Below are 115,343 nucleotides of genomic sequence, written 5' to 3'. Positions count from 1 at the left end.
TGCTTGGTTCACAGAGCAAAGGCCGCTATTGTCTTGGTCTGACTCAATTGACAACTCTTTTGGATTACCAGAACCGTGTTGTGGGATATAAATACGTTCGCCTTGAGATGGGTTGCGCACATCAAGCCCAAAGTAGCCAAACGGCTGTGCTTTGGCGAAATCATTAATGGTGAAAAGCGTATAGTCTAGGGTGTAATCTGTTTTTAGGAAGTCTTTACCCGTCACTTTAACGACCGTTTCACGCTGGCTTCCATTACAGCTTGTGTTTTGATAGTTAAACCAGACCTCAGTATTTGCCAGCTCTGATGCAGAGCCAACACAGTGATTATTGGTAAACATGCGGTTATCAGCCCCGACACGCCAACCCGTACATAAGCCACTACCATTCATTAATAGCCTAGCCACAGGACGTGAGCGCTCAAACTCCACTGGGTGTGACTGCGCCCAGCACTGTACATCTTTACGCTCCATGGCACCACAGGTAGATAGAGTAGTGACATCGGTTGCACTCTCAAGATAGTTTTGACCTTCAACACCATGATAGTAAAAATCGATCTCAGGGGTTTTATCGGTTTTACCTGCACCCGGGATATACTCAACGATGACCTTATCAGCAGACACCGACATCGCTGAAAATTGTGTTATGCCATCATCAGATATCGTAGGGTCGATGGTGGCAGCACGAAGATTGTCTTGGCTGTAAGCGTAGTATTCGACATTGTCCTCTGAACGCACAATGAGTTTGCCACCTTGTTCAAGGTTCAGGTTTTTAAAGTGTAGCTTGATATAACTGGCGCCAGGGTGGGAGACTGTCTGGACAATTGCAGCCGAAACGTTAGCTGTGCTGGGACTTTGCTGCGATACGAGTGGTAAATGTAGATCATACTTCTTACCAATAGTTGCTTTACTCACCTTACTGGTGTATTCCATCATTTGGTTTTCTGTTAATGGTGCCTGCGCCATTGCCTGCGCCATTGCCAGACCAGAGGCCAAACCCAATACGGCAGTAATCATTTGTCGTTGCATTGTTATTCCTTTTGAGTGTGATTAGCGTAGATTGCTTAGTGGGTGATTGGTCATTGCGTGCCATTTGGTCTTATACCAATTAGCCTTAATACTTGCTCTGTTTGAAGGAGTTAACTGCGTAAAAATTTCTAACTTAGAGCAACTAAGTAGCGAAATTTTTACCTTGCCGATAGCAGGACGCGGTAGCGGTGTTATCGACAAGAGTTTCTCGCCTCAAAATAGACTACTTAATTAAGAGAATTGGTATAATCTACGTGCACTGTAGCGCACAAATTTAGCGCATTTTTTAAACACCCATACACCAAAGTAGAAACGACTGCGTGGATTGTAAAGTTTTTATTCACAAAATATACAAATAATTTACCTTGTGCGTTGATAATATTGCTTTATTGCACCATAAGTTGCGTTAGCATGTTTTGTTTCGCGCTATAAAGTGTTTTTTTGTATGTTTCTCTGGACTTATTAATTGCCTGATCAAAATATACTAATGCCGCTTGAAGGTTACCTTCTAAATAAGCGATTTTACCCAGCTCAGCATGGATTTCAGGCAGGTAGTGGTAGTTTAATAGCAGTGGCTCAATGAGCTTTTTAGCCTTGCGATAGTTTTGCTTATCAATATAACTCGAAGCCAGAGTTAGTGTGTCAAAAGGAGAGGCAGGACTGCGCTCGAGTTGTGCCAAAATAGATTCTCTCAAGGCGGTTTGATCTGCAGGTATATAATTTAAATAATTAAGAAGTAGGTTAGTGCTAGTAAGTTGCTGCTGTGCTGCGTAGGCGTAAATTTGTTTTGCACGTACTCTATCGCCTACGTGTTTGTGTAACAGCGCGGAAATGTTAATTGTTTCTGGATCATTGGGTGCATACTCAAGTGCTGCCATCAGTAGCGAGTAAGCTTTGTCATAGTCTGCTGCTAATAAAGCTGAAACAGCCAAGTTGGTATAAAACTTCGCAACCAGATCTGCAAAGGTTGCATTGCCAGAAAACACACTGTCTTGATTGGGAAAATAGTCAATAATGGTACCCGAAGAAAAAAACATCATACTATTGTCTTCTTGCTCTCTTGGGGTGATCAATTTGGTTTTAAAATGGCTGGAGGTCAGGACAAAGCTTTTATTTTTTTGGTAAACAGGGTAGCTATCAACTTTAGCATAACTGGTTTTTATCCCTAAAACATTGGCATAAGCTTGAGATACAATTGCTAACGAAATACAGTTTTCTGAGCGTTGTGAGAGGGCATCTTTGGCGATAAATGTTGCGCCATCATAGCTAAAGTCACCAATCTTATTTTGTAAAAAGTTACCGAGTAACTCATCTATGGTGATGTCACTATTTTTGTGTTTTTCTACATATTGCCACAGTGCTTGCACTTCACTCTGTGGCAGTGAAAAGATAGCTTGCTCTGATACTACAGGTTGAGGAGTGAATAATGCGTGATTAAATAATGAGGCAACCGTCATACTGGGTTTATCGGCTGTAGAAAAAGTCGGTGTTGAGCTACACCCGAGCAGTCCAATCGCGGTAAGTACTACAAATAGCCATTTCATTGTGAGTTCCCTGTATTTATTTTTATACGCCTGTATTTTAACCTTGCCAACACACTCAATACTGATCTCGCCATCATTCTTGTATTTTAAAAGTTAGCTCTTAAAATGCGCGCCTTCAAAAAATAAAACCCTAAAAATCATTGTTTTACTGTTTTTTAGTAAAGGTTTTACAGCACTTTAACTTAGCAACATTTTATACATTTGGAGTTTGCATTGAGCGAGTATTTACCGATCGTTTCCTCTTTCGTTTTGGTTTTAAGCTTTATTCCTTTGATTGGGAAAATCCGTAAAAATCGCAGTGCGTCAGGTGTATCGCTGTTGATGATGAGCTTTGGTGTTGCGCAAAGCACTTACTTTATTGCTTACAACGTCTTTTTTGAACGTTTCTTTATGGTGCTGCCTTTTGTAGTCACTGGATTACTAAGTGCTTTAATTTTATATTATTTTATTCGCTATAATGCAAGCACCAAACAGCGTAATCAACTTGCATTGTTACTGGGTGCATCGGCGTTGCCATTTACATTATTAATGATTACCAATTTGGCCGCATCGGTGGTATTTGAAGCGCTCACTTATCTTGGCCTGGTTATGAGCTCTATTCGTGTGATGCCACAAACATACAAAACGCTAAAAAGTGGTGATGTTTCTAATTTAAGCGCAAGGTATTTTTCTCTGCAATTCTTGGCTGGTGGAATAGGACTAGCGGCGGAGTTGAGCCTTGCTCATGTCAGCGTGGCACATGTGATGATGTTTGCGATGATCTTACTTACTAATGCGGCTCAGCTTGGCTGCATCCAATATTATCGTTCTCGCCCAGCATTGGCTTGAGCGATGTAATACCCGTTAGCGCTAAAACTAGCTACTAGAAAGGCATTAATTATCCGAAGCTCAGGCTTTTTAGAGCAACTAAATAGCAAAATAAGAGCGTGGCAATCGCCACGCTCATTTCGCCCTAAATCGCTATTACACTTCTAACGCTTTAGTGATTAAGCGATCAAGATACGCTTTGTGTGCTTTCGTCGCTTGATCAGCGCCCCATGAGGTGTCCTTGTCCAAAATAAGTTGCAACTGATATAGCGCAGCTGATTTTGCCAAATTGTCGTACTTACTCGCTTTCGTTAGACCTGCAACTTGAATAAGTCGATTTACATACTCAATTTGTAGGTTGCGGCTGAGTGTTGTTGCATGCTTGTCAGCAACAAAAATAGCAGCACTAAGATCATTTAAAAACTCGTTAAGGCTATACTGGTTACCGTAGTAGGCAGAGTCACTGATGCGCTGTAACACGTTTGCGTGCAGCACTTGATCAAGCACTGACTTTTGCATACCTAGTACCATTTTATGCACTTTTGGATCTTCGTTCTTACCGTAGTGATTAAAACCGCGACGCTGAGCCTGCATATAGTTGTATAATGGCTGCATGTTTTTTAGCACGTTAGGTGCAAACACCATGTCTTTTAACGCCGCCATTGCTGCTYTTTGACGCGCTTGTGGCACTGGCATGAATGGCTTAGTGTCATTCTCAGTACCAACTACTTGACGTTCAACATATACCCCACCAATTTGACGAGAGATAACTCGAGCTTGGCCGCTGTACTGGCTAAACAAAATGTTAGCTGAGGTTAATAGTTGCTGATGTGACTGGCCTGAGACTCTCGCTTTATCTTTTAGCTCAGTGAATAGTTGGTTGATCAGTGTCATACGATCTACACCATACGTCACAGGGTCTGATGATAGATCCCCAATCATGACTCGAGGGTCTATATGACGTCCAGGTGCACGCATATCGTCAGCATCATTACCAAAAGCGAGGGCATGTTCACCAGAGCGAGATAGAATCTTTTCAAGACGTAGCTGTTCTTGCGCTTCATCTTGTAGTGCAGGGCTATAACCAAACTCTATCGCCCAATTATCATATGGACCTGGTTTCGTTTGGAAAATATCACCTTGCTTCATTCCCACAGGCGCGATGTTTGCTGGTGCATAGTCCATCACCGAGCCCGTTAACACCCCTTGTGTTTTTGATGCGTCATGGATCTCTTTTGGTCCCCATAAAATCGAAGACTTCATATTGTGATTGAGTCCTAAGGTGTGGCCAACTTCATGTAGAATGAGTTGTACTAGACCTTGACGTAGCATCTCTTTACGCTCAATGTCTGCGCCTGTTGCAAGACTGGCTGTCATTAATTGGCCTTGCATCTCATGCCCTAAAGAGCAGTGTAGGGCATGATGCTCGGGATCTGCGCTTTGACTTGCTTGTCCCTGTGAGTACAGAGAATCGTAGATCCAGCGGTTACGCATGAAGACATATTCTAACATGATGTCTGAGCCAAGGATTTGGCCTGTTAGTGGGTGTGCAGTGGCAGGTCCATAACCGCCAAATGGTGGGCGAGGAGAGGAAGTCCAGCGCAACACATTATAATTGATGTCTCCTGCATCCCAGTCAGCGTCATCAGGTTGTACTTTTACGACAATAGCATTTTTAAAACCAATTTTTTCAAACGCACTATTCCAAGCCAATACCCCTTCTCGAACAGTATCTCGCCACTCAAGTGGTGTGGTATTTTCTATCCACCATACAATCGGCTCTACTGGTTCTGAAAGCGCTGCATTTGGGTCTTTTTTCACGAGATCCCAACGTTTGATCACATCTTTGTAAGGCGTCCAATCTGGAGATGTTTGCACATCAAATTGATTGGTGAAATACCCGATACGGGCATCATCGTAACGCGGTTGATAGTCATTCTCTGGCAATGCAACAAAACTGTGCTGAACTTTTAATGTCACAAAACGAGGGTCAGTAATGGCATTTGAACCTCTGACTTTAGGCTCTGGGTTGCTAAATACATAGTCGACGACGATATCTAGATTATTACTGTAAGGACGGTGTTTTACGATCCGTGATTTCTTCGCATCTAACTTTCCTAGTGCGAACCGTTTACTGGCATTTTTATCGTTAGCACGTTTCCACGGAGAAACTTTATGAAGAGACTCGCTTAAAAATAGCTTGTCAGCTTTAAATAAAATTTTATCGTCTTCTGCTTTTTCAATCTTAATGCTCGCCAATACTGCTTCACTGATATTCGCATCACTAGCGTTAGCAATGGCTGAGTTATCATCAAAGACAAAACGAGGAGTTTTACTGATGATATCAATGCGATCAAAATGTCTTCTAAACTCAATCAGCTTAGTTTCGCGGTAACCACCACGGTAGTGACCGGCATCTGTGACGCCATCAACGGTATGTGCAAAATATAGAAATGGGGTATTGAGCTGAGACGCATTCAGCTGCATCAGGTATTCACCTGTTTTGTTGTCTTGATAAAGTGGAAATAACGCATCGATACTGGTTTTGTTTTCAATCAGCGAGGCGATGGTTTTCTCTTCTTCTTTTTTGTCTTTTTTAGCGAAGCTAGGCGCGCTGGCAAATGTCAGAGCGAGCGCAATACTCAATGCTGTTTTTCTCATGTTGTTAGACCAAAAATTATAAAAATTTGAGTGTACCTAAAACATTTTGTGATGTCAGAAACTCTAGTCCAAATGAATGTAACAAAAGATAAATCGCCCTGTAATCAACACAACAAATCCGCTCCGATTCCGAAATAGGTGATACGATATCGGAGATTACACTAGACCTTGAGTTATAGTTTTAATTTAAGTTTTTGATATATATGGGTATTATTTTTTGGCACAGTTTTCGCTCCTAACAGATGGTCTGTAAGGAGGGAAAATGGATTTAGTTAAACCAGCAAAGCCTAAGAAAACCAAATTTTATGTCATCGCGAGTGTTGTGGTGAGCATCATCATGTGTCTTGTTGTGTGGCAGTTGCTTGGCTCTAAGCATCATATAGCCCGTAGTGAGGTGCTTATTGCACAGGTGCAACAAGGGCCACTGAATTTATCGGTGGATAGCTTTGGGAAGTTACGTAGTGCGCAGCAGCACTTACTAAATGCACAAACTGCCGCCATTGTAAAAGCGCTCTACCATAAAGCTGGTGCGGTTGTGGAGGCGGGCGAAGCCATTGTTGAATTAACTAGTCCAGATCTTGATCTGCAAGTACAACAAGCGATGCAAGCATTGCGTCAATCTAAAACAGGGTATGAGCAGCTAGCGCTCTCACAACAAAGAGAATTGCTCAATGAACAAACTCTGTTGATGCAAAAACAAGGAGCGTTAAAAACCTTGATACTGCGCCACCGAGCGGAGCGAGACTTGGCCCTGCAGGGGATTATTTCGGCACTGACGTTTGCCCAAACACAAACCAGCTTGAGCACCTTAGAGCATGAGATCACCATGCTAGAAAAGCGTTCACAGCAACTGGAAGCGCTACATACTTCAGCGCTTGCGTTAGCGAATGAAGAAATTGCCATTCGTGAGCAGGAATTACAAAACCTATTGGACAAACAGAAGCAGCTTGTTATTCGAGCAAGTACTTCTGGCATGATAGAGCGGATGCCTTTGGCGCTAGGACAGCGAGTCAATGTTGGTGATATGGTGGCGCTTATCGGGTCAAATCAATCGCTTGTCGCTGTATTATCTGTCCCGCAATCGCAAGTACGCTGGATTGAAACAGGCCAAGTCGTCACGGTAAAAATGCAAAACGATAGGGTAAAGGGCAATGTTATTCGCATTGACCCTGTGGTGACAGATAACACAGTGGAAGTCGAAGTAAGTTTGCCCAATAATTTGCCAAAACAAGCGCGTGCGCAGCTGAGTATTTCAGCGAGCATTGCCATTAAGCACATCAAAGACGCAATCTATGTGCAGCGACCAGCTAATGCCAAAGACAATCAAACTCACACGTTGTTCAAGCTAACCGGTAAACACACCGCTCACCCAGTGCCAGTCCAATTTGGTACTTCAACAGGAAAATATATTGTTATAGATTCTGGCGTCTCAGCTGGAAGCGAACTTATCATTTCTGATCTAGCACACCTTGCTAGCTTAGGTGAAACGATCTCATTAAATTAGGAATATCATGATGATAGTGCTAAAAAATATAAATAAAGTATTCGAAACTGAAGAACTTCAAACACATGCACTGAGAAACATCTCACTGGTCGTTGACCAAGGTGATTTTATTTCGATTTCTGGCCCTTCTGGATGTGGTAAATCGACGCTACTTTCAATTATGGGTTTAATTGAGCGCGCAACCAGCGGAGTATATTCCATCGGCGGTCACGATGTGACGTCATTAACACTCGATCAGGCTGCTGAACTACGTAATGAGCATATTGGCTTTGTATTTCAGTCTTTTAATCTCATTGATGAAATATCGGTGTTCGACAATGTGGCATTGCCGCTAAAGTATCGGAGCAAGAAACTCACTAAGTCAGAAATAAAACAAAGCGTTGAGTCTTGTTTGCAAAAAGTTGGCTTGTCACACCGAGCGCAGCATACCCCAAATCAGCTTTCAGGTGGCCAGCAACAACGTGTAGCGATAGCGCGTGCGCTGGTAACTGAGCCAACGATTTTACTTGTCGATGAACCCACAGGTAACTTGGACTCAAAAAGCGGCGATCAAGTGATGCAGTTAATTGCTGAGTTACACCAGCAGGGCACCACAATATGTATGGTGACTCACGATCCCCGTTATGCCGATATGGCCCCTAAGCAGGTGAAGTTGTTTGACGGTGAACTGTTAGGTACCGTCGCATCAACACAGCCCCTAGATCAGAGTGCCTAGCGAGGGTGATATGAAACTAAAAAATTTATCTCAGTTAGGGGTATATCATGTTGGGGTGATAACCACATTGAGCTGTGTGTTTATGGTTATGTTAGTGGCAATGGCGATGTTACATAGTTTGTACTTGTCTCCGTTGCCATACCCAGACTCTGAACGCATCGTTAAGCTGGAATATCCGATGTTTGATGAAAAAGGTGATGAAAGCAGCGAAGCTTTTAATTATCCCTCTTTGATGCACTTATACGAGCATAAGCCAGAGTCAATTGAGCAACTTGCATTGGTACACTACGGCGAGCAGTTATTAACTTCGCATGCACACATGCCACGTGTAGAAACTGCTTATGTATCACCAGAGTGGTTTAACATTTTTGATATGCCATTGGCATTAGGACGCGCGATAACGGAGCCTGCAACCCAAAGCAATCCAGTTGCGGTGTTGAGTTTTGAAGCGTGGCAGACACACTTTAACGGCGATCCTAATATTCTCAATACAACCGTCAAGCTTGATGAGCAACAATTTACCATTGTAGGTGTGGTGGCACAGGATTTTACAGAACCTAACTTAAAAATGTTGTCCCACCGAACAGCAGTATGGTTACCTTGGCAATACAATTTAACCTCAGAAGAGGCTAAGCCTTATTGGTGGAATCGTTACCCATTAAATTTGATGGTGGGAAAGTTGGCACCCACGACAACACACCAAGAGGTTTCACTTTCTCTTTCAAATGAAATGAATACGTTATGGCAAAGCAAGGTGAGTGAAAGTGAATACTTTGCGGGGTGGAGTATCGGAGTCAGGGCGGTACCATTGAAAACCATAATGCTTGGTAAATCTCCTATTTTGTTGGTTGGTATATTTGCCGCATCGCTCGGTCTACTCGCCATTGCACTGCTGAATATTTGTAATTTGTATTTGGCGAGACTCAGCCAGATCCAGCGAAAATTAGCTATTCAAGCTGTTGTTGGTGCCAAGGTAAAAGACATTGCATGGTCACAATGGCTGCCATTATTAAAGCTGTGTTTTGGCTCTGTGGTGATAGCCATAATTGTGGGCTATTTTCTGTGTGAGTTGCTACAGCAACAATTACTTGGTCTGTTACCACAAGCACAACTGATAACACTAACATGGCAAAGCGTTGCGGCGCTGTGCATGGTGGCGTTACTAACAAGTGGTTTGCTGCTAGGTGGTGGTATGTCTGCGATACGTTATCAGCGGTTGGCGAAAGTACTAAAGCAAAGTGGTAAAGGAAGCGCTGTGGTAGTCAGCAAGCGCGTACAAACATTAATGGCCATCAGCCAGCTCAGCCTTTCTGTCATGTTGATTTTCTTTTGTTTGCAAGTGGGGCTGTCCGCATTGAGTCACTTACAGCAGTCCTACGCGGTGGACTTAGAAAATAAGTATGAAATGGTATTGTATGCGCCAGACAGTATGTCCGCATCTGAATACCAACAGGTAATGCACCAAGCCAGTGAGGCATTAGCCAATTCACCTGAAGTTACAGCTGTTAGTCGTAGTCGCTCACCTATAGAGTTAGGTTCAGGAACTTGGTCACTCCAAGAGGTGACTACGCTTGAACGTGTGCATCCTGTTGGGCGGGTTATTGATAGTCAATACTTCGAATTTTTCTCGTTAGAATTATTAGAAGGGCGGTTTTTTGATAGTGAAGAGGTGCGCAGCGGTGAGCAACAACTCATCATTAATAAAACCTTTGCAGAGCAACTTGGTGGACAAGAGCAGGCACTTGGAAAGTTTCTCAGTTTCAATATTACAGATGACAGCGCCGCTTTTGAAATAATTGGCATCGTCGCTGATTTAGTCGAACCCGGAAAGCCACTGCAACCACATGTCTACAACGCGGTACTTGGCCAAAATAATATACTATTACAGACTACTATCCCGGTGAACAAAGCACACTTTTCAGCATTGCTAGCGCAAGTACACCCAGCTTTAAAAATATTTAGCTTTAAGTCTTTGGCTAAGCAGCGAGAGCAATATTTATTAACTGACACATTAGTAACCTATGGTGCACTGTTTCTATTTTCGTTGGTATTGCTTTTGGTTGTGGTCGGTTTAGCTGGTGTTTATCGCTATGGACAGTCGCTCAGGTCTACTTATTACGCTACAAAGATGGTAGTAGGGGCTAAATTTCAAGACTTACGAATAGAAGTGCTGTATACCCATGTACAACATCTCGGTGTTGCACTTTGTATCGCGTTAGCTGGGGTTTTTTTGTTGTCTTGGTATTTTCAACAGCCCTTTTCTGTTGTCGACTTCATACTCGCTTCGATTGGCATCGTTATTACATCTAGCGTGTGCTTACTTACCTCGTTGCAACGTTTGCTGCGCATGCCTTTGAGTGTGCTCATAGATCAGTCTACCGCGATCAAGGAGGTGTAATGAAATATTGGCATGCACAACTCAGTCGAGCCAAACTTAACGTGGTTTTGGTCATCTTATTGAGCTTATCTTTTGCTGCGTTAATGATGAGCGTTGCGCTATCGTGGCACGCATATCAGCCTTTGCCCTACCCGCAAAGTGACAAGCTGATGTGGCTGCGTTCAGACATGGTAGATGACGAGCAAAAAGTGGTCATGGCGCAAGCGATGTCTACGCCCGTCGCATGGCAATTGGCACAGGATAAACAGGTTTTTGAACAGGCCTCTGCGGTATTTTACAGCCAAGGGCTACTTCGAGGAGCGCTCGTTGAGCCCAAGGTATCGACCACTTATGTGCATCAAGAGTTTTTCTCCTTATTTGACATGTCGCTTAAACGAGGGCGGTGGTTTTCTCAATCAGATACATTAGGCGAAACGTTGAATGAAGCTGTGGTTAGCGAATGCTTTGCCCAGCAGCATTTATCCGGTGATGCGCTGATTGGTCAAACACTACAACTAGATGAGCGATATTTCACTATTGTAGGCGTTGCCGCGTGTGATGACCAAGAGCCTCAGTTATTTCAGTCTAATCAAGGTAGTGATGTTTTTCTGCCTTTTGCTTTGGCCATAGGGGAAGGTATCTCTGATCTGGATCATTTAGCAGTAAGAAGTGAGGTGTTTCTTGTTGGTCGAGTGCCAAAGAGTAAGGACGTTGAGCTACACCTTGCTGTGCAACAGGCAAACCTACAAAGCGCATTTAAGCAGGCGCAAATTCAGCAAGGATTACCAGGACGGGTTGAGCTTGTATTTGCTTTACAGCCATTGGTGAATAAACTCAAAGGCCAGTTAAAAAAGACAATGCACTGGCTGACGTTTGCTAGTGTCGCGTTATTGTTGATTACTTTAGTGAATACTTTTTCGCTATACCTTTTAGATTTTAAATCAAAGCAAACACAACTGGCGCTAGCGATCACAATGGGTGCCAAGCGCACTGACTTAAAGCGAGCACAATGGTGTTATATCGCGTTTATATTTTTACTGTCATCAGCGATTGCAGCGATGATAGCGCAAGGGGGACTTGGACTATTTCGCGTTTGGACACAAGCGAGCTTGGCTCATGTGACATGGTTATCTGTACCATGGTGGAGCATTCTGAGTGTTATCGCTTTTAGTCAGCTATGTGCATGGGTGTTTGTGTCATTGGCATTATCGCAAGTTTCATTTCGAGATATTCGTAGTCAACTCAGTGGCTCGGGCAAAGGACAAACCAAGCAATTACCAAACTGGGTTGGCCAGACTTTACTTGGTACACAAATGGGCATTGGCGCCATTACGATGGGGCTAGCATTTTGGCTGCTGAGTTATTTTGGTGGCCAATTACTTACCCATAGTGGTTTTAACGCTGAATCACTTTATTTTGTTGAGCTACAGCAAAGTGACTATGCTCGGAACGATGACGCTATCCAAGCGAGATATAACCAAGCAAAGATCAATTTAGCAGCGTTAAATAATCACCCAGATATAGACAGTGCAGCGCTAGCAGCTGTCATTCCTCATGAATTTGTATTTTTAGAGCCATTAAGTCGCGGTGACGATGGTACTAATATGATAACGGCTTATTTACAGCTTATTGGTGAAAACTATTTTGTCACTACGGGTCAACGTTTTATTGCCGGTGGTGGGTTTAATCAAGATGACTTGAGTACAACAGATACTGGACAAAAGGTGATCATCAACCAAAAGCTAGCACAGGTGTTGGAGCTCAATAGCAATGATGTTGGCACGACGCTATACGACAGGCATCAGCGTCCGATAAAACTAGTCGGTATCGTTGAGAATACCTTCAGTCATAGTTTACAAGTGCAACCAGTTGCCTACCTGCCATTTAACTTTATTAATGGCAATATTATCGTGCGCGCAAAAGCGAATGCTTCGCTGGAATTAAACACGATAACTGAGCTTTATAAGGCACATAACCCAAGCCAGTCTATCTTGAGACTCGTAGACATAAAGGCGCGCATGCAGCAACTGAACAAATCCGCTATGTTGAGTTTTTGGGCAGGGTTAGCGATAGCCGTGGTAATGCTGTTTCAAGTCGTTGCGGGTATGTATGGCTTAATTGGGTATTTAGCTATTCTTAGTGCGCCTGTTTTTTCGATTAAATGTTTAGTCGGAGCCAAAGTCAGGGATATTTTAGTTGAGCAATGTAAAGTGCGTGCATATTTGATAATACCAGTGATGATCTGCGCATACATACTGTCTTTAGCTATAGGTCGCGCGTTTGGTATTTTAACTGCGCAGCTATGGATCTACATGATAGTTGCGTGCGTATTTACCAGTTGTATTATTTTTATACTTGAACTTTATCATGTTTCTCAACAAGCAAACCCCAAAGAACCCCAGTAGTTTGTAACTAGAACAGAAACTTTTTGTTATGAAATCTGCAATAGTGATACGAAATATTGGCGCTGTAGGTAACTTGGAGCTTGATGCTAATTGTTTGAAATAAATAAACAATACTCCAGGTTTCAGGCGCATTGATAGGAGGTGTGGGGAAGGTGTAACAGATTCTTACAAATGTCACATCCGAGAACGCGCTAAACTTGTTACTATACGGTCAGGAAATTATCAATAGGTACTGTCATGCAAGCTAAAACTCTAAAATGGATTCTACCCTTTACCGTGCTTATAGCCGGTGTTGTCGGCTTTAATGTCGTCAATGCGGTTGCTAAAAGTGAGCCTGAGAAACAAGAAGTTGATTCTCGTCCTGTTGTTGAAGTGGAAACCTTAGCCGCGCAAGATCATCAAGTGGTGATACAGAGCTATGGGGAAGTCAAACCGCTTGAAAGCACTCAACTGTCTATCCAGGTATCGGGAGAAGTAGAATACTGGCATCCGAGCTTTGTCGAGGGTGGTATAGTGCAAAAGGGCGAAGTGCTATTGCGAATTGAGCAAGATAATTATGAGGCTGCGGTACTCCAAGCGGAAGCTGAATTGGCACGAGCAGAAGCGCAGTTAATTGAAGAGCAAGCGCAAGCGGATGTTGCCGCAGATGAAGCGAGACGATTTCCAACCAAAAAACATACCGACCTATTTTTACGCAAGCCCCAAGTGATGAGTGCAAAGGCGTCAGTTAAATCAGCCAAAGCAGCACTACAACGCGCTAGAAGAGATCTTGAAAATTGCGAAGTTATTGCCCCTTATAATGCGTTGGTGGTGAATAAGCAGGTGGGCCTTGGCCAGTTTGTTTCTATGGGCAGCTCGGTTGGCATTTTAAATAATATTGAAACAGCGGAAGTTATTATTCCGATCGCGGGGTTTGATTCCGTATTTTTACCTGAGCGTGTATCTGGACTGGCAGCAACAGTTTATCAGCGAGGTGCTAATGCTTTTAGCCGTGAAGCTGTTATAGACAGAGACTTGGGCACGGTTGATCAGCAGACACGGATGAATAACTTAGTGGTGCGTATTGAAGACCCTTATGGGCTAACAACTGGTCAGCCAGCAGTGAAGTACGGCACTTATGTACAGGTTAGCTTTGCAGGTAAAACATTAAAGCAAATCTACCGTCTACCTCAAGAAATCGTGAATAATCAATCCGTTTGGTTGCTTAATCAAGACAACCAACTTGAGCCTCGAAAGGTGCAGGTGATCCGCGAAGAGGGTAAGTTTTTCTTGATTGGTGATGGCATTACGAGTCGCGACAAAGTAGTTATGACACCACCAGAGTACCCGCAAAAGGGCATGGAAGTAAAAGTAGCAGGCACGGATCAGTCAGCAAAGCCAAGTAGTAGTCAGCCGGAAAAGCTGTAACAGCAAGGAGCGACCATGAGTGATATAGAAAAAGCACCGCAGCGCGGGATTATTGCTTACTTTGCGAATAACCCAGTAGCAGCGAATTTGTTGATGGTTTTTATACTGATAATGGGCTTTATCAGTTACATGACTATTCAAAGGCAAATGTTTCCCAACTTCGAAATTAACTATGTGACGGTGTCAGCTGTTTATCCAGGCGCTTCTCCTCAAGAAATTGAGGAAGGTATCCTAGTTAAGATTGAGGAAGCATTAAAAGACGTTACCGAAATTAAAAAAGGGGTGTACCGTGCTGCTCGTGGTAGCGGTAGTGCGCAGCTAGAGATCTACAAAGATGAAGACCTCACCGAGGTTGAAGATAAAATTCGCTCTAGAGTCAACAGTATTGCGACTTTCCCTGCATCTATGGAGCCCGCTCAAGTACAGTTGGTGGAGTTTCGTCAAGATGTTGTGAATGTTGCCCTTGCTGGTAATTTGCCATTAAATGCGCTTAAGCCAATAGCGAAAGAGATTGAGGACGAGCTATTAGAGATCCCAACTATTTCCCTAGTTGACCGCTCAACACCTAACTACGAGATTGGCATTGAAGTGGACCCTGATGCGCTGCGTCGTTATAACTTAACTATCAGTGATGTGAGCAATGCTATACGTCGTTACTCAACTAACATTTCGGCTGGGCAAATTAGAACAGACTCCGGCATTATTGCGGTGCGTGTGGAAAACCAAATGTACCGTGGTAATGAATTTAGAAATATCCCCGTTAAAGTTGGCGATAATGGCGCGAAGATTTACCTGCAAGACATTGCAGAAATCAAAGATGGTCTTACCGAAGGCGAGTACTACTTTCGATTAAATGGTGAGAATGCCGTGTTCTTGTCGGTAAAAGCGACTAAAGACCAAAATATGATCCCAATCGCGCAAGCGGTACATAAATACATAGAAGAAAAAAACCAAACCTTACCTTCAGGTCTACGTCTTGAACCTATTGTGGATATGACGTACTACCTTAACGCACGATTAGAAATGATGAAGAGCAATATGCTGCAAGGTGCCCTGCTGGTTGCCATTATGTTGACACTTTTCTTGCGCTTCAAGTTGGCCCTTTGGGTGATGATTGGTTTACCTGTGTGTTTCTTAGGGGCGTTTTTGTTTATGCCAGCCCTTGGGATCAGTATCAATATTATCTCTTTGTTTGCCTTTATTATGGTACTGGGTATTGTGGTGGACGATGCTATTGTCATAGGTGAATCCGCCTATTCAGAGATCGAGCGCAAAGGTCACAGTGTAAAGAATGTGGTGATTGGTGCTAAGCGCGTAGCGACTCCAGCAACGTTCGGCGTATTGACGACGATTGCGGTGTTTGCGCCTATGCTGTTTTCTTCAGGCCCTGAAAGCGCATTTTTTAAATCAATTTCAGGCGTGATTATATTATGTTTGATATTCAGTTTAATAGAATCTAAGTGGATCTTACCTGCGCATATCGCCCACACTAAGATTAAGCCAATGCGTGCCAACAGCCGCCGCGCTGCGTTTAACAAAAAGTTTTTTGCCTTTGTAAATGGGCCTTATAAACGTTTTATTGAGCGTTGTGTTGAGTGGCGCTGGACTGTACTGCTGAGCTTTGTTGCGATGTTGGTGTTCAGCTTAAGTTTGGTGACTTCAAACCTTGTGCGCTTTATTCCCTTCCCGAAAGTGCCTGAAGACTATCCGAAAATAGAAATCACCATGAACGATAATGTGTCGGATGAACAAACGATTGCAGCAATGCAGGCAATTGAGTTGATGGTACGTAACGTGGATAAAGAGATTGTTCAAGAGTTTGGCCAAGGCATTATCAAAGATGTATACGCTTGGAACCAAAGTCGAACTAAGGGCTCGGTACTTGCGACATTAGTTGAAGAGGATCTTAGACCATTTACAGCCTTTGAGTTAGCACGTCGTTGGCGTGAAGCGATGCCAGAAATTACCGCAGTAAAATCAATCATTGTATACGATAGTGTTGGTGAGCAAAGCGGTGGCGAAGGCGAATTTGGTTATCGCCTACTCGGCTCTGATATAGATACGCTCAATGCGGCTGGCAGACAGCTGATAGCCATGCTGCAACAACAACCTGGGCTATTTGATATTAGCTCAAGTATTGACCCTGCAAGCAAGGAAGTGCAAATAGCATTGAAGCCAGTTGCCTATGAATTAGGCTTACAACTTTCAGATGTTGCCATTCAAGTAGGCAATAGCTTCTATGGTGGTGAGGCGCAGCGCGTGATCCGTGACGGTGAAGAAATTAAAGTGATGGTACGTTACCCAGAGCTTGACCGAAGGGCACTTGCTTCACTCAAGCGCACTATCATTACCACCGCACAAGGTAAAGAAGTCATGCTTGGTGACGTAGTCGAATTTATTGAAAAGCCAGGGATCAACTATATTCGTCGTGAAGATGGGTTTAGAACCGTTTATGTTTACGGCAGTATTGATGAAGAGCTGATCGAGCCTGATGCTGTGGTGAAGAATATTGAAGACAACATTTTACCTGATCTGCTCAAACAGTTCCCTGGTGTGAAAACCAAATTGGGTGGCTCTGTTGAAGAGCGCCAAGCGCAGACCAGTGAGCAAATCCTCTTCTTCGCCGCGGGTATGCTGATGGTATATATCCTCTTAGCTGTGCCGCTGAAAAGTTACGCACAGCCACTGATCGTAATGTCGGTTATCCCATTTAGTTTAGTCGGTGCGCTATGGGGGCATTTAATCTTTGGCTTAGATATGAGTACCATGTCGATGTTTGGCTTGGTTGCAGCCGCAGGGGTTGTTATTAACGACTCCTTGGTAATGACAGATTATATTAACCAAGCTCGTGCAGAAGGTGTGCGGATCAAAGAGGCGGTAGTTGAGGCCGGCTGTGCTCGCTTTAGGGCTATCACCCTCACATCCATCACGACCTTTGCTGGTGTGATGCCCATCATCTTTGAAACAAGCTTGCAGGCGCGCTTTGTGATCCCAATGGCTGTTTCACTAGGGTTTGCGGTGTTATTTGCAACGCTGATAACACTGGTGTTAGTACCTGCTTTGTATCTTATCTTGGCCGATGTACAAGCTGCGGGTGCTCGTCTAAAAGGAAAAATCAGACGTAAGCCGCTGACAGATGATGAACCACTAGACGAAGTTGAGATCCAGTAATTCAGTATTATTATTAGTCATTCAACAGGCCGAGCCATATAGCTCGGCCTTTTTGTTTACGCCTTATGTCTGCCTTGGAATTGCTTGGAGAATTAAGCTGATTGATATTACACTGGCAAAAAATGATAGAAATTTAGGATGAACACTAGGTGATGGATAAAACACAACCTCTAGCCAAAAAGTTACCAAAATCTTTGCTACATCATGATCATGAACGTATCGATAATTACTACTGGATGCGGGATGATGAGCGTAAAAATGACGAAGTGTTGGCGCATTTAAATGCGGAAAATGCCCACTGTGATGCACTAATGGCACCGCACCAAACATTACAGTCACAGCTATTTGAAGAAATGAAAGGACGTATAGTAAAAGATGATAGCTCAGTGCCCTCAAAAGATGGCAGTTACTGGTATGTCAGTGAAGTGAATGGTGATGAGGAATATGCCAAGCACTATCGCGCGTCGCAAGAAGATCTGTCAGATAAAATCTTATTGCTTGATGTCAATCAGCTAGCACAAGGCAACGAGTTTTATGATGTCGGAGATATTACCGTAAGCCCACATGAACAGCTGCTAGCCTATAGTGAAGACACTGATGGCCGCCGCATCTATACAATTAAGTTTTTGGATCTTACTACCAATACACTACTTCCTGATGTACTGCATAACACAGAAGGTCAGGTAGTGTGGGCTAACGATAATAAGACACTGTTTTACGTTAAAAAAGATGAGCAAACATTACTGGGATTCCAAGTATATCGTCACGTACTGGGCACACCGCAAAGCGATGATATTTTAGTATTTGAAGAGCAAGACCGCCAATTTTATATGGGGCTAGGTAAAAGCCGAGATGACAGTGCGATCTTCATTTATCTTGCTGCTACAGAAACCAGCGATCAGCTTATATTAGATGCGAATGACCCAATGGGAGAGTTTAAAACGCTACTCCCAAGAGTGGAGGGTCATGAGTATGGCCTTGAAAAGATGGGAGAGTTTTATTATATCCTGACAAATAAAGCGGCTAAAAACTTTCGCTTAATGCGTGCCACTGAGCAAACTATCGCGGATATGGAGCAGTGGGAAGAGGTGGTAGCACATAGAGAGCATGTCTTATTAGAGGGACTAGAGTTATTTAATAGCCACTTTGTTCTGACCGAGCGCGAGCAAGGGCAAATTCGCTTTGTTGTACATGACTATCAGGGGCAGAGTTATCATCTTAGCTTTGATGATGCTTGTTATTACGCAACGATCGGAAGTAACCCTGAACCCAGTGCAACCAGCGTTCGTATCCATTACTCAAGCATGACAACGCCTAGCTCTGTGTATGATTGCAACCTAACAAGCGGTAAAAAAACATTAAAAAAACAACAACAGGTGCTAGGTGATTTTAAACCAGAGTATTATCACTCTGAGCGCTTACATATTACTGCTAGAGACGGTGTAAAAGTCCCGGTATCCTTGGTTTATCGTAAAGATAAGTTTCAACAAGATGGCAGTAACCCTTTGCTGCAATATGGCTACGGTTCTTATGGGATCACGATAGACCCGAACTTTTCAAGTCAGATTTTAAGTTTGTTAGACAGAGGTTTTGTTTATGCGATTGCACATATACGTGGCTCTGAAATGCTAGGTCGCCAGTGGTATGAGCAAGGCAAAAAAGCGCATAAACAAAATACCTTCAACGACTTTATTGACGTAACTAAGGCATTGGTTGAGCAAGGTTATGGTGATAAAGACAAGGTATTCGCATCTGGTGGTAGCGCTGGTGGTTTATTGATGGGGGCAATTGCAAATCAAGCGCCAGAACTCTATCTCGGCTTAGGCTGTCATGTGCCGTTTTTAGATGTGTTAACTACCATGTTGGATGAATCTATTCCCCTGACCACGAATGAATATGACGAATGGGGTAACCCGAACTTCCAAGCGGATTATCAGACGATATTGGCTTACTCACCCTATGACAACATCGAGGCAAAAGCTTATCCTCATATTCTGGTTACTACAGGCCTTCATGATTCACAAGTACAGTATTGGGAGCCGATGAAGTGGGTAGCCAAGCTTAGGGAATATAAAACGGACGATAACTTGCTATTGTTTAAAACGGATATGGAAGCAGGGCATGGCGGAGCTTCTGGGCGATTTAAAAGCTTGCATGAACGTGCTTTAGAAATGGCATTTTTTATAAGTTTGCTGGACACACATAGCCAAGCTTAATTGCTCATATAGTATCACGGCCAAACTCGCTTTTACCCAAAGGCTAAGCGAGTTTGGTCGCAGTCAGTTATACCGCTAGGTAATGGCGTATTTAAAGAATGAATGCTCTTTCAAGCAAATGGGCTAGTTTAAATACGCTTTTAGCATCCAAACCAACTTTTCTTGCTCTTTGATATAGTCGCTCATGAGCGCTGCGGTTCCTTCGTCTTCAGCATCACCTGCTTGGGCTAAGATCTCACGCTGCATGGCGATGAGTGTTGTGTAACCTTTAAGTAGAGTCTCAAGCGCTTGTGTACCGTCGCTGATCCCTTTGGCTTCGCTAATTTTGCTGGTTTCTAAGTAATCTGAGAACGCATGTAGTGGATTTCCTTCAATCGTTAAAATACGTTCAGCAATTTCATCTACTTTTTCCAGAAGTAATGTATAGATTTCTTCGAATTTTAGGTGTAGTTCAAAGAACTCACGACCTTTGATGTTCCAATGAAAGCCTCGCGCATTCATGTATTGAATTTGATAGCTACTCAGTAGTGTATTCAAAGCAGTAACTAGAGCTTGGCTTTTGTCTTTGTCTAAACCGATAGAATTAATGTTTGTCATGCGATGCTCCTTGTTGATTTACAGTCAGTATGGCGCAACCGTGATGAATTGCCCAATGATTAAAATCAAACCATTTAATCTAAAAAATCAATCGTTATCATGAAAACACATCAAATATTAATACAAGATGACCTGTATCAGATCGTTAGAAAATAGCGAAAAAGTGGCGCCACCGTTGGGGAATAAAGTTTGCCAACTTTTTCCTGAAATCGACAAGGTTGAATAAAATTTGATCCAAAACAAAACGTAAAGCCGCTAGGTCTTTTGGCGGTTTTAAAATTGATTTAGGTCAAAATATCAACGAAGTAGAAGCGCATAATCAGGTCATCAAGGCACACAAAGTAGCGTGTCTAACTACTTGAGGAAATGAGTATGAAAGGCAAAACAACATCCGAACACAAAATGGAAATCGTCGTCGTCGTTATCGCTTTAGTGGCTTTTGTAGTTGGTCTGGTTGGTCACTTGGCAGGTGCAAGTATTGCGAATTCTGATACCTTTGGTTACATCGCTGCGCCGGTTCCATTAGTCGTTGGGTTGATTGCATTTATTGCATATAAAGTGGCTGCAAGCGCAGAGCACTAGGGGTTTTTCAGTAAATCGCATATATAATCCATGACTGCGCGAGAATAAATTAGGCTGGTGTGGCTGAGGTGAAATACTTTATGTTCAGCCATACCATTGAGTTTAGTTTCTTCTAGCAGCACAGTGCCGTCTGATTGACTGCCTTTTTGTAGCAATGGCATTAGCCCGATGGGCAAGTCTCCGGCAATACTGTAAAGCTTGGCGTTAAATGGCCAATCTTGGTTACGAGACAACAAAAACTCCACACTGTTTTTTAACAGTAACTCTAGGCCTTTGTCGTGCATATGCTTGGCAATGGCACTACCCTTGTGTGGTGTCCCCAACGTCACCACTTTTTTTACCTGTGTACTTGCCACTGAATTGCGCTCTAAATAAGCACGGGCGACCAAGCCTCCCATCGAGTGACAAACTAACGCCGCTGGGCGGTTACCAATAAAGTCGTCTATCGCCTTGCAGATCTTGTCGAGATTGGGGGTTAAGGTGTTGTAACTCAAGTTTAAGATACGATAGCCAGATCTTTCCAAGCGTGCGCTAAGGGGCTTCATTACAAAGCCTGACATATACAATCCGTGCAACACAACAACACATTGTATTTGTTGTGTTGCGACGTTTTCTAAAGGAATGGGAGAGTGACGCATGTTGCTCCTGAAAACGTGAATACCCCGAGGTTTGGCTTAAGTGTATCACTCTCACTTGAATACTTGATGACTTGGTTATTCAAATTGCCACTCTTGTTTGTAATCATACCGAAAGCCAATAGAGATTGAATCCATATCTTCTTGATTATCATAAGACTTATTCAAATATTCAAGGTGAACTCTCAGTGGTGCTGTGGGAAGCCACTCCAATGTGATGTTGTAACCGTCAAAACTTTGATTGAGCGGATCGAATTGGTAGTAACCATCATCAAAATTAAAGTAACCAGTTTTTAGCTTGTAATGCTTTGATAGTTGATACGCCAAGGAAACATCAAAGGTATGCCCTTGCCTTGAAGCAAGAGAGCTATTGCGCTCATACTCTTTATCTTGATAAGCCACAGCAGCGTATAAATCAGGCGTGAATTGATAAGCAAGTGCACCAGACCACAAGCGGTTTTCACCGATATGCAGTTCGTTGTCATATACATCATTATGCTGATAGGTAATAGCAGCATGTAGCCCTGCTTGGTCGTAACTTAATCCGGTATTAAATAAGTCGCTTTGATTGTCTCCCTTGTCGCCGTTAAACTGCCCTGCCGCAATGAACGTCACTGGGCCAAAGTGATAGCGATAGGTTACGAGGTTGTCGACGAAAAAAATACTCTCAGGGTCGTAAGCGAAAGGGCTGCTAGCATGGTTAAAAATATCAACATACTCAGCGATAAATAAATACTGCGCAGGTCGTTGTTTGCCAATTCCAAAGCGTCCAAATGGCGTACCCAATGCGGTATAGGCACGTCTAGATTTACCGAAGTTTCCTTCATTTGCCAGATCTATTCCCCATTCACCATGAAGCTCAGCTTGCCAACCAGGCATAAATTCATGTGTTACCTTAATTCCAGCGTGAGACAGCGCGTCGCGGACATCCCAGTTGCTCTCGTCATCTTCATTGATCAATCCAAATGTTGGTCTGATTGTGGCGTAGGTACTGAGTGTAGTTTTTGGTAAGGCTGTGGTCGCTTGGGAGGACTGCTGTGCTGGAGGTGGTGTTATGACAGGTTCGGGCTGAGTTACTTTTTCCTGTGCCATAAACCGTGCTTTGAGATCAGCAAGCTGGCGTTCGAGGTTGTGAATGTCGGCCATGGTGACGGGTTGCTCAGCAGCCTGTAATGTTGTTGGAGTCAACAAACAGGCAATGCTTATAAGTGCGGTTGAGGTCGTTAAAGTAAAATTCATTGTTTTTACATCTCTCAGTTGCCAATAATCGAATTATAGACAACACTTTCGATATTCGAGCACTTTTTGTTCAGGCTGTTGAATATGAAGATCCGCACTAAGTTTTCTGTGGCTTCCGCCGTTGTGATCTTGCTAATTATCTCTGTCACTACCCTTTCTACTTACTGGTTTGTCAGTGAGTCGGTAAAAGCTAAAACTCACGCTTATGTAACTGACAGTACAAAGCTGTTGGCAATCAGCATTGAAAACTGGCTCGCGGGTAAAGCTAACCAGATTAATGTAATAAAGAGTCAACTTGAACAAAACTTTAGTGAAGAGCACTTTCAGCAAGCCTTGAACACGCCCATATTCAAAAGCGAATTTTTACTTGCCTTTGGGACATTAGCAACCGAAGAGGGGTTAAGGTCTAACAATCCCGCGCGCAAAAACCCTCCAGGCGTTGACTTTAGAGAACGTGCTTGGTATCAGCTGGGTAAAAACCAAAATAAAACAGTATACACTAGCCCTTACACTGACGCGGCAACGGGAGAGCTGTTGCTGTCTGTGGTATCGCCCATCATGGCTGCTGGTCGATTTAAAGGTGTGATTGGTGGAGATTTAAGCCTTAAAACGATAGCAAGTAGTGTCAATCAGGTGAACTTTGACGACACTGGATATGCTTTTTTGGTCGACCGTGCAGGCCGAGTGATTTCACATCAGGATGTTGATTTTAACGGTAAAAAGATAGAGCAGGTTTATTCAAATCTGCGTCTATCCGGCATCGGTGAGTTGCAAGAAGTGGATACCAAAGATGGCAGTCGGCTTTTTTACTTACAGCCATTAGATAATACCTATGGAACCGATTGGTACCTTGCGGTACTTATCGATAAAGCAAAAGCATACAAGACATTAACGGAAATCACCCTGAATTCATTTATTATTGCTATTTTAGCAGTATTTATTGGTGTGATATGTGTTAGAACGCTGGCGATACATTTACTTAAACCACTCCATGACTTAGAGGCAGCAATCACAGGCATGGCGAGTGGAGGGGGCGATTTAACTCAGCGCTTGAGGATAGTTAATGAAGATGAATGTGGTGTAGTGGCACAGCAGTTTAATGTATTTTTAGGTTCTTTACATGGGCTAGTGAGCCGAGTGAAAGAGCGTGCTGATGATGTTGTACTTAGTAGCGATGCAGCAAAAGAGTTGGCGACACATTCATCGAGCCGGTTGGATAAGCAAGTGAGTCTAATTGAAAGTCTAGCAACGGCAATGAATGAAATGAGCACCACTTCTACGGAAATTGCGGGTAATGCGCAGCAGGCAGCAAGTTCCATTACTTCGGTTAATGAAAAAACTTCCGAGGGGCGGGAGATCTTCTTCCAAGCCCGAGGTCAAATTAATGCGCTAGCAGATGATATCACCGCATCTTATGAGCTCAGCACGCAACTTGCAGAGTATAGTCAGAGTATTGAAAATATTTTGTCGGTTATCAACGGGATCGCAGAGCAGACTAATTTGTTGGCATTAAATGCTGCAATTGAAGCTGCACGAGCGGGTGAGCAAGGGCGTGGATTTGCTGTCGTAGCAGATGAAGTACGTTCTTTGGCATCAAAAACTCAGGAATCAACGACAGAAATTAAGTCGATGATAGACCAAATCCAGGTGTCATCAACGCAAGTTCAGCAGGCAATGGGTAGTAGTCGTGATAAAACTCAGCTATGCGTGTCGCAAACAGAACAAGCCACGCAGATGCTGGAAGAAATCTCAGAAGCCGTGAAAGAATTGATGGATCGTAATATTCAAATCGCCACCGCCATTGAAGAGCAAAGCGTAGTGATAGAAGAAATAAATAAAAACACAATACATATCAACGATATTAGTGTTGAAGTTGGTAGCTTTGCAGACAAACAGTACAGCGCCAGCGAAGAGCTTGCTAAAAATGCCCATGAGCAAGAAACGCTACTGTCGAAGTTCACGTTGTGATTTTATCATTACAACATAGCGTAAAGCGTTTGTAGGTCGATCATCCCTGTGATGCTTGACCTTTTTACTTGGTCAATCGGTAAAAAGGTCGCCGACTCGAACGCAATGTGTCTAGCTGGTAGGAGGCTTTGGTTTCTTGCATGGGAGTCGTGTTCGAAGAGCAAATAATCATCGTGAGTATTAATCTCCAGACAACCGCCCAAGCTAGATAAATAAGCGCTTCATAACTATCGTATATAAAACTAACATGCTTAAAATCTGCACTATAGCGCGATATATGTTCAATTAGTGCTAGGGAGCATATAATGAATGTATATAATTACACCCAGTGAAATAATCCATCAAAGCTAGTGAGCTTTACTTTAGTTGCACTCGCGTCTTCGTAATTAACAATTTTTGATAAACACTTTTGGTATACATCACGAGTTATACAGAATTAACTCGTCATTACCCCAATTCTTCTACTTTATAGTAGAATAGGAGCTTTAGTGATGAGGTACTGCTGCTGTATTAAAAGCGTTTAGTACCCTATGTTGATCCGAAGTGCTGCGGCTGTCAGATGCAAATCGCACATCAAGGCGGTGAGTTGGGCGCAACGTATTCAATATATGAGCTTTTAAAGTTAATTAATACAGGTGGTAAAAATGGCAATACAGTGGTTCCCAGGACATATGAATAAAGCGCGCAATGAGATTAAAGAAATCATGCCGCAGATGGACGTCATTATTGAAGTGCTGGATGCCCGTATTCCATATAGTAGTGAAAACCCGATGGTGAGCCAGTTACGTGGTGATAAGCCTGTTATCAAAATCATGAATAAAGCAGATCTAGCCGACCCTGAATTAACCAAGCAGTGGATGGAGTACTTTGAGCGTGAGAGTGGCGTAAAAGCGCTGGCGTTTGGTCATGACAAGGCGAATGAAGTGCAGCGCATTAATGCGCTTTGCAAAAAGCTTGCGCCCCATAAAGTCGGTCAAGACAAGCAGCTAAAAGCGATGATAATGGGTATTCCAAATGTGGGTAAGTCAACGCTTATCAATACCCTTGCCGGTCGAATTGTTGCAAAAACGGGTAATGAACCTGCAGTAACCAAAGCGCAACAGCGAATTAAACTTGAAGACGGTATTATGCTGTACGATACGCCTGGGATGCTATGGCCAAAAGTGGAAAATGAAAATTCAGGCTATCGTTTGGCAGCGACAGGCGCTATTCGTGATACAGCGATTAATTATGAAGAGGTGGCAAGTTACACTGCTGAGTACTTATTAACTGCATACCCTGAGCTATTGAAGCTGCGCTACAAACTGGATGAATTGCCTGATTGTGATTGGACATTTATCGAGATGGCGGGTCGTAAGCGAGGCTGTGTTAAGGGCGGAAATCAGGTAGATACTCACAAAATGTCAGAGATCCTTATTAATGAGTTGCGCGATGCCGTTATCGGCAGGATCACCATGGAAACACCAGAAATGCGTGAGTCAGAAGAACAAATGGTCGCTGAATTGAGAGCTCAAGCAGAGGCCAAAAAGGCTGCTCGCGAAGAAGAGAAGCGTCAGCGCCGCGTGAGGGCTCGAAAAAATCGCCGCTAAGCGGCGAATTTGGTTTGATTTCGACCTTGCTTAGCTTGATAAAGCGCGGCATCAGCGCGCTTTATAAAACCATCTTCCGATTCATCAATGTGATATTGTGCAACGCCAATACTAACAGTGACTTTTACCTCACACTCAGCTCTCTCCAGAGCGATATGAATTTTCTCAGCTACCGCAATTCCTTCATCTAACGTCGTTTTTGGCAGCAAAACCATAAACTCTTCACCACCCCAACGACACAATAAGCCGTTGTTTTCTATTTGGCGTTTACACGCTGTTGCGAAACATTGCAGTACTCTATCACCGACAACATGACCATGCTGGTCGTTAACTTGCTTAAAATGGTCGATATCCATCATCAGCATAACAACGGGGGTTGATTGGTTTCTGGATTTCGCAAGGTGATGTTGTAGTTGTGGCTCGAAAGCTTGGCGATTAAAGGTGTCTGTGAGTTTGTCGTATTTAGCCATTTTCTCTAAGCGCTTTTGGTAATGGTTAAATGTTAAGTGTGCAACAACCAGTATAAATATCGTAACAAAACTACCGACCCATAAATTCGTAGTAAGAATGTCATCTATACCGTTGGATTTATCAACTTTCTGCTCAACAATTAAATGCCATCCAATAGAATCCAAGTAACGCGAATGGATAAATTTTGTATGGCTTTGCGACTCAATGATAAATTGATATTCAGATTGTTTAAGTAATGTTGTCGCTTGTGATGGGAAACGGTCATGAATGCTGGTGCCAGACAACACAGTATCATCAAAAAATAGTACTCTACCTTTATGATCGATAAAGTAGAACTTACGCTCATAAGTGTTTTCATACTGCGTGATTAAGTGATGTAAATCAGCCAACAACACACCCACTCCGACAATACCTAGCACCTCATCGTCAAGTTCTATTTTGTGATTAACGTAGACGATAGCTTCACTATTATCCCTTGGGTCAATGTCTACATTGAGAGAATAGGGGGAGTCACTGTGAAGACTCTCGCGGTACCAGTCATTTTGTTTTTCACGAATATCTAATTGCTCTGTTGAGCCATTCGCATGATAGTAAGTAAGGCGTTTATCATCGACCAAAAAGCTGGTGCTGGCTTGGTGCAGTTCGCGGGTGTCAGCAAGGTAAGTGAAGATGAGATCTGAGTTACGTTGCTCAGATTGCAGCCACTGTCTAATAAATACATTGTTCGCCATTTGCTGAGATACAATGATTGGTGCTTGCAAACGTTTTTGTAAATCTAAATCGACGAGGTGACTGGTAAGCGGTAGAGCGTCATCGCTAATCCCGTGATAAAGAGACTGTTTTGCATGCTCAATACTGATCCAGCTTGTAAAAATGAAGCCTACCAACAGTAGCAAACTTAACAACATATTGTAACGATAGCGTCTGGCGTTCATATTATTGTTATTTTTGGAAAAGTAGCATGATACGAGCTTGGCTAACAGAAAGCGATTACACGCTATTACAGCTTAATTTGAAGTAGAGGGATTAAGCGTGAGTGAGAAATAAAAAAGCCCTGAGCAGGGCTTTTTAAGTTCATATCTACCGTCACCGATATGAGCAATGTAGCAAGTAATGGTTGCCAGTGACACACATCAAGGGGCGTTGTAGCGCATCACCGACAACACGATTCAGGGTCGAATCAGCAAGAGTATGAGCTCTTGTTGAGATTGATTATCAATTAGATTTACTCAAACGTCAATATCTTTTTGAAAATAATTCTCATTATCGATTTTTTGGGGGGAAGTGAGTGACAAACCTTAGGTTCGGATAAGGAATCCTCTTATATTAATCAGTTTTGATATTTGCTCATTTTGAAGACGTAAATCTGACGCTAACTGTGCTAAAAATTTTTTATTTATGACAACTTAATAGCAAAATTTTTGCCTTGCTTAAAAGTGAACTTAACCCAGCTAGCGCTGCTATACAGGTATTAATTATCTGCAGATAAGGTTAGCTAGAGTGAAGGGTTATAATATCTTGGATTTAGGGCATAAAAAAAGCCCTGAGCAGGGCTTTTTAAGTTCATATCTACCGTCACCGATATGAGCAATGTAGCAAGTAAATTGTGAGAATGGACTTAGTCAGCTTTAGGGGCGACCGAGTTAAGTTCATTCAAGCCATTAACGTTGGCAATCCGTGTTTCAGGGTCGAGAAACAAACTAGAGTACTATTGCCAAATTAGGAGTACATCGGGTGGATGGTTAATAGATACCATCAACACATCTAACTAAGTTGGCTAAACAACACGCTTCCGTCTTGTTGATATTGATTATCAGTTAGATTTGGTGGTGAGTCAATAGTTTTTTGAAAATAATTCTCATTAATATCTTTGTGATGTGTAGAGTGTGCATTTAATACTGTTGGGGGTCTACTACAGATGTCGCCGCTGTTTTAGGTGGTCTTTTATGTCATGACAGGTTGTTATACCAATTAGACTTAATCCTTGCTCAATTTGAAGGCGTAAATCTGACGCTAACCGCGTTAAAAATTTCTTATTTAGAACACCTAAATAAGAAATTTTTGTCTTGCCTACATGGGGGGAGGTACCTTGGCGAGAATTGGAGGCGGCAGCGGGTTATCGACAAGATTTTCTCGCCTCAACATAAGCTACTTAATTAAGGTAATTGGTATTAGCTTACATCTCGCAATTTAAATAGCCTTAAAATAAAAAAAGCCCTGAAAAGGGCTTTTTGATTTCATATCTACCGTCACCGATATGAGCAATGTAGCAAGTAAAAAGTGGAGTTAGCGTCTAAATACGAGGAGCAATGCAAGTGCCTGCTAACATCCTAGGTAGTTATGGTTACCAGCCATGTTTCGGGTCAAGAAACTAGTGTATTAACAAGTTGAGCCGTCACTCCCTTCTTGTTGATATTGATTATCAATTAGATCTAGATTGCTGTCAATACTCTTTTTGAAAATAATTCTTATTTAGATCTAAGTGTATGTAAATCAATCAAATATAGATTTTTAGAGGTGTATGTTTTTTTATTGTATCTATTTGGTTGTTATTTTTTCTTAATCTTTACTTTTTCTCTCCTATACGAGCCTCAAAAACAAACCACATGCTGCTAAACATCGTTGTATGTCTGTTCAACTCCTGCATTCTTTTATGGCTATTGTTAGTTGTCATTAGCGTGCGGATATAAAGTGGAGAGTGGTTATATTTTCAGACTGGCAAGTCAACTTAGGCTTTGAATAACCAAAGTCCTTTTAGTGTTTCGTGCTAACAGCGTCGGAATCACTTCCAACAGCCAATAAATTTACGTGTAAATTCACGTAACCTATCGGATACAAATTAGCAGGATATGAGAGTTGAGCTACTTTCAAAGCATTCTGGTTTAATAAAGGTAATAGTTGATAAAACGATAATACCAATTTTCTTAATTAAGTGGTTTATTTTGAGGGAAGAAAATCTTGTCGATAACTCCGCTACCGCCTCCAATTCTCGCCAAGGTACCTCCCCCCATGTAGGCAAGGCAAAACTTTTGCTATTTAGGTGTTCTAAATCGAAATTCTTAACGCGGTTAGCGTCAGATTTACGCCTTCACATTGAGCAAGGATTAAGCCTAATTGGTATAAACTAGCTTATTCCTTCTCTGATCCTCAAGCTAAGCTATGTAAAATATAGGTGTCAATATGTCATGTCATCGCCAAAAATGCTGCTCTAAGAAGTGAGGTACAGGTAAATCATCCTCGAAAATTTCGCATTAGAAACTTTTTCGCGAATTGATTGCATTTTAAACGACTTCAAGGATGATGTTCGCTACAAGAGGTGATATACTCCCGCCGAATAATTTTTCTACTTTAAATAGAGTAAAACAATGGCAGATTTATCGAAATACAGAAACATTGGTATTTTCGCGCACGTTGATGCGGGTAAAACTACCACCACTGAGCGTATTCTAAAGCTTACTGGTAAAATCCACAAAACTGGTGAAGTACACGACGGTGAGTCTACTACTGACTTCATGGAGCAGGAAGCTGAGCGTGGTATTACTATCCAATCAGCAGCGGTAACTTGTGAGTGGAAAGGCCACCGTTTAAACGTTATCGATACTCCTGGACACGTTGACTTCACAGTAGAAGTATACCGTTCACTTAAAGTACTTGACGGTGGTATCGGTGTATTCTGTGGTTCTGGTGGTGTTGAGCCGCAATCAGAAACTAACTGGCGTTATGCGAACGAATCAGAAGTTGCACGTGTAATCTTCGTAAACAAACTAGACCGTATGGGTGCAGACTTTTACCGTGTAGTTGGTCAGGTTGAAAAAGTACTTGGCGCTAACCCTCTAGTAATGACGCTACCAATTGGTATCGAAGACCAATTTACTGGTGTTGTTGATGTACTTGAGAAGAAAGCATACGTTTGGGATGAAACTGGTCTTCCTGAGAACTACGAAGTACAAGACGTTCCAGCAGACATGGTAGACAAAGTTGAAGAGTACCATGAGATGCTAGTTGAGTCTGCTGTTGAGCAAGACGACGACCTAATGGAAGCGTACATGGAAGGTGAAGTGCCTTCTCTTGAGCAAATCAAAGCATGTATCCGTAAAGGTACTCGCGATCTTGCATTCTTCCCTACATACTGTGGTTCTGCGTTTAAGAACAAAGGTATGCAGCTAGTACTAGACGCTGTTGTAGATTACCTACCGTCTCCAACTGAAGTTGATCCACAGCCACTAACAGATCCTGAAACTGGTGAGCCTACTGGTGAAGTAGCAACTGTTGATGCTGATGCACCACTTAAAGCGCTTGCATTCAAAATCATGGACGACCGTTTCGGTGCACTTACGTTCATCCGTATCTACGCTGGTCGCATGAAAAAAGGTGACACTATCCTTAACTCTGCAACTGGTAAAACAGAGCGTATCGGCCGTATGGTTGAGATGCAAGCAGACGAGCGTAACGAACTTACTGAAGCGCAAGCGGGTGACATCATCGCTGTTGTAGGTATGAAGAACGTTCAAACTGGTCACACGCTATGTGATCCTAAGCACGAATGTACTCTAGAAGCGATGATCTTCCCTGATCCAGTAATCTCTATCGCTGTTGCACCTAAAGATAAAGGTGGTAACGAGAAGATGGGTATTGCTATCGGTAAGATGGTTGCAGAAGATCCGTCATTCCAAGTTGAGACTGACGAAGATTCAGGTGAAACTATCCTTAAAGGTATGGGTGAGCTTCACTTAGACATCAAGGTAGACATCCTTAAGCGTACTTACGGCGTTGAGCTAATTGTTGGTCAGCCTCAGGTTGCTTACCGTGAAACTATCACGCAAGAAGTTGAAGATAGCTACACGCACAAGAAGCAGTCAGGTGGTTCTGGTCAGTTTGGTAAAATCGACTACCGTATCAAGCCAGGTGAAGTTGGTTCAGGCTTCACGTTCTCTTCTTCAGTTGTTGGTGGTAACGTTCCTAAGGAATTCTGGCCAGCAGTTGAGAAAGGCTTCAAGTCAATGATGGAAGAAGGTGTTCTAGCTGGCTTCCCAGTACTAGACGTTGAAGTTGAGCTATTCGACGGTGGTTTCCACGCAGTTGACTCATCAGCTATCGCGTTCGAAATCGCTGCTAAAGGCGCATTCCGTCAGTCTATCCCTAAAGCGGGTGCACAACTTCTTGAGCCAATCATGAAAGTTGATGTATTCACGCCAGAAGACAACGTAGGTGACGTAATTGGTGACCTTAACCGTCGTCGCGGTATGATCAAAGACCAAGAAGCTGGCGCAATGGGCGTTCGTATCAAGGGTGAAGTACCACTATCTGAAATGTTCGGATATATCGGTCACCTACGTACTATCACGTCTGGTCGTGGTCAGTTCTCTATGGAATTCTCACACTATGCTCCGTGTCCAGCAAATGTTGCTGAAGCGGTAATCGCAGCTGAGAAAGAGAAAAAAGCAGCTAAGTAATAAATTACTTATTCTGTCAGAAAAGGCCGCCTTCTGCGGCCTTTTTTTATTTTTTAAATTCAATAGGTTAAGCTAGGAATATTCCCTCTACAACTCGTCACTTTTAATTCATATTTTATTAATTCTAAAGTTCTTGCTTTAGGAACATTGCCACTTTATCATTACGGTTTGTCGAATAAACATAGCCCCATAATGGCATTGAGATTGTCTGTGGGAGTATTTGGTTGGGTAAATAAAGGAGATACTCAATGAGAACCATAGAATTGGAAATTAACTGGCTTTTTTACGTAATTTCATTATCACTGATATGGCTAAGTCACACAGCCTTTTCCACGTTTGGTATTCCTGCGTCATTGCTTCAAATTGTTACCATGTTGCTACTACTGTTTGTGCTAACAACACTTGCCTTCTCACTAACGGGAAAGCGCTTTTTACATGTTGACAAAGTAGGTGTTAGTTATAGCTGCTTTGGTAAAACACACTATATCCATGCTGAGCATATAAAGTCTATTAAATTACGCTCTTTTGGAGTGTTGAGCATCCCTGAAGTTTACCTAGATAACGGTACTGTTAAACGCTTTTTAAGCTGGAAGATGACCCGCGAAGAGCTTAATAAAGCAGATACAATATTACACTGATAATCTACAAAGAGTGTTGCTATTCTCAACGTATAAGATTGCGCTAGGCAACACCACTTCAGCGTAATTCTTGCTCATCTAGAGAGTAAATCAGGTGCTACAATTGGCTACTCAGAACGGCATTCATTATCCGAAGTTCAGGTTAGCTAAGTAACCAAATCTTTGCCTTATCTATATGGACATAGGTACTTTGGCGGCAGCGATATGCTTGATAAAACTCCAAAGTTCAAAATGAGCACTTATCCAAGCTAGTTGGGATACGTGCTCACCTATTTATTGCAGATTATTTTTCGTTTAACCAAATAGCTGCTTGCTTTGCGAAGTAAGTTAAAATGCCATCTGCGCCTGCACGTTTGAATGCTAAAAGGGACTCAAGCACCACTGGTTTTTCTGCCAGCCAGCCGTTATCAATTGCAGCTTTGTGCATTGCATATTCGCCACTGACTTGGTAAGCAAATGTAGGTACTCCAAATTCATCTTTTACACGTCTAACAACATCAAGATATGGCATGCCTGGTTTGACCATAACCATGTCCGCACCTTCTTGTAGGTCAAGGGCAACTTCCCTGAGTGCTTCGTCTGAATTTGCAGGATCCATTTGATAGGTTTTCTTGTCGGCACCTTTAAGATTACCAGCTGATCCAATCGCATCGCGGAAGGGGCCGTAATAACTTGAAGCGTATTTAGCTGAATAAGCCATAATACGAGTATGGATAAAACCACATTCCTCAAGCGCTTCTCTTACGGCACCAATTCGACCATCCATCATATCGGAGGGGGCAACCACATCTGCGCCAGCTTCAGCATGAGATAAGGCCTGTTTAACCAGTACTTCAATGGTCTCCTCGTTCATTACATAGCCATCGTCATCTAAAATGCCATCTTGACCGTGGACGGTGAACGGATCTAGTGCAACATCGGTAATCACACCAAGCTCTGGACATTCAGCCTTTATAGCTCTTACTGCCCGTTGCGCTATCCCTTCAGGGTTATAAGCTTCTTCTGCAAGCAGAGATTTATGTTCAGCTGGCGTCACAGGAAATAGTGCAATGGCAGGTACACCAAGCGCCACGAGTTGTTTAGCTTCTTCAACAAGTAAGTCAATTGATAAACGTTCGATACCTGGCATAGAGGGAATAGCTTCGCGCTTTGATTCTCCATCCAATACGAAAACTGGATAAATCAAGTCATTGACTGTCAGCGTGTTTTCGCTCATTAGACGTCTTGAAAAGTCATCGCGACGCATTCTGCGCATGCGAGTAAGGGGGAAAAGATCAAGTCCTGATTGAGCCACGTTAATTCTCCTGATTGGTTTGAAAAGTAATAACACGATTTCGGCCTTGCTGTTTAGCTTGATATAAGGCTTTGTCCGCATTATCAGTATAAAGTTGTGGGTTATGTGGATCTGAAACAATAGCACTATAAACACCAGCACTTGTTGTCATCGTTAGCTGATGCTCACCAATTTCAATAACAAGCTCAGCGGTTGCCATTCTTACACGTTCTGCAACTTCGCAGGCACCCGCTTCTGATGTGTTGGGTAGGAGCAAAATAAACTCTTCTCCACCATAACGGAATACTTCATCATGTGGTCGGCGTAAATGTGATTTAATCAAGTTAGCGAATTCGCAAATGGCTTGATCACCTGCTAAATGACCATATTGGTCGTTAATTTTTTTAAAGTGGTCTATATCAAAAATGATCAGACTCAGTACTGTTTGTTCTCGTCTAGAACGGCGCGCTTCCATTTGAAGGCGCTTATCAAAATAGCCGCGATTTTTTACTTTAGTTAAGGGATCTTCCATGTTCATACGCTCAAGTTCGCGATTTTTATCTTCGAGTTCGCGTAACGTGACCTGAAGCTCAAAAGTGCGTGATTCAATACTGGACTCCAAATCATATTGTGCTTGTTCTTGTAGTTTTAGTTTTTCTTTTAGTAGTGCATCTTCAGCTTGCGTGTGTGCGAGGCGGCGCTGCTGACTGGCGAGTTTTTCATCTCTTTGATGAATGTATAGATGAACCGCAAGGTAGCAAAGTAGTGTTGTTTCAAGGGTAAAAATACCGAAGTAGCCAACATGATGTAAGAAGCTGCCTGACTGAATGCCAACTTCCACAGTGAGTGGGTAGCTAACSAAAATAAAGTGGCACAAGAGCACTGCAAGTAGCGCATTTCGGCGTGGATGAGTAAGGCGCGCAACACTATAAGTAAGTAGGATTGTGATTATTAAGCTGACACTCAACGCCAGCAGAATTGAAAATGAAACAGGTAGCGTAATTATGCCGATAAACAACAATACAACCACAAGCTTCACCCAGCTATCTGAAAGCGTGGGATGAGATAGCAGCTGTTTTCCCGAGCAAAAATGCAGTTGAGGTAATAGTAATAGGCTTAGAGACAGAGTCATTATGCCTTGACCGTATTGTTGGAACCATTGCCAAGAAGAATAAAAATATCGATATCCAAACCCATAAAGGTGGGCATTAAGCAGCCATACTAGCGAAGTAAATACAGTGGCGTATAAGAAGTAACGCTTTCTGGTCACGTTATACAAAGTAACATTGGTTAATGCTAGTGCTAAGATGAAGCCTGCTAGAATACCAAAAATTAAATTAAATTTACTTTTGTGTTTGAGATACGCGTTGGGCTCCCAAATTGTGATTGGCGCATTTATCACTCCTTCATCACTGAGCTGTAGATATAATTGACTCTGTGTTTGCGGCTGTAATTCTAGTGGTACAATCAATGCCTCGTATTTTAAGGGGCGCTTTATTAAGGGCAGCGCATCGCCACTGTCGACAGTTAAAATAGGGTGGTTTGGCCTGACGTGATAAGCGGTTACAGCATCTAATAGATTATTGTTAATGCTCACCAGTATTGGCTTCACAGCGCTACTTGCATTATGCAGCTCTATCTTAAGCCAAAGGTACTTTTTATTAGGTCTAAGTCCTGTTGGCAGGCGGGCGCTTTGGTGCCACTCTACTGGCTCTGAGAGCAGCTCATTTAATGATGCGTATTTACTCAGCGTATAATCCAGTTTGACTCGATGTTCGGCATCAAACGATTCAGATATCGTCACCGCAGAGCACGCAATAAAACTTGATAACAATAAGAGTAAAGACAGCATCAGGCGTAGCAATGGTTTTACCTCACAAACAGTTGTTTAAAGTTTTGAGTCGTGGCCTGCATGATGGTTTGCGCTGAACACTGCTTAAGATGTGCGATTTGGTCAGCCACATAGGATAGAAACATCGGCTCATTACGTCGCGACTTGGGCTTTGGTGTAATGGTTCTCGGAAGTAAATAGGGAGCATCCGTTTCTATCAATAGCCGATCTAGAGGAATATATTGTAGTAACTGTTGCAGGTCTTGGCCTCTTCTTTCATCACAGATCCAGCCTGTAATACCAATCATTAGTCCATAATCTAGATAGTTTTTCAGCGCGGTTTTATCACCGGTAAAACAGTGTAATACACCTTCAACCTTAACTTCGTTGAGCAGTGGCATCAACGCTGAGTGGGCCTCTCTTTCATGCAGATAAACGGGAAAGTTGGCCGCCTGTGCAAGGTGCAGTTGTGTTAAGCATACTGACTGCTGGATTGGTCTGGGTGAAAAGTCGCGATTAAAATCAAGACCACACTCACCAACGGCCACAACATGATTACTACTGGTTAATAACGCCCTCAGTTCATCGTAGAGGCTATCTGGTGCATGTCTGGCATCATGAGGGTGTACGCCCACCGTACAAAACAGTTGGTGTTTTTCGGCAAGTTCTATACTTTCTTTACTACTTTGCAGGTCGCAACCAATAGCCAGCATAGAACTTACCCCAGCACTTTTAGCTCTGGCGATCACGGACGGTAGATCGGCCGAAAATTGTGAGCTGGTTAAATTAACTCCAGCATCAATCATGGTGCTCATTAATTAACTCGTTTGACGCGCGTAGTGCGATTAAGCCCCGCTTTTTTCATTAAGAAAGAACCAAAAGATGCGCGCTCAATGATTACTGTGTCACCAGCATCGACAAAGAAAGTTTCTGATTTTACTTGTTTCCACACTTGGCCATTGTCTAATGTGAATACCATTCTATTTCTCGCTTTTTCGGTAATTTCAGTGACTTTGGCTGTGATCTCTTCAATGTCCTCGCTGGCGGCTTTGACGCGGCGCTCTAAGCCAAAACCTTCCTCTACTGATTGTGGTGTAGGCGCTGTATTAGCCAGAGACTCAACTTGCTTTTGCACAGTAGGCTGCACCGATGTTTTAGCAACTTGTGGCTTGCTAATGGGCTTATTCGCGATCACGTTGTCGTAGCACATCAGGCGGTTGAAATCATTTTCAATTAAGGTACACGCTTTTAGTGCTTGAGTATTTATTGTTTCAGCGGCACACAATGAAGAAAATCCCATTGCAAACAGCATCATGGTTTTTTTCATTCTTCTGACTCCTGTTGTTGTGGTTTGGTGCTGTAAAATCTAGCTAAAATCAATCCGACCTCAAACAATAGTAACATGGGTAATGCTAACAAAGTTTGAGATAGAACATCTGGGGGGGTTAAAAACATGGCGATAACGAAGGCGCCCACGACCACATAGGGTCGCTTTGCTTTTAGGCTCGCGGTTGTTGTCATACCACTCCAGCAAATAAGCATAATGGCTACTGGAATTTCAAAGGCGATCCCAAAAGCAAAAAATAGCTTAAGAATAAACCCCAAATAGCTGCTAATATCCGGTGATAGCGTCATCATCTCAGGGCCTACGCTAGTAAAAAAGCCTAGAATGATAGGCATGACGACGAAGTAGCAAAATGCGATACCACCATAAAAAAGTAGCACGCTAGATAGCAAAATAGGGATCAGCATACGCTTTTCGTGCTGGTACAAGCCCGGTGCAATAAACCCCCATATTTGGTGCAAAATAAATGGCACTGCAGCAAATAAAGAAACAAATAATGTTAGCTTGAATGGCGCAAAGAAAGGTGCAGTTACATCGGTGGCAATCATGGTAGTGTTGCTTGGTAAACTCTCCACCAGTGGAGCTGCAACAAAGGCATAAATGTCATTGGCAAAGTACACCAATGCGACAAAAATAATAAAAACGCTCATTAGCGCTTTCATTAAGCGGTTTCGTAGCTCAACTAAATGGGCGATAAATCCACTTTGGGCTGATTCTGTCATGTAGCTTGACTCGTAAGAAGTAAAATGCAAATTAGACTAGCTGATGGACGAAACTTGGGCCGCGGTAGCCCAAGCTTTGCAATGACTCAACTACTCAATAGTAAGATTGAATTAGTTTTTATTGTTGTTGTCAGTTGGTTTAAAAGAGTGCTTAACTGATTCAGCAGCATCTCGTAACTCTTGAACGGACTGTTTGAGCTCGGGGGCTAAGTCTTGCATTCCCATTTGTTCCGCTTTTTTTAAATTATTATGTAGCTCGTGCACTCTAAGCTCTTCGCTCACCTCAGCTTTTACTGAGTTGGTGAAAGATTTCACAGTTTTGATCCACCTAGCTACAGTGCGGATTGCGACAGGAAGACGTTCAGGGCCAAGTACTATCAGACCAACGATAAGTACAACCACTAACTCCCACATACCCATTTCAATTACACCTTATTCTTTTCTTTCTCTGAGGCAGGCTGTGCTTGTTGAGTTGTTGTGTTATTTAGTTTTTCGGGTTCAGCCTCTGGTTTAGACTCTGTCGCTGAATCTTCATCAGAGACAGCCTTTTTAAACCCCTTTATTGCGCCGCCTAAATCACTGCCGATACCACGCAGCTTTTTAGTTCCAAATAACAAAACAATGATGGCTAAAATAATAAGTAATTGCCAAATACTAATCCCACCGAATCCCATACTAACTCCATTGATACTTACAGCTTAAGAATAATGATTATACGCCTAGCGAGCAAAAAATCATCCTGTTTTACGCCAAGCGGTAACAAATACTAACAAGGCGATTATTGCCACAATAGCACTTGCTAAATACTTATCGGATATATAACTCAGTCCTGATACCACTGTTAGGCTACTTGCCACTAAACCTAATAATAGCGGTTTAGTTGCAGTATCAGCTGTTTTTGTGACAACTTGAGGTGGCCTGCGCTTGAGACTTTGATAAATTAAATCAGGTAGTTCTGGCATTTTTTCTGCCCAAAACGGCAGATTGGCGTAGAGTTTCTTCGCTACTGCTAATGGACCAACCTGTTCCTGAACCCAGTTTTCTAAGAAGGGTTTAGCAGTCTTCCATAAGTCAAGCTGGGGGTAAAGTTGACGTCCAAGGCCTTCGACGTAAAGCAACGTTTTTTGTAGTAATACTAGCTGTGGTTGTACTTCCATATTAAAGCGTCTAGCAGTATTAAATAAGTTCACCAGTACATGACCAAAAGAGATCTCCGCAAGTGGCTTATTAAAGATAGGCTCGCAAACAGTGCGAATGGCAAATTCAAACTCTTCCACACAGGTGTCTGCGGGTACCCAGCCTGAATCTACATGGAGCTGTGCAACTTGGCGGTAATCACGGTTAAAAAAAGCGATAAAGTTTTCGGCTAAATAACGCTTATCTTCACGATTTAACGTACCAACAATCCCGCAATCAATGCCAATATATTTTGGATTGTGTGGGTTTTCGCGAGAGACAAATATGTTCCCAGGGTGCATGTCTGCGTGAAAAAAACTGTCTCGGAATACTTGAGTGAAAAAGACCTCGACACCACGCTCTGCGAGCAGTTTCATGTTTGTACCTTGTGCAAGAAGCGCTTCGGTATCTGAAACCGCAATGCCATAGATACGTTCCATTACGAGGATATTTTTTCTTGAGTAATCGCTGTAAACTTCTGGAATGTATAAAGAATCAGAATCTTCGAAGTTACGTCTAAGCTGAATGGCGTTGGCGCCCTCACGCATTAAGTCTAACTCGTCCAGTAAGGTTTTTTTATATTCTCGTACCACCTCTACTGGGCGAAGTCGCTTTCCTTCACTAAGTAAATTGACGACCACTTTGGCAAAGCGCTCCATCAGGGATAAATCAGCGTGAATCTGTTTCTCAATGTCGGGACGAATAACCTTAATCACGACATCTTTGACGTCATCTTGGTGATGTAACTTGGCTGCATGCACTTGTGCAATTGATGCAGAAGCGAGAGGTTGTGCTTCGAACTCTACAAAGTGCTCGTGTATATCGCTGATCTCCAAAGCGTCTTCAATTAGCTGTTGTGCAAGCTTCGGATCAAAAGGCTGTACTTGGTCTTGAAGGAATGCCAGCTCTTGGGCGATTTCAGGCGGCAATAAGTCGCGGCGAGTTGACAGCATTTGACCAAACTTGATCCACACCGGCCCAAGTGTCTGTAAGGCAAGGCGAAGGCGTGTCCCAATAGGTTTGTCTTTATGCTTGTTACGCATCCAGAATAAGCTAGCTCGCGCAGCTTTGCCGTACCAAGGCTGTTTGTGTGTAGGAATTAATTCGTCTAGGCCATAATCTAAAAACGTTTTTGTGATCTGATGCAAGCGAAGGAGAGACAAGCTAATTTCCTTTGGAGTTTTGAAGTAAAGTATTGATACGTTGCGCGACGCTCTCTAACTGGCCGTTCACGGAACGCACTTGCTGCTTAAACTGTTCAAATTCGAGTGGATGAGGAGATACCTTGAGCTCATCCTGAAGCAGCTCACTGAGCGTCACTTTAGCAACTTGTGCATCTTGCTGAGCTCGCTTGCGGATAGTGTTGATACTATCCACAATGACTTGTGCGGGGGCATCACCAAGATACTGAGCAAGGTGCTCCGCCCAATCAATATCCAGAGCCGCAAGAGCGTTACTATACAATTGTGCTAAAGCGAGATCGCCATCTAAATCGAGTTTATCTTGACGTATTAGTGCGGTTAGCTTACTTGGATCTGTGAGTTCAAGCAGCGTAGCGCAGTCTGCGCTAATGGTGCAATCAGCGTTGCCATCAAAAGGGCATAATACATGAATGTGCTCACCGGTATTGGTGATAGCTAAATGCAGATGCAAATCGCGAACCTCAACACTCAGTATTTTGTGACGTCCTTTACTTAATGCACCTTGCAACTCAGATGAGAGTGTTAGGGCTTTATTTAGCGCCGCTTCAATTACGGCGCCAAGTAGCGATGCAAGCACGGAGACTCCTAAAATTTAAAACCACGATGAAGTGCGACAATACCGCCGGTCATGTTTTGATAATCAGTTTGTTCAAACCCAGCGTCATCCATCATAGCCTTTAACGTGTCTTGATCTGGGTGCATACGGATAGACTCTGCAAGGTAGCGATATGATTCGCTGTCATTTGCTACTAACTTACCCATCGCAGGCAGTAGAGTGAATGAGTACATATCATAGAGTTTTGCCAGCGCTTCGTTATCGGTTTTGGAAAACTCTAATACCAGTAAGCGGCCACCTGGTTTGAGTATGCGATACATAGAGCGTAGCGCTTTATCTTTATCAGTGACATTACGTAAGCCAAATGCGATAGTGATGACATCAAAGGTGTTGTCGTCAAAAGGAAGCATTTCGGCATTCATTTGCACGTATTCTATGTTACTGACCAACCCGAGATCGCGCAGCTTTTCACGGCCAACTTTCAGCATCGAGTCATTGATGTCACCTAAGATGACCTGCCCCTTGTCACCAACTAACTCACTAAACTTGGCAGTTAAGTCGCCTGTTCCGCCAGCTAAGTCTAGGACTTTGTGGCCAGCCCGAACACCTGAACAAGCGATGGTTTGACGTTTCCACAAGCGATGAATACCAAAAGACATCAGGTCGTTCATGATGTCATATTTTGCTGCGACAGAATGAAACACGTCTGCAACCATAGAAGCTTTTTTGTCTGCTTCTACTGTTTTATATCCAAAGTGGGTGGTGTTGTCTTGTGACTCTTTCATGCGGATTCCATCAATACACGGTAACTGTGTCATTAGTGTACTTGATAGGTAGCTGTAGGTGCAATTTCTTATCTACCTTGTCAGGCTGATAATGTTCACAAAAACAAAGATAAGCGTACTTTGGCCTGAGCTTTGGATAATTAATGTTTTGCTAGCAACTAGGATTAGCGCGCCCTGTGTTGAGTTTGCTAGGTTTATAGCTTCAATACGGAAGTATTTTAAAATCGCGGAAGAACCGAGAGTTTGGCATTGCTATCCATGTTTTGTGTCGTGTTAGTGGCTTATATAGCAGTGCTGACCCAGAGATTGGGCTTTTTGCGCGGCAAAACTGGCACGTTTAGCCAAGATATTGAAGTCATGTTCAGGTGCAAGCTGTGCAATTCCCAGTGCCAAAGAGACGTTAGGCAATGGCATTTTGCCTTTGGTGCTGACAAACTTTAGGCGCTCCACGCCTTTGCGTACTTTTTCCGCGATTACACTGGCTGTGTCTAAGTCAACATCGGCGAGAATGATAGTAAATTCTTTTTTACCAGTGCGCCCCGGTAGGCCGCTTTCTACCACATAACGCTTAATATTATTCGCAACCCGATTAAGCACAACTTCACTGACCACATCGCCAAAACGAGTAGAAAACGCATCAAGATTATCAACTTGTATTGATAACGCGCACACAGACTTTTGCTGTGATTGCCACAGTGCCACTTTTTGATGAAGATAATGACGTTTATATAGCCCTGTTTGTGGGTCTAATAGGTGGTGCTTGCGCAAGTCTAAAAGTAATTGTTGGTTTCGTTCGTAATCTTGGCGCGCTTTTATTAACGCTTGTTTAAAGAGCTTGTGTTGTTTTAGCAATAGCTCGGTTTGCTTAGTAAGTGTAGAAAGTGCACGCTTACTTTTTTGAATGTTGTGTTCATCTAAATTATGAATACATTGACTCACCTGCTGTGCAAAGCGAATAATATGCTTCTGTGAGCTCTCGGTATTTTCATGGAGCTCAGTAACTAATGAATCTACGCCTTCAAGTAATTCAGACTGCACTTTTTGGCCAGGGTCTAAAAATTGATAGTAAAGTTGCTCGATTAGTACACAGTCAATCTTAGTATTGCTTTTGATGGCTTTAGCTAGGGTTTCATTAAGAGGCTTATTGGTAGCACTGATATAAGTATATGCAACCTGATAATTCAGAGGAGTAGGCGGCAAATGATGCTGCTCTAAAAATAGGCACACCTGTGTCATTTTTTCTTGGGCAACAGCCATGGGATCATGGAACATCATTTCATTTACCACAACAATTTATTATCAAACGTTAATGAACAACCACCAACTCCATCGGTATCACTCTTGTCCTAATTGCACTAGAGCTACATTAATCTGTATCGTTCGAATTGAAAAGCAAAAAGTTTGTCTACGAAATAGAAAATTTACATTTTTTTGTTGATTTGCTGATTTTATCAGCAATTTTTATTAGGTTGAGTGATTTGTATCCGATCTTAGTTCTTCGTGGTTTTGTCGAATTAAGTTGCATCTGTGGCCTGACTCTCCTAATTTGAACGCTCATAAGTTCGTTCTACCATAACAAATACTCAAAACAGCAGTTTTTAGCAGCGAAAGTGCAAGTATTGAGACATAACAAGTATCGAGGAAGTTAGCGTGTTATCACCAAAAATAAAACTGTGGGCTAAGCGTTCAAGCATTGCCATATGTCTGTCTGTTACTTTGTCTGGTTGTGCCATTACAGGTATTGATAAGAATGCTGAGTTTACTCAGTTAGCAGACGATGTGATGAAGTTTAGAAGTGATAACAACGCCTATGGACGTGGTGACGTCAACGCAGAGTTTTTGCTGCCAAACTTAAGCGCGCAACAGCTTAGTACACAATATCAACAACGACTCGATTTTCTCGCGCAATTAGATGATATTGATAAAACGCAGCTCAGTGAAGAAAACCAGATAAATATCACCATATTGCGTAATCAAATACAAAATAGTGTCGATGAATATCATTTTAACAGTCACTATATGCCACTAACTTCTGAATATGGTTTCCATTCTGGGCTGTCTTTTATGATTTCAAATCATAATTTTAAGAAACGTTCCGGTTATGAGCTATATCTTGCTCGTTTGCAGCAAGTTCCTCGCTATTTTCAGCAAAATATCCATTGGATGAAACAGGGCATGGCAATTGGTCTGACACAACCAAAGGCGGTGCTAGAAGGCTATGAAAGCTCTATTGAAGCATATATCGTAGATGAAGTGACTAAATCTGAATTCTATGCGCCTTTTAAGCACAATCAAGCAGGGTTGTCTGACTCTGAATTTAGTGCGTTACAGCAGCGCGCAAAGCATATCATCAAAGCAGATGTGATAAGTGCTTATCAAGACTACCTTGACTTTTTTATCAGCGAATATCGGCCTGCTGCTAGAACAACAATAGGTATTTCAGCCACTCCAAATGGTGAAGCCTTTTATGCCAATCGAGCCAAATACTACACAACCACAGATATGTCACCGCAGCAAATACATGAGTTGGGGTTAAAAGAAGTTGCCCGGATCCGTGCTGAAATGGAAAAAATCATCAACAGGGTTGGCTTTAAAGGTAGCTTTGCTGATTTTGTTCAATTTTTAAGAACAGATCCGCAATTTTATGCAAAAACGCCTGAAGCGTTATTAAAAGAAGCGGCGTATATTGCAAAAAAGATGGATGCGCAGTTACCTAAGCTCTTTCATACATTGCCACGTAAGCCATATGGCGTAGCGCCAGTTCCTGCGAGTATTGCACCAAAATACACAACAGGGCGTTACTCAGGTGCGCGCAGCGATACTGATGCTGGTTATTACTGGGTAAATACCTATGCTTTGGATAAGCGTCCTTTGTATGTGCTAGAGGCACTGACACTGCATGAAGCTGTGCCGGGGCATCACCTGCAGATCGCATTAAATGCAGAGTTAGACTATCTTCCCGAATATCGCCGCAACGAATATATTTCTGCATTTGGTGAAGGGTGGGGACTATATGCTGAATTTTTGGGAATTGAAGCCGGTTTTTATCAAGACCCATACAGTGACTTTGGCCGTTTAACTTACGAAATGTGGCGCGCCGCACGCTTGGTAGTTGATACTGGTATGCACATGTTTGGCTGGAGTCGTGAAAAAGCGATGAACTTTATGAAAGACAACACGGCTCTATCATTACATAATGTTAAAACAGAGACAGACCGTTATATCTCTTGGCCAGGGCAGGCATTGTCATACAAAATTGGTGAGCTAACCATTAAACGTTTACGCCGAAAGGCGGAAAAGGCACTGGGTGATCAATTCGATATTCGAGAATTTCACCATCAAATCTTACGTCATGGATCCGTTCCGTTATTTGTTTTAGAAGAGCAAATAGGTAAATATATCGAAACGACTATGGGTCAAGCGCAGTAAATGTTTAGCAGCCCAAAGTAGACGCTTTGGGCTGCCATTTGCGTTAGACCCTGCCTGATCTTTGATTAATTCACAAAGCTAATGATTAATTGATAAACATCTTCAGTGGTGTGACACTTATTGGCGTTTAATATCAGTTGTTCGCCTAGTTGTAGCGCTCGCTTTTGTACTTCAAGACGCGCAGCATCATCTTCAATGTCATCTATATCTGTGACATGCGCAAGGCCGATAGTGCGGCGGATCAACTCACAGCCACAATACCCAACCGCATCTTGCAGAACTTTTGTTAGAAAATACTCAGCATATCCTTCAGCTTGCAATGATAAATCACGAGTTTGCGTTTTTGCCAGCTTTAGCCAAGTTGCATAAAAGCCAGATAAGGTACTGGCAATACAATCCAGTAAGTATACCTGCATATTGCGACGCTTTGGCAGTGCTTCAATCCGTGCATGTTGGGCGCAATAATTCAGTAATAGGTTGCCAATAAATGAACCTAAATCAAATCCGATTGGGCCGAAAAAGCCAAATTCTGGATCGATAAGCTTAGTTTGCTCAGCACTTACAAAGATACTTCCGGTATGAACATCTCCATGAAGCAAGGTTTCTGGGGCGTTTAAGAATTGTGCTTTGAGTTTGGCAATTTCTATCAGTAGTGCTTTGTTATGACGCAGTGCATTGACTGAGGTTTGTAAAGCGCTGGGAAAATGGTTCCGCTCGGTATCACGGTATGGGTCATCAAAAAATAAATCTTCAGTGATGGCACATAACTCTGGGTTGGTAAACTCAGTGACTAAGGCTTTTTTCTCGCTAGGTTCAAGATAAAAACTAGAAAAGTAGAAGCTGGTTTTCGCCAAGTATGTTGCGATGTCTTGGCTAAGCTGTGGGAAAGTATGCGCTTGATTTAGCTCGCCACGTAAAATGTGTAACTGACCTAAGTCTTCTAATATGGTTACGGCTAACTCTGAATTGTGGTGTAAGACTTTGGCAGTGGTAGTTGGGCAAATCTCACCGTGGCGGCGTAGCACGCTAGCTTCTATCCTTGCTCTGTCCAATGTTAATGGCCAGCTTTCTCCTACACAGCGAGCATATGGTAAGGCTTGTTTAACGATGATGCTATTGCGCTGAGTATCTTGGACGCGAAATACCAAATTTAAATTACCATCACCAAACTCATAGCAAGATAAGGTTTCACCTTCTGCAAAAAAGTGTCCCAAGTGAGTGACATAATCAATCACTTTTTCAGCATCAAACGCAACATAACCTGACATGTTTTTGAACCTTGATAATATTTGTTTATAGCATTCTATATTTTTAAATGTTTAGATGTCTATACTTCTTTAGATCTTGATGTAAAATGTTCGGGGTAGTGTTAACAGAGCGCAATGTTATGAAAACTTTAATTGCACGCAGCCTTAAATTTGAAGCCGGGGTTGTAAAAGTACTAGATCAATATTTACTGCCACATCAGCAGGTATGGCATGAGTGTCGAGATGTCGCGACCATGAGCGATTTGATCCTGACACTTAAGGTTCGTGGTGCGCCGCTCATAGGCTTAGCGGCAAGTCTATTAGTTGCATATCTTAGTGAGCAAGGTGAAGATAAAGTTACGATCGCCCATGCCATTAATACACTAGAGGCAACGCGCCCAACAGCAGTAAATTTAATGCACGCAATGGCTAAATTACGTAGCGTACTGGATAAACCTGACTGGCAAACACAATTGGTGACAACAGCAGAGCAGCTGTTTGAAGAAGATGCAGCACTGTGCGATCGGATGGCAACGATAGGCGCTACTTTGGTGAATGCTGGTGATAATATTTTAACGCATTGCAATACCGGGGCATTGGCTACCGCAGGTGTTGGAACAGCGCTGGGTGTGATACACCATGCGGCAAAACAACATCGCAATATTCACGTCTGGGTTGATGAAACAAGACCTTTACTCCAAGGCGGTAGGCTAACGGCATTTGAGTTACAAGCATGGCAAATTCCATATACACTCATTTGTGACAATATGGCGGCGAGTTTAATGGCTGCGGGTAAAGTAGATAAGATTTTCGTTGGTGCGGATCGCATCGCAGCTAATGGTGATGTTGCTAATAAAGTAGGTACATATAACCTCGCGGTATTAGCACATTTTCATCAGATCCCTTTTTATGTTGTGGCACCAGTTACCACGGTAGACAGCCGATGCTTAAGTGGCGGACAGATCCCAATTGAACAACGAGAAAGAGCAGAGGTGACGGGAGTAAGTGGCAGTTTTGGTCACTGCCAATGGGCGCCGGATAATGCTGAGGTATACAACCCGGCATTTGATGTTACTCCGGCAAGCTTAATTACCGGTTGGGTGTTAGATACCGGGCTGTATTCTGCTAGTGATGTTGAAAGTGGGGTCTTTTCACAAGGTTAACGCTTGTAAGTGTTTGTTACTCAAGTCACTCTATTGCTACACTGTACCCGTTTAATTTTGAATGGAGGTAGTGAATTAGGATGAAAAAGTTTCTGATATTGGCTGTTGGTTTACTCGCGACACAGGCGCTCGCAAAATCAGTAGTCCCACTTGAACACTTTAGTAAAGGCAGTGAATTTTCTGATGTACAAATATCGCCCAATGGCGAATATCTGAGCTTCATTACAAAGCGGGAGGGGAAAAACACACTTGGCTTTTTGCAGCTAGATAAATTTAAGCTGCTCCATGCTGTTCGGTTTGACGACAACGCGCAAATAGGTCGATATGAGTGGGTTAATGACAATAGAGTGGTGCTTGAAAAACAGTACATCCGTGGCTGGAAAGATCACCCAGAATATCATGGTGAATTATTTGGCGTGAATGCAGACGGCAGCCGTGGTAAATACTTGGTAGGGTATCAAGGAGAAGGCCAAACAGGGTCGCGACTGCGTAAAGCAACCCCCCTTTACGGGACATCTTATATTCTTGACCCATTGGTTAATGACGAAGATAAGATGTTGATTGTGACTTACCCCTGGAGTGGTTCCAAAGAGCCGGTAACACGAGTGTATGAAGTGAATGTTCATACCGGTGTTAGACGCAAAGTTACGGCCTCACCAAGAAAAATGGGGAGTTTCTTAACAGATCATCATGGCGAAGTTCGTGCTGTCGTGACACAAGATGATGATGGGTACTCATCAGTGTACACTCGCACAGCAAAACAGTCAGATTGGGTTGAGCTAAAACTTGCTGACGAGTTAGACGATTTTTGGATGCATGGGTTTGATAAAACGGGTAAATCTGTTTATCTATCAGCATCTAAAAATGGTGAGCCGAAAGCGTTTTATCAGTTAAACTTAGAAAGTAAAGCGCTAACACATATTTTCCAAGATAAAGAAGTTGACCCAACTAAGGTGTGGGTTGACCCGCTTGATAAATCTCCTTTTGCGATAGAACTAGATCCAGGCTATCCGACGTACGCATTTATTGATGATAATGCTAACTGGAGTCAGCGTTTGAAATCATTGGTGGCATCGATCCCAGGTAATCAAATTCGTATTGTTAGTAGTACCAGAGATGGCGAGCAAGTCGTGGTATTTGCAAGTAGCGATACCAATCCTGGAGATTATTATTTATATAATAGCAAAGAGAATAAGATGCGTTATCTGGCATCTGCTAGGCAATGGATAGCACCTGCAAAAATGTCCAACATGGAAGCCATCGCATTTACCAGCCGTGACGGACTGACCATTAATGGTTATCTGACTACACCACTTGGAAAAGAGAAAAAGAACTTGCCTCTGATAGTTATGCCGCATGGTGGCCCTCATGGCCCAAGGGACTTCTGGCAATTTGATCCTGAAGTGCAAATGTTGGCAAGTCGCGGTATCGCAGTGTTACAGGTGAATTTTAGAGGCTCGGGTGGTTATGGTGAAGCATTTGAGAGACTAGGTTATCAGAAGTGGGGTAAAGAAATTCAATACGACATCATTGATGGAACCAAAGATCTAATCGCAAAGGGCATCGTAGACGACCAACGGATCTGTATTATGGGGGCAAGTTTTGGCGGTTATTCTGCATTGCAAAGCGCAATATTAGAACCTGACTTATTCCAATGCGCAGTCGGTGTTGTTGGTGTATACGATTTACCACTGATGTTTGAAGAAGGTGACGTAGCTCAGCGCAGCTCAGGGGTTGCATATTTAGAGCGTGTACTCGGGACTGACGAAAAACAGCTAAAGGCGTTTTCGCCAAGTTACAACGCAGATAAGCTAAAAGTTCCCGTGCTTATTGTTCATGGTGGTGAAGACCAACGGGCACCTATCGAGCAGGCTGAGTCTATCATTGATGCTTTAAAAGAAGCGAAAGTACCGCATCAATATTACTTGCTGGAAGATGAGGGTCATGGGTTTTACAAACCAGAACATCGCTTGAAGTACTACCAAAAAGTGCTGGCATTTTTGGAGCAACCGCTGAAGCTGTAGACAACAAAGAATCTAATAAAAGCCTGATACCAATTTGACTTAATACTTGCTCAATTTGAAGGAGTAAATCTGACGCTAACAGCGTTAAAAATTTCTCATTTAGAACAACTAAATAGCAAAATTTTTGTCTAGTTATCGACAAGATTTTCTCGCCTCAAAATAGACCACTTAATTAAGCAAATTGGTATGACTTTGATACTGTATTGAAGTCAGGCTTTTTTATGGCCTTATGTATATTCGACTCAGGTTTATGCCAATTTGCCTTAATGCTTGTTCGATTAGACAAAACAAATTTTTGTCTTGCCTACTGGAGATAGATACCTCGGTGTGAGCGGGACGCGGAAGCGGTGTTATCGACAAGGTTTGCTCGCTTCAACATAGACCACTTAATAAAGATAATTGGTATAAACCAAGCTATTGTAACTGCCCACACTTCACGCATTACTAATAGACATTGATTGCTAAAGACGACTTAGCCACTTGCGCTAACATTACACCCAGATACTGCTTGTAAAAGCCTCGAAATAACGAAAAGCCCGTGTGGAATATTTCTATAATAATTTTAAACTATTGATTATATTGCTAATAAAATAAAAATGAATTCATGATAACTTCATAAGCGACTCACCGAGCAGAGATAGTTAATCTTGTCGTCAACAGCAGGGGACAGCCTGCGAGCTCCTCTAAACAGATAAAATAATAAAGTTGATGTAAGGATTTTCTTATGCTTTTAAACAAAGTAGCAATGGCAGTAATTATGACTGCAACATTAAATGGCTGTAGTCAGTTTCAATCGTCTGAAAGCGAACAATATGCAGGTGCAGAATTTGTTGAACAAAAGCATATTGAACGCGGTGATATTGGTATCGCATATGAAAAGTTTGAATTAGAAAATGGCCTAACCGTTATTCTACATGAAGACCACTCTGATCCATTAGTGCATGTTGATGTGACTTATCATGTTGGCTCTGCACGAGAAGAGCTGGGTAAGTCAGGGTTTGCTCATTTATTTGAACACATGATGTTTCAAGGCTCAAAACATGTGGCAGATGAAGAACATATTAAAATGGTGACTGAAGCGGGTGGAAAGCTAAATGCCACAACGAATTTAGATAGAACTAACTACTTCCAAACCGTCCCTGTAAATCAGTTGGAGAAGATGCTGTGGTTAGAGTCAGACCGTATGGGGTTTTTTGCTCAAGGTATTACTCAAGAAAAGTTTGAAGTTCAGCGTGCTGCGGTAAAAAATGAACGCATGATGCGTTATGACAATGTGCCTTATGGGCAGGGTACCGAAAAGTCGCATCAAGCTCTGTATGGCTATGGGCATCCTTATTCTTGGATGCCAATTGGATATATGTCGGATCTAAATAGAGCTGATGCCAACGATTTAAAAGCCTTCTTTAAACGTTGGTATGGCCCAAATAACGCGACCCTAACGATTGGTGGAGCAATTAGTCGCGATGACGTGTTGCCATTGGTACAAAAATACTTTGGTTCAATACCACGAGGCGAGGCCGTGACCAGCGCTGCAAAACAGCCAGGTACATTGAGTGAAACTCGTTTTGTGTCGTACGAAGATAATGTGTCACTGCCAATGATCAGAAAAACCTATCCGACGGCCTATATGGGGCACCAAGATGAAGCCGCATTAGATGCGCTAGGTTATTTTATTGGCCAAGGTGAGAGTTCGATGCTGCGTCAGAAATTAGTTGATACTCAGCAAGCTGTTCATGCAAGCTCTACGCATAAGTGTTTTGAATTATCTTGTCAGATGATTATTATCGCACTGCCACACCCTGTAAGTGGTAAAACGTTGACGGCGCTAAACCAAGATATTGAAACCTTAGTGAGTGACTACATTGAAAATGACCTGACTCAAAATGACATTGAGCTATTTATTACCAAACGAGAAGCAGAAATTGTTAGGGCGCTGCAAAGTGTGCAAGGTAAAGTGTCAATGCTTGCCGAATTTGAGACTTTCCATAACAGTCCTGACTACTTGCGTCAGCAGCTAGCGAGTATCAGAGCGCTGAAAGTAGATGATATTAAGCGAGTATATGCTCAATATGTTGCTAACAAACCGCATACTGTTCTCAGCATTGTACCTAAAGGTAAGCCGGAGACAGTGGCGCAACCGGACAACTATACACCAACATTTTTCGAACCAGCAGGCACTGAAACGGCAAAAGCTGAGGTAGAGTTACCTATTATCGTAGATACTTTTGACCGTAGTATAAAGCCTACCTCTGGTGCTGCAAAAACGATTACGTTACCCAAGCTTTGGAAAACAAAAACGATGAATGGTATTGAAGTGTTAGGTGCAGAAGATGCTGAAACGCCTACTACAACCTTACTATTGCAAATTCCAGCAGGTCGCTTATATGACCCAGAGCAATTACCAGGTGTTGCATTATTAACGGTTGAAATGCTAACAGAAGCGACAACTCAACATACAAAATCAGAACTCGCTCAGCAGTTAGCTAAACTCGGTGCGGAAATATCATTTGATGCTAAGCCTGAGCATATTGAAATTGAGGTGTCGACTTTAACGAAGAATCTAACGCAAACATTAGCGGTGTTGGCTGAGAAGTTATTGCAGCCTAAATTTGCTGAATCAGATTTTGATCGAGTGAAAGGCCTTGTCATGGAGTACAGTAAAACAGAGCGAGATAGTGCTGACTTTTTAGCGGATAGTGCATTAAATGAAGTGATGTATGCAAAAGGAAACTACAGTAAACCTTGGTTACCTACTGTTGACGAGCTTGCAAAGCTAGAGCTTACCGATATTAAATCCTATTACGCCAAGCAAGTTCGCCCGCAAGGTAGTAAATTGTCGGTAGTATCTGATATGGCGCAGCCTAAACTCATTGCGGCATTGGAAGGTGCACTATCTAAGTGGCAGGGTAAAGGTGAGCTTACTATGGTTGAGGCAACACCTGCGCAGTTAGACAGCAATACGATTTACCTTGTACACAAAGAAAATGCACCTCAGGCGCAGATCAGGGTGGCAACGCATACTGTGGCTGCAGACTTATCAGGTGAGCATTTTAAAAGTCAAATTATGAACTTTGCATTCTCAAATAGTTTTAACAGCCGTATTACGCAAAACTTGCGAGAAGATAAAGGCTTCACCTATGGTATCCGTGGCACTTTCTCAGGAAATCGAGACACAGGACATTATGTGATTTCTTCTGGAATTAATGCTGAAAATGTGGCAGATGCACTAAACGAAATTCAACATGAATTAAAATTGGTTAGTACATCGGGACTGACAGACAAAGAAGTGGAGTTTACAAAAAATGCCATTGCCCAGCGAGATGCACTGAAATATGAAACACCAGCTGCGAAATTAAGTTTCTTTGCAATGATGCACGCACATAATGTTGATTCAAGTATTGTAGAAACACAGGCTAACATTATCGAAAAGGTGACTAAAAAAGAACTAAATCAATTAGCTGCTAAGCACCTTGCACCAACAAATATGACTTACATTGTAGTGGGGGATGCGCCTTCATTGACAACGCAACTAGAAGCTAAGGGCTTTAAAGTGAAAACATTAACCGTTCAATAAGTTAACCAAATTGATCCCAACCGTGGCGAGCACTCTGTGCTCGCCATTTTTTTTACTCGACTTTTGACAAATAAGCGCATATCTAAGTTGTATTTTCGCTAGTTACTAGGAGGATGGCAAACACGTGGTAATTGAGTACCAATACGATGCCATCTATTATTTGTGCTGGCATGCCCTAGCGTTGATATAACTTAATTTCATTATGGTATCGAGAGATGTAAGAAATCAGCAGTTTGTTACCATGTGCATCTAAATAGTAGATGCTAGAGTCGGCATTGACTACGGACTTTATATCCAGAACGGTTTCAAGGGTGTTATCGTCATTAAGCTTAAATACAGACTGTCGATTATAAAGGTATATATCACCGTTAGCTGCCGTTATCATGGGTCTGACCTTTTCACCTTTCAAGTTATGGTGCAGGGCTTCACCCGATATTAACGGGGTGACTTCGGTGGTTACAACGTTCAATAGTGCGATGTCTCTATTGCTCGATAGCGTGACGAGCTGGGTATCGTCATACCAGTCAATACCGACAATATTGCGAGCAGGAAGAGTTGTGCTCTTTTGATCTCTGATAGAGATCACTTCAATTATCTTATCATCCGTTATTTCATGGGCGCGCAGCTGTGCCACTCGATTATTGTGTAGGCGGGTGTCACCATTTTTTTCGTTATCTGGCATCGTATATAGTATATTGAGCGAGCCTAAAGCTCTTACTTGGGCGACTTTATTCACTGTCTGCTTAACCAATATTTGCTGCTCGGCAGGATCGGAGTCAATGATTGAATATCCAGCACTCAGTTGTGTGATAGGGCTATATCTATGATGTTGGTCGATTCGAATTACAGTATATGACTCGGTGTCCTTAAAGACCGAATCCGTGTAGGCAAACTCTCCTTCTCCAAGGTAGGCCATAATCACTTCGTAGATCTTGGGTTTAGCAAAAGTTGTTGACTCGCCCGTTTTTAAATCAATGACATAACTATCATGATCATAGCCATAAGTCGTCATGAGTAGCTGGCTCTTTGACATCGGCAAAACGTAAGATGTTGGCTCTACTGCTACCCTAACAGGTGGTAGCTCAGTTAAAGTTTGCATTGAATAACGCTTTATTTCGCTGCTGTCATGGTCAAACCACAACACTGTTTTTTGCTTAGGATCCCAATTTGCAGCCCATAACAAATGTGGATATTCAGCTAATTTCAAGGTTTTATGGCCATTGAGTGTGGTGACTAATAGCTCAACCTTATCACCAATGTTACGTGTAAAAATCAACTGTTGTGTGTCGGGGATGATTGCAAGCAGGCGATCACCAAAACCATGATTGCTGGGTGTCGTGATCCGAGTTTCTTTTTGTGTATTAAGGTCATAACGATAAATGGCTCCGAGGCTAGGTATCCCTAAATAACCCCGTCGGCTATACACTATTTGTGCTTGGCCGAAATCAAATATTGCGTTGATAGCGCCGCCAGAGCATGGGAATAAAGCTTGATCGCGGTTAACGGTGTTTGGAGATAGGCGATGTTTGCGATATTCGCATACCGGTTGCTCTGAGTCGCGCTCGGCTTGGTGTAGATAATAAATCCAATTACTGTCAGCGGACCACCCTAAAATGGAACTGTTTATCGGTATGCTTAGCGCCTTCTCATGTTGGGTGGTGAGATCCATCAGTCTTATCTCTCCTAGTGTATTCGCTTCATTGGTCGCGGATTTAAAGCTATAGGCGAGGTAGCGCTGATCTGGAGAGTTGTATAATTTGCCATGATGGCCTCGATACCACGAGAGTATTTGATTGTTAAATGTTGCAGCTTGTGGTGGCTGACGGTTACGCTCAGTAGTTTGACGGGGCATTTCTACATACAGGGTGATGGCAATAGCTGCCAAGACAAAACAGGTAAACGCAATAAGATAATATTTATAAGGCTTTGATGCTTTGCTTTTTTTGCAAACAGCGGTCTCTGCTTCAGGGGGCAACTCCGCTGCATCTGCTAGCGGTACAGTAAAGCTATAGCCTTTTCGGTAGTGCGTTTTAATCACTGGTTTCGGTTGCAGATCAGAAGCCAGCTGCTTTCTTAGCTCGAATATGACACGGTTAATTGTATTATCATCAACAAAGCTAAGATGCCATACGTTTTGCGCAAGCTCTTGGCGAGTAATGATCCGGTTTTGATTTTGAATAAAATACATCAGTGCTTTGAAAAGTAATGGTTCTAGCTCTTTACTTTCTTGGGCATTACTGATGGTTTGCGTGGCTGTATTCAGTTGCCAGCATCCAATATCAATATAGTTCGGGTGTGTTGTTTCGAGATCCATGAAAATACCAAATTAGTGACCAGTAATATCAATTTGTTTGGGGTCTGTTGACCTTTGCTGTTTGATTTTTGTTCCTCTGAGTGTGTCTTGTTCACTGCGCTCGACTTGCCGCCAAGTAATCTAAGTAAAAGTTGGGCAACAATGAACAACGCGCACTCAGGTAAATCCAAAACGCTGAGCTCTATTAGCACTTCTGCTGCGTTGCTCAACATAGGAGTAGGGTAAGGTGACTTTGTAGTAGCACATAGTCTTTATCGCCTGATTCACATAGACACACTATGCTACGTAGGCACTACCTTGTATAAATACCACTCAAACTATTGCAACAACAAACTTGAAAGGTACACAGATCCTAATGCCGATATTATCAAAGATTTTAAAATAATATTCAGCAGTTATTACTTATATCTTTGGGAATTAACCGCTGCAAGAGTTAGTTACGGTTAAAAAAGCAGTGATATTGTTGAGGCAAGTACTTTAGTGGTTGGGGTTTAATGTAAGGAAGTAACCTAGACTCAGCAGTTGCTTCCTTGCTCCGGGTTTTCAGTTTGGGATCAATCAAGTAGTGGAAATTGCTTTGCAATCTCAGAGCCGGTACTGCTTGCTACCCATCCCTCTTGATTATTGAATAGGCGAATTGCCGTAAACTCTGGATCACTGCCCATATCGAACCAGTGTGGTGTGTTTTCTGGCACTGAGATAAGGTCGCCCTGCTGGCACAGTACTTGGTATACCTTGTTGTTTAAGTGCAGGCAAAATAACCCTTGTCCTTTAACAAAAAAGCGCACTTCGTCTTCACTATGAGTATGCTCAAAAAGAAACTTTTGTCGTAACTCTGGGGCGCTTGGGTTGCCCTTTGCAAGTGAAATGACGTCAACAGTTTGATAGCCACCCTGCGCCTTTAGCCTTTCAACATCGTGTTGATAGGCATCAATAATCTCGGTTTGCGACATGTCCGAGTGGATGTCTTTTGTGGCCTGCCACTGTTCAAAGCGCACGCCTTGCTCTGCAAGTAAAGATGCGATTGTGTTTGCATCCTGCACTTGCTGTAGCGCTTGGTTTGGGTTGTTTGCGGAGAAAATGGTGAGTTGACTCATGAAAATGCCCCTTCATCAAAATGATCAAAATTTGATATGACTGGATGCTCTGCTGATGTTGATTGAGCATCTCTAAATAGCTGCAACGTCTTCATACCTGCTGCCTTTGCAGCATCCAGTTCTGCGACAATATCGCTTAAAAAGAGAATATGCTCTGCCTCGTACGGCAAGGTGGCAATAATGTTCAGGTATGCTGAAACTTCCTGCTTAGCGCCCACTTTAGTATCAAAATAATCGCTGAAAAGTGCACGGATGTCACCGTAGTCAGAGTGTGCAAACAGGAGCTGTTGGGCTTTTACTGAGCCTGAGGAGTATACATATAAGCTTCGGCCATTAGCTTTTTGTTGGGTCAAAAACTGGTAGGCGTCTTCATACAGGTGTCCGGTAAAGTCACCATTTTTATAACCAAACTGCCAAACAAGACCTTGTAGTTGTTTTAATGGCGTGATTTTCTTATCAGCCGCAATCCATTCAAGCAGTGCTGTGATCACGGTATCAATATCGGCGTTAGCATTATCCAACTCCGCTCTTACGGCACTAATTTGCTCGGCAACGTCGACGTCGTGTTGATGGTCGCGAATAAATTGTGGTAAATGCGCCGTGGCATACGGGAATAGTATCTCTTTGACAAAAGAGATGCGGGTAATGGTTCCTTCGATATCCGTTAGTATTGCTTTGATCATTGGCGCCCCTCCAATTTTATGCGTTCTAGTTCGCAGGCAAACAAAAATTCTAGGCCTTCAATATGGCGACGGGCTTCTTGTACTGATTGTCCAACTGCATACAATCCATGCCCTCGTATTAATACACCATGTCTTATCGGTGTAGTCTGATGACGTTGAGCCACGTGTTGTGCCAGTCGCTCGATGTCCTGGTCGTTGTCAAAAATAGCAATAGATAAGGTTTCTTCATGCGATTGAATACCGGACAGTGACTTTTGCATTTCATAACCGCAGATCTGTAGTTGCTCGCCTTTTATGTAGCGTGATAATACTGTCGCAGCGACTGAGTGAGTATGCAGAATACACTGTGCGTGGTCGCATAGTGCATATAACTTAAGGTGCAAAGCCGTCTCGGCGGAAGGTTTACCACTGCCCGCAACTATGGCACCCTCAGAGTTTAATTCTAAAAATTGTTCAGGGGTTAATTTGCCTTTATCAAAGCCGCTGGCCGTGACAACAAAGCCAGAGTCTGTTTTGATAGAAAAATTACCACCAGTCGCGGGAACCCAGCCTTGCTGAGCAACCCAAGCTCCTGCTTCGATAAGCGCGAGTTTTGCGGCTTGTGTGTGCATATCTTACACCTATAAATTAAATGCGTTTGGACGGCTATACATCTATTTTGAGCAATGATAGCATCCACTCATGATTAGCACCATAAGAAAGAGAGTGTTGCCAGTGAAAAGTAAGTTACCTGAAGTCGGGATCAGTATATTTAGCCAAATGACGGCATTAGCTAATGAGCATGGTGCAATTAACTTATCTCAGGGCTTTCCTGAGTTTGATGCACCTGATTATCTGAAGTCACAGCTGAATCATTATGTTCATGCAGGTCAGAACCAATATGCGCCTTCGGCTGGAATACCAAACCTGCAAGCGCAAGTCGCAGCATTAATTGCACGTCGTTATCAGGTGAATGTGTCAGGGCAAGAGCAAGTCACGGTGACGTCAGGGGCGACTGAGGCATTGTTTGTGGCTATTCAGGCTATTGTATCAAAAGGAGATGAAGTCATCGTATTTGACCCAGCTTATGACTCTTATGAGCCTGCGATAGAACTGGCTGGAGGTAAAGCAGTACACATTGCGTTAACTGCGCCGAATTACCAAATTGATTGGCAGCAAGTCGCCGCGAGTATCACTGCCAAGACTCGCGCTATTATTATTAACACTCCTCATAACCCTTCCGCAAAAACCCTAAAAAGCGACGATTTAGCACAGTTGAAGCAATTACTAGAGCAGCATGATCTCCTACTTATTAGTGATGAGGTATATGAGCACATCACGTTTGATGGCTTTGCTCACCGAAGTGTGCTGTCGGATCCTGAGCTATTTGCACGTGCCTTTGTGGTTTCCAGCTTTGGTAAAACGTTCCACAGCACAGGCTGGAAAATGGGCTACTGTGTGGCGCCAAAACAGATGGCTATGGAGTTTAGAAAGATCCACCAGTATGTAACGTTTTCGAGCTTTACTCCAGCACAGCTTGCGCTAGCAGACATGTTAGCTGAGCAGCCTGAACATGTTGATGAATTAAGTGCATTTTACCAACACAAGCGAGACGTGCTCGTTAACGCATTGGCATCGAGTCGATTTGAGTTGTTACCAAGTGAAGGCACTTATTTCTTATYGTTGGACTACAGTGCCATTTCTGAACTTGATGATGTTGCATTTTGTCGCTATTTGGTGACCGAGGTGGGGGTTGCAGCTGTACCTCTTAGTGTGTTTTATCAGCAAGCGCCTAAAGACAAAGTGATTAGATTATGCTTTGCTAAGGAAAACCAGACATTAGAAGAGGCTGCAAAACGTTTATGTCAACTTTAACCGTTTCTCTTGTTCAAACAGATATCCAATGGCTGTCGCCAGAAGCTAACTTTGCCCAGATAGAACAGTTACTCGAAGGTCTGGAGGACAGTGATTTAATCTTGCTACCAGAAACGTTTGCTACTGGGTTTGCGGTAAAAGAGCAGGGTGTTGAGCATCATGCTGAAGCAGCCATCGCGTTTTTACAGCAGTGTGCTCAGCGTTTTCAGGCTGTGGTGGCTGCTAGTATATTGATTCCGCATGAAGAGAAAAAAGCCAATCGTATGGTGTGGTGCCAGCCAAATGGAGAGATATGCCACTATGACAAAAGGCACTTATTCTGTTTAGGCAATGAGGGGGATTTTGTGGTGGCTGGGAAGTGCCGTGAAGTGTTCGAATTAAACGGAGTTAAATTTTTACCGCAGATCTGCTATGACTTGCGTTTTCCTGTTTTTCAACGCAACCACAATGATTATGACGTGATGATTAATATCGCGAATTGGCCCGCAGCACGGCGCTCGCACTGGGATACTTTGCTCGCAGCTAGAGCTATTGAAAATCAATGCTTTGTTCTGGCAGTAAATCGAGTCGGTCAGGACGGTTATGGGACCGAGCATGATGGCGGTACCAAGGTTATTGATTTTAATGGTAATACCCTTGACTCTGTTGCTGATGAAAGATCTGGGGTTATTACTGTTCTGATAGATACAAATAAACTAGCTGAATACAAAAGCCGTTTTCCAGCGTATCTGGATGCCGACGCATTTGCTTTGACGTAATGCTGCCACTGGTTTAAAGCAAAGCGAAGATCAGACGCTTCACCCAGCCATGCTGGGTGAATTCGTCACAAACTGCTACTATGAGGCATTGTATTGGTGCACCAATAGCTCTCCATCCTCACGCTCTGCACGGTATTCATCTTTTGATAGGTGGAAGTAGCTCAATTGTGTACGCATTTCATGGGCTTGTTCAGCCATTTGCCGAGCCGCAGCCATGGTTTCTTCCGTTATCGCTGAATTTTCTTGAATAAGGTCAGTTAATCGCTGAACCACTAAATCAACCTCTTTTATGGCCTGCTGCTGCATCGAAGTCGACTCATTAATCTTAATGATATTATGATTAACATCACTCACTGCGCCTACTATTTGCTCCAGTTTTTCTCCTGAATCGTTGGCAAGCTCTGTGCCTTGCTCTACTTTTTGGTTGCTGTTGGCAATGATTTCTTTTATCTGTTTTGCCGATGCTGCACTTCTACCAGCCAATTCTCTCACTTCATTTGCGACAACAGCAAACCCTCTGCCATTTTCACCTGCACGAGCCGCTTCTACCGCAGCATTTAATGCAAGTAAGTTGGTTTGAAATGCTAAGCCATCAATAACAGAAACAATTTCATTGATGTCTTTACTGGCTTTATTTACTTCGTTGATTGCTGCGACGGTTTGAGACGACAGGCTCCCCCCTTCTTTTGCAATATTTTCTGCATTTCTTGCAAGGGTTACGGCATCTCCAGATTGATTCGAAACTTTTGTCAGTTCGTCTAACATATTGCCCGTACTGGCGCTCGCCTCCTCTAAGTTTGCGGCTTGCTCTTCGGTACGTTGACTAATCTCTGTATTGCTTGCCGCTATCTCACCTGCACTTTGGGCAACATAATTGGCTGCGGTTTGGATCCCTTCAATTACGCTCGTCAGCTTCTGTATAGTGGTATTCGTATCGTGTTGCAATGCGGCAAACACACCAAGATAATCTCCCTCGACTTTATTGCTTAAGTCTCCCTTAGCAATATTGGCCAACACGCTGCTCACCTCGGTAATTGCATCAGAGATTTGTTGTGTTGAGTCATTTACGTCGTCCTTAAGCTGCTGCAATTGCCCTTGTAGCGGTAGCGCTATTTTTTGGCTAAAGTCACCTTCAGACATCGCTCCCATCACGCTACCCAACTCTTCGACTACTTGATTGAGGTTATTTACAGAGCGGTTTATGTCGGTTTTCAGGTTGTCTAGTTGACCAGACATTCCAGACTGAATCGTTCTGTCGAAGCGGCCATGACTGATGGCCATCATTACGGTCGATATTTCAGATATAGCGACATCGACAGAGGTAATTGAGGCGTTAATGTCATCTTTGAGCTGCGCAAGCTGTCCTGTCGCTGCCACATTCACTTGTCGCTTAAAATCACCATTACTGACCCCTGCCATCACGGTGCCTATCTCTTTCATCACCTTGTCTAAGTTTGCCATGCTGGAGTTGATATCTTGTTTGAGCGTATCGAGTTGCCCTGCTAAAGGTGCATCTAGCTGAACTGAAAAGTCGCCTTGTTTCATTGCTGACATGATATTACTTATCCCGTCAATTGCGCTGCTTAAACTCTGTACCGAGTTGTTCACTGCATCCTTAAGCTGCGCTAATTTTCCTTTTGCCGGAACTGTCACTTTTTCTTTAAAGTTACCTTGTTCAATATTTGTCATTACATGGACAATTCCGCTCATGGTTGAGTTAATGGATGAGAGGGAGTCGTTGATATTATGTTTGAGCTTTTCCAAATCACCAGACATGGGGACGCTTAGCTTGGTATCGAAGCGACCCTGCGCCATATCAATAGAAATGTCATTGAGTTCTGAGATTGCGCGGTTTAATGTATTGGCGCAGTGATTCGTTGCTTCTTTGAGTGTTTCTAATTCGCCTCGGCATGGCACTTTAATTCGGTCGTCAAATTTACCAGAAGCCATTTGGTTCATCACACGATTAGCCTCTGTAATGGAGAGTTGTAACGCATCTAGCAAAGAATTAAACGCCTGTGCACTTAACCCTATTTCATCAACACTATGAACTGGGGCTCGAAGAGAAAAGTTACCTTCTTGCTCGACAGATTTCATCGTATCAACCAGCTCACGAACAGGTTTGGTAAGTGTTTTGGAAAACCAGTATGCGACAAACAGCACCAGAATTATCGTGATGGCGAGTATGAGTGTAAGATATTGAGACAGCGAAGTGATTGAAGAAAAGGCTTCTGTTTCATCGATTTCGGCAAGTAATGCCCAGCGTGTATTAAATATATCAACGGGCGTGAAGGCAGAGAGTACCTTTTCGCCATTGTAGTCTTCAATGATTTGCTGTCCAGACTGATTTTTCAATGCTTGTGAAACGGCAACAGTGTCGACTTTTCCTCGCTCTGGATAGCGAAAAGAATTGACCACTGAATGATGCTCTGGATCTAAAAAAGAGTCGGAGCGCATCAGCCCTTCAGGGCCTACTAAGTAAGTTTCGCCACTGTCACCTAGACCTTCACGCTCAGTCATGATGGCGTTAATTGCATCAATGGATAGTTGAATCGCTATAATCGCAACGATTTGACCATCCATTACTATAGGTTTACCGATAAAGCTAGCTGGGGCGTTATAGGAAGGTAAATACTGGCTGTAATCAGCAAAAGCGCTGACGCTCGGGTCTGTTACTTGTTTCAACTCTTGGTATAGAGTAGCTAAGTTGCTGTTTGAGTAAGGCCCAGTTTCAAGAGAGGTCGCAAAGTCCACTTCCTTAAATACAGAATAAACAATGTTGCCACTATTAGGGTCAATAATGAAAATGTCATAAAATTCATTGATCTCAGCAACGTTCAGTAAGTAGGGATGATAGCTACGGTGGGCTAGGTCATAGTCGTCCAAGTGGCCCGTTTCGATAAATTTATGCTTTTCACCAATCGGGTAGGGGTTATCTGCTAAATATCTAGTTTGCAATGCAAGCCCAGTGCCTGAGAGGTTGTCTATCAAGTTTGTGGTAGCAATACCAGAGGAGTTGCTTTGGTTAAATTTAGGAACAAATACGTCGTCATAGAAACGGCTCAATTTCGTGCTATTTTGACCGCTTTCCTGAGCTGTAAAGCTGGTTACAAATTCCTGCGCCATAATGGGGATCAAAGGATTTGCAGTAAACGCATCGAGTTTATTCTCAACAGTATCAAAGTAGCGTAAGACTGCGCTTTTCTTTATTTCACTAACCGCACCAAGTTGCGAGTATATCTGTGCTGTCATCGCATTCGATGCCGAGTTCAGGGCAATAGAAATAATCACGATTAGTGGCACCAGCGCAACAACTAAGAAAGCAAAGATGAGTTTCTTGGTTAGATTAAGCGAGCGAAAGAATTGTGAAAATCCAGACATAACCTAATTCCCTGTTGTGATAGAGGTATCTATAACAGCATAGAACAGTATTGGTTAAGATCTAGGCAAAATATAAAAAAGCCCAGTGAGTAAATCACCGGGCTATTCTAGGTATCAAATAACCAGAGCGCTAAACAATAAGTAGGCTCATTTTTTATTCAAACCACTAACCAAATAGGGCGTTAGTGTTTCCAGTGATAAGTATGCGCTTTTTCTTCCATATACTCGGCAGTGGCAGGGTGCATCTGTGTTTGTGAGCCACTTTCAAAGAAGAAAGGTTGGCGCTGCTTGTCATAGTTACCGACTTCGTTCATGGTAGCAGCATCATAGATACGGCCATTGATTACGGTATAAGCGACTTTTTCTGAGTCACGAATGTTTGACAGCACGTCACCATCAATAATCGCTAAGTCTGCCAATTTACCTTGCTCAATGGTGCCAAGGTCATGATCCATACCAAGGTATCTTGCGCCGTCAATGGTACCACTTCTCAGTGCCTGCCACGGTGTGAAGCCCCCTTGTGCCATAGACCATAGTTCCCAGTGTGCAGCTAAGCCCTCTCTTTGACCGTGAGCACCTATGTGTACAGTCACCCCTTTGTCGCGGAGTTGCTTGGCTGTTTTGGCAACATTGATATGATTGTAATGGCGCTCCGGTGCCTTTCCTGAACGGATAGCTCTTGGTTTGACAATATATTCAGGCACAAAACTCATTAGGCGTTCGTTTTCCCAAACATTGGTATGCTCATACCAATATTCCTCACCTGAGATACCGCCATAGGCAACAACAAATGTTGGTGTAAAGCCAACGTTTGTTTGCCCCCACATTTGTTCAATATCAGAGTAAATATTAGGAACCGGTAACGCGTGCTCGACACCAGTATGACCATCCACAATCATGTTCATATTGTGCTGGAACTTGGAGCCGCCCTCAGGTACTACCATGATTTCCATGTTTTTTGCAGCTTCTAACACTTGTTGGCGAGTTTCGCGGCGAGGGTGGTTATAGCTTTTAACAGAGATAGCACCGGCATCTTTTAAGCGTTTAACATGAAACTGTGCATCTTCTAAATTGCTAATTGGTGTTTTGTAGCCTGGTGCATGTCCAGCATACAAAATACGACCAACGGAATAGGTTCGAGGTGCCACGGTTAAACCTGCTCGTTGCAACTCGGCCATAGAGAATACTTCTGACGAGTCATTTGAGGGGTCATGGATAGTTGTTACGCCAAAACTTAAGTTGGAGTATTGGTTCCAGTTCTGTTGAGGCTGTAAATTACGACTTCCATAACTGCCATGTGCGTGCGCATCAATTAAGCCAGGGATAACTGTTTTACCACTGATATCCATAACCTTTGCTGTGCTAGGGAGCTCTACCTCGCTGCGTTTACCAACGGCTACAATGCGGTTTTCTTTGATTAAAACCACCCCATCTTCGATGACCTCTTGCTCTTTTTCGGCATTACGCATGGTAACTACTTTACCACCTACTAGCGCAAGTATACCCTCAGGCTTATCTGCTGGATGCGTAAAACTTAAATCAATCCCCTCTGCGGTGAGCTCATCTAGCTGATTTGAAGCACCATCAATAAATGCAAATGTGTCAGTAAGCTTACGATGGTAAAGTGTCGGGCCGAATGCCCAAGTTAGTGCGCTGCTATCAGCTTTCCAGTTTAAGAAATCGCCGGAATACTTTGATACTTGCTTTACCGGGAAAGCCTTTTCACCTTTATTAATTGATAAGGTTTTACCTGTACTAGTGAATGGCGCAACGAATGTATTGAAGTGCTCGATAAATGCAACGTAGTTACCGTCGGGTGACACTTTAAAGTCAAAGACATAATCTCCTTTAAAGTGGCTGCGCATTTCTTGGCCATTTAAATTAACACTTTTTAATTCTCTATGAGTTTCATCACTCATCATCGAAAAATAAATACGCTCAGGATCAGCACCAAAGTGAGGGTTGTCACCATGCTTGGTAACGAGCTTAGCTTCACCGCCAGATGTGTCAACTAGGTAGATCCCTGGGTGCATTGACCAATCACCATTGAGTAAGTAGCCCCCAGTGACTTTTTTAAATAGTACTTGTTTGCCATTCGCAGAGAAGCTTGCTGAGATATAGTGTCCTGGCTCTTGAGTGATCACTTTACCTTTACCACCGGTTGCAGAAACGACTCTTACGTCACCAAGCGCTTTATCATTCCAAGTTGTGTATACGATTGATTTACCATCGCGTGAATAACTTGGGTAGAACTCAAAGTGATCGGTTTGTTTGGTTAGACGCTTAATCTCACCTGACTCAATATCTTTCACATAAAGATAACCAAGCGCTTGAAAAAGGACGGTCTCACCATCTGGAGAGAGTTGTGACCAGCGAGCAAGCTTAACTTTGAAAGTATCTGGTGCAACATCGACAGCAAAGCGAAGTGCTGGAGTCATTTGTTTTTCAGCAATGACTCTGGTTGGGATCACTTGTGCTTCTTTTGAATCAATATCTACACGGTGGAATACACCTTTAGCCCAAAATACCAGAGACTTGCCATCAGGTGTGTAGGCAAATGAAGGGGTATTACCGTGTGCGCCATTGGCTTCTTGCAAGTCACGATCGAGCCCTGAGTAAATACGCGTTTCAATACCTGAGTGCAAATTCTTTGTATAAAGTGCGCTGACCATTTCATCGCCATTGTCTTCACGTTTTACAAAAGCGATTGAATTACCATCAGGGCTGACGGTTGGGCGAATCGCACCACCGGCACCGCTAATCACGGTTTCTTCTTCACCTGTCGCTAAGTCCCAGCTGCGGATCTCAAAAACAGGTTTAAGTGCATTTTTATTGTATTCCCAACGCACTCCCGATGTTGCATCTACCGAGTAATAGATTTTTTTACCATCGTGAGAAAAGGTTGGCTCAGCAACGTTCTTCTGTGATTTAGCGCCATGCAAGCGCTCGCGTACTAATACGCCTTTACCACCGCTAATATGATACATGCGGATTGAACCACCGGGGATAGTTCGGCCCGTTACTTGACCTTGTTTTACGGCAATGTACTGGCCATCTGGCGACCATGCTGGGTTGTGAACAATATTGTTCACTTCTGTAGATACTTGACGTAGATTTTGACCATCAACATCCATTACCCATAAATTGTCGCCACCGGCACGGTCGGAGATAAACGCTATCCTTTTGCCATCAGGTGAGAATTTTGGTTGGATGTTCCAGCCAATATCTGCGGTGAGCGCAGTGGCCTTTCCACCGCTTATGGGCATGATATACAGATCGCCAAGCATATCAAAAACAATATGTTTACCATCTGGACTCACATCCAGATTACTCCATGTTGTTTCATTGGTATCAATGGTAATCGTTTGTTTATCACCAGGAGGGTTAAGTACGTCCCAGCCTTTCGTTGATTTTTCTTCGGTAGGTGTCGCGGCAACTTTATCATCAGCGATAGTTGGCTGGCTAAACCCGATAACAGCAGCACTAATCGCTGCGGCTATTGGCGACTTAAAAAAAGACATAGATGTTCCCTTTATTTTATCGTTTTTGTTTAAGACAAGTCAGCCACTGACTTGTCTTAGTACATAGTGGTTTATATCGATTGGCATTTAGCATGAACAAGTTTATGGGGGATGTCGAATAACATGCGGTTAATGGTGTCACCCCATCGTTTCTTTACGCACAAAATGCAGATATGCGGCCAGACTTTCTTGCCATAGCGTCATAGCGTCGGTGAGTTCGTCATGGCAAGACTTACCGTCTAGTAGTCGGCGCTCAGCTTTTTTTAAGTTCGCGCCATAGCGATTAAAGCCTAGTTGCAAAGCGGTACTTGCTTGACGATGAAGTAGTCTGATGCACTGCTCTTCATCATGTTCTAACAATTGTTGAATATGAATAAGCTTATTGCGAGCAGAGAGGACAAACTCATTATAAATAGAGGATACTTCATCTTCACTAAAGCCTGACTGTAACGCATTCACGGCAGTTTCATCGTACAGTACGTCTGGGAGTTCAACACTAATTGCTGCTTTTTTGGGGGATTGAGATTCACTGATAGCCTGACGAAGTTTTTCTTGCTTAATTGGCTTACCCACAATGTCTCGGATCCCAAGTGCGAGATACTCTTTGACCTCATCCGGACTTAAACTGGCTGTAAACGCTAAAAATGGAGTACGCTTATTTTTGTGCTCACAGCTTTTGAGTTGTTTTAAGACATCTTGACCTGAGAGATCAGGTAAATTCATATCCAGTAACACGACATCAAAATGGTACTGCACTAGCATATCAATAGCGCTGCGGCCATCAGTGGCAAGCTTCACTTTATGCTCATCCTCAGCCATAAACTCGATTGCAATTTTTTGATTAAGTTCTAAATCTTCGACCAACAAAATAGTTAGACCGGTAATGCAGTTTTCGTGCTGAGGACGTTGCTCAACCAAACTAAGCTCCCCAATATTTAGAAGTAAATCGAAACTAAATTGACTTCCCTTGTTGAGTTCACTTTGAATACTCAATTGTGAGCCAAGGCGGTTTAGTAACCGGCTTGTAATGGCAAGACCAAGACCGGTGCCTCCTTTTATTTTACCAGCACTGCTTTGGACATAAGGCTCGGTGAGTTTACTAATGTCTTCCTTTTCAATACCAGGGCCTGAATCTATGATACTAAAGCGAACCTTGTGTTCAATCTGTTGGTCTTTTAGGATCTCAACTTTGAGTTTCACTTCTCCTTTGTCGGTAAATTTGATGGCGTTACCAACAAGGTTGATGAGGATTTGCCGTAATTTTTGCTGATCGAAGTAATAACAAACTTGATCAGGTAGCTCATATACTAATTCAAAATGCAGCTTTTTTTGCTCTGCTAAAGGGCTGAGTAACAAGCAAAGATTTTGTAACCAGCTTCTAAGCTCCACATCTTCCTCGTAGAGTGCTTCATCGCTTTGCTCTAAGCTGGCATAGTCCAGCACCTTATCAATAAGTAAGTTTAAAGATTCCGCTGAATTTACGATGGCTTCGCAATATGCTTTATTGCGATTGTCTTTTGTTCTGCCAAGCACAAGTTGTGCGCTGCCCAATATACCATTGAGCGGTGTTCTAATTTCATGGCTAATAGTTGATAAGAACATGCCTCTAAGTTCAAGATCTTGCTGCGCTTTGAGTGCCAACTTATTGAGGTTTTTCTCTCTTTGCTCATTACACAGCAATGCCATTCCCGTGGCATAAAAAATGGGAGCAAGTACCCCGTTGAAGAAAATGGTAATACTGAACCAGTTTTCTTTAAACAAAGAAAAGTGAGTCACCTCTCCCATCAGCAGCGATCTACCTGTAAAGATGAACAAGATGATAATCAATATAGTGATATAGACTATGCTCCCATTCGGATATTTTGTGCGCGCAAAGCGAGTAAAAAAATAGAGCAGTAAGACTGCTTCTACTAAATGTTGTAAATCGGATATCAGGATCCGATTTCGCAAGTTTGGGTCGATAAGGCTGTTATAAAGCAATAAAAGAAAGAGCACTGCGGTAAACCCCAGAAACACTTTGAACGCATGACCTCGTACTTCCAAAAACTGCTTGATAGCCATACAGTGGATAATGGATGCTGCGAAAAGGAGGGTGTTGGCAATCGGAATTGTTTGCCAGTTTTCAAAGTATCCGTGTAATGCAAAAGAAGAAATTGCTGCAAGTAATACCAATGGGTAGAAGATATATAGTAGCGTACCTGGTGTGCTTTTATTTGCTCGCCATGTCAAAAAAGTGAGAAGCGCCATCATGGCCGTCATCACGATACTTGTGAGATAGAGTGTTTTTGGGTCGAGCATGTACCTAAAATTGCTTTTGATAATGATAAAAACTTAGCATAGAGGTATTCATTGAGGCAGTAAAGTAATGAAGCACTGAGATCAGAAAGGCAGTGCTTCAAGGGGGGCGCTATTGCGCGATAGCCATTGACTTAACCTGAGCCGCGGATAATTAATGTCTTTCTAGCAGCCCGTTTTAGCGCTAACTGCGTAAATTCGCCTGCCTACAGGATGTAGGTACCTTAGCGAGAGCAGGACGCGGGAGCGGTGTTTTCCCTAAAACTTGCTGGCTAGATAAGGAAAAACTAAGTTGTGCTTTAGCAACAATGAGTTAGAACATTCCTTATCCAAACCTCAGGTTAATTAATCAAATATATTGTACTGGATTTGACGAAATCTATCGTTAACGTATTTCGTCCGGGATATTTTGCTGAGCCCAAGATAATAACTCAATGCGGTTACGGCATTTAGTTTTACGAAATGCACTATATAAGTGTGTTTTTACAGTATGAGGACTGATGTTTAACTCTTCAGCAATTTCTTTGTTTTTCGCGCCTTTACTCATTAACGCAATAATCGCTTTCTCTCGCTTAGTAAGTTTGATTGGCTCTATATCGCCTTCTGTAAGCTTATGTAGAGCATCCTTATTAAATTGCAGCATGCGATTTAAAACATTACACATTACGTCGCGGCGATACCAAAGTTGATCTTCGAGTAAAAGTCGGATCCCTTTCATTAGCACATCGGCATTATCAGTGGTGTAAAATACACCTCGAATACCACTGAGTAGCGCGCGGTTCGCTAATTCAGGGTTTTCATCTAAGTTAAACAGCACGATGTCACATTTTACCTTGAGATTGACAAGTTGTTCTTTTAGTTTTCCCCAAGAATCATTCACTGCGGTTTCAATGAAAAGTAATCTTGTGCCTTCAGGCACTTCTGAGATATCAGTTCCTGTTGTTACATCCAGTCCCTGAGTTTTTAACAATGGCTGTAACACATTGATACCAATGGTGTTAACAGGCTCTTTATCTAATAACAAAAAAGCAGTACTGCTCATTTTGGACACACTCTAATTTTTTCCAATTTATCAATGCTAACATGGGATTCAGACCTTTTGTATTAGAATTTTTAGTACAAGATAGATAAATCCGCTATATACGAAAGTGAAATAATGGATCAAAAATATGTGCAGAATATGTATCAGAATGTAATTTGTTGAAATAAGTAAGTTTTTAATAATGTTGATTAATAACTTACTTATTTACATAAATTAACATGGAATAATTTAGGCTAATCCTTTCTTCGTATCTTGGTAAGGAGGCCAACCCATTTCTTTTCCTGCTAAAACATGCAGATGAAGATGATACACCGTTTGTCCACCATGTTCATTACAGTTCATTACGACTCGATAGCCGTCTTCAGCAAAGCCATACTCTTGCGCTAGCTTTGCAGCTACCACGTATAAGTGTCCGATGAGGTGTGAGTTTTCTTCCGTTACATCGTTAATGGTTGCGATAGCTGTTTTTGGGATAACCAAAACATGAAATGGGGCTTGCGGGTTAATATCTCTAAATGCCAATGCCTTTTCATCTTCATATACGATGTCAGCAGGTATTTCCCGGTTAATAATTTTGGTGAAAATGGTTTCTGAACTCATCGTTCTTCCTTAATTAGTGAATGATATGCCTAGCATAACCAACTATTGTAGATACTCAATAGTATATTGAGTACATAGAAAAAGGCTGGAGATATATCTGACTATGCAGTAACCTCAATTAAGATAACTGGTATTAAACCCATAAACGAAGGAGTGAATAGATGCGTTTAAAATCTACACTTGTAACAGCGGGACTGTTCTTATCATCATTCTCCCACGCTGCATTACTCAGCTTTCCCGAAGAAATAATTCCATTGCAGGTGAATGATAAGACCATCGAGCACTCTTTTTTTTCGAAAGTCAGAGAACTAGATTTAGCAAGTGGTGAATATGCAGTGAAAATGCGTTATACCGACCTGTATGAGGTGGGCTATGACGACCACGAAACCGTTGAGTCTAAGCCATTCTGGGCAATAATCAGTATCGATACAGATGGGCAATATGATGTGAAATTTAATCGCCCTGACAATGTGGTCGCAGCAAAAGCATTTGCCGCCCAGCCATTGATTATGCTGCAAGCGCCTAATGAATCGTTAGCCACAACCTTGGTGGTTACTCAAGAAAGGCCTAGAGTAGTGAGCACGATAGTAAGCCAATCAGCAGAAGTGACTGCGCCACGTTACTCGACACCTAGTAATCCCACACAGCCTGACGCGCCAGCAGCACCTAAATCAGCTCATCCAGATGTAGTTGGCATGTTGGATTATTGGTGGCAGCAAGCTACACCGGAACAAAAGCAGCTGTTTTTGGAAAAAATAAAGGGCAATTAATGCCCTTATAAATTTTGATAGTAGTAAGCGAGGTTAGCTTACTTTTCGAATGCACGCTTCATAAAGTTAGGTGTTGCTAATGCGCCCTTGTGAATACCTGTGTTGTAGTACTCAGTATCAAATGTTGCGTTATCAACATCTTGCTCGCGGAATCCGGCAAACTTTTCATCTTTACGTGCCATCGTTGCTGACCACAGGCCGCTTGGGTAGATTGGCTGTGGGAAAGGCAGAGTTTGCAGATCAACAAAGCCGACCTCTAGCATTGCATCGCGCATTTCTAATAGCAGTGGCATGTGCATTAGCGGTGATTCACTTTGCTGGATCATAATACCGCCTGTGCGAAGCGCTGCTAAACAGCTTTTGTAGAATGCGTGGTTGAATAAGCCTTCACCAGGACCAACAGGGTCAGTACCATCAACAATGATTACGTCAATGGACTCAGCTGGTGCTTCTCGCATGTATTTGATGCCGTCATCAAACATCACGGTTGCGCGAGGGTCATTGTTAGACTCGCAAAGCTCTGGGAAGTATTTCAGTGACATTTGCGTCACAACTTCGTCAATATCAATTTGAGTTACGGTTTCAACGCCAGGGTGCTTTAATACTTCACGCAATGTGCCACAGTCGCCGCCGCCAATGATCACCACATTTTTTGGTGCAGGGTGTGAAAATAATGCCGGGTGACTCATCATTTCGTGATAGAAAAAGTTTTCACGCGTGCTCACCATAGTGCAACCGTCAATGATCATCAGGTTACCAAAATCCGTGGTCTCAAACATTTCTACCTTTTGAAAAGGAGACTGGATTTCGTCTAATTTTTTGTTGACTCTAAGTGAAAATGCGCTGCCATCGCGGTCGCTAATTTCAGTAAACCAACGGTTTGCTTCTAAGTTTGCCATGATTGTGTTCACACTTGATAAAAATTAGCGCAATTCTGCCAGTGGTTGCGCCTTTGCTCAATCAATTTTAGCCAACATTTTGTACTTTGCCTCATATTGGTGTTGATCTCACTGTGGTTATTTTTAAAATTTGTAAGGTAGTGAAAACACAACTTTAGGTCGCATTGACCAGTCTTGCGTATTAGAATGAAGCTTTATGAAGAGTTAATTGAGAGCAGTAATGACTTGGGGTCTGCAAACAGCACGTTCTATCTATAACGTCACGCACTGGAGTGACGGCTATTTTGATATTAATGAACAGGGTCAACTAGTGGCGTTTCCTGACGGTGACCGAACGAAGTCACCTGTTCTTCTGTGTGAATTAACGGAACAATTTAAGGCGCAAGGACTTACTTTACCTGTGCTAGTGCGCTTTACTGATATTCTAAAACACCGCGTTGATACCTTAACGCAGGCCTTTACTGCTGCTCGCGCGCAGCGTGACTATCAGGGCCAGTATACTTGTGTTTACCCAATAAAAGTGAATCAGCAGCGCTCAGTTGTGAGCAAGTTGCTGGCGCATCCAAGTGGTTTAGTTGGCTTAGAAGCTGGCTCAAAGCCAGAATTAATGGCGATTTTAGGTATCGCGCAGCAACCAATTACGATTGTATGCAATGGCTATAAAGACAGTGAGTTTTTGCGCTTAGCTTGTATTGGCCAAGCTATGGGGCATCAAGTTAACATTGTTGTAGAGAAGCTCTCCGAGCTAGATACACTGTTGCAAGAAATCGATGATTTAGGCGTAGAGCCTGCCATAGGGATCCGGATCCGTTTAAACTCAGTGGGCAAAGGAAAATGGCAAAACACAGGTGGTGAAAAAGGTAAATTTGGCCTAACAGCAAGTCAAGTACTACAAGCGGTAGAGCGATTAAAGTCTCATAATCGTCTGCACTTGATGCAGCTAGTACACTTTCACATTGGCTCTCAGATAGCGAATATCCGCGATATTCAGCGTGCACTAAAAGAATGTGCTCGCCATTACGCAGAATTAGTTCAGCTAGGTGTACCATTGCGTATTGTTGATGTCGGTGGTGGTCTTGGCGTTGACTATGAAGGTTCTGGCTCACGTAGCTCATGTTCGATGAATTATACCGTGGCAGAATATGCAAAAAATGTAGTACATGCTTTTCATGATATTGCTGAACTTAACAACCTTCCACACCCTGATATTATCACTGAGTCTGGTCGCGCATTAACAGCGCATCATGCTGTACTTATCACCGACGTAATTGATGTTGAGAAGGCGCCAAATCAGATGGAGCCTGTGGAGCCAAAAGACACAAGCCCTCTGGTATTGCAAGAGTTATGGCACTCGTTGTCACAACTTACTCCTAGGATGGCACTAGAGACCTATCATGATGCTATGCACTTATTCAGTGACGCCCATGATCAATATGTACATGGGTTGATCAGCATGCAAGAGTGGGCGCAACTTGAGCAATTATACTTCACCACGCTGCATAAAGTGCGTGAGTGTTTAAGTGAAAATGCGCGTGCGCACCGAGAAGTGCTAGATGACTTGAATGAAAAGTTAGCAGATAAACTATTTGTGAATTTCTCTTTGTTCCAGTCTTTGCCTGATGTGTGGGGGATTGATCAACTATTTCCAGTCATGCCAATCGATAAGCTAAATCAGCCATTGACACAAAGGGCTGTGATTCAGGATATTACCTGCGACTCTGATGGCCAGATAAACAGCTATGTTGAAGGGGCTGGTATTGAGTCAAGCTTACCTATTCCTGAGTATGTTCCGGGCGAGCAATACCATGTGGCGATGTTTTTAGTCGGTGCTTATCAAGAGATCTTGGGTGATTTACATAATTTGTTCGGTGATACTGACTCTGTACATGTTGAGCTTAGTGAAGATGGCTACACACTAACTAATGCGATTAAGGGTGATAGTGTCGAAGATGTACTACGTTTTGTACACTATGACAAAACCGTACTATCAAACAATTATGCACAACAGATTGCGGCGTTATCCCTTCCTGAATCCGTTAAAACTCAGTATCTGCAAGAATTAAACGCAGGTCTTGAAGGGTACACATATTTTGAGGATTAATAGCTCAAACTATAATAAAGAATAAAAAATAGCCGACCCACTGGTCGGCTTAATTGTGCGTAATTTTCAAGGTATGATACGCACAAGCTGTAAAACACAATGAGGGAATGAATGTCGTTTATTCGAAAATTGCTCAGTTTGTTACTGTATGCGTTAAACACCATATTTTGGTTTATCCCCATCTTTATCTGTGGGCTGTTAAAACTAATTCCGATTTCACCTTTGCAAAAAGTGATGAGTTATATTGCCAAAGCTTGTGCGAGCAACTGGGTTGCTTGTAACTCAATGAGTCAAAATCTTATCGCGCCATATACATTAAATGTGAGCGGGTTGAGTGAGTTGAAACGTAACGATTGGTACTTGGTCATTGCGAATCACCAAAGCTGGGTGGATATATTAGTATTACAGCGAGTGTTACATGGCAAAATTCCGTTTTTAAATTTCTTTTTGAAAAAGGAATTATTATATGTTCCCGTGTTGGGACTTGCTTGGTGGGCTTTAGATTTTCCATTCATGACGAGAACGAGTAAATCTCAATTGAAGAAAAACCCTAAACTGCGGGGTAAAGATATAGAAACAACGCGAAAAGCATGTGAAAAGTTTAAAACAATGCCAGTGAGTATTGTAAACTTTGTTGAGGGTACGCGTTACACTGAGCAAAAGCATTCTAAGCAAAAAAGCCCATTTACCTATTTGCTAAAACCTAAAGCCGGTGGCATTGCATTCGTAATGCAAGCGATGGGAGAGCAGATCAGCAAAGTAGTGAATGTTACCATTCACTACCCTGACGGGGTGCCAACCTTCGCTGATTTTATTGGTGGTAAAGTGAAGTCAGTAAACGTTCAGGTAGAAGTAATGCCAGTAAGCGCAAACTTAATTGGTGATTATACCAATGACCCTGAATTTAGAGTGCGATTTCAATCTGAATTAAACGCGCTGTGGCAAGCTAAAGATGCGCAACTGGTGGAGCTTGCTGAAAAATAGTAGTAGAAGGAAGTTGTGATGTTAAAACAAATACTACCTAAGTGGTTTCTTGGACTTTCAGCCAGCGCTTGGCTGTTGGTTAACACCTTTGTGTGCGGTTTACTTGTGTTGTTGCTCGGTATCGTAAAGCTACTGATACCCTTAAAGTTTATTTCAACAGCTCTGCACTTTTTTTACGGTATGTGGTGCAAAGGGAATCACATTGGGCTGCGTATTGCTAGCGATAAAATCCATGTACGTTTGCCAAAAGAGCTGCATGCGCAAGGTTGGTATTTGCTAATTTCTAATCATCTCAGCTGGTTGGATATTGTTGTGCTTAGTGCCATGGAAGTATTGCCCGCACCTAAGTTCTTTTTAAAAGATGAGCTAAAATATATTCCTTTTATTGGTACTGGCGCGTGGGCAATGGGTATGCCTTTTATGAAGCGGGCAAGTAAAGCGCAGATCGCTAAAAACCCCAAACTAAAAGGCATGGACGTAGAGCGCACCAAATCGAGCTGTCGTAACTTTCGTGACCATCCAACAACGGTGATCAATTTTGTTGAAGGTACTCGCCATACAAAAGCGAAACATCAACGACAGCAAAGCCCTTTCAAACACTTGCTCAAACCAAAAGCAGGTGGTGTTGCTTTTGCTTTAGAGGTGCTCTCTGATCAACTTGATGGGATGCTTAATGCGACGTTGGTCTATGAGTTAGACGGTGAACATATTTGCCGATCATTTATGCTTGGACGTGTTGATACGATAGATATAAAAATAGATTATATTGCAATGGCGGATATTCCCCTTGGTAACTATCAAAGTGATAAGGCCTACCGAGTACAGTTTCAAGCTTTTATGAATACAGTATGGCAGCGCAAAGACAGCCAATTAGAAGCGCATTGGCTACGCCGATCGGCACCTGAAGACACACTCAGTGAGGAGATAAAGCAACTATGAAGTTTGACCACCTCCATGATGTTGTCCAGCCATGGTTAGAAGCATTACCACAAGGCACTGTGATCAGTGCCTTGTTCACGAATGGTATCGCGGTAGTTGGCTTACTATTTTTATATTGGGTTGTGAGGCGCCTTGTACTGCCTAACGTAGAGAACCTTGCCCGTCATATTTCACCGCGAAAAATAGGTCACCTTGCACCACARCTCAGTAAGTTTAGCGGGCGTTTTGCCTTTGTTTTATGCCTTTTGGTTTTTTCTGCTTATCATGAGCGTTTGTTTGTTGCACCTGCTTGGGTGTTTGTGGTTATGGAGAGCTTGGTTTATGTACTGTTGGTTGTCGCGTCAGGCTTTCTATTTAGCAGTTTAGTGAACTTAGCCAACGGTGTTTATAACTTGTTTCCATTTGCGAAGGAAGTGCCCATTCAGGGCATTATACAAGTTCTTAAGTTACTGATTTTTATTGTCTGCTCTATCTTGGTGGTGAGCATTCTGGTCGATAAATCGCCGACTTATATTCTGTCAGGTTTTGGTGCGATCGCTGCTGTAATTATTTTAGTATTTAAAGATACTATCTTAGGGTTGGTCGCCAGCATTCAAATCGCCGCTAATCGGCTTGTGACTACTGGTGATTGGATCCAGGTAGATGCCTTTGGCGCGGATGGAGAAGTAATAGATCTCGGTTTAAATACAGTCAGAGTGCGAAATTGGGATAACACTGTCACCACAATACCAACCTATATGCTTATCTCTGATTCATTTAAAAACTGGCGCGCAATGCAGGAGTCTGCGGGACGTCGTATTAAACGTGCAATTCATATTGATTTTACTAGTATCGAGTTGTTAAGCGAAGCGCAGCGAGCAGCGATAACCACACAATACCCCTTAATTGAATCACTCGACGACATACCCAGTGATATTACTAATCTCGGGCTGTTTAGGCGCTACAGTGAAGCTTATTTAAAGCAACATGAAGCGATAAACCAAGAGTGTTTATGTATGGTACGAGAGCTTGCGCCGACTCAACATGGCTTGCCTCTCGAGTTTTACTGCTTCAGCCGTGATAAGCGCTGGGTGGTTTATGAGCACTTACAGGCGGATATTCTTGACTATATGCTCAGTGTAATGCCTGCGTTCGGTCTTCGTCCATATCAAAGTGTCAGTGACTATTTTGGTTCGCATCGCGTCAAGGTGAGAGCTGGTGAGAGGTAGTTAATCTGAGAAGCGATTAAGGCATAAGCGACCCCAGCTTGTGTTAATGTCTGCATAATGGGAGGAAGTAAATCATACCGACAAGATTTACTTTCCTCTAAATAGGGCTCTGAATTAATTGGTATTACAAACTGCCTGAGATCAGCCCAAATACGATAAAGGCGATGAGTAATTGCCAGATCGCCGGCTTTAACCACTTCAAGGCGATAAAACCCGCCACCACAGCCACTAAATCCAGCACGCTATGTACCGCAGACTGCCAAATTGGTTGATATAATGCCGCCGCTAAAATACCAACAACGCCGGCGTTTAATGCCGCGCTAATACTAGCAAAGCGGGGTAGTGCGATGAGTGACTGCCACTGCTGATGAAACGCCCACATTAATAGCAGACCTGGCAAGAAAATGGCCAGTGTCGCTATTGCAGCACCCAAAACTGGGTTTGTCTGCTCGGCAATTGCACCAAGAAAGCTTGCTATGGTAAACATTGGTCCTGGGATTGCTTGTGCGGCTGCATAGGCGGTTAAAAAGGTTTCTTGCTGGATGTTCTCAACACTGCTTTGTAGTAATGGTAAAACAACATGTCCACCGCCAAATACCAATGCACCTGCCTGATAAAACTCGGCGAAGATCTGAGTTGGTAGTGCCGCAAAGGTCAGTAAGAATAAACCGATGAAGACTGCAAGCACGGGCCAGTTAGGGTAAGTGTGTTGGCTACTTTGTTGGCTCGGTACATTACTAAAAGCGTAAAAATAACCGACAACGGCGAGTACTGCGAGTAGCCCTACTTGAGCGTTTAAACTTGGCAAAAATAGTAATATCAATGTTGCAATAAACGTGACAATTTTAAGTGCCATGGTTTTACAGAAGCTTTTAGCCATACTGAGTACCGCATCGGCGACAATCACTACTGCAAACAGCTTAAGACCGTCAATAATCGCAAGTGCAGAACCTGAAAGCTGACCAGCTGTTAATGCCAGTAGCAGCATTAGCAAGAAGGAGGGGAGCGTAAAACCTAAAAAAGCGGCTATTCCACCTATTATCCCTGCTCGTTCAAGGCCAATGGCAAACCCCACTTGGCTAGAGCCCGGTCCTGGGAGAACCTGAGATAGACTGATCATGCTGGCATAGCGTTCACTACTGAGCCATTTCAAGTTATCGACAAAGTGTTTTTTAAAAAATCCTAAATGGGCAGCAGGGCCTCCAAAACTTGTGCAGCCTAGTAAAAAAAACTGATAAAATATTTTCAAAAACATAGTATACCTTGTGATATTGTTAACCTTGTATCCTTACAGTTTTATATGACAATTTTATGACTTTGGTATGTTTAGTGCCAGCTTGCCAACTGGTGTAACAGCTACAATTGGACAATGATTATGCAAATGAGTTTATTGCGGTATTTGTTTGCTTTACTGGCAAGTTTTTCTGTTTATAGCCAGCAAATAAATGTTGCTGTTGATCACGCCCCGCCATACAGCATTATTGCGGAAAATGGCAAAGTACACGGTTTAATCTTAGACATTCTAGAAATTATTCGCGCACAGTCCAATATTGATTATCAGATAAACACAGTTCCCTGCCCATTTTCACGATGTATGCGTTTGCTAGCACAAGGAGAGGTGGATGTGATGGGGGGGCTTATCAAAACACCACAGCGAGACAAAGTAATAGATTTTGTCGATCCCGCTTATATGGCGCTGACCTCCTCTTTTGTCTTCTATGCCAGAAGAGACAGTAATATTGAAGTTGAACAATATTCGGATCTCTATACCAATCGTATCGCCGTCATGCGCGGTAGCGTATTTTATCCTCGCTTTGACGCGGATAGACAGCTCAATAAAGTCCCTGTATTTAGTGAGCGAGTGGCATTTGATTTGCTGTTAAAAGGCCGAGTGGATTTGGTGATTGCAGTTGAAGATACCGCTGAAGTTGCGATGGAAGTATTAGGCCAACCCATTGAAAAGTTAAAAAAGGTCTCTTATCGCCATAGTCAGGCTATTTACGGTCATATGGCAATGAGTACGCAGTTTCATAGCACAGTGCTAGCACAGCGAATTCGTCAAGCTATGCAGCGTTTAGCAGTGGAAAAGAAACTCGATCCGGTTGTGACAAAATATAAATTGCCACCAATTTCTCAGCATGTCTCGACAGTAACACCGTAACAGTAAAATAAGCCGCACTTCAGCGAGCGTTAATCACTTATTGCAACAATGTGCACAATCAGGTCGAAATGAATTCAGGTGTTAGGATGAATGCAAGAAATGTGTTAGTGGGTGTGGTGGTTGTCGCTGTACTGTCAGGGTGTGAAATGAATAATACCGGCAAAGGCGCAGCGATTGGTGCGGCGACAGGGGCAGTGCTAGGAAAAGCAACCGGTAATCATAAAGACAAGCGCTTAGCAATTGGTGCTGCGGTTGGTGCAATCGCCGGTGCAGCTATTGGTAATTATATGGACAAGCAGGAAGCAGCTTTTAACCAAGAGCTCGCAGGGACTGGCGTAGAAGTCGTTCGAGAAGGTGAACAAATGCGTTTAGTGTTACCTTCAAATATTACGTTTGCCAGTGGTAAGTCCGCGATAAGCCCGAGCTTCTATAACACATTGCAAGGCATTGCGCGTGTGATGCAACAATACGACAAGACATTCCTTACGATTGTTGGTCACACAGATTCCACGGGATCAGCGAGTTTCAATCAAACCTTGTCTGAGCAACGTGCTAATAGTGTGAAGCAATACCTGTTATCACAACAAGTATTACCGGCACGATTATATGCAGAGGGGATGGGAGAGTCCCAACCTGTTGCAAGTAATCAAACTGAACAAGGAAAAGCACAAAATCGCCGAGTAGAAATCAAAATTATTCCAAACCGCGCGTAGGAAAATCAAGGAGTGCTATGTTTTAGCACTCCTTTTTATAGATTTCGGCTGCTATAAAAATAAGGTATTTATCGAATTAATAGATAAATTAGGCCTGCGCCAATAACGCCCCCAACACTTAGGGATAAGATTGCAGTAAACAAGAATAAATGGTAACTCACTGTTTTTTCAGCTTTGTCTCCTTTGCTTTGGAGCATGCCAGTCAAATCGAGAAGCTTGGCTTGGGAGATTTCAAACACTGCACACAAGCTCATGACAGTCTCTTTACTTGCCGTCCCGTCGCTCTCGACGCGTTGAATTGTGCGTAGACTAACTCCAGAAGCATCTGCTAAATGTTGCTGAGTCCAACTCTTTTCGGTTCGTAACTGCTTTACTGTATTGTTATTTATTTGCATGAACTACATCCTTGATGAGCTTTTAAAGTACGGTGCTGCCGTACCAACGCCCCAAGTAGTAGGCTAGAGTGAATAAGAAAATGCTGGCAACCAGGCCGTAACCCATAAAAGTGAATATGATCTTGGATAAGGTCAATTTTTCATTTACTGGAGTGCTTGATTGTCGACCAAGTATTTTTTTTCCTTTGAGTAATAGGCACTCAGTTTCAAAAGTAAAACTGTTAATTACACAAAATTTGGCTTCATAGTCCTGATCTGCAAAAGTAAATCTATGGGTGCCTCCAAAAGAAAAGTTGCGCTTTTTAGAAACACAAACATCATCAACGAAAACATACTCACAGCCATTTAGAACGTTTGCACAGCATGCAATCTGGTGATCTCCATCTTGGAAATATACTTTGTAGGTAGCTTTTTCTAGTTTTTCTAAGTCAGACATATTGAACTCCAGTTAAGTTGTTGTCTCCACTGTGCCTGTTTCTCCATTAAAACACGCCGACACACTTACGTCAGCGCTTAAACTGTCATATGACAATAATTTATAAAATTAATTAACTTAATGATTTTTATGCTTTTATAGCGAATATTAAGGTTGGGTAAGACATGGAGGTCAGAAAAAGCACTGAGCTTAATAAAACTTTATGACTCAGTGCCTCAACAAAAAGAGAGTCTAATGTGTTTAAAGCGTGTCACACACTACGTCAGCTTTGCAGGTAATTACGCTGACATTGGTGTAACCGATACGGGTAAGTTGCTCTGCGGCAAAAATAGCACGGCCACCGGCAGCACAGTGCAAATAAATTGGTCGGTCTGCGTCTTTTTCCAGTTCTGGAAGTTTAAACTCCAATAAACCGCGAGGAATGTTGATTGCCCCGTTAGCCGACTTTTGGCTATGTTCAGCGGGCTCTCGAACGTCAATGACCAAGCCATTGTTTTGGGTAATTTCTGATTTTGCTTGCGCTGCATCGATACAGCGCTGATTTGGTTTTACCGTTTTTAAGACATCTTGGGCAGATATCAGCATACGTCACTCCTTATAAGTTTATTTGTCTCATTATGGCTTACCTGTCCTGAGTGCCAAGTTTCTTCAAAATGGTGATCATCGGACACCAGTTTGTAAACGCAGACTGCACCAAATTGACACATATAAATGCACTCAACCAGACTCAATCGAGACTGACAAAATGTGTAAGCAGTCAGGAAATTGCAAATACCACCCCAGCAACTAAACGAAGTAGAGGATGTAATACCAATTTGACTTAATACTTGCTCAATTTGAAGGAGTAAATCTGACGCTAACAGTGTTAAAAATTTCTCATTTAGAACAACTAAATAGCAAAATTTTTGCCTAGTTATCGACAAGATTTTCTCGCCTCAAAATAGACCACTTAATTAAGCAAATTGGTATAAGGTCATAATGAAATTACATTATATTAGTTTATTCTAATATTAGACATTGCTAATGTTTGTGTCTATACTTTGTGCTAATTTATTATTAGGGAGTCAGCATGGATCTTGAGCAAATGGCACAAAATGCCGAGCAGGCGGAGTCGTTACTCAAATTAATGGCAAATAGAAACCGCTTGATGATTTTGTGTTCACTGCAAAAACAGGAGTTAAGTGTTAGTCAGCTTAATGAGATGGTCCCGCTTACGCAGTCTGCTTTATCTCAGCACTTAGCTAGTCTGCGAAAAGCTGAAATTGTATCAACTCGTCGTGACGGTGCCACCATCTATTATCAGGTATCAGATCCTAAAGTGGCGGTAATGCTAGAAAGCCTGTATCAGCTTTTTTGTGCCAACTGATGATTCGGAGCATGGGTTATGCAAAAGCTAGATAGCGCGATTAAGCAAAGCCTACAAGGATACCTGCCTACACTTATTTTTTTGTGTTCTATTTTCCTTGGCCTATTTGCATTGCAGATGACACCAAGAGAAGAAGAGCCACAAATTGTTGTGCCAATGCTAGATATTCATGTCGAAGTCCCTAATACTGCATCTCCGGAAGTCGCACGTTTGGTGACGACACCGCTGGAAAAACTACTATTACAAATTCCCGGTGTAGAACACGTATACTCCACAACGCAAACCGGAGTCGCGGTTGTCACATTAAGGTTTCATGTTGGAGAGGACAGAGAGCGGGCAATTTTAAATACCTACACAAAATTGAATGCCAATCAGCACACCATGCCCGGCATTGTTAAGCAGTGGCAGATCCGTCCGATTGAAGTGGATGATGTGCCAATTCTCATGTTGGGTTTGTATAGTACTAACCCTACTCTGTATGGTGACTATGAACTGACGCGTTTTGCACAAGAGCTATCCATCCAGTTGCAGACTATTGCAGATACCAGTGAAGTCACCGTAATTACTGGGCGCACAAGGGCATTACGTGTCGAGTTAGACTTGGCGGCATTGGCTGCACATCACACTACGCCAATGGATGTACTAAGAGCAATCCAGGCAAGTAACCAAGTTGAGCGGATTGGGCAAGTAAGTGCAGGAAAGCATACCTATACCTTTGAATCTGGCGATGTGATCCGCGGCAAATCTGCGCTTGAAAACCTTACCGTTAACGTGATTAATGGCCGTGGGATTGTCTTAAAAGATGTGGCAGCGGTGCGTGACGGGCCAAATGAGCCTGAAAGCTATCAGTGGCTTGCAAGCAGTACCCTCGGTATGAATGCACCACTTGTTACTATTGGTGTTGCAAAACAAAAAGGCAGTAATGCTGTGACTGTTGCTGAGCAAAGTCTAGAACTTATCAATCAGTTACAGAAGCAGCTGTTACCTGCTGAAGTGAGCGTCAGAGTACTGCGTAATTATGGCAAAACAGCCAATGATAAGGTGAATAACCTAACTTCAAGCTTGGCCTTTTCAGTGTTTACTGTGGTGGTATTTGTTGGCATCTTCCTTGGCTGGCGTTCAGCGATTGTTGTGGGGTTAGCGGTGCCTATCTGCTATGGCATCACTCTCGGGCTAGACTTGGCGTTTGGCTATACCATTAACCGTGTCACGTTATTTGCGTTAATTCTTTCTTTGGGCTTGTTAGTCGACGACCCAATCACTGGGATTGATAATATAAATCGGTTTATTCACCGTGGGGCTGGACAAGATAAAGATAAGCATATTGTTGCTGCCATGGTAGAAATCAAATCGCCACTAGTGATGTCTACTTTGACCATTATTATGGCATTTATTCCACTTGCATTTATTACTGGCATGATGGGRCCTTATATGGCACCGATGGCATTTAATGTGCCGATAAGCGTAATGGCGTCAACTTTGGTGGCCTTTTTAGTGACCCCGTGGTTATCTAAGAAGTTACTACAAGCCAAATCAATACCACAAACGGTTGCCCCGCAAGCCTCTTTATATGGCAAAGTGATGTTGCCATTGCTAAAGCACCCCACTAGAGCCAAATGGGTACTTTGGATTGTGCTTGGGCTGTTTATTGCGAGTATCAGCTTACCGATATTTCGAGTTGTGCCGCTCAAGCTGCTGCCATTTGACAATAAAAGTGAAATTCAAGTGTTAATTGATATGCCCGAAGGCACCAGCCTTGAACAAACGGCTTTGATGGCTAAAAAAATTCAGGGAGTTGTCTGGTCTGAAGTGGAAGTGACGGACATTGCCGCGTTTGTTGGTAAACCATCAAGCATGGACTTTAATGGCATGGTGCGCGGCTACTATCGCAGATATGGTACCCACCTTGCTGAACTGCGTGTACTTTTGGTGGATAAAGAAGCGCGGGCGCACCAATCTCATGCTGTGGTAATGCGGCTGCGGGATAAACTACAGCAGTTTAATCAGGGTTTAACTCAAGTGAAAGTTGTTGAGGTGCCACCTGGACCACCTGTTTTGAGCACGCTCGTTGCCGAAGTATATGCCCAGCCATTTGTGTCTCGTGCCACCCATGAGGCGGCTGCTCAACAAGTTGCTAAAAGACTAAAACAAGAGCCTCATGTAGTAGAGGTGGACACATCTATGGCAACACCCACCGTATTTAAACGTTTTGTTGTAGATAAGCAAAAAGCAGCCCTCTCTGGCATTGCCACAGCGGATGTGAATCAGTCTTTGGCCATAGCCAGCGGCACAATACAAGCAGGGTTTCTCTATACCGAACATGAAGCCGCAACGGTGCCCATTGAGCTGGGGGTTAACTACAGCCAACGTAATCAATGGCAAAACTTGTTGGCTATGCAGGTTCGTGGCCGCCAAGACTTAGCAAAAAGCGCACAAGAATACGGCTTAGCGCAAGCTGCACGGCCACTGGTTGCAATTGCGGAACTAGGCGAGCTAACCTCTGTAGATACTGCTCCTGTAATAATGCGTAAAGATCTTCGAGAAGTAATTTATGTGTTTGCTGAGCTCAACGGCCGCACACCTGCTGAAGTTATTGCTGATGTCGTTGCGGACGAAAACCAGCAGCTGCCTCAAAGCCAATGGTCATCACGTAACTTTTTACAAAGTGGCGGTGGTATCAGTTGGTCGATGCCTGAAGGCACTAGTTATACCTTTAAAGGAGAGGGGGAGTGGCGGATTACCATTGATGTGTTTAGGGATATGGGCATTGCGTTTGTATTTGCACTCACAGCAATATTTATGATTTTACGTATACAAACCGTATCCAGTCGCTTGTCATTGATTATTATGTCTGCCATTCCGCTTACCATGATAGGGATCATGCCAGGTTTTTGGTTGCTCAATCAGTTTGGAGAGCGTGTAATTGCTGATGCTCCAGAGCCTGTGCTATTCACTGCAACCGCCATGATTGGCATGATTGCCTTGGCTGGTATTGTAGTTCGAAACTCTCTTATCTTAGTGGCGTTTATTAATCAATCTCGTTCGGCAGGTATAACACTCATTGATGCCTTAATTACAGCTGGTACAGTTAGGATGCGACCTGTATTACTCACCGCAGGAACGACCTTATTAGGTAATTTAGTGATTATTTTAGATCCCGTATTCAGTGGGCTAGCACTTGCAATTATTTTCGGCATCATTGCTTCAACATTATTTTCGCTGTTGGTTGTGCCAATTGTGTATTACTTAGTATTCAAAGATGTACCAGCAGCAGCTCAATCCCTCACGGGTTCATCAGCTCAGGAGTCATCACATGTCTCGTAATCAAATTATTGTTCCTGTCATTGCTATTGCTGCCTTGCTGCTTATGGTGGTGTGGCTTGCTGGTGGTTTTCAGGAAAAGCTAGCCCCAGGGGAAAAAGTGCAGCAACCGCAGTATCAAGGTAAGCGCTATACGGTACAAGCATCTTCGGTTGCAATAATAGAGCAAGTGCCAGCCAGTGTGGTTGCAAAAGAAAATACGCTAGTATCGAGCCGCCTATTGGCCGAGTTAAAAACGCTCAGTGTTAGGGCTGGTGATAAGGTGGTTGCGGGGCAGTTAATTGCGACATTAGATGATGCAGAGCTTAAAGCGGAATTACAGCGTGTAGCGGCGCAGCAAGCGGCTAACTCGGCAAAGCTTGTGCAAGCCAAAAAGCAATTAGCACGAAGCAAATCTCTAAATGAAAAAGGGTTGATTGCGATTAATCAAGTCGATGAATGGCAAGCCAGTGTCGATGAGCTGCAAGCACAGGGCCGAGCATTACAAGAGGCCCTTCGCAGTGCGCAAGTCGCGCTAGGGTACACACAGATAATTGCACCTATCTCCGGTAAAGTGGTTGAGCGTTTACAGGAGCCAGGTAGTACGGTGAGTCCTGGCAGTACTATTGTTTCTTTGTTTAATCCACTGCAATTGCAAATCGAAGCGTCCATTCGAGAAGCGCAAGTTAAACACATTCAGCTAGGCAGCGAAATTAAAGTACGTATTCCCGCATTAGAGGTGACGCAAATGGCAAGGGTGTCGGAAATAGTTCCAGTTGCCGACAGTCAAGCGCGCAGTTTTGTCATTAAACTTGATATGCCACTGATGCGTAGCGTTGTGCCGGGTATGTATGCGGTAGTGGAGTTAGTACTTGGTGAACGCTCTGCTATTCAAATTCCAACTCAGATGATCAGTAAACATGGTCAGCTGGCGATGGTAGAAGTGGTTGAAAATGGCCAGCGATATAAACGTTATATACGCTTAGGGGAAGAGCGTAGCAACAAGACGATTGTGATCACAGGGCTCAATGAGGGCGAGCAACTAGCCGTATATTAACAGCTAGTTGGAAATCGTTTAGATGAAAGTGGCTATTTCTTCAAGTGACTTTTTAACTGTCGCATGTTCAGGAATAGTGGCTTCATCACTTGGGTAGCCTGCAATAAGTAACATGTAGGGGCGCTCATTATCTTTGTCCCTACCACATAACTCTGTTAAAAAGCTCATTGGTTTTGGCGTATGTGTGAGTGTTGCTAATCCTGCATTATGAAGCGCTTGGATCAGAAACCCAGTTGCAATACCTACTGACTCGTGCACGTAATAATTGGTATTTTTATCTTCAGCGTGGATCCCGCCTTTTTTCTGGCTAAAAATCGCTATTAACCAAGGTGCATGCTCAAGGTAGGGTTTTTGTGCATCGGTCCCTAGCGGCTTTAGCGCATCTAGCCATTCATCACCAGCACGGCCTTGATAAAAAGAGCGCTCTAACTCTTCTGCAGCAGCTCGGATCTGTTGTTTTTTTTCTTTGCTGCCAATTGCTACAAAGTGCCATGGCTGGTGGTTTGCACCGCTTGGTGCCGTACCTGCTGCTCTGATACAGGTTTCAATAATTTCTTGAGGTACTGAGCGGTCGCTAAAAGCACGGATACTATGACGTCTTTTACTGTGTTCCAAGAAGGCCTCAGCACGACTTAGCATCTCATCATGAGGGTATTCGATAAAATCCGTCAGTGGGTGGTTGGCATGTTCTTGCATGTTAGTTTTCCTTGGGGATTGTAAATTAAGGGTGTGACCTAGTGTTTCAGTGTTTACTTTTATTTGCAATTGATATGTTTATGTTAATTGTCACTAACGTAGGTAAATGTTATAAAAAGGGCAATAATAAAAATCCATAAAGGAAATAAAAATGCTTGAAATATCAGGACTCTCTAAAACCTATGACAATGGTGTTCATGCCTTGCGAGGTGTAGAACTCTCGATCCCAAAAGGTATGTTTGGTTTACTTGGTCCTAATGGCGCAGGCAAGTCATCGTTAATGCGTACAATCGCAACATTACAGTCAGCGGATGCTGGAAGCATCACATTTAATGGCATTGATGTTTTAAAAACACCGCACGCATTACGCGAGCGATTGGGGTATTTACCGCAAGATTTTGGTGTATACCCAAGAGTCAGTGCTTATGACTTACTTGATCATATGGCGATACTAAAAGGGTTAAACAATAAAAAAGAGCGCAAAGAAGCTGTTGAAGGGCTGCTTGCACAAACTAACCTATACGAACACCGTAAAAATGCGGTAAGTGGATTCTCAGGCGGTATGCGCCAACGTTTTGGAATTGCACAAGCGCTGCTCGGCGATCCAGATCTATTGATTGTGGATGAGCCAACAGCAGGGTTAGACCCAGAAGAACGTAACCGCTTCCATAACTTGTTGGTAGGCCTAGGCGAAAGCAAAGTAGTTATCTTATCGACGCATATTGTTGAAGATGTATCAGAGCTTTGCCCGAATATGGCGGTATTAGCCAGTGGACAAATTTTACTGGAAGGCAATCCGATTACACTTACTGAGCAATTACAAGGCAAGATCTGGCGCAAATCAGTGACACTTGCTGAGGCAAAGGAGCTAGAGCAAAGCTTACCGGTTATCTCTAAACGCTTATTTGCCGGACAAACACTGCTTAATGTGTTTTCATCACAAGCTCCCGATGGATTTGAAGCGGTGCCTGCTGATTTAGAAGATGTTTACTTTTCTACATTACATACTCACCGAAATAGTCATGCAGCTTAGGGAGTAAGGTGATGCTATTTAACATGATGAAATCGGAGCTGCGCTTTTTTGTGCGTCAGCCTTCGTTCTATGTCACTGCGCTAATTATGTTTTTGTTGACATTTTTTGCTTCTATCTCAGATACGGTGCAAATTGGTGGTGCAGCGAATGTAAACGTCAACTCGCCATTTGCGATCATGCAGATTGTTGGCATTATGTCCGTATTTTCTATCTTTTTGGTGGTAAATTTTGTTGGCAGCTCAGTTATTCGTGATGAGCAAAATAAATTTAGTGAGTTAGTGCTCAGTAAACCAATTAATATTGTGCAATATCGTCTAGGTCGTTTTCTTGGTGCATACCTTGTGACCATGTTGGTATTTTCCATGTGCTTGCTTGGAGTTTGGGTTGGCTCTGGCGTTGGTCTTATCATGCAGTGGTTAGGGCCTGAGATGTTAGGTCCCAACAAACTGGCATACTATCTCATACCTCTTGGTTTTTTAGCAGCGCCAAACTTATTCTTTATGGCAAGCCTATTTGTGATGGTCGCTCAGCGCTTCAGAAGCATGGCATCAATGTATCTAGTCGCAGTGGCTTTGTTGGTTGGTTATATTGTTTCAAGGGGCTTATTTACTGATATTGAGTACCGCGCCTTGGCCGCGTACCTTGATATGTTTGCCATGTCAGCGATTAGCACGCAGTCAGAATATTGGACTATTGCTGAGCGTAATATCGCAACACTGAGTCTCAGTGGTGAGCTACTGTACAACCGTATGATCTGGTTAGGGCTTGCTGCTTTGAGCCTGTTAGCTGTGGTGTTTAACCAGTCACATTACTTACCACAAAAACAAAAAACCAGCAGCAAAGCAAAAGATGCTGGCAGTCAATCAGCTGCACTGGCTAATCGTATTACGTTTAAGGGGAATATGAATAATAGCTGGGCGCAATTTCTAAGCCGAACTGGATTTGAAGTTAAGCAAGTCATTTTCAGTTATTCGTTTTTGGTACTACTACTCCTTAGCCTCGCAATGTTAATCCCAAGTTTGGTGAGCTCTACTGGTCGCTATGGTAGCGATGTGTGGCCTGTCACATTTAGGGTTGTAGAAATGGTTCAAGGTAGTTTTGAGTTATTGATCATCATAGTGTTGGTTTATTATTGTGCGGAGCTAGTTTGGCACGATCGTGAAGCAAAAATGAGTGAAATAGTTGACTCTTATCCTGTTGCAAACTGGGTATTCTGGGGATCGAAGTATTTTGCACTAGTCTGTGTGATCATGCTGTTGTGTGGATTTGGTGCGTTGATCACCATTGTTTATCAGTTATTTTCTGGAATTGATAATATTTACCTCTCGCAGTATTTGGTTCGGTTGGGTTATTTGTTTGCTTTACCATTTGCCATCTTAGGGAGCTTTGCATTCTTACTGCAAGTTGTAAGTCCAAGCAAATATATGGGAATGGGACTGTTTGTCCTTTACTTTATCGCTTCTCAAGTGATGGCCAGCTACGGCTTTGAACACAATATGTGGAGAATATCTGACACACCATCAGCACCTTACTCGGATATTAATGGCTACGGACACTTTTTGACAGCGGTACATTGGTACAACTTATATTGGTTTGGCTTTGCGGTGGTTTTTGCTGCACTGAGTTACTCACTTTGGCCAAGAGGCGCAGGGCAAACATTAAAGACCCGACTAAGGCAAGCCGGTTACAATCTTGGTGCCATAGGTAAAACGGCGGTAGCGAGTGGTGTGGTGATTGCCATTGCAAGCGGCAGCTATATCTACTACAACACCAATATTCTGAATCAGTTTATAACACAAAGCGAGTATGAAGACCGAGCGGAGCAGTACGAGCGCCAGTTTGCACAGTACAAAGATGCGCCTATCCCAACTCCGTTAGATGTTCAACTCAATGCCGAGATCTATCCAAAAACACGCCGGATTGAGGCTACTGTTAAACTTAAAGTTGAAAATAAATCTGATCAGGCAATTACGCGTTTCTTGGTAAACAAACCTGACTATACGATAGAGTGGGATGTTTTCATGCCGGGTGCAACGCTTGAGGAATATGATGAGTATTTTGGCCACGCATGGTTAACCTTGTCTGAGCCTATGCAGCCTAACGAGCAGCGTGAAATAACGATGTCTGTGGTTCGACAAACGCTAGGGTTTGTAGATCAAAACAGCGACACCATGTTAGTTCATAATGGCACTTTTATTGATAACAGTGAGTTGTTCCCGACCTTTGGCTACAGTATTCAAAAACAGTTAATAGACAAAAATGAGCGACGTAAACGCGGTTTAGCACCGATTAAACTCGCAAATAAAATAGAGGAATCACAGTATCACGATGAACCTTTGTTTGCTGAAAACTTTGTCACCTTTGCTGCAACGGTAACCACAGATGCCTCACAAGTAGCAATGGTTCCTGGATACTTAAAGTCAAAAAGTAGCCATAATGGCCGTACTACCTATCAGTATGAAATGGATGCACCAATGTTGCATTTCTACAATATCATGTCGATGGATCTGGAAGTAAAGCGTGAGGAGTACAAAGGGATCGCGCTTGAGGTGTACTACCACAAAGACCACGCATGGAATATTGATGATATGATGCAATCAATAAAGGACTCTATTGATTATTTCTCAAATGCGTTTGGGCCTTATCAGCACAAACAAATGCGCATTATTGAGTTTCCTCGCTATCGTAGTTTTGCACAAAGCTTCGCAAATACAGTACCTTACTCTGAGAGTATGGGCTTTATCACTGACACCAGAAATGCAGACAATATCAACGTCCCGTATTACGTTACTGCCCATGAACTTGCACACCAATGGTGGGCGCATCAGGTGATTGGCGCGAATGTTGAGGGCTCAAATATTCTTTCAGAGATGTTGTCACAATATGCTGCAATCATGGTGATGAAGCAAAAGTATGGCGAGCATAATTTACGTAAGTTTTTAAAGTATGAGCTTGATCACTATCTCCGCGGCCGTACTACTGAGACTCATGAAGAGAGAGAATTAGCAAGAACGGTGAATCAAAGTTATATTCACTATCGCAAAGGATCGGTGGTGATGTTAGCACTACACGACATGTTAGGCGAAGCGCGCTTAAATAAATTACTCAGTCGTTTTATCGCGGACTATCGATTTAGAACTGATTCATTCCCAACAACGCTAGATTTTATCTCTTACTTAAAGACGGATGCAACTGAGCAAGAGCAAGTGTTTATTGATGACCAATTTAATGCCATCACTTTATATGAGCTAAAGCTTGCAGAGGTTGAAGTGCAAGAAGCGATGCAGGAAGGGGAGTTGCACACGGTTACATTGACTGTTGAAGCTGCTAAAAAACACGCAGATGGTCAAGGTAATGAAGAAGAAGTGCCGCTTGAACAACAAATCGATATCGCTTTGTTTTCCGCAGATCCAGATACAATTCAAGAAGGTAATGCGTTATTGTATTTACAAAAGCATAGGATTGTATCCGGTGCAAATACAATTGAGCTAAAAGTAAAGGACTTACCGAAGTTCGCTGGGGTTGACCCGTTTGTAAAGCTGATTGATAAAAAAGCGGCTGATAATATCAAGTCGCTGTAGCTATTAATACTGTCGAAAAGGCTTCTTCGGAAGCCTTTTTATTGGCTAGCAATACCGTGATTTACTCCTTCAAATTGAGCAAGTATTAAGACTAATTGGTATAACACACAGAGAGAGTTAGTATGTACCAGCATAAGCGCGATAATTTAGTACCATGGGATTTACCTGTGGGTAAAATAGTTTGTATTGGCAGAAATTATGTTGAACATGCCAAAGAGTTAGATAATCCAATCCCCGATAACCCATTATTATTTATAAAACCAGCTACCAGCTTGGTCACATTTGATAGCGATTTATGTTTAAACGCTGCGCTTGGTGAGCATCATTATGAAGCAGAGCTCGCACTGTTGATTGGTACGCAAATTGATGCAAATACAGCAGAGCCACTAAAGCACGTTGCTGGAGTGGGACTTGCGCTTGATTTAACTTTGCGAGACCTACAAAGTGAATTAAAAGCACAAGGGCACCCTTGGGAGCGAGCAAAAGCCTATGATAATAGCTGTCCAATCACGCCATTTATTCCTTGCGATGAAAGCACCTTTGCTGAGGGCGTAGAGTATCGCTTTTGGCAAAATGATGAGCTAAAACAGCATGGCGACTCTAGCTTAATGATTTTTCCGATCATTGAGTTGATGAATGAAATCACGCGTTACTTTACGTTGCAACCAGGAGATATTGTGCTCACTGGCACCCCCAAAGGTGTGGGTAGTCTAGCATCAGGTGATAAGTTGAAACTACAACTTGAACAATACCCGGCTTGGCATGGTAACGTCACCGTAAAGTAAGTAACAGCAAGCACTTTGTTGTTGATAAAGTAGGTATGTAGAGGGCGTTTTAATTGCATGCCTACTTCTTGGCTTTTTTGCATGACAAAAAGTCGTTACCATGGAGGTATCAAACCAACCAAGGAATCATCATGAAAATCAAACCTCTGGGCACGCCCTTTTCCGCAACAGCTTGCAAAGTATTACTCTGCGGTGGTGGCGAGTTAGGGAAGGAAGTCGTCATCGAATTTAAGCGCTTAGGTGCTGAAGTGATTGTATTAGACCGCTACGACAATGCGCCTGCGATGCAAGTAGCAGATCGCAGCTATACCTTGTCTATGTTGGATGGTGAAAAGCTCAACGCGATTATTGAACAAGAGCAACCTGATTATATCGTGCCAGAAATTGAAGCCATTGCGACGGATAAGCTGGTGGAATTAGAGGCTGAGGGTTACACGGTGGTGCCAACCGCCAAAGCGACTCAGCTGACCATGAACCGCGAAGGGATCCGCCGTCTTGCCGCCGAAAAGCTTGGGCTGGCCACTTCACCCTATCAATTTGTTGATACCTTGGCAGACTTTAATGCCGCTGTCGCACGCATTGGCATGCCATGTGTAGTTAAGCCTATCATGAGCTCGTCAGGTAAAGGGCAAAGCGTGATTAGAAACGCCGAAGATGTGGAAGCCGCTTGGCACTACGCACAAGAGGGTGGGCGTGCAGGTCAGGGCAGAGTGATTGTGGAAGGTTTTATTGATTTTGACTATGAAATTACGCTGCTAACCGTACGCCATATCGATGGCACGAGTTTTTGTGAACCAATTGGACATGTGCAACAAGACGGTGATTACCAGCAAAGTTGGCAGCCGCAGCAGATGTCTGAGTTGGCACTAGAGCGCAGTAAAGCCATGGCTGAAAAAGTCACGGAAGCACTTGGTGGTCGGGGTCTGTTTGGCGTTGAACTCTTTATTAAGGGTGATGAAGTGTACTTCAGCGAAGTGTCACCAAGGCCGCATGATACCGGCATGGTTACGCTTATCTCGCAAGACTTAAGTGAGTTTGCACTGCATGCTCGCGCGATTTTAGGCTTGCCTATCCCCACCATTCACTTCCATGGACCATCGGCATCTAGCGTGATCCTTGTCGAAGGTCAGTCAACACAACTACAGTTCAACAATCTTGCACAAGCGCTTGCAGAGCCACTAACGGATATTCGTTTGTTTGGTAAACCAGAGGTGAGTGGCAAGCGCAGAATGGGTGTGGCGTTAGCACGCTCAGACTCGGCTGAAAGTGCTGTCGAGAAAGCCATGCAAGTGGTTGCAAAAGTAGGAATTACGTTATGAACTCAAACACCCGCGTACTTGACCCATTAGTATTGGGGTTTTGGCGGCTTTTAGACTGGCAAATTACGCCGCAAGAAAATTTACGCTTTTTAAAGCAAGCGATTGAGCTTGGAATACGTGATACAGATCATGCTGATATTTACGGTGAGTATCAGTGTGAGGCGGAGTTTGGTAAAGCCTTAGCGCTTGAGCCTAGCATTCGAGAGCACATTCGGATCATCACCAAATGTGGCATTAAGCCCGCATTTCCGAGCTTGGGATTAGCGGGAAAGGCAAACCATTATGATTCAAGCAAGGCGCATATCATTGCCCAAGCGCAGCAGTCACTAAAGCACTTCGGCACGGATAGGTTAGATGTGCTGTTGATCCATCGCCCTGATTATCTAATGGATGCCGATGAAGTTGCCGATGCGTTTAATACCCTTAAACAAAACGGCGATGTACTTCATTTTGGGGTGTCGAACTTTACACCTAGCCAGCTTGCTTTATTGCAATCGAGGCTCGATTTCGCTTTAGTGACCAACCAAATTGAGTTTTCACCTTATGAGATGAAAGCGCTTGACGATGGCACTCTTGATCAGTGCCAGCAGCTAGGGATGAACCCTATGCTGTGGTCGCCGCTAGCGGGAGGTAGAATATTCTCTAGCAAAGACGAAAAAGCCAAACGACTCCGTGCGGTGTTACAACAAGTGGGTGAAGAGATTGGTAGCACTGAAATTGATCAAGTGGTATACGCATGGCTTGCCATGCACCCATCGAAACCTGCCACTGTGCTTGGAACAGGAAATATCACCCGAGTTGCCAGCGCGTTTGCTTCACAGTCACTTAGCATGAGTCGCGAGCAGTGGTATCGCATTTGGACGGCGTCTACTGGGCATAGCGTACCATAATACCAATTTGACTTAATACTTGCTCAATTTGAAGGAGTAAATCTGACGCTAACAGCGTTAAAAATTTCTCATTTAGAACAACTAAATAGCAAAATTTTGCCTTGCCTACAAGGATGTAGGTACCTTGGCGATAGCAGGACGCGGTAGCGGAGTTATCGACAAGATTTTCTCGCCTCAAAATAGACCATTTAATTAAGCAAATTGGTATAAAGCGGTATGTGTTTGGATTGGAGCCAATTTACGCGACAGTTTTGCAAATTCAGCCACAAAAAAGGGCCTTTCGGCCCTACGTGTTGCAGCAAGTAAAAAATAAGGTGGTGCGGCTGTCACAAGACCGCCCACCTTTGGTCATCACAGATTAAAATCTAATCCATAACTTACGTAAGCTTTAATATCATCGCTACTGTCTAAGTCGGTTTTTACTAATCCAAAGGTAAAGCCTTGCGTAGATAAACTCACGCCGTAATCCATATAAGCGTCGTCTTCACCTGTCCACTCAAGCACGGTGTCTCCGCTGGAGCGACCAATATGTAAAGTTAATTCACTGTCTTTAAAAATGAGGAAGCTGGCCGACACTTCGGCATAAAGCATATCTTCTTCTATGGTTGAGTCGCTTTGTGCTGTGGCTAGGTGGCTGAGTTTAAAAGTAAAGTATTGCCAGCCAAGTGCGGCGTAAATCTCGCCAAAATCAATATCTCCATTGGCATCGGGGTAGGCGTAGTGGATATAACCGAAATCAAAACTCATGCCTTTGATTTCACCAGCGTAACCGGCGTATAGATCCATCTCATAACTGGCAGCGTCGCCAAAGTCGATGTTAGAAACCCAAGTGCCCGCATAAAACCCAGACTCGCTGCTATAATCTAAGCCGCCAGACACCGCTGCGCCATCATCGCTTTGAGTGATCCCACGCCAGTAATAATTTGAGCTGGCCGCAATATTTGCTGTTACTTCCGCTTGAGCTGAAACACAAAAGCACGCAGTTAATCCGCCGAGTAGCATAAGTAAAGGTTTATTTGTCATTCTGTTTTCCCCATTGAACGCAGAGTTTTTATTTGATTGTTGTCATTACACTTTTTGTAAAGAGTGACTGCAAAGGGAAGGCCAATATCTGAAAGTAACGGAGATTTAATTCTATATTATTAAAAATATTGGAATTTTATTTCATGGTCTCTGATCATAAAAGCATTAGCTGCATAAATACTGCACGGGGCTGGTGCAAAAAGTCGCTGCTTGCACATTAATAATGCAAGCAGCGTATTGAGGGGAGAGTTATTGAAGTGCTGGCAGGTTAGCCAAAGATGGTACGCATAAGGCTGATGGTTTCATCGACACTACGACCTTTTTCTACTTCAGCGACTATCGAGTCACGTTTGGTGCGAATATGCTCTGGAATAGACTCATCTGCAAGGGCGCGGTCGACCAGTACCTCTGCTGACTCTTTACCACGGCGTACGGTCTTTTTGCCACCACTGGTACCGCTGCGCTTAGGCTTATGCAGTAGCTTAAAGTAGTTGGAGTTAGTTGCTGTGTCTTTGTCTGCGTGATAAAACAAACAAGGTAATAGGGCTTTAATCTCAGCTAATTGGGTTTCAAATTCATCAGCTGGTGCAGCCATGGTGTACCACGGCATCGTTTTAATGGTGCTGACTATATCTGTCCAATAACGCTCAAAATCGCGATTGTTTAGCTTCGCAATACCAAGCGCTTGGCACAAAGCGTCAAGTTTACTAGGCGTTATTGGTGTGAACACATCTGGGCGACGCATTGCTAATAGGCGAGTGGCTGGTGCAAGCGTTGGCTTTTCCTCGCTGCCAGAAAAGGCACTTAAATACCCCACCATAAATGATTGATAGTGCTCAAGCGTTACGTCACCTTCAGCAGGAATAGCAGCTAATGCGTCATCAAAAGCACCCGGAAGGTCGTCTAATAGTTGGTGAAAGCCTTTTGCACTTTTGGTGGAGGCAAACCACTCTACGTCAAATTGATACACGCTAGTGTCTAAACTTGCAGCATGTTTACCACTAAAGGCAAGGCGATCTTCTTTAATCATGTCCTTCAGTGGTGTGCTACGCATTGGCTTTAGGTATTCGATTAATTTTAGTTGTTCATCTAGTGCAACTATCTCTTTATGATCAGCAATAAATGCAGTCACCATAGGCCAAGGTGCGATACGTAAAGTTTTTAGCTGTAAAAAGCTAATTGCTGAGATAAGTAAATCTTGTAGCTTTTTAACGATAGGAAGTTGGTGGTCATCCAGGAGATCAAAGTTGATACGGTTTTTTGCCACATCAAGTAGTTCATAGCACCAACCAAGAAAATCTTCAGGGTGATTTTCCACTTTAACCGCCATCAGATTGAGGCTGATCTCTGTGGCCTGTTTAAGGATATTTTGATAAATCTGACTTTCCTGTTCGCCCAAGGCCATGTTTGACGGTGATATGAGCAGTTTCTTCATGTGGGTTAGATACTCCAAGTTTGATTAATAAGCTAACCAGTAAAATATAGCGAATGACGATAAAAACTGGCAAGGGCGAGGATCATACCGATTAGTGATGAGGTTGCAATCGCTCAGTACAAATTATTTGCCTTTATTCATGGTATATTCGATAACAAGGGTTATCATAAAAATAATCAAGATTTATGAAGGAAAGGCAATGAATCGGCTAGCTAAAATCGTAGGTGCCATAATAGCGCTTATTATTATTCTTGTTATCGCAGCTCCGTTTTTAATCCCCAAACAAGCCGTTATCAGCCAGATAACATCACAGGTAGAGTCAGTGACAGGTAGAAAGCTGTCGATTGATGGCGACTCTGACATTGGTATTTTTCCAACTCTCCATATCGAGCTAAACCAAGTGCGATTTGCCAACATGGCCACGGGCAGTCGCCCAGATATGTTCGCCATGGAGCAACTTGTCGTGCATATTCCATGGTTAAGTGCGCTATCTGGTGAAGCTAAGCTTGAGCGCTTTGTGATCAATAATCCAAATATTATTCTCGAAACTGACAAACAAGGTAACGCGAACTGGCGGTTGCTACCCGCCAGTGCAGATAACACGCCAACGGCGCAAACCAGTTCTAAAGGGAATATGCAGTTACCGGAGGGCTTAGATGTTAGTCTTGGCGAAGTGGCGATTTATGGTGGCTCGGTGACTTATCTTGATGGTGTGACAGGCGCTAAATATCAAGTAACTGATTTAGACATTGGCGTGATGCTATCGTCACTTTACCAACCACTAGAAGTCGACGGTAAGCTGACTTTTCAAGGTCAAATTTTTAACCTTGTTACTACACTCGACAATCCAGCAARGGCGATCGAAGGTGCAACCTTTAATGTTGAACAACAAGTAAAATCAGCGCTGTTCAACCTTGACTATAAAGGTGAAATTGCAGAGCAAGGTAAAACCATTCGCGGTCAGTTAGCCTTGTCTGGCGACTCGGTAAAAGCGCTGGCTGAGTGGCAGGGTGTTGACCTAAAAGCCAAAGAAAATGCGTTCAACGACTTTGGCCTAAACGCTAAAATGACGATGCAAGGGCAAGTTTTTACTCTCAACGCCTTAGAAGCGACCTTGGACGAATTGGTAATAAAAGGTCAAAGTAAAGTCACCCTCTCTGGTAAGCCTGATATTACCGCGAGTGTTGACCTTGGCATGTTAGATCTTAACCCTTATTTGCCAGAGCCTGTAGAAAAACCACAAACGCAACCTGAGCCAGAGGGTGCACCCGCACAGCCAATCGTGTGGGATGACTCTGAAATTGATTTATCAGCGCTTAATAGCCTTAATGCGAATGTGAAAATCACCTCAACAGGGCTACGTGCGAGAGAAATTAAGCTTGGCGAAAACCAAATTAGCTTAGTAATTAACTCAGGTAAGGCGACACTCGGCCTAGATAAGTTTCAAGCCTATGAAGGTCAGGGTAAAGGCAAGGTTGAGGTGAGCGCTGCAACAAAACCTTATGCCATCAATACTGACTTTACATTAACGGCGATTAACGCTGAGCCATTACTGACCGATGCTATCGGCTTTGACAAAGTATTGGGTAAAGGAAGTCTTAATTGGGCGTTAAGCACACAAGGTGTCAGTCAAAAGCAATTTGTGAATGCTCTTGATGGTAAATTAGGTTTTGAGTTCAAAGATGGTGGGGTGAAAGGCGCAAACCTTGCTGAGATGATCCGTAAGGGCAAAGAGATGCTCAAAGGCGATTTCTCTTCGGTATCGCAAGGACTCAATGCCAATTTCGACCCAGATCAAAAAACCGACTTCTCAGCCATGACTGGCACTTTTGTCTTTACCAAAGGCGTAGGTCAAAACGATGATTTCTCGTTGGCAAGCCCGTTATTGCGAGTGACAGGCAAAGGTACCGTTGATTTACCACAAACTTTGGTCGATTACCGTGTGGTGACTGGGATTGTTGATACCATTGAAGGGCAAGCGGGTACTGATGATAGTACCGGCTTTAAAATTCCGGTGCGGATCAAAGGCCCATTCCATAAAGTGGATACTAGCCTAGATTTAAAAGAAGCGGCTAAAGATAAAGCCAAAGACAAGGTAAAGGACAAGATAAAGGATAAGCTTAAAGGGTTGTTCGGCGGCTAACTGATAACATCCCAGATGAGTAAGTTGCGTGAATTAAATGAAGCAGCTCGCAAAGGTTGTCAGTGGCGGCCTTTGCGTTATATTCGACGTAGCCATAACAAGAAGAACTAAAAGTTAAAATGGAAACTCAGCTACAACACACATTTGATAAGTATGGATTTATAAAGGTAGAGACTGCATTTGAAGCACAGTTATTCAAGTCATTACAAGCCATCACTACATCCCTGTTACAAGATGCTCAGAACTTTGCCAAAGAGGACAAGTGCCTAGAGCATATCTCGGCATCACGCCATCAGGGGAGATTGGTGGTTTCACGTATAAATGACCTATTTAAATTTCAATCGGCTTACGCTGAGCTGCTCGCACACCCGAGTGTGATAGGACTGGCTGAAAAGATAATTGGCGAACCTGTAGCACCAGTTTATGAGTCTTTACTAATTAAAGACCCCGCGGATCCTTATCAGATAGGGTGGCATAGAGACATGAACGCGGGAGCTGACGAGCGGATCATTACCATGGGGATTTATTTGGATGATGCGCAGGCTCAGCAAGGGGCATTGCAGGTATTACCTGGCTCCCACCTTGCAAAAGAGAGTGTCCTTGAGCTGAAGGAAAAGCTTGATAAGCAACAACTAACACCAGTTGATGTGCCAGTTAAAGCAGGCGATATTTTGATTCATCATGTCAACACTTTGCATTGTTCTGGTATTCAGCACACTAAAAATATGCGTAGAACACTGTATTTTGAATTTAGAGCGATATCCCACCTGCAGCAAAATAGTAATTATTCAACACAGTGGCTTGATAAGCGCTTAGCGTTACTCGCTAAATTGCAAAAAGGAGAGAGGGAGAGCGCAGGCCACAACTTGGTGGAGCCAGACTTTTACAGTACATTTTATCAGATTGAGCCAGCTGATTATGGTTTTAACTTTGGTTAATGACTGTCGTCGAAATGCGTTTAAATCTGTCTGCTGTAACCGGTTGTAATAGCATTAATGTTATTCATGTGCTTAGATAAGTGGGAATGGCTCTACAAACAAACGAGGGATAAAATAATGAGTGAATCTTCAAATGAGTACATAGTGACCCCAAAATTTGAGGGGAATTGGGTGTTTTCAGGTGATGATAAGCCAGTTAAAATTCAATTAGCTAAGGGTGAAACCGCTGTTTTAACGTATAAGCTTGTTACTGATGAAGATGGCTGGAGCTTTGCTGAAAATGGTACTTTCTTTACCGAAGCGCAAGACAACTTCAATTATAACCTTACAAGCAAATTAGAGGGTAAGCATACGGTTCAGGTTACAATTGAAGCATTGAACGTTGCGAATACACTAAGTGAAAGTGATATCAAAGCGCTATCAGCTAATCCTGATGCGAAGGTTGTCACACTAGTAGAAAATAACAATTCACGTATTGAGTTCAGACTTGTTGCTCAAAATGATTCTGGAAATGGTGTAGTGCGTTATTTCTCACAAGACCCAGTTATTGTAATCGAAGATGTTGATCCGCCTTCTTGATTTATACCTTTTGGCATAGATAGGAAAAGTTTAACTGGCCTATCTGTGCCGCTAAATCTGGTTGGTCACAAAGAGGCTTGAACCAAGCTAATCTATAAAATGCGGCACTCCAACCTAAATTCAAACTACGTTGCAATGAAGAAATAGCAGAATAGGTTTCACGCAATAAAGTTTGTACTAACGCCTTAACATAGTAGGCTTCCGCTGAATTTGGCTCTAATGCAATTTGCTGTTCTACCAATAATAACGCTTCTTGAAAATTTCCCAAATGTGCCAGTGCTTGTGCTTTTACCAACTTAGTAACTTTTGAGTCGTCCAGTGCAAGAACTCGTAAATAAACCTCTTCCGCTTTTTGATGTTGATTAGTTAAAGTTAGTAAATCAGCATGATTTATCAAAAACTCAGCTTTGCTCGGCGCATGTTCAACAGCTTGTGATGTATATTCTAATGCGGAGATAAGCTCTCCTTTTAGCATTAACACAACGGAGTAATTGTTTAACGTAGCCGTATTAATTTTTTCTTTTTCGATTAGTTTTTTATACGCTGCACTTGCCTTGTCGAGTTTGCCTAAAAATGAATAAATATCCGCAATTGTTTTAAGTGTTTTAAAATCATTGGGTGCGTATTGTTGTGCTTTTTCTAGAAAACTAAGAGCTTGTTCGTAGCGACCCAAACGTATGTTTAGAAAAGCAGCATTTCTCGTGATACTTAGAGTTGGTCTTAGCTTAAAAGCATTCGTGGTATGTATTAATGCTGCTTCGTAGTCACCTTTTAGATTCAAGTAAAAGCTGAGAAGGCCTTGTTTTTCGAACTCATCCAAAGAGGAACGTCGGATGGCTTCTAATGCTTTTTTTGCTTCTCGATCATTTTGGGAGTACTGATAAAGTTGTAAAAGGTGTGTCTGATAAAGTGGCGTATTTTTGAGCTTTTTAGGGGCTGACTCAAGCACTTCACTTAGTGAATGTAAGATTAAATTGTCTGAGCTATTTTTGAACGCGGTGATGGCCGTCTTTGTATATATTGAATAAAGAGGGAGGAAATCCGGGGAGATTCGAATTAATGACTCTATTTTTTTGATCGTTGCGCGATTTTCAATATTAACAGATTGTGCTTCACGATAGAGCTCGGCATATTGATTCAAAAAGCTTCTGTCAGTCAACTCTGGCGCAGATTCTTCTTTTGCTAATGAGTATAAGGAGGATAAAGTGATATTAAAAACATCGCCGTAACTTTCACTAGAAGTGACATTTCGAACACTATTGGTTAAAGCTGCATTGACTCCATTGATGGTGCTTAACTCAATGTCGCAGCTATTCACATCACAGACCAATTGGGATGATATTAGAATATCAGCATTCAAAGCTGCGCCGACTTCTTTCAAAGGTGCGGCCTCACCGAGTAGCTTTTGCGTTTGGCTTATTTCGCTATTAGCTATCAATACGTAACTGGAATCGTCAAGAAAGTATTGCTTTATTGCATCTTGGATAGCCAATTCAATAATTTGTTTATGAGCATCTAATATTTGCGTACTGTCACTAAACTCTACCGGTAGCGCTGCTATATAAACTTTGGGTTTGGTTTCCTGCCAATACCAGTATCCACCAACGACTAAGCACATTAAAAAGGTGAAAAGTGCTGTAACACTTAGCCGCTTTTTACGTGTTTTGGCTTTCTCTTTGGCTCTATCTCGTAGTGCTATTTCTTCGAGGGATAATGTTGCCTCGCTGTTGTCGTAGCTAAAGGTGTGTAAAATCTGCTTGAGTTGTTGGCTCACTTCATTGGCACTACTTGGGCGAGCGCTTTTCTCATATTGCAGTAAGCGGTCAATCAGCTGTGCCAGCGCAGGGGGAATATCTAAAATACGTTTAGCGCTAGTTTTTAAAGGTTGGAATTTAATCTGTTCAGCAATAGATTTATCACTGCCATCGTCAGCTTGTTCACAATAAGGATGATGTCCGGCCAGTAATTGATACGCAATAAGTCCGAGCGAGAATAGATCACTACGGCTGTCTAGCGTTTCATTACGAAGTTGCTCCGGTGACATTGCGGTGAGGCTGCCGTAGCTGGTGTGGGGGCGAGAAGTTTGGCTATCTTCTAATTGTGAAATACCGAAGTCGGCGATCTTGGCTACACCCTGATCATTGACCAAAATATTACCCAGTTTTAAGTCCAAATGAAGAATATTTTGGCTATGTGCTGAAGCGAGACCGTCGGCAATATGGCTAAGCAGCTCGACTTTTTGCTCGGTAGTTAAAACATGTGTTTTTGTATAATGCTGTAAAGTCGCGCCTTGTACATACTCCATTTCTAAAGCCATGTGACCATTGCTCTCAAAAACGTCGTATATTTGTACTATATTAGGGTGGTTAAAACGCGCTAATAGGCGAGCCTCGTTGAACTCGTCTGCTTGTGTATGCTGAGAGAGCGACAATACCTTGACCGCTACACGGCGGCCGAGCTTTTTGTCAGTAGCAAGGTACACTTTGCTCATACCGCCTTCAGCGAGCAAAATCACGTCCTGATAGTATTCTTCTAACTTCAACACAGCACAGTCTTTCTTATTGGTTACTAAAGATAGTGTATCGCTAAAATCGCCAAATTAGTACTACTTGCGGTGACCTAAATAGTAAATAAATAAGTTGAGAATTTAACACTTTGCTAGTGAGTGCAACTTTTATAGAGTAATAAAACACCAAGCTTTTAAGGATAAATATATGGCAAATCTATACACTCTTTCCCTCACTCGCTGTTGTTGGGGGGTGATGATTATATGTACATTACTTTATAGTACGCTGAGTAAAGCTGCTGATAGTGATGTGACTTTTACGTACCCAAATGGCGCTCGCAATGCCATTAGTCTGACCTTTGATGATGCAAGAACGAGCCAAGTCACGGTCGCGATACCATTACTAAACCGCTATAAGGTTAAAGGGACATTTTACGTCATGCCATCAAAAATAGCGGAAAATCTGTCGTTGTGGCAAGGGGCTGTTAAGCAGGGTCATGAAATAGGTAATCATACCAACGAACACTTGTGCACTGGGAACTTTGCGTGGCTGAGAGAGAAGAATCAAGGACTGGAGCAAGTTGATCTTGCATATATTGAGCGCGATATTACTTATACAACCGAATACATAGAAAAGCACTTAGGCGTAACCCCGCGAAGCTTTGCTTATCCTTGTGGTAATACCTTTGTCGGGCGTGGTGAAAATGTAAAAAGCTATGTGCCAATAATAGCAAGGCACTTCGATAGTGGCCGCACCTGGCTTGATGAAAGCGCCAATCATCCTACTTATACAGACTTCGCTCAATTGACTGGGATTAGAATGGATGGCCTTAGCTTTTCAGCGCTTAAAAGCCATCTGGAGCAATTAAGAGCGAACAATAGTTGGATTATTCTAGCAGGGCATGAAGTGGGAGAAGGGGGGATGTATACCGTCGATTCAGAAATGTTAGAAGCACTCATCCCTTATCTACAGGATCCGAAAAACGGCTATTGGCTCGACACCGTAAGTAATGTGGGTGACTACATCAAAGCTAAAAGAGCACAGTAGAGTATGGCTACCCATACTCCATTCGACTTCGCAATCCTTCTGTTTAAAACCAGTGAACTATCTTATTCAAAGCTTATGTGTTTCTGTTCAAAGTACAGCGAGGTATTCTCAGCAAGAGTGGATCAGGCGAAAATCCACGTATGAGTTTTGTTTGAAAATTATGCAAGTGGTTGAATTCTCGAATACTCGTCACCACATACTGAAATTACAATCAGTACGTCACGTTAAAGCATTAAATTAATTAAAAATTGAACTATCTTTGATTGGACTTTGCTGGTACAATTGCCCGCCCTTGAAAGACATAATCACAGTTTTTTGAGCGGAATTTAACCTAAATGCCTTGATTTTGAACAAAATCTCGGCGAGTTGTAACTACACCGGAGGTCATTAAGATGATCCAAATGCAAACTCAGCTGGACGTTGCTGATAACAGCGGCGCTCGCAAAGTGCAGTGTATAAAAGTCCTTGGTGGTTCGCACCGTCGCTACGCAGCGGTTGGCGACATCATTAAAGTTTCTGTTAAAGAAGCTATTCCTCGCGGCAAAGTGAAGAAAGGTGATGTTAAAAACGCAGTAGTTGTGCGTACTAAAAAAGGCGTACGTCGTCCAGACGGCTCTTTGATCCGTTTCGATAGCAATGCGGCTGTTATCTTAAACGATAACTTACAGCCTATTGGTACTCGTATCTTCGGCCCTGTGACTCGTGAACTTCGTACTGAAAAGTTCATGAAGATCGTTTCACTAGCACCAGAAGTACTATAAGGAGTCGATCATGGCAGCAAAAATCCGTCGTGATGACGAAGTAATCGTACTAGCCGGTAAAGACAAAGGTAAGCGCGGTAAAGTGCTTTCAGTTGTTACTGAAACTGGCCGAGTATTTGTTGAAGGCGTTAATATCATCAAGAAGCACCAGAAGCCTGTACCACAACTACAGCAAGCTGGCGGTATTGTTGAGAAAGAAGCGTCAGTCGACGTATCAAACGTAGCGATTTTCAATGCCGAAACTGGCAAAGCGGATCGTGTAGGTTTTAGATTTGAAGACGGTAAAAAAGTCCGTTTCTTCAAGTCTACCGGTAAAACTATTTAATAGTTGGAGTAGACGATGGCGAAACTGCATGAAGTGTACAAAGACAAAGTGGTAAAAGAGCTTCAAGAGAAGTTCGGTTACAGCTCTGTCATGCAAGTCCCTCAGATCGAAAAGATCACACTAAACATGGGTGTGGGCGAAGCCCTAGCTGACAAGAAAATTCTAGAAAATGCAGTAGCAGATCTAGAATCAATCTCTGGTCAGAAGCCTCTAGTGACTAAAGCACGCAAATCAGTTGCTGGCTTTAAGATCCGTGAAGGTTACCCAATTGGCTGTAAAGTAACCCTACGCGGCGAGCGTATGTGGGATTTCCTAGAGCGTTTAGTCTCTATCGCGATGCCACGTATTCGTGACTTCCGCGGTGTTAGCGCAAAGTCTTTTGACGGTCGCGGTAACTACTCTATGGGCGTACGTGAACAAATCATCTTCCCAGAAATTGATTATGATAAAGTAGACCGTGTACGCGGTATGGATATCACAATCACTACTTCTGCGAAAACAGATGACGAAGGCCGTGCGTTGTTAGAAGCGTTCAACTTCCCATTCAAAAAGTAAGGGTAGGGTTATGGCAAAGAATTCAATGAAAGCGCGTGACGTAAAACGTGCTAAATTAGTTGCTCAGTATGCTGAAAAGCGTGCTGCGTTAAAAGCTATCATCAGCGATGTTAACGCATCTGATGATGAGCGTTGGGATGCAGTGTTAAAGCTACAGTCTTTACCACGCGATTCTAGCCCTTCACGTCAACGTAATCGTTGTAACATCACGGGCCGCCCTCATGGTTACCTTCGCAAGTTCGGCTTAAGCCGTATTAAAGTTCGCGAAGCAGCGATGCGCGGTGAAATTCCTGGCCTTAAAAAGGCTAGCTGGTAATAGAATCACGGGAGTAAGACATGAGCTTGCAAGATCCAATTGCGGATTTGTTCACACGTATCCGTAACGGTCAGTCTGCGAAGAAGGTATCTGTTTCAATGCCAACTTCAAAGCTGAAAGTAGCTGTAGCTAAGGTACTTAAAGACGAAGGTTATATCACTGACTTCGCAGTATCTGGTGACGTAAAAGCAGAATTGACTATCGAACTTAAGTACTTCGAAGGCAAAGCTGTAATCGAAAACATCCAGCGTGTTAGCCGCCCTGGTCTACGTATCTATAAGAAACGTGACGAATTACCAAAGGTAATGGGTGGTCTAGGTATCGCTATCGTATCAACTTCTAAAGGCCTGATGACAGACCGCGCTGCGCGTAACGCTGGTGTTGGTGGTGAAATCATTGGCTTTGTAGCTTAATCGGAGGGGAACTATGTCTCGTATAGCGAAGGCTCCTATTACTGTTCCTGCCGGTGTTGAAGTTACAGTTAACGGCCAGGACATCAAAGTTAAAGGCAAAAACGGTGAATTAACTCGCACAATCAACGATGCGGTTGAAGTTTCACTAAACGACAACGTTATCACTACAGCTCCACGTGAAGTTGCTAATGCTTGGGCTCAAGCTGGTACTGCACGTGCGCTAATCAACAACATGATTGTTGGTGTTAACGATGGTTATGAGAAGAAACTACAGCTAGTAGGTGTTGGTTACCGTGCGGCAGTTAAGGGTAAAGTATTAGACTTAACCCTTGGCTTCTCTCACCCAGTGAACTTCGAGATCCCAGCGGGTATCACTATCGAAGCTCCAAGCCAAACTGAAATTGTTGTTAAAGGCGCAGACAAGCAGTTAGTTGGTCAAACAGCTGCTAACATCCGCTCATACCGTGAACCAGAGCCTTATAAAGGTAAAGGTGTACGTTATGCTGATGAGCACGTGCGTCGTAAAGAGGCTAAGAAGAAGTAAGGTAAGACGATGGATAAGAAAACAGCTCGTCTACGTCGTGCTAAGCGCACTCGTAGAAATATTATCGAACAAGGCACAACACGTCTTGTTATCCACCGCACGCCACGTCACATTTACGCTCAAGTAATCAATGCTGAGGGTAATGTACTGGCTGCTGCTTCTACTGTTGAAAAAGCAATTGTTGAAACAGTTAAAGGCACAGGCAACATCGAAGCGGCTCAAGCAGTTGGTAAAGCAATCGCTGAGCGCGTAGCTGACAAAGGCGTTGAAAAAATCGCTTTTGATCGCAGTGGCTTTAAATATCACGGCCGTGTGAAGGCGCTAGCTGATGCTGCGCGCGAAGCCGGTCTGCAATTCTAGGAGTAGACAATGGCTAACGTAGAAGCAAAGCAAGCACAGCCAGAGTTGGCTGAAAAGCTAATCGCGGTAAACCGTGTGTCTAAAGTGGTTAAAGGTGGTCGTATCTTTAGCTTCACTGCACTAACTGTTGTTGGTGATGGCGCTGGTAAAGTAGGTTTTGGTTATGGTAAAGCACGTGAAGTTCCTGCTGCTATTCAAAAAGCAATGGAAAAAGCACGTCGCAACATGATCACTGTTGAACTAAACGGTAACACGCTACAGCACCCAATCAAGGGTCGCCACGCGGGTTCTAAAGTTTACATGCAGCCTGCATCTGAAGGTACAGGTATTATCGCAGGTGGTGCGATGCGTGCAGTACTAGAAGTAACTGGCGTACAGAACGTACTATCTAAAGCATACGGTTCAACTAACCCGATCAACATCGTTCGCGCAACTATTGCAGCTCTTGAGAATATGAATTCTCCAGAAGGTATTGCTGCGAAGCGTGGTCTTAGCGTTGACGAAATCTTGGGGTAAGACACCATGGCAAACACAGTAAAAGTAACTCAAGTACGTAGCTCAATCGGTCGTTTACCGAAGCATAAAGCTACATTACGTGGCCTTGGTTTACGTCGTATCAACCACACTGTTGAGCTAGAAGATACGCCAGCAGTTCGCGGTATGATCAACCAAGTTTCTTACATGGTTAAGGTTGAGGGGTAATTCGATGAACTTGAATACACTTTCACCTGCTGCAGGTTCAAAAACTGCTGGTAAGCGTGTCGGCCGTGGTATCGGTTCTGGTCTTGGTAAGACTGGTGGTCGTGGTCACAAAGGTCAAAAGTCACGCTCTGGCGGTAAAGTACGCGTTGGTTTTGAAGGCGGTCAAATGCCTATGCAACGTCGTCTACCAAAGTTTGGTTTCACTTCACGCAAGTCTCTTGTGTCTAAAGAAGTGAATCTATTCGAAATCGCTAAAGTTGAAGGCGACGTGGTAGATCTAAACGCGCTACAGGCAGCTGGTATCGTTAAAAAGAACATCCAGTTCGTAAAAGTTGTAAAATCTGGCGAAGTTTCACGCGCTGTTACCGTTAAAGGCATTAAAGTGTCTAAAGGTGCACGCGAAGCTATCGAAGCTGCCGGAGGCAAGGTAGAAGACTAAGGAAGTACGCTATGGCTAAACCAGGTCAAGATATGCAAAGTGCACAAAGTGGGCTTGCGGAACTGAAGCGCCGATTACTATTTGTATTGGGTGCTATCATTATTTACCGTCTGGGCTCTTTTGTGCCAATCCCTGGGATTGACGCCGCTGTACTTGCCGAATTCTTCGAGCAACAAAAGGGCACCATTGTTGAGATGTTCAACATGTTCAGCGGTGGTGCGCTTGAGCGTGCATCGGTATTGGCGCTAGGTATTATGCCATACATCTCGGCTTCGATTATTATGCAGCTATTAACGCACATACATCCTGCGATGATAGAGCTTAAGAAAGAAGGTGAGCAAGGGCGTAAGAAAATCAGCCAGTATACGCGTTATGGTACGCTTGTGCTTGCTACATTCCAATCGATAGGTATCGCTACTGGTCTACCTAATATGATGGAAGGCTTAGTTGTGAATCCAGGCTTCGGCTTTTACTTCACAGCTGTAGTGAGCTTAGTCACTGGAACAATGTTCCTAATGTGGTTGGGCGAACAAATCACTGAACGTGGTATCGGTAACGGTATCTCAGTTCTAATATTTGTTGGTATTGTAGCTAACCTGCCGTCTGCAATTGGTTCGACAGCAGAAATGGCGCGCCAAGGTGATCTGCATATTTTAGCATTGTTATTGATTGCGGTAATCGTATTCGCTGTAACTTACCTAGTTGTGTTCTTTGAGCGTGGACAACGTCGTATCGTTGTAAACTACGCGAAGCGCCAACAAGGTCGTCAGGTATTCGCTGCTCAAAGCACGCATTTACCACTAAAAGTTAACATGGCGGGTGTTATTCCACCAATCTTTGCTAGCAGTATCATTTTGTTCCCTGGTACAATAGCAAGCTGGTTCGGCCAAGGTGAAGGTCCGGTCGCTGATGTGCTACAAGCTATCTCAGCAGTATTGACTCCAGGTCAACCACTGTATGCGATGGTATTAGCTGCGGCTATTATCTTCTTCTGCTTCTTCTACACTGCGTTGGTATTTAACCCGCGTGAGACAGCAGATAACCTGAAAAAATCTGGCGCTTTTATTCCAGGCATTCGTCCAGGTGAGCAGACGTCTAAATACATTGATAAAGTGATGACACGCCTGACATTGGCAGGTGCTTTGTATATAACCTTTATCTGTCTGGTGCCCGAGTTTATGACTATGGCATGGCAAACGCCATTCTACTTCGGCGGTACATCAATTTTGATTATCGTTGTTGTCATCATGGACTTTATGGCACAAGTACAGACTCATATGATGTCTCATCAATATGATTCTGTGCTGAAAAAAGCGAACCTTAAAGGCTACGGCCGTTAAGGTCAGTTTACGGAGTTGAGTAATGAAAGTACGTGCTTCCGTTAAGAAAATTTGCCGTAACTGCAAAGTAATCAAGCGTGCAGGTGTTGTACGCGTGATCTGCAGTGAGCCAAAGCACAAGCAAAGGCAAGGCTAAGCAAATTAAGTCGTGCAGGCTGAGTAGCTCTACTTAGCCTGTTTCTTTGGTAAAACTTGAATGTCGGTTGGGTATCCTATACGGGCTTTCCAGCAAGATGATAATCAAGTTTATTTATAGGAGATATGTTAGTGGCCCGTATCGCAGGCATTAACGTTCCTGATCATAAGCATGCTGTTATCGGTTTAACAAGCATCTATGGTGTAGGTAAAACTCGCGCTAAGGCGATCTTAGCTGCGACAGGTATCGCTGAAACTACTAAAATCGGCGAGTTAAATGACGAAACTCTTGACATCCTTCGTGAAGAAGTTGGCAAGTACACTGTTGAAGGTGATCTTCGTCGTGAAGTTACACTAAACATCAAGCGTCTTATGGATCTTGGTTGTTTCCGTGGCTTACGTCACCGTCGTTCGCTACCACTACGTGGTCAGCGTACTAAGACTAACGCGCGTACTCGTAAGGGTCCTCGCAAGCCTATCAAGAAATAAGGTGGGGTAAGTTATGGCAAAAGCACCAATTCGTCGTAAAAAGGTCAAAAAGCAAGTTGTTGACGGCATGGCTCACGTTCATGCGTCTTTCAACAACACTATCGTGACCATCACTGACCGTCAAGGTAATGCTCTTTCTTGGGCGACTGCGGGTGGTTCAGGTTTCCGTGGTTCTCGTAAGTCTACTCCATTCGCTGCACAGGTTGCTGCGGAGCGTGCAGGTGTTGCTGCACAAGAGTACGGTCTTAAGAACCTAGAAGTATTCATTAAAGGTCCAGGTCCAGGCCGTGAGTCTGCTGTTCGTGCATTGAATGCTGCTGGTTTCCGTATCACTAACATCACTGACGTGACGCCAATTCCACACAATGGTTGTCGTCCACCGAAGAAACGTCGCGTATAACAATAGGTTAGGAGAAAGAACATGGCAAGATATTTGGGCCCTAAGCTCAAGCTAAGTCGTCGTGAAGGTACTGACCTGTTCCTTAAAAGCGGCGTAAGAGCAATTGACTCTAAGTGTAAACTAGAAACAGCACCTGGTCAGCACGGCGCACGTAAAGGTCGTCTATCTGATTACGGTTTACAGCTACGTGAAAAGCAAAAAGTTCGTCGTATCTACGGTGTACTAGAAAAGCAATTCCGTAACTACTACAAAGAAGCTGCTCGCCTTAAAGGTAACACAGGTGAAAACTTGTTACAGCTTCTAGAGCAACGTCTAGACAATGTTGTATATCGCATGGGTTTTGCAAGCACACGTGCTGAAGCACGTCAGCTAGTAAGCCACAAAGCGATTATGGTTAATGGTCGTGTTGTTAATATCCCTTCTTTCGTAGTTACTCCTGAAGATGTAGTAGTAATTCGTGAGAAGTCTAAAAAGCAAGCGCGTATCATCGCTGCTCTAGAGTTGGCTGAGCAACGTGAAAAGCCAACTTGGATTGAAGTTGACGGTAAGAAAATGGAAGGTACTTTCAAGCGCCTACCAGAGCGTTCTGATCTGTCTGCGGACATTAACGAACAACTAATCGTCGAACTTTACTCGAAGTAAAGTTAAGAGTTAAGAGAGGATAAAATGCAGGGTTCTGTAACCGAATTCCTAAAACCAAGATTAGTCGATATCGACGCTGTAAGCTCAACGCGTTCTAAAGTAGTTTTAGAGCCTCTAGAGCGTGGTTTCGGCCACACACTAGGTAACGCTCTACGTCGTATACTTCTTTCATCTATGCCTGGTTGTGCTGTGACAGAAGTTGAAATTGACGGCGTATTGCACGAGTACAGCGCGAAAGAAGGCGTACAAGAAGACATCATTGAAATTCTGTTAAACCTTAAAGGTCTAGCGGTATCTCTAGAAGGTAAAGATGAAGTTTTCCTTACCCTGACTAAGTCTGGTGTAGGCCCTGTGACTGCGGCTGATATCCAGCACGACGGAGATGTGACTATCGCCAACCCTGAGCATGTTATTTGTCACTTAACTGCTGACAATAGCGAAATCAGCATGCGCATCCGTGTTGAGCGTGGTCGCGGTTATGTACCGGCGTCTAGTCGTTTATCCTCTGATGACGATGAGCGCCCAATCGGCCGTTTGTTGCTAGATGCATCATTCAGCCCGGTTGAGCGTATTGCGTACTCGGTTGAGTCAGCTCGTGTTGAGCAGCGTACAGACTTAGATAAACTAATCATCGATATGGAAACGAACGGCACTTTAGATCCTGAAGAAGCGATCCGCCGTGCGTCAACTATCCTTGCTGAGCAATTAGATGCATTCGTAGATTTACGTGATGTTTCTGAGCCAGAAGAAAAAGAAGAGAAGCCGGAGTTTGATCCGATTCTACTTCGTCCTGTTGATGACTTAGAGCTAACTGTACGTTCTGCAAACTGTCTGAAAGCCGAGCAAATTCAATATATCGGTGACTTAGTACAGCGTACTGAAGTTGAGCTTCTGAAAACACCAAATCTTGGTAAGAAGTCTCTAACTGAAATTAAAGACGTGCTAGCTTCACGTGGTCTATCTCTAGGTATGCGCCTAGAAAACTGGCCACCTGCAAGTCTAGCTGAGTAATCTAAGTTACTATATTAGTTTAGTTAGAAGGATAGGGTCATGCGCCATCGTAAGAGTGGTCGTCAATTAAACCGTAACAGCAGCCATCGCAAAGCGATGTTTAGCAACATGGCTGGTTCTTTGGTGAAGCACGAAATCATCAAAACTACTTTGCCTAAAGCAAAAGAGCTGCGCCGTGTAATTGAACCTTTAATCACACTGGCTAAGACTGACAGCGTAGCAAACCGTCGTTTAGCGTTTGCTCGCACGCGTGATAAAGAAGTAGTTGGTAAATTGTTCACTGAGATTGGTCCTCGTTTCGCGGATCGTCCAGGTGGTTACACTCGTATTCTTAAGTGTGGCTTCCGTACTGGTGACAACGCGCCAATGGCTTACATTGAACTACTAGATCGCCCAGCGACTGAAGAAGTTCAAGAAGACGCACAGTCTGCAGAGTAATTAGTCTTATTAAAGACATAAAAAAGCCGAGCATCGCTCGGCTTTTTTCTTTTCAAGAAGCTTATTTTCGCAAGCTCAGGTTATGTGAAGCAGCCAAAAAGCAAGGTGCCTACCTCGCTTATATGTACATAGATATCTCAGCGATAATAGGGCGTGCTAAATTATCGATAAGATCCTCTTGTCCCAAAATATATCGCTTGATCAAGTAAATTGGGCATTAAAAGTTCCAATGAACTAGTGCTGCAAATCGATTGCCGTCGAGTTGATGAGTATTTGCGATATTACTTGGAATTGAGAGGTTACCTACAGAACTTACTTCATATTCTGCGACTTCGTATCTCAATTCGAGACTAATTTGCGAATAGTTAAAAGCATATAAACCGGAAAAAATGAGCTTTGTGGTGTTATTGAATTTAGCATCAAGAGTAAAATCACTGTCCAATTCAACAGAGGTATCAAAACCGATCCCTGCACCTAGCTTCACATTGTCATTTAGGTTGTAATATGGGATGGCTTCAAACGCCCACCGGCTAAAAGTTAAATCACCGTTTTTCGCTTCAGCTGCATCGAAGTGATAAAGTGCGTTTAGCTTAATATCAAAATCTTTATTCGCTTGATAATGAATGCCACCACCAATGAATATGCCATCGCCAGCTTTAACAGTGTCATCACTATTATCTTCGTACACTAAGGTGCCTATAGTATCACCACCTAAGCTTACTCCAGCTGTTGCTGAAAAAGAAAAAGGGCTAGTGTCGTCGGCAAGTACGGTGGTGCTAGATAACAAAGTAAATAAAGCTATAGATAGTTTTTGCATGTTTATACCTGTTTTGTGGTCAAATTTCCGTGCATGATCACCAATTTTTCACTTATGTACAGTGAAAAAGCCATATATTTCAATTGATTGATTAAATATAAGTCTGCTTGCTTATCTTTTGTACGCTTATTCTTAATGCTAGAGCTCAAGTGAGTTTTTAGATGGTGTATTTTCAATATCCTAGCGATCTGTGTGAATTTATAACGGCTAGAACACCCAAATAGAAATAAAAGTAGAATAAAAAATGGACGATATAGCATGCTGAAGTATCAAAAATAGACGTTTCGCTTTATTTTTGCTCGAACAAACGTTTTTTTGCAACTTTCTTCAAAAAAAGGGTTGCACTTAAATCGGATCTCCCTATAATGCGCATCCACCGACACGGGGAGCAACGCTGAAAAGCAACGAGCCAACGAGTCGGGAGTCAAATAAAACTTGAGTTTGAATACTTCGAAAGAAAATCAAAATTAAGTA

Annotated in this window: 95 protein-coding genes (1 of these 95 running past the window's edge); 55 read left to right on the top strand and 40 right to left on the bottom strand. The window is 43.0% G+C overall.

Translation table 11 applies throughout. From position 1 onward, the window contains the following. Together EAG18_RS01975 and EAG18_RS01970 are read right to left on the bottom strand one after the other, a co-directional pair. Positions 1-1,026, bottom strand: the 5' portion of a protein-coding gene (locus EAG18_RS01975) for a PKD domain-containing protein (protein ID WP_125250735.1). It extends 786 nt beyond the left edge of the window; the window shows 1,026 of its 1,812 coding nt (coding positions 1-1,026); the start codon lies at positions 1,024-1,026; its stop codon lies off the left edge, out of view. A gap of 386 nt (positions 1,027-1,412) precedes the next feature. After that, positions 1,413-2,570 (bottom strand): hypothetical protein, encoded by a 1,158-nt coding sequence (locus EAG18_RS01970; protein ID WP_125250734.1) that lies wholly within the window; start codon positions 2,568-2,570, stop codon positions 1,413-1,415. A gap of 213 nt (positions 2,571-2,783) precedes the next feature. On the opposite strand from EAG18_RS01970, the gene EAG18_RS01965 reads away from it, so the two are divergent. After that, entirely contained in the window at positions 2,784-3,398 is a 615-nt protein-coding gene (locus tag EAG18_RS01965; protein ID WP_125250733.1) for a PQ-loop repeat-containing protein, read from the top strand. Between the two features lie 135 nt (positions 3,399-3,533). Here EAG18_RS01965 and EAG18_RS01960 read toward each other — a convergent pair whose 3' ends face one another. Continuing rightward, positions 3,534-6,038: a zinc-dependent metalloprotease gene (locus EAG18_RS01960; RefSeq protein ID WP_125250732.1), complete on the bottom strand. Its 2,505-nt coding sequence runs from the start codon at positions 6,036-6,038 to the stop codon at positions 3,534-3,536. A gap of 262 nt (positions 6,039-6,300) precedes the next feature. On the opposite strand from EAG18_RS01960, the gene EAG18_RS01955 reads away from it, so the two are divergent. From EAG18_RS01955 to EAG18_RS01925, 7 genes are all read left to right on the top strand, one after another. Then, positions 6,301-7,542 carry an HlyD family efflux transporter periplasmic adaptor subunit gene (locus tag EAG18_RS01955; protein ID WP_125250731.1) on the top strand — a complete coding sequence of 414 codons (1,242 nt, stop codon included), beginning with the start codon at positions 6,301-6,303 and terminating at the stop codon, positions 7,540-7,542. Positions 7,543-7,552: 10 nt separating this feature from the next. Continuing rightward, on the top strand, positions 7,553-8,257 hold the full coding sequence (locus EAG18_RS01950) for an ABC transporter ATP-binding protein (RefSeq protein WP_125250832.1): 705 nt from the start codon (positions 7,553-7,555) through the stop codon (positions 8,255-8,257). Positions 8,258-8,267: 10 nt separating this feature from the next. Beyond that, a complete protein-coding gene (locus tag EAG18_RS01945) occupies positions 8,268-10,655 on the top strand; it encodes an ABC transporter permease (RefSeq protein ID WP_125250730.1) in 2,388 nt (795 codons plus the stop codon). After that, entirely contained in the window at positions 10,655-13,039 is a 2,385-nt protein-coding gene (locus tag EAG18_RS01940) for an ABC transporter permease (RefSeq protein ID WP_125250729.1), read from the top strand. The genes EAG18_RS01945 and EAG18_RS01940 overlap by 1 nt, the downstream gene beginning before the upstream one ends. 237 nt (positions 13,040-13,276) lie before the next feature. Next, positions 13,277-14,446, top strand: coding sequence for an efflux RND transporter periplasmic adaptor subunit (locus EAG18_RS01935; RefSeq protein ID WP_125250728.1), 1,170 nt, complete (start codon positions 13,277-13,279; stop codon positions 14,444-14,446). Between the two features lie 15 nt (positions 14,447-14,461). Further along, positions 14,462-17,617 (top strand): efflux RND transporter permease subunit, encoded by a 3,156-nt coding sequence (locus EAG18_RS01930; RefSeq protein WP_125250727.1) that lies wholly within the window; start codon positions 14,462-14,464, stop codon positions 17,615-17,617. A gap of 152 nt (positions 17,618-17,769) precedes the next feature. Continuing rightward, positions 17,770-19,833 (top strand): S9 family peptidase, encoded by a 2,064-nt coding sequence (locus tag EAG18_RS01925; protein ID WP_125250726.1) that lies wholly within the window; start codon positions 17,770-17,772, stop codon positions 19,831-19,833. Between the two features lie 123 nt (positions 19,834-19,956). Here EAG18_RS01925 and EAG18_RS01920 read toward each other — a convergent pair whose 3' ends face one another. Then, on the bottom strand, positions 19,957-20,430 hold the full coding sequence (locus EAG18_RS01920; RefSeq protein ID WP_125250725.1) for a Dps family protein: 474 nt from the start codon (positions 20,428-20,430) through the stop codon (positions 19,957-19,959). A 372-nt stretch (positions 20,431-20,802) separates the two neighbouring features. Here EAG18_RS01920 and EAG18_RS01915 point away from each other — a divergent pair, with 372 nt between their 5' ends. Next, positions 20,803-21,012 carry a hypothetical protein gene (locus EAG18_RS01915; protein ID WP_125250724.1) on the top strand — a complete coding sequence of 70 codons (210 nt, stop codon included), beginning with the start codon at positions 20,803-20,805 and terminating at the stop codon, positions 21,010-21,012. On the opposite strand, the gene EAG18_RS01910 is transcribed toward EAG18_RS01915, so the two are convergent. Beyond that, positions 21,009-21,650 (bottom strand): alpha/beta fold hydrolase, encoded by a 642-nt coding sequence (locus EAG18_RS01910; RefSeq protein ID WP_125250723.1) that lies wholly within the window; start codon positions 21,648-21,650, stop codon positions 21,009-21,011. The two genes, EAG18_RS01915 and EAG18_RS01910, sit on opposite strands and share 4 nt — an antisense overlap. A 75-nt stretch (positions 21,651-21,725) precedes the next feature. Then, positions 21,726-22,886: a porin gene (locus tag EAG18_RS01905; RefSeq protein WP_125250722.1), complete on the bottom strand. Its 1,161-nt coding sequence runs from the start codon at positions 22,884-22,886 to the stop codon at positions 21,726-21,728. A gap of 84 nt (positions 22,887-22,970) precedes the next feature. Here EAG18_RS01905 and EAG18_RS01900 point away from each other — a divergent pair, with 84 nt between their 5' ends. Beyond that, positions 22,971-24,854, top strand: a complete 1,884-nt coding sequence (locus tag EAG18_RS01900; protein WP_125250721.1) for a methyl-accepting chemotaxis protein — start codon at positions 22,971-22,973, stop codon at positions 24,852-24,854. 644 nt (positions 24,855-25,498) lie between these two features. Beyond that, positions 25,499-26,443 (top strand): ribosome biogenesis GTPase YlqF, encoded by a 945-nt coding sequence (gene ylqF / locus EAG18_RS01895; RefSeq protein ID WP_125250720.1) that lies wholly within the window; start codon positions 25,499-25,501, stop codon positions 26,441-26,443. Here the strand turns inward: ylqF and EAG18_RS01890 are convergent. Further along, a complete protein-coding gene (locus tag EAG18_RS01890) occupies positions 26,440-27,849 on the bottom strand; it encodes a sensor domain-containing diguanylate cyclase (protein ID WP_125250719.1) in 1,410 nt (469 codons plus the stop codon). The two genes, ylqF and EAG18_RS01890, sit on opposite strands and share 4 nt — an antisense overlap. A gap of 2,430 nt (positions 27,850-30,279) precedes the next feature. On the opposite strand from EAG18_RS01890, the gene fusA reads away from it, so the two are divergent. Continuing rightward, positions 30,280-32,367 (top strand): elongation factor G, encoded by a 2,088-nt coding sequence (gene fusA, locus EAG18_RS01885; RefSeq protein ID WP_125250718.1) that lies wholly within the window; start codon positions 30,280-30,282, stop codon positions 32,365-32,367. A 248-nt stretch (positions 32,368-32,615) separates the two neighbouring features. Beyond that, a complete protein-coding gene (locus EAG18_RS01880; RefSeq protein ID WP_125250717.1) occupies positions 32,616-33,005 on the top strand; it encodes a hypothetical protein in 390 nt (129 codons plus the stop codon). 283 nt (positions 33,006-33,288) lie between these two features. Here the strand turns inward: EAG18_RS01880 and hemB are convergent, their stop codons facing one another. The 11 genes from hemB to EAG18_RS01825 all read right to left on the bottom strand — a co-directional run bounded on the left by hemB (position 33,289) and on the right by EAG18_RS01825 (position 43,170). Beyond that, on the bottom strand, positions 33,289-34,299 hold the full coding sequence (gene hemB / locus EAG18_RS01875) for a porphobilinogen synthase (RefSeq protein WP_125250716.1): 1,011 nt from the start codon (positions 34,297-34,299) through the stop codon (positions 33,289-33,291). A gap of 1 nt (position 34,300) precedes the next feature. Further along, positions 34,301-36,130 (bottom strand): diguanylate cyclase, encoded by a 1,830-nt coding sequence (locus tag EAG18_RS01870; RefSeq protein ID WP_125250715.1) that lies wholly within the window; start codon positions 36,128-36,130, stop codon positions 34,301-34,303. Positions 36,131-36,147: 17 nt separating this feature from the next. Then, complete coding sequence (locus tag EAG18_RS01865; RefSeq protein WP_125250714.1) at positions 36,148-36,924, bottom strand: TatD family hydrolase; 777 nt, start codon at positions 36,922-36,924, stop codon at positions 36,148-36,150. Next, positions 36,924-37,436 (bottom strand): hypothetical protein, encoded by a 513-nt coding sequence (locus tag EAG18_RS01860; protein ID WP_125250713.1) that lies wholly within the window; start codon positions 37,434-37,436, stop codon positions 36,924-36,926. The genes EAG18_RS01865 and EAG18_RS01860 overlap by 1 nt, the downstream gene beginning before the upstream one ends. After that, positions 37,433-38,176 (bottom strand): twin-arginine translocase subunit TatC, encoded by a 744-nt coding sequence (gene tatC / locus EAG18_RS01855; RefSeq protein ID WP_125250712.1) that lies wholly within the window; start codon positions 38,174-38,176, stop codon positions 37,433-37,435. The genes EAG18_RS01860 and tatC overlap by 4 nt, the downstream gene beginning before the upstream one ends. 111 nt (positions 38,177-38,287) lie before the next feature. Then, complete coding sequence (gene tatB, locus EAG18_RS01850; protein WP_125250711.1) at positions 38,288-38,596, bottom strand: Sec-independent protein translocase protein TatB; 309 nt, start codon at positions 38,594-38,596, stop codon at positions 38,288-38,290. A gap of 5 nt (positions 38,597-38,601) precedes the next feature. Continuing rightward, positions 38,602-38,850: a Sec-independent protein translocase subunit TatA gene (gene tatA, locus EAG18_RS01845; protein WP_125250710.1), complete on the bottom strand. Its 249-nt coding sequence runs from the start codon at positions 38,848-38,850 to the stop codon at positions 38,602-38,604. A gap of 60 nt (positions 38,851-38,910) precedes the next feature. Next, on the bottom strand, positions 38,911-40,515 hold the full coding sequence (ubiB, locus tag EAG18_RS01840) for a ubiquinone biosynthesis regulatory protein kinase UbiB (RefSeq protein ID WP_125250709.1): 1,605 nt from the start codon (positions 40,513-40,515) through the stop codon (positions 38,911-38,913). A 1-nt stretch (position 40,516) separates the two neighbouring features. Then, on the bottom strand, positions 40,517-41,131 hold the full coding sequence (locus EAG18_RS01835; protein WP_125250708.1) for an SCP2 sterol-binding domain-containing protein: 615 nt from the start codon (positions 41,129-41,131) through the stop codon (positions 40,517-40,519). Positions 41,132-41,139: 8 nt separating this feature from the next. After that, a complete protein-coding gene (ubiE, locus tag EAG18_RS01830; protein ID WP_125250707.1) occupies positions 41,140-41,895 on the bottom strand; it encodes a bifunctional demethylmenaquinone methyltransferase/2-methoxy-6-polyprenyl-1,4-benzoquinol methylase UbiE in 756 nt (251 codons plus the stop codon). A 273-nt stretch (positions 41,896-42,168) separates the two neighbouring features. After that, positions 42,169-43,170, bottom strand: coding sequence for a GGDEF domain-containing protein (locus EAG18_RS01825; RefSeq protein ID WP_125250706.1), 1,002 nt, complete (start codon positions 43,168-43,170; stop codon positions 42,169-42,171). A gap of 375 nt (positions 43,171-43,545) precedes the next feature. On the opposite strand from EAG18_RS01825, the gene EAG18_RS01820 reads away from it, so the two are divergent. Further along, entirely contained in the window at positions 43,546-45,324 is a 1,779-nt protein-coding gene (locus EAG18_RS01820) for a DUF885 domain-containing protein (protein ID WP_125250705.1), read from the top strand. Positions 45,325-45,389: 65 nt separating this feature from the next. Here EAG18_RS01820 and mtnK read toward each other — a convergent pair whose 3' ends face one another. Next, entirely contained in the window at positions 45,390-46,592 is a 1,203-nt protein-coding gene (gene mtnK, locus EAG18_RS01815; RefSeq protein ID WP_125250704.1) for an S-methyl-5-thioribose kinase, read from the bottom strand. Positions 46,593-46,711: 119 nt separating this feature from the next. Here mtnK and mtnA point away from each other — a divergent pair, with 119 nt between their 5' ends. The 3 genes from mtnA to EAG18_RS01800 all read left to right on the top strand — a co-directional run bounded on the left by mtnA (position 46,712) and on the right by EAG18_RS01800 (position 53,332). Then, positions 46,712-47,734 (top strand): S-methyl-5-thioribose-1-phosphate isomerase, encoded by a 1,023-nt coding sequence (gene mtnA / locus EAG18_RS01810; RefSeq protein ID WP_125250703.1) that lies wholly within the window; start codon positions 46,712-46,714, stop codon positions 47,732-47,734. A gap of 80 nt (positions 47,735-47,814) precedes the next feature. Further along, the gene (locus EAG18_RS01805; RefSeq protein ID WP_125250702.1) at positions 47,815-49,758 is read left to right on the top strand and encodes a S9 family peptidase; all 1,944 of its coding nucleotides are present in this window, start codon (positions 47,815-47,817) and stop codon (positions 49,756-49,758) included. 724 nt (positions 49,759-50,482) lie between these two features. Then, positions 50,483-53,332, top strand: coding sequence for a pitrilysin family protein (locus EAG18_RS01800; RefSeq protein ID WP_125250701.1), 2,850 nt, complete (start codon positions 50,483-50,485; stop codon positions 53,330-53,332). A 175-nt stretch (positions 53,333-53,507) separates the two neighbouring features. Here EAG18_RS01800 and EAG18_RS01795 read toward each other — a convergent pair whose 3' ends face one another. The 5 genes from EAG18_RS01795 to EAG18_RS01775 form a co-directional block, all read right to left on the bottom strand. Continuing rightward, positions 53,508-55,646: a winged helix-turn-helix domain-containing protein gene (locus EAG18_RS01795; RefSeq protein ID WP_125250700.1), complete on the bottom strand. Its 2,139-nt coding sequence runs from the start codon at positions 55,644-55,646 to the stop codon at positions 53,508-53,510. Next, on the bottom strand, positions 55,592-55,858 hold the full coding sequence (locus EAG18_RS22295) for a hypothetical protein (protein ID WP_125250699.1): 267 nt from the start codon (positions 55,856-55,858) through the stop codon (positions 55,592-55,594). The genes EAG18_RS01795 and EAG18_RS22295 overlap by 55 nt, the downstream gene beginning before the upstream one ends. Positions 55,859-56,200: 342 nt before the next feature. After that, positions 56,201-56,743 (bottom strand): cupin domain-containing protein, encoded by a 543-nt coding sequence (locus EAG18_RS01785; RefSeq protein WP_125250698.1) that lies wholly within the window; start codon positions 56,741-56,743, stop codon positions 56,201-56,203. Further along, entirely contained in the window at positions 56,740-57,426 is a 687-nt protein-coding gene (gene mtnC, locus EAG18_RS01780; RefSeq protein WP_125250697.1) for an acireductone synthase, read from the bottom strand. The genes EAG18_RS01785 and mtnC overlap by 4 nt, the downstream gene beginning before the upstream one ends. Then, positions 57,423-58,037 carry a methylthioribulose 1-phosphate dehydratase gene (locus EAG18_RS01775; protein ID WP_125250696.1) on the bottom strand — a complete coding sequence of 205 codons (615 nt, stop codon included), beginning with the start codon at positions 58,035-58,037 and terminating at the stop codon, positions 57,423-57,425. The genes mtnC and EAG18_RS01775 overlap by 4 nt, the downstream gene beginning before the upstream one ends. A gap of 103 nt (positions 58,038-58,140) precedes the next feature. Here EAG18_RS01775 and EAG18_RS01770 point away from each other — a divergent pair, with 103 nt between their 5' ends. Beyond that, positions 58,141-59,280, top strand: coding sequence for a methionine aminotransferase (locus EAG18_RS01770; protein ID WP_125250695.1), 1,140 nt, complete (start codon positions 58,141-58,143; stop codon positions 59,278-59,280). Continuing rightward, the gene (locus tag EAG18_RS01765) at positions 59,268-60,038 is read left to right on the top strand and encodes an amidohydrolase (protein ID WP_125250694.1); all 771 of its coding nucleotides are present in this window, start codon (positions 59,268-59,270) and stop codon (positions 60,036-60,038) included. The genes EAG18_RS01770 and EAG18_RS01765 overlap by 13 nt, the downstream gene beginning before the upstream one ends. A 78-nt stretch (positions 60,039-60,116) precedes the next feature. Here EAG18_RS01765 and EAG18_RS01760 read toward each other — a convergent pair whose 3' ends face one another. The 5 genes from EAG18_RS01760 to EAG18_RS01740 form a co-directional block, all read right to left on the bottom strand. Next, positions 60,117-63,419 carry a methyl-accepting chemotaxis protein gene (locus tag EAG18_RS01760; RefSeq protein ID WP_125250693.1) on the bottom strand — a complete coding sequence of 1,101 codons (3,303 nt, stop codon included), beginning with the start codon at positions 63,417-63,419 and terminating at the stop codon, positions 60,117-60,119. Between the two features lie 182 nt (positions 63,420-63,601). Beyond that, complete coding sequence (locus tag EAG18_RS01755) at positions 63,602-66,940, bottom strand: amidohydrolase family protein (protein WP_125250692.1); 3,339 nt, start codon at positions 66,938-66,940, stop codon at positions 63,602-63,604. Positions 66,941-67,078: 138 nt separating this feature from the next. Further along, the gene (locus tag EAG18_RS01750) at positions 67,079-69,238 is read right to left on the bottom strand and encodes an ATP-binding protein (protein WP_125250691.1); all 2,160 of its coding nucleotides are present in this window, start codon (positions 69,236-69,238) and stop codon (positions 67,079-67,081) included. Between the two features lie 382 nt (positions 69,239-69,620). Continuing rightward, positions 69,621-70,277 carry a response regulator transcription factor gene (locus tag EAG18_RS01745; RefSeq protein WP_125250690.1) on the bottom strand — a complete coding sequence of 219 codons (657 nt, stop codon included), beginning with the start codon at positions 70,275-70,277 and terminating at the stop codon, positions 69,621-69,623. A gap of 228 nt (positions 70,278-70,505) precedes the next feature. Beyond that, a complete protein-coding gene (locus EAG18_RS01740; protein WP_125250689.1) occupies positions 70,506-70,877 on the bottom strand; it encodes a histidine triad nucleotide-binding protein in 372 nt (123 codons plus the stop codon). A 161-nt stretch (positions 70,878-71,038) separates the two neighbouring features. On the opposite strand from EAG18_RS01740, the gene EAG18_RS01735 reads away from it, so the two are divergent. Continuing rightward, positions 71,039-71,647, top strand: a complete 609-nt coding sequence (locus EAG18_RS01735; RefSeq protein ID WP_125250688.1) for a DUF2057 family protein — start codon at positions 71,039-71,041, stop codon at positions 71,645-71,647. A gap of 38 nt (positions 71,648-71,685) precedes the next feature. On the opposite strand, the gene speE is transcribed toward EAG18_RS01735, so the two are convergent. Then, complete coding sequence (speE, locus tag EAG18_RS01730; RefSeq protein ID WP_125250687.1) at positions 71,686-72,546, bottom strand: polyamine aminopropyltransferase; 861 nt, start codon at positions 72,544-72,546, stop codon at positions 71,686-71,688. Between the two features lie 220 nt (positions 72,547-72,766). On the opposite strand from speE, the gene speA reads away from it, so the two are divergent. From speA to EAG18_RS01710, 4 genes are all read left to right on the top strand, one after another. Further along, entirely contained in the window at positions 72,767-74,647 is a 1,881-nt protein-coding gene (gene speA / locus EAG18_RS01725) for a biosynthetic arginine decarboxylase (protein ID WP_125250686.1), read from the top strand. A 111-nt stretch (positions 74,648-74,758) separates the two neighbouring features. After that, the gene (locus EAG18_RS01720) at positions 74,759-75,631 is read left to right on the top strand and encodes an acyltransferase (RefSeq protein WP_125250685.1); all 873 of its coding nucleotides are present in this window, start codon (positions 74,759-74,761) and stop codon (positions 75,629-75,631) included. 18 nt (positions 75,632-75,649) lie between these two features. Beyond that, positions 75,650-76,570, top strand: coding sequence for an acetyltransferase (locus tag EAG18_RS01715; RefSeq protein ID WP_125250684.1), 921 nt, complete (start codon positions 75,650-75,652; stop codon positions 76,568-76,570). Continuing rightward, entirely contained in the window at positions 76,567-77,778 is a 1,212-nt protein-coding gene (locus EAG18_RS01710) for a mechanosensitive ion channel family protein (RefSeq protein ID WP_125250683.1), read from the top strand. The genes EAG18_RS01715 and EAG18_RS01710 overlap by 4 nt, the downstream gene beginning before the upstream one ends. A gap of 124 nt (positions 77,779-77,902) precedes the next feature. Here EAG18_RS01710 and chrA read toward each other — a convergent pair whose 3' ends face one another. Next, positions 77,903-79,033 carry a chromate efflux transporter gene (chrA, locus tag EAG18_RS01705; protein WP_125250682.1) on the bottom strand — a complete coding sequence of 377 codons (1,131 nt, stop codon included), beginning with the start codon at positions 79,031-79,033 and terminating at the stop codon, positions 77,903-77,905. Between the two features lie 126 nt (positions 79,034-79,159). Between chrA and EAG18_RS01700 the strand changes: the two genes are divergently transcribed. Then, a complete protein-coding gene (locus tag EAG18_RS01700; protein ID WP_241651635.1) occupies positions 79,160-79,939 on the top strand; it encodes a transporter substrate-binding domain-containing protein in 780 nt (259 codons plus the stop codon). Between the two features lie 86 nt (positions 79,940-80,025). Beyond that, a complete protein-coding gene (locus EAG18_RS01695) occupies positions 80,026-80,652 on the top strand; it encodes an OmpA family protein (RefSeq protein WP_125250680.1) in 627 nt (208 codons plus the stop codon). A gap of 68 nt (positions 80,653-80,720) precedes the next feature. On the opposite strand, the gene EAG18_RS01690 is transcribed toward EAG18_RS01695, so the two are convergent. The 4 genes from EAG18_RS01690 to EAG18_RS22290 form a co-directional block, all read right to left on the bottom strand. Next, complete coding sequence (locus EAG18_RS01690; RefSeq protein WP_125250679.1) at positions 80,721-81,047, bottom strand: helix-turn-helix transcriptional regulator; 327 nt, start codon at positions 81,045-81,047, stop codon at positions 80,721-80,723. Positions 81,048-81,069: 22 nt separating this feature from the next. Beyond that, positions 81,070-81,483 (bottom strand): hypothetical protein, encoded by a 414-nt coding sequence (locus EAG18_RS01685; RefSeq protein WP_125250678.1) that lies wholly within the window; start codon positions 81,481-81,483, stop codon positions 81,070-81,072. 240 nt (positions 81,484-81,723) lie between these two features. Next, complete coding sequence (locus EAG18_RS01680) at positions 81,724-82,068, bottom strand: rhodanese-like domain-containing protein (protein ID WP_125250677.1); 345 nt, start codon at positions 82,066-82,068, stop codon at positions 81,724-81,726. A 37-nt stretch (positions 82,069-82,105) separates the two neighbouring features. After that, positions 82,106-82,204 carry a DUF2892 domain-containing protein gene (locus EAG18_RS22290; protein ID WP_275557208.1) on the bottom strand — a complete coding sequence of 33 codons (99 nt, stop codon included), beginning with the start codon at positions 82,202-82,204 and terminating at the stop codon, positions 82,106-82,108. Positions 82,205-82,552: 348 nt separating this feature from the next. Between EAG18_RS22290 and EAG18_RS01670 the strand changes: the two genes are divergently transcribed. The 3 genes from EAG18_RS01670 to EAG18_RS01660 are packed head-to-tail and all read left to right on the top strand — an operon-like array spanning position 82,553 to position 87,206. Further along, positions 82,553-82,849 carry a metalloregulator ArsR/SmtB family transcription factor gene (locus EAG18_RS01670; RefSeq protein WP_125250676.1) on the top strand — a complete coding sequence of 99 codons (297 nt, stop codon included), beginning with the start codon at positions 82,553-82,555 and terminating at the stop codon, positions 82,847-82,849. Positions 82,850-82,867: 18 nt separating this feature from the next. Then, positions 82,868-86,173, top strand: a complete 3,306-nt coding sequence (locus tag EAG18_RS01665; protein WP_125250675.1) for an efflux RND transporter permease subunit — start codon at positions 82,868-82,870, stop codon at positions 86,171-86,173. Beyond that, entirely contained in the window at positions 86,163-87,206 is a 1,044-nt protein-coding gene (locus EAG18_RS01660; protein WP_125250674.1) for an efflux RND transporter periplasmic adaptor subunit, read from the top strand. Before EAG18_RS01665 ends, EAG18_RS01660 begins: the two co-directional genes overlap by 11 nt. 18 nt (positions 87,207-87,224) lie before the next feature. On the opposite strand, the gene EAG18_RS01655 is transcribed toward EAG18_RS01660, so the two are convergent. Further along, positions 87,225-87,902 carry a nitroreductase family protein gene (locus EAG18_RS01655; RefSeq protein ID WP_125250673.1) on the bottom strand — a complete coding sequence of 226 codons (678 nt, stop codon included), beginning with the start codon at positions 87,900-87,902 and terminating at the stop codon, positions 87,225-87,227. A 151-nt stretch (positions 87,903-88,053) separates the two neighbouring features. Between EAG18_RS01655 and EAG18_RS01650 the strand changes: the two genes are divergently transcribed. The 5 genes from EAG18_RS01650 to EAG18_RS01630 all read left to right on the top strand — a co-directional run bounded on the left by EAG18_RS01650 (position 88,054) and on the right by EAG18_RS01630 (position 95,510). Continuing rightward, positions 88,054-88,935 carry an ABC transporter ATP-binding protein gene (locus tag EAG18_RS01650; RefSeq protein ID WP_125250672.1) on the top strand — a complete coding sequence of 294 codons (882 nt, stop codon included), beginning with the start codon at positions 88,054-88,056 and terminating at the stop codon, positions 88,933-88,935. An 11-nt stretch (positions 88,936-88,946) separates the two neighbouring features. Next, on the top strand, positions 88,947-92,516 hold the full coding sequence (locus EAG18_RS01645) for a M1 family aminopeptidase (RefSeq protein ID WP_125250831.1): 3,570 nt from the start codon (positions 88,947-88,949) through the stop codon (positions 92,514-92,516). Positions 92,517-92,638: 122 nt separating this feature from the next. Further along, the gene (locus tag EAG18_RS01640) at positions 92,639-93,301 is read left to right on the top strand and encodes a fumarylacetoacetate hydrolase family protein (protein WP_125250671.1); all 663 of its coding nucleotides are present in this window, start codon (positions 92,639-92,641) and stop codon (positions 93,299-93,301) included. 131 nt (positions 93,302-93,432) lie between these two features. After that, positions 93,433-94,620 (top strand): formate-dependent phosphoribosylglycinamide formyltransferase, encoded by a 1,188-nt coding sequence (gene purT / locus EAG18_RS01635; RefSeq protein WP_125250670.1) that lies wholly within the window; start codon positions 93,433-93,435, stop codon positions 94,618-94,620. After that, positions 94,617-95,510 carry an aldo/keto reductase gene (locus EAG18_RS01630; RefSeq protein ID WP_125250669.1) on the top strand — a complete coding sequence of 298 codons (894 nt, stop codon included), beginning with the start codon at positions 94,617-94,619 and terminating at the stop codon, positions 95,508-95,510. Before purT ends, EAG18_RS01630 begins: the two co-directional genes overlap by 4 nt. 351 nt (positions 95,511-95,861) lie before the next feature. Here the strand turns inward: EAG18_RS01630 and EAG18_RS01620 are convergent, their stop codons facing one another. After that, positions 95,862-96,533, bottom strand: coding sequence for a TorF family putative porin (locus EAG18_RS01620; RefSeq protein ID WP_125250667.1), 672 nt, complete (start codon positions 96,531-96,533; stop codon positions 95,862-95,864). Between the two features lie 268 nt (positions 96,534-96,801). After that, positions 96,802-97,968, bottom strand: coding sequence for a hypothetical protein (locus EAG18_RS01615; protein ID WP_185745536.1), 1,167 nt, complete (start codon positions 97,966-97,968; stop codon positions 96,802-96,804). A 199-nt stretch (positions 97,969-98,167) separates the two neighbouring features. Here EAG18_RS01615 and EAG18_RS01610 point away from each other — a divergent pair, with 199 nt between their 5' ends. From EAG18_RS01610 to EAG18_RS01600, 3 genes are all read left to right on the top strand, one after another. Further along, complete coding sequence (locus EAG18_RS01610; protein ID WP_125250666.1) at positions 98,168-100,111, top strand: AsmA family protein; 1,944 nt, start codon at positions 98,168-98,170, stop codon at positions 100,109-100,111. 119 nt (positions 100,112-100,230) lie between these two features. Further along, a complete protein-coding gene (locus EAG18_RS01605; RefSeq protein WP_125250665.1) occupies positions 100,231-101,049 on the top strand; it encodes a phytanoyl-CoA dioxygenase family protein in 819 nt (272 codons plus the stop codon). Positions 101,050-101,166: 117 nt separating this feature from the next. Beyond that, positions 101,167-101,628: a hypothetical protein gene (locus tag EAG18_RS01600; RefSeq protein ID WP_125250664.1), complete on the top strand. Its 462-nt coding sequence runs from the start codon at positions 101,167-101,169 to the stop codon at positions 101,626-101,628. A gap of 1 nt (position 101,629) precedes the next feature. On the opposite strand, the gene EAG18_RS01595 is transcribed toward EAG18_RS01600, so the two are convergent. Continuing rightward, entirely contained in the window at positions 101,630-104,173 is a 2,544-nt protein-coding gene (locus tag EAG18_RS01595; protein WP_125250663.1) for a serine/threonine-protein kinase, read from the bottom strand. Positions 104,174-104,342: 169 nt separating this feature from the next. Here EAG18_RS01595 and EAG18_RS01590 point away from each other — a divergent pair, with 169 nt between their 5' ends. The 18 genes from EAG18_RS01590 (at position 104,343) to rplQ (ending at position 114,052) form a co-directional block, all read left to right on the top strand. Continuing rightward, the gene (locus tag EAG18_RS01590) at positions 104,343-105,182 is read left to right on the top strand and encodes a polysaccharide deacetylase family protein (protein ID WP_125250662.1); all 840 of its coding nucleotides are present in this window, start codon (positions 104,343-104,345) and stop codon (positions 105,180-105,182) included. A gap of 392 nt (positions 105,183-105,574) precedes the next feature. Further along, positions 105,575-105,943: a 50S ribosomal protein L14 gene (gene rplN / locus EAG18_RS01585; protein ID WP_010378257.1), complete on the top strand. Its 369-nt coding sequence runs from the start codon at positions 105,575-105,577 to the stop codon at positions 105,941-105,943. A 10-nt stretch (positions 105,944-105,953) separates the two neighbouring features. Further along, on the top strand, positions 105,954-106,268 hold the full coding sequence (gene rplX, locus EAG18_RS01580) for a 50S ribosomal protein L24 (protein WP_023401269.1): 315 nt from the start codon (positions 105,954-105,956) through the stop codon (positions 106,266-106,268). Positions 106,269-106,283: 15 nt separating this feature from the next. Continuing rightward, on the top strand, positions 106,284-106,823 hold the full coding sequence (rplE, locus tag EAG18_RS01575) for a 50S ribosomal protein L5 (protein WP_010378262.1): 540 nt from the start codon (positions 106,284-106,286) through the stop codon (positions 106,821-106,823). Positions 106,824-106,833: 10 nt separating this feature from the next. Next, positions 106,834-107,139, top strand: a complete 306-nt coding sequence (gene rpsN / locus EAG18_RS01570) for a 30S ribosomal protein S14 (RefSeq protein ID WP_095728862.1) — start codon at positions 106,834-106,836, stop codon at positions 107,137-107,139. Between the two features lie 20 nt (positions 107,140-107,159). After that, the gene (gene rpsH, locus EAG18_RS01565; protein ID WP_125250661.1) at positions 107,160-107,552 is read left to right on the top strand and encodes a 30S ribosomal protein S8; all 393 of its coding nucleotides are present in this window, start codon (positions 107,160-107,162) and stop codon (positions 107,550-107,552) included. 13 nt (positions 107,553-107,565) lie between these two features. Beyond that, positions 107,566-108,096: a 50S ribosomal protein L6 gene (gene rplF / locus EAG18_RS01560; protein WP_125250660.1), complete on the top strand. Its 531-nt coding sequence runs from the start codon at positions 107,566-107,568 to the stop codon at positions 108,094-108,096. Positions 108,097-108,105: 9 nt separating this feature from the next. After that, positions 108,106-108,456: a 50S ribosomal protein L18 gene (gene rplR / locus EAG18_RS01555; protein ID WP_010378271.1), complete on the top strand. Its 351-nt coding sequence runs from the start codon at positions 108,106-108,108 to the stop codon at positions 108,454-108,456. Between the two features lie 9 nt (positions 108,457-108,465). Continuing rightward, on the top strand, positions 108,466-108,972 hold the full coding sequence (gene rpsE, locus EAG18_RS01550; protein ID WP_125250659.1) for a 30S ribosomal protein S5: 507 nt from the start codon (positions 108,466-108,468) through the stop codon (positions 108,970-108,972). A 6-nt stretch (positions 108,973-108,978) separates the two neighbouring features. Beyond that, positions 108,979-109,158 carry a 50S ribosomal protein L30 gene (rpmD, locus tag EAG18_RS01545; RefSeq protein ID WP_010378276.1) on the top strand — a complete coding sequence of 60 codons (180 nt, stop codon included), beginning with the start codon at positions 108,979-108,981 and terminating at the stop codon, positions 109,156-109,158. A 4-nt stretch (positions 109,159-109,162) separates the two neighbouring features. Next, complete coding sequence (gene rplO, locus EAG18_RS01540) at positions 109,163-109,597, top strand: 50S ribosomal protein L15 (protein WP_099643704.1); 435 nt, start codon at positions 109,163-109,165, stop codon at positions 109,595-109,597. 11 nt (positions 109,598-109,608) lie between these two features. Further along, positions 109,609-110,937, top strand: a complete 1,329-nt coding sequence (secY, locus tag EAG18_RS01535; RefSeq protein ID WP_010606805.1) for a preprotein translocase subunit SecY — start codon at positions 109,609-109,611, stop codon at positions 110,935-110,937. A gap of 22 nt (positions 110,938-110,959) precedes the next feature. Continuing rightward, positions 110,960-111,073: a 50S ribosomal protein L36 gene (gene rpmJ, locus EAG18_RS01530; RefSeq protein ID WP_002959476.1), complete on the top strand. Its 114-nt coding sequence runs from the start codon at positions 110,960-110,962 to the stop codon at positions 111,071-111,073. Between the two features lie 131 nt (positions 111,074-111,204). Beyond that, positions 111,205-111,561, top strand: coding sequence for a 30S ribosomal protein S13 (gene rpsM, locus EAG18_RS01525; RefSeq protein WP_010378282.1), 357 nt, complete (start codon positions 111,205-111,207; stop codon positions 111,559-111,561). 13 nt (positions 111,562-111,574) lie between these two features. Beyond that, a complete protein-coding gene (rpsK, locus tag EAG18_RS01520; RefSeq protein ID WP_099643703.1) occupies positions 111,575-111,961 on the top strand; it encodes a 30S ribosomal protein S11 in 387 nt (128 codons plus the stop codon). 21 nt (positions 111,962-111,982) lie between these two features. Further along, complete coding sequence (gene rpsD, locus EAG18_RS01515) at positions 111,983-112,603, top strand: 30S ribosomal protein S4 (RefSeq protein ID WP_017218390.1); 621 nt, start codon at positions 111,983-111,985, stop codon at positions 112,601-112,603. Between the two features lie 24 nt (positions 112,604-112,627). After that, the gene (gene rpoA / locus EAG18_RS01510; RefSeq protein ID WP_010378288.1) at positions 112,628-113,614 is read left to right on the top strand and encodes a DNA-directed RNA polymerase subunit alpha; all 987 of its coding nucleotides are present in this window, start codon (positions 112,628-112,630) and stop codon (positions 113,612-113,614) included. A 39-nt stretch (positions 113,615-113,653) separates the two neighbouring features. Next, complete coding sequence (gene rplQ, locus EAG18_RS01505) at positions 113,654-114,052, top strand: 50S ribosomal protein L17 (protein ID WP_039493510.1); 399 nt, start codon at positions 113,654-113,656, stop codon at positions 114,050-114,052. A gap of 217 nt (positions 114,053-114,269) precedes the next feature. On the opposite strand, the gene EAG18_RS01500 is transcribed toward rplQ, so the two are convergent. Next, on the bottom strand, positions 114,270-114,869 hold the full coding sequence (locus tag EAG18_RS01500; RefSeq protein WP_125250658.1) for a hypothetical protein: 600 nt from the start codon (positions 114,867-114,869) through the stop codon (positions 114,270-114,272). Between the last annotated feature and the right edge of the window lie 474 nt (positions 114,870-115,343).

Origin of the sequence: Pseudoalteromonas sp. J010, from assembly GCF_003934235.1 — a bacterium.
Taxonomy (GTDB): domain Bacteria; phylum Pseudomonadota; class Gammaproteobacteria; order Enterobacterales; family Alteromonadaceae; genus Pseudoalteromonas; species Pseudoalteromonas peptidolytica.
The sequence above is the reverse complement of the archived record's forward strand: the minus strand, read 5'-3'. Positions and strand labels throughout refer to the sequence as shown.

Excerpts from the sequence above, each read along its gene's own strand:
- EAG18_RS01765 (WP_125250694.1), top strand. The coding sequence starts at position 59,268 with ATGTCAACTTTAACCGTTTCTCTTGTTCAAACAGATATCCAATGGCTG.
- EAG18_RS01655 (WP_125250673.1), bottom strand. The coding sequence starts at position 87,902 with ATGCAAGAACATGCCAACCACCCACTGACGGATTTTATCGAATACCCT.
- rplQ (WP_039493510.1), top strand. The coding sequence starts at position 113,654 with ATGCGCCATCGTAAGAGTGGTCGTCAATTAAACCGTAACAGCAGCCAT.
- EAG18_RS01620 (WP_125250667.1), bottom strand. The coding sequence starts at position 96,533 with ATGACAAATAAACCTTTACTTATGCTACTCGGCGGATTAACTGCGTGC.
- rplR (WP_010378271.1), top strand. The coding sequence starts at position 108,106 with ATGGATAAGAAAACAGCTCGTCTACGTCGTGCTAAGCGCACTCGTAGA.
- EAG18_RS01910 (WP_125250723.1), bottom strand. The coding sequence starts at position 21,650 with ATGCGTCACTCTCCCATTCCTTTAGAAAACGTCGCAACACAACAAATA.
- EAG18_RS01760 (WP_125250693.1), bottom strand. The coding sequence starts at position 63,419 with ATGTCTGGATTTTCACAATTCTTTCGCTCGCTTAATCTAACCAAGAAA.
- EAG18_RS01950 (WP_125250832.1), top strand. The coding sequence starts at position 7,553 with ATGATAGTGCTAAAAAATATAAATAAAGTATTCGAAACTGAAGAACTT.
- EAG18_RS01645 (WP_125250831.1), top strand. The coding sequence starts at position 88,947 with ATGCTATTTAACATGATGAAATCGGAGCTGCGCTTTTTTGTGCGTCAG.
- EAG18_RS01795 (WP_125250700.1), bottom strand. The coding sequence starts at position 55,646 with ATGGATCTCGAAACAACACACCCGAACTATATTGATATTGGATGCTGG.
- tatB (WP_125250711.1), bottom strand. The coding sequence starts at position 38,596 with ATGGGTATGTGGGAGTTAGTGGTTGTACTTATCGTTGGTCTGATAGTA.
- rpmJ (WP_002959476.1), top strand. The coding sequence starts at position 110,960 with ATGAAAGTACGTGCTTCCGTTAAGAAAATTTGCCGTAACTGCAAAGTA.
- tatA (WP_125250710.1), bottom strand. The coding sequence starts at position 38,850 with ATGGGATTCGGTGGGATTAGTATTTGGCAATTACTTATTATTTTAGCC.
- EAG18_RS01735 (WP_125250688.1), top strand. The coding sequence starts at position 71,039 with ATGCGTTTAAAATCTACACTTGTAACAGCGGGACTGTTCTTATCATCA.
- EAG18_RS01690 (WP_125250679.1), bottom strand. The coding sequence starts at position 81,047 with ATGCAAATAAATAACAATACAGTAAAGCAGTTACGAACCGAAAAGAGT.
- EAG18_RS01920 (WP_125250725.1), bottom strand. The coding sequence starts at position 20,430 with ATGACAAACATTAATTCTATCGGTTTAGACAAAGACAAAAGCCAAGCT.
- EAG18_RS01755 (WP_125250692.1), bottom strand. The coding sequence starts at position 66,940 with ATGTCTTTTTTTAAGTCGCCAATAGCCGCAGCGATTAGTGCTGCTGTT.
- EAG18_RS01615 (WP_185745536.1), bottom strand. The coding sequence starts at position 97,968 with ATGAAGAAACTGCTCATATCACCGTCAAACATGGCCTTGGGCGAACAG.
- EAG18_RS01905 (WP_125250722.1), bottom strand. The coding sequence starts at position 22,886 with ATGAATTTTACTTTAACGACCTCAACCGCACTTATAAGCATTGCCTGT.
- EAG18_RS01800 (WP_125250701.1), top strand. The coding sequence starts at position 50,483 with ATGCTTTTAAACAAAGTAGCAATGGCAGTAATTATGACTGCAACATTA.
- EAG18_RS01500 (WP_125250658.1), bottom strand. The coding sequence starts at position 114,869 with ATGCAAAAACTATCTATAGCTTTATTTACTTTGTTATCTAGCACCACC.
- EAG18_RS22295 (WP_125250699.1), bottom strand. The coding sequence starts at position 55,858 with ATGTTGAGCAACGCAGCAGAAGTGCTAATAGAGCTCAGCGTTTTGGAT.
- EAG18_RS01805 (WP_125250702.1), top strand. The coding sequence starts at position 47,815 with ATGAAAAAGTTTCTGATATTGGCTGTTGGTTTACTCGCGACACAGGCG.
- EAG18_RS01590 (WP_125250662.1), top strand. The coding sequence starts at position 104,343 with ATGGCAAATCTATACACTCTTTCCCTCACTCGCTGTTGTTGGGGGGTG.
- EAG18_RS01860 (WP_125250713.1), bottom strand. The coding sequence starts at position 37,436 with ATGAAAAAAACCATGATGCTGTTTGCAATGGGATTTTCTTCATTGTGT.
- EAG18_RS01880 (WP_125250717.1), top strand. The coding sequence starts at position 32,616 with ATGAGAACCATAGAATTGGAAATTAACTGGCTTTTTTACGTAATTTCA.
- rpsD (WP_017218390.1), top strand. The coding sequence starts at position 111,983 with ATGGCAAGATATTTGGGCCCTAAGCTCAAGCTAAGTCGTCGTGAAGGT.
- EAG18_RS01945 (WP_125250730.1), top strand. The coding sequence starts at position 8,268 with ATGAAACTAAAAAATTTATCTCAGTTAGGGGTATATCATGTTGGGGTG.
- mtnC (WP_125250697.1), bottom strand. The coding sequence starts at position 57,426 with ATGATCAAAGCAATACTAACGGATATCGAAGGAACCATTACCCGCATC.
- EAG18_RS01940 (WP_125250729.1), top strand. The coding sequence starts at position 10,655 with ATGAAATATTGGCATGCACAACTCAGTCGAGCCAAACTTAACGTGGTT.
- EAG18_RS01865 (WP_125250714.1), bottom strand. The coding sequence starts at position 36,924 with ATGAGCACCATGATTGATGCTGGAGTTAATTTAACCAGCTCACAATTT.
- EAG18_RS01930 (WP_125250727.1), top strand. The coding sequence starts at position 14,462 with ATGAGTGATATAGAAAAAGCACCGCAGCGCGGGATTATTGCTTACTTT.
- rpsK (WP_099643703.1), top strand. The coding sequence starts at position 111,575 with ATGGCAAAAGCACCAATTCGTCGTAAAAAGGTCAAAAAGCAAGTTGTT.
- EAG18_RS01970 (WP_125250734.1), bottom strand. The coding sequence starts at position 2,570 with ATGAAATGGCTATTTGTAGTACTTACCGCGATTGGACTGCTCGGGTGT.
- rplE (WP_010378262.1), top strand. The coding sequence starts at position 106,284 with ATGGCGAAACTGCATGAAGTGTACAAAGACAAAGTGGTAAAAGAGCTT.
- rpsN (WP_095728862.1), top strand. The coding sequence starts at position 106,834 with ATGGCAAAGAATTCAATGAAAGCGCGTGACGTAAAACGTGCTAAATTA.
- rpsH (WP_125250661.1), top strand. The coding sequence starts at position 107,160 with ATGAGCTTGCAAGATCCAATTGCGGATTTGTTCACACGTATCCGTAAC.
- EAG18_RS01750 (WP_125250691.1), bottom strand. The coding sequence starts at position 69,238 with ATGCTCGACCCAAAAACACTCTATCTCACAAGTATCGTGATGACGGCC.
- speE (WP_125250687.1), bottom strand. The coding sequence starts at position 72,546 with ATGGCAAACTTAGAAGCAAACCGTTGGTTTACTGAAATTAGCGACCGC.
- EAG18_RS01955 (WP_125250731.1), top strand. The coding sequence starts at position 6,301 with ATGGATTTAGTTAAACCAGCAAAGCCTAAGAAAACCAAATTTTATGTC.
- rpoA (WP_010378288.1), top strand. The coding sequence starts at position 112,628 with ATGCAGGGTTCTGTAACCGAATTCCTAAAACCAAGATTAGTCGATATC.
- rpsE (WP_125250659.1), top strand. The coding sequence starts at position 108,466 with ATGGCTAACGTAGAAGCAAAGCAAGCACAGCCAGAGTTGGCTGAAAAG.
- secY (WP_010606805.1), top strand. The coding sequence starts at position 109,609 with ATGGCTAAACCAGGTCAAGATATGCAAAGTGCACAAAGTGGGCTTGCG.
- EAG18_RS01715 (WP_125250684.1), top strand. The coding sequence starts at position 75,650 with ATGTTAAAACAAATACTACCTAAGTGGTTTCTTGGACTTTCAGCCAGC.
- EAG18_RS01700 (WP_241651635.1), top strand. The coding sequence starts at position 79,160 with ATGAGTTTATTGCGGTATTTGTTTGCTTTACTGGCAAGTTTTTCTGTT.
- EAG18_RS01670 (WP_125250676.1), top strand. The coding sequence starts at position 82,553 with ATGGATCTTGAGCAAATGGCACAAAATGCCGAGCAGGCGGAGTCGTTA.
- EAG18_RS01915 (WP_125250724.1), top strand. The coding sequence starts at position 20,803 with ATGAAAGGCAAAACAACATCCGAACACAAAATGGAAATCGTCGTCGTC.
- EAG18_RS01825 (WP_125250706.1), bottom strand. The coding sequence starts at position 43,170 with ATGATGTTCCATGATCCCATGGCTGTTGCCCAAGAAAAAATGACACAG.
- EAG18_RS01660 (WP_125250674.1), top strand. The coding sequence starts at position 86,163 with ATGTCTCGTAATCAAATTATTGTTCCTGTCATTGCTATTGCTGCCTTG.
- EAG18_RS01740 (WP_125250689.1), bottom strand. The coding sequence starts at position 70,877 with ATGAGTTCAGAAACCATTTTCACCAAAATTATTAACCGGGAAATACCT.
- EAG18_RS01925 (WP_125250726.1), top strand. The coding sequence starts at position 17,770 with ATGGATAAAACACAACCTCTAGCCAAAAAGTTACCAAAATCTTTGCTA.
- rplX (WP_023401269.1), top strand. The coding sequence starts at position 105,954 with ATGGCAGCAAAAATCCGTCGTGATGACGAAGTAATCGTACTAGCCGGT.
- EAG18_RS01935 (WP_125250728.1), top strand. The coding sequence starts at position 13,277 with ATGCAAGCTAAAACTCTAAAATGGATTCTACCCTTTACCGTGCTTATA.
- EAG18_RS01650 (WP_125250672.1), top strand. The coding sequence starts at position 88,054 with ATGCTTGAAATATCAGGACTCTCTAAAACCTATGACAATGGTGTTCAT.
- EAG18_RS01785 (WP_125250698.1), bottom strand. The coding sequence starts at position 56,743 with ATGAGTCAACTCACCATTTTCTCCGCAAACAACCCAAACCAAGCGCTA.
- EAG18_RS01630 (WP_125250669.1), top strand. The coding sequence starts at position 94,617 with ATGAACTCAAACACCCGCGTACTTGACCCATTAGTATTGGGGTTTTGG.
- EAG18_RS01640 (WP_125250671.1), top strand. The coding sequence starts at position 92,639 with ATGTACCAGCATAAGCGCGATAATTTAGTACCATGGGATTTACCTGTG.
- mtnA (WP_125250703.1), top strand. The coding sequence starts at position 46,712 with ATGAAAACTTTAATTGCACGCAGCCTTAAATTTGAAGCCGGGGTTGTA.
- chrA (WP_125250682.1), bottom strand. The coding sequence starts at position 79,033 with ATGTTTTTGAAAATATTTTATCAGTTTTTTTTACTAGGCTGCACAAGT.
- EAG18_RS01605 (WP_125250665.1), top strand. The coding sequence starts at position 100,231 with ATGGAAACTCAGCTACAACACACATTTGATAAGTATGGATTTATAAAG.
- ubiE (WP_125250707.1), bottom strand. The coding sequence starts at position 41,895 with ATGAAAGAGTCACAAGACAACACCACCCACTTTGGATATAAAACAGTA.
- rpmD (WP_010378276.1), top strand. The coding sequence starts at position 108,979 with ATGGCAAACACAGTAAAAGTAACTCAAGTACGTAGCTCAATCGGTCGT.
- mtnK (WP_125250704.1), bottom strand. The coding sequence starts at position 46,592 with ATGTCAGGTTATGTTGCGTTTGATGCTGAAAAAGTGATTGATTATGTC.
- rplF (WP_125250660.1), top strand. The coding sequence starts at position 107,566 with ATGTCTCGTATAGCGAAGGCTCCTATTACTGTTCCTGCCGGTGTTGAA.
- EAG18_RS01900 (WP_125250721.1), top strand. The coding sequence starts at position 22,971 with ATGAAGATCCGCACTAAGTTTTCTGTGGCTTCCGCCGTTGTGATCTTG.
- rplN (WP_010378257.1), top strand. The coding sequence starts at position 105,575 with ATGATCCAAATGCAAACTCAGCTGGACGTTGCTGATAACAGCGGCGCT.
- EAG18_RS01695 (WP_125250680.1), top strand. The coding sequence starts at position 80,026 with ATGAATGCAAGAAATGTGTTAGTGGGTGTGGTGGTTGTCGCTGTACTG.
- EAG18_RS01720 (WP_125250685.1), top strand. The coding sequence starts at position 74,759 with ATGTCGTTTATTCGAAAATTGCTCAGTTTGTTACTGTATGCGTTAAAC.
- fusA (WP_125250718.1), top strand. The coding sequence starts at position 30,280 with ATGGCAGATTTATCGAAATACAGAAACATTGGTATTTTCGCGCACGTT.
- tatC (WP_125250712.1), bottom strand. The coding sequence starts at position 38,176 with ATGACAGAATCAGCCCAAAGTGGATTTATCGCCCATTTAGTTGAGCTA.
- EAG18_RS01745 (WP_125250690.1), bottom strand. The coding sequence starts at position 70,277 with ATGAGCAGTACTGCTTTTTTGTTATTAGATAAAGAGCCTGTTAACACC.
- EAG18_RS01890 (WP_125250719.1), bottom strand. The coding sequence starts at position 27,849 with ATGAACGCCAGACGCTATCGTTACAATATGTTGTTAAGTTTGCTACTG.
- EAG18_RS01685 (WP_125250678.1), bottom strand. The coding sequence starts at position 81,483 with ATGTCTGACTTAGAAAAACTAGAAAAAGCTACCTACAAAGTATATTTC.
- EAG18_RS01600 (WP_125250664.1), top strand. The coding sequence starts at position 101,167 with ATGAGTGAATCTTCAAATGAGTACATAGTGACCCCAAAATTTGAGGGG.
- speA (WP_125250686.1), top strand. The coding sequence starts at position 72,767 with ATGACTTGGGGTCTGCAAACAGCACGTTCTATCTATAACGTCACGCAC.
- purT (WP_125250670.1), top strand. The coding sequence starts at position 93,433 with ATGAAAATCAAACCTCTGGGCACGCCCTTTTCCGCAACAGCTTGCAAA.
- EAG18_RS01680 (WP_125250677.1), bottom strand. The coding sequence starts at position 82,068 with ATGCTGATATCTGCCCAAGATGTCTTAAAAACGGTAAAACCAAATCAG.
- ylqF (WP_125250720.1), top strand. The coding sequence starts at position 25,499 with ATGGCAATACAGTGGTTCCCAGGACATATGAATAAAGCGCGCAATGAG.
- EAG18_RS01775 (WP_125250696.1), bottom strand. The coding sequence starts at position 58,037 with ATGCACACACAAGCCGCAAAACTCGCGCTTATCGAAGCAGGAGCTTGG.
- rplO (WP_099643704.1), top strand. The coding sequence starts at position 109,163 with ATGAACTTGAATACACTTTCACCTGCTGCAGGTTCAAAAACTGCTGGT.